Raw genomic sequence first — 114,690 nt, forward strand, 5'->3', positions numbered from 1 at the left:
ACAGAAAGCTCAGTCGAAAGACTGGGCTTTTTGCGTTTTTGTCGTCTGAAAATACCAACAGAAACCTTCAGGCCGATAGATCATGGCTATGTACCTGAAAATTTACCTGCTCCTGGCTAAACCCCTTTTAACCACTGCATAATAAAAGCGGCTATCTGCGGAACATCGTTTAAATCTAACAGTGGAAGCGACGTCTCGACCGGCCTATCGCTGGCGATAGCAATCACATTATCGTCAAACACTAATTCTTCTGTACTATGCCCGCTGTTGTGCCGATAAAGCAGGATTTTGGGCACGGGTTCATGTTTAAAACCCTCAACCAGGACTAAATCCAACGTTGAGGCATCCATTCGGCTGACCAGCCATGCCAGATCCAGTGAAGGCTTATCTGGCGTTTCCGTCATTAATGCCCAACGCTGCGAACTGGCGACAATGGTCTGAGCCGCTCCGGCTTTACGCAGTTCATAACTGTCTTTACCCGGCTTATCCACGTCCATATCGTGATGGGTATGTTTAATTAGCCCTGGCCGTAAACCTTCTGCGCGCAGTGCCGGAATCAGAGCCTTCAATAAGGTTGTTTTACCTGTGCCGCTCCAGGCGGCGATGGCTAAAAGTGGGATCATGATGGCACCTGCATATGTTGCAAATCGTCGAGAGTATTAACGTTTATAAATGCTGATTTTACATCGCTAAAATCGACGCTATGACCGCCAATTTTGTGCAGAAATACCATTACTCGCCGCTCTCCTGCGGCCAGATACGTTTCCAGTTCGCCGATCACCTTGCGATTTACCAGAGCAATGGCCGGATGGTCTCGTTCACCATCGTGTACCCAAACGGCCAGGGCTGATGTTTTGTGCTGCACTAAGCGAGTCGCCAGAAATGATGGGATAAATGGCGTATCGCACGGACAAAACAGAAACCATTCGCCCTCGACCTGATGCATTACGGAAAGCATGCCGGCCAACGGCCCGGGAAAGTCGTTCAGAGAGTCGGTAATAATCGGGTAGCCGCTGCTTCGCCAGCAATCAAGATTGCGGTTAGCGCTAATCACCAGCCTGGCGACCTGAGGCTGCAGCGTATCGGCGACATGACGCCACAGGGCCTTACCATTCAGCAGCTGTAATCCTTTATCTATTCCTCCCATGCGCGTGCCTCTTCCCCCCGCCAGCACGACGCCGGTTATTACCTCACCCTGCATATCAATATCGCCTCTTTCATTGTGGGTTTGTCCCTGCTAACGTACTCCTATCAAGATTAAGGAGCATTGCTATGAAATGTAAACGCCTGAATGAAGTGATTGAACTCCTCCAGCCGGCCTGGCAGAAAGAACCTGAACTGAATTTGATGCAATTCTTGCAAAAACTAGCGAAAGAAGCGGGTTATGCTGGCGAATTGAGCGATCTTTCCGACGATATTCTGATCTACCATTTGAAAATGCGCGACTCGGCAAAAGAGGCCGTTATTCCGGGTATCCAGAAAGATTATGAAGAAGATTTTAAAACCGCCTTGCTACGCGCCCGCGGCGTGATTAAAGAGTAAAAGGTTGTAAGCGCTGCCGCGGAATCGGCAATGAGATGATATCCTGTATCATTCGTACGATTATCGGATGTCAGGATGCACGATAAGGCTTTCACTTTTCAGACGCTTCACCCGGATACCATCATTGATGGTTTATTTGATCTGGGTATGCGGGTAGATTCCGGTCTTACTCCGCTTAATAGCTATGAGAACCGAGTTTACCAGTTTCAGGACGAAGATCGTCGCCGCTATGTGGTGAAGTTCTATCGTCCTGAGCGCTGGTCTGCCGAACAAATCCTCGAAGAACACCACTTTTCGCTTCAGCTCGTTGAGGACGACGTGCCCGTTGCGGCGCCTTTGTCGTTTAACGAGAGCACGCTTCACCAACATCAGGGATTCTTTTTCGCCGTTTTCCCCAGCCTGGGTGGACGTCAGTTTGAGGCGGATAATCTCGATCAGATGGAGTGGGTTGGGCGTTATCTTGGCCGTATGCATCAAACGGGACGCAAACAGCGCTTTGTCGCTCGTCCGGAGATAGGCACCAATGAGTATCTTCTGGAGCCCCGACAGGTCTTTGAGCTCTCCCCGCTGATTCCTGCTGGCCTGAAAGATGCCTTTCTCAGTGCTACCGATAAACTCATTGACGCGGTAATGGCGCAATGGCACGGACGCGCCAATATTTTACGGTTACACGGTGATTGCCATGCGGGAAACATCCTCTGGCGCGATGGCCCCCTGTTTGTTGATTTAGATGATTCACGTAACGGCCCTGCTATCCAGGATCTGTGGATGCTGTTGAACGGTGATAAACCCGAGCAGCGTATGCAGCTTGAGATGATTATTGAAGCGTATGAAGAGTTTAGCCCTTTCAATACGGATGAGATTGCTCTCATCGAGCCTTTACGTGCAATGCGGTTAGTTTATTATCTGGCGTGGTTGTTAAGGCGCTGGGAAGATCCCGCTTTCCCTAAAAATTTCCCATGGTTGACCGGGGAAGATTACTGGCGCGGGCAGACAACAACTTTTCTTGAGCAGGTAAAGGTTCTGCAAGAACCGCCTCTTCAGTTAACGCCAATGTATTAATGTGATATATCCAGGAGAGAGTTAATCATGAAAAAAATTTGGCTGGCGCTGGCTGGTATGATTCTGGCTTTTAGTGCATCCGCTGCCCAGATCACCGACGGTAAGCAGTATATTACCCTCGATAAACCCGTTGCCGGTGAGCCTCAGGTGCTCGAGTTTTTCTCGTTCTATTGCCCGCATTGCTATCAGTTTGAAGAAGTCCTTCACGTATCAGATAACGTGAAGAAAAAGCTGCCGGAAGGCGTCAAAATGACAAAATACCACGTTGAGTTCCTGGGCCCGCTAGGCAAGGATCTGACTCAGGCATGGGCTGTGGCGATGGCGCTGGGCGTGGAAGATAAGATCACCGTCCCAATGTTTGAAGCGGTACAGAAAAACCAGACCGTCCAGACCGTGGCCGATATTCGTAAGGTCTTCGTTGATGCCGGCGTCAAAGGTGAAGATTATGATGCGGCCTGGAACAGCTTTGTGGTGAAATCTCTGGTGGCTCAGCAAGAGAAAGCCGCTGCTGATTTCCAGCTGCAGGGCGTGCCTGCTATGTACGTTAATGGTAAATACCAGCTTAATCCGCAGGGTATGGATACCAGCAACATGGACGCATTTGTTGCCCTGTATGCTGATACCGTTAAGCAGCTGGTTGATAAGAAATAAAAAATAAACGCCGGTCACTGACCGGCGTTTTTCTTTTCTGCGTCCCAATTCACTTCTTTGCCTGCTGCATGATTTCCGTTAGCTGCCGATCTTTCTCTTCCCAGAGCGTATTTAGCCAACGCTGAAAGCGTCGCTTAAAGTTTTTATCATTTACATAGTCGCCATGCAGCTCTTCAGCTACGGGCTCAAGATGGATTCGCACCACAATGTGCGTTAATCGACCGCTCAGCATATCGTAAAACGGTCTTTGGTTATTTTCCGGGTAACACACCGTGACGTTCAACAGCTTATCAAACTGCGAGCCCAGCACGCTTAATGCCATTGCGATACCCGCCGCTTTTGGCGCTAACAGATTGTGGTATGGCGAACGGGTTAGCTGTCGCTTTTCTTCAGTAAAACGTGAACCTTCAACAAAGTTGACGATAGTGGTGGGATGCGCGCGGAATTTCTCGCAGGAGCGGCGAGTAGTTTCAACATCTCTGCCACGGCGCTCGGGATGGCGGAGTAAATAGCCTCGGGAATAACGGCGCATAAAAGGCATATCCAGCGCCCAGCAGGCCAGCCCAATAAACGGAACCCAGGCGAGCTGTTGCTTGAGGAAATATTTATTCATCGGAATATGTTTGCGGAACAGGACGCAAAGTACCACGATATCGGCCCAGCTGTGATGGTTGCTGATAAGCAGATACCAGTTCTTTTTACTCAGACCATCAAGGCCCTGTACATCCCATTTAAGCCAGGGATTAAGGCGCAGCAGCCACGCCAGTCCTTCACACCAGCAGTACATCATGAAATTGCAAAAAACGGATATCGAGCGCCAGACCGCAGGAACGGGCACAAGAAGTTTAATCAGCCCGGCGATGATGATTGGCACGGAGCAGATGACGGTGACTATGATAGTCAGGGCGATACTCAGCGGGAGCGTTATCGCGGCGAGTAATCTCGGCATAGTTAAATTATTCAGAAAGTTAGGCTGATAAAGAACGCCTATAAACAGCGCAAGGGGCTGATTTTATCAGAAAATAGAGTAAATAACGGGTCTTACCAGAACAGAAAAATTTCTGGATCTTATATCCACATGGAACATCGAGTCGCCATGATGATAATAAAGCAGGTTGTGAACCTATAATTGAATGATAAATATGGAATATTTTTCCGTTATATTATTTTATTAATCATTGGTCGATCAACGTTATAAAACTATTCACAAAGTTATCCACAGGTTAGGCCGCAACGCGATCCTGGGGATCGCTGAATCTTTTCGACGAAATGTGGGAAAAATTCAGGATTTAATGTCCGTCTGTGGCATCCTTTACCGATAATCTGATAAACAGGCACGGAAAATATGGTTCAGATCCCAGAAAACCCTCTCATCCTCGTTGACGGCTCTTCTTACCTTTATCGGGCATACCACGCGTTCCCCCCGCTGACGAATAGCGCAGGCGAACCGACAGGCGCCATGTATGGCGTGCTGAATATGCTGCGAAGCCTGATCCTGCAGTATCAACCGACCCATGCTGTCGTTGTGTTTGATGCCAAGGGAAAGACTTTCCGGGATGAACTGTTTGAGCACTATAAATCTCATCGTCCACCGATGCCGGACGATCTCCGTGCGCAGATCGAGCCGCTGCATGCCATGGTGAAAGCGATGGGCCTTCCGCTAATGGCCGTTCCTGGCGTGGAAGCAGACGATGTCATCGGTACCCTGGCCCGTGAAGCTGAAAAAGTAGGGCGTCCGGTGCTGATCAGCACCGGTGATAAAGATATGGCTCAGCTGGTTACGCCGGGTATTACGCTCATTAATACCATGACTAACACCATCCTTGGCCCCGACGAAGTCGTGACAAAATACGGCGTTCCACCGGAACTGATCATCGATTTTCTGGCCCTGATGGGTGACTCCTCGGATAACATTCCGGGCGTGCCTGGGGTGGGGGAGAAAACCGCGCAGGCGCTTCTGCAGGGACTGGGTGGTCTTGATACGTTATATGCTGAGCCTGAAAAAATCGCCGGATTGACTTTCCGCGGCGCGAAAACGATGGCGGCAAAGCTGGAACAGAATAAAGAGGTGGCTTACCTCTCTTATCAGCTGGCGACGATCAAAACGGACGTTGAACTGGATTTGGGCTGTGAAGATCTGCTGGTTGAACAACCTGTTGCGGATGAACTGCTGACGCTGTTTAAAAGGTATGAATTTAAACGCTGGATCACTGATGTAGAGTCCGGTAAGTGGATGCAGGCAAAAGGCGCTAAGTCTGCGGCCAGGCCGCTGGCAGCGGCTGCCGACGTGGCCGAGGCAGAAGAAGAAACCGCGACAGTGCTCTCCGCTGAAAACTACGTCACCATTCTGGATGAACAAACATTGCTCACCTGGATTGAAAACCTGAAGAAAGCGCCGCTTTTTGCCTTTGATACCGAAACCGACAGCCTGGATAACGTATCCGCCAATATGGTGGGCCTCTCCTTCGCCATTGAACCTGGCGTGGCGGCCTATGTGCCGGTCGCCCATGATTATCTGGACGCGCCGGATCAAATCCCTCGCGACCGCGTCCTGGAATTGCTGAAACCGTTACTGGAAGATGACAAGGTTCTGAAGGTTGGGCAAAACCTCAAATATGACCGCGGGGTCCTGGCTAACTACGGCATTGAACTGCGCGGTATTGCCTTCGATACCATGCTGGAGTCCTACATTCTCGACAGCGTGGCGGGCCGTCATGATATGGATAGTCTCTCCGATCGCTGGCTGAAGCACAAAACCATTACCTTCGAAGAAATCGCGGGGAAAGGTAAAAACCAGCTCACATTTAACCAAATTGCGCTGGAAGAAGCAGGCCGCTACGCGGCGGAAGATGCGGATGTCACCCTGCAGCTGCACCTCAAAATGTGGCCTGAACTTCAGCAAAATGAAGGTCCGCTGAACGTCTTTAAAAATATTGAAATGCCGCTGGTGCCGGTGCTATCCCGCGTGGAGCGTAACGGCGTGAAGATTGATCCGGCCGTGCTGCATGCGCATTCTCAGGAGATAGCCAAGCGCCTGATTGAACTGGAGAAGAAGGCGTACGATATTGCGGGTGAAGAGTTTAACCTCTCGTCGCCGAAGCAGCTGCAAACGATCTTGTTTGAAAAACAAGGCATTAAGCCGCTGAAGAAAACCCCTGGCGGTGCGCCTTCTACCTCGGAAGAGGTGCTGGAAGAGCTGGCGCTGGACTATCCGCTGCCGAAAGTTATCCTCGAATATCGTGGACTGGCAAAACTTAAATCCACCTATACCGATAAGCTGCCGCTGATGATCAGCCCGAAAACGGGGCGGGTTCATACTTCCTATCACCAGGCGGTGACCGCTACGGGGCGTTTGTCGTCTACCGACCCGAACCTGCAGAATATTCCGGTACGCAACGAAGAAGGGCGACGTATCCGCCAGGCGTTTATTGCACCGGAAGATTATCTCATTGTCTCGGCCGACTACTCGCAAATTGAACTGCGCATCATGGCGCATCTCTCCCGCGATAAGGGCCTGCTGACCGCATTTGCGGAAGGCAAAGATATCCACCGCGCGACGGCGGCTGAGGTCTTTGGTTTGCCGCTGGAGAGCGTTAGCAGCGAGCAGCGCCGTAGCGCGAAGGCGATCAACTTTGGTCTGATTTACGGCATGAGCGCATTCGGTCTTGCGCGACAGCTCAATATCCCACGCAAAGAAGCGCAAAAGTATATGGATCTCTACTTTGAGCGCTATCCGGGCGTTCTGGAGTATATGGAGCGTACTCGCACCCAGGCCAAAGAGCAGGGGTATGTTGAAACGCTGGACGGTCGTCGTCTCTATCTGCCGGACATCAAATCCAGCAATGGCGCGCGCCGCGCTGGCGCCGAACGTGCGGCGATCAATGCGCCAATGCAGGGTACCGCGGCCGATATCATTAAACGTGCAATGATCGCGGTAGACGGCTGGCTGCTAAGCGAAAAACCTCGCGTGCGGATGATCATGCAGGTGCACGATGAACTGGTCTTTGAAGTGCATAAGGACGATCTTGAAGCGGTCGCGAAAAAGATCCACGAACTGATGGAGAGCAGTACGACGCTGGCGGTTCCGCTGCTGGTAGAAGTCGGTAGTGGAGAAAACTGGGATCAAGCGCACTAAGTATTCGTCGGGTAAGGTCATTTTTTGTAAGTGAGTAACATAACTTATCGTGTTTTGTGATGATCATTTGAATTTGCTATGTAAAGAGTGAAAAAAAACTACAAAAAATGCTTTATCCGTAACCGAAAGAAGAGTAGAGTTAAAGACGTAGGGTACAGAGGTAAGATGTTCTATCTTTCAGACCTTTTACTTCACGTAATCGGATTTGGCTGAATATTTTAGCCGCCCCGGTCATTTATGACCGGGGCGTTTTTTATTGCGCGAAAGAAAATTTTACGCATCGATGCATGCAAAGGCGGGGAGCCCGGATAAGGCTTCACGCGCCGCTATCCGGGTTTTTTGCGAACTTATTCGCCGTCTTCGGGTTCTTCCTGCGGTGGGATATCGTTATACCAGCTATCCAGCTTCTGACGCAGTTTATCCACACCTTGCTTCTTCAGGGAAGAAAACGCTTCTACCTGCACATCTCCGTTAAAGGCAATGACCGCTTCGCGAACCATATTGATCTGCGCTTTCCGCGCACCGCTGGCGAGCTTATCGGCTTTAGTCAGCAGTACCAGCACCGGGATATCGCTTTCGACGGCCCACTGGATCATCTGCTGATCGAGATCTTTAAGCGGATGACGAATATCCATCAGCACCACCAGCCCTTTCAGACAGAGGCGTTTCTCAAGATATTCACCCAGCGCGCGCTGCCACTTGATCTTCATCTCTTCCGGAACCTGGGCGTAACCATAGCCCGGCAGGTCGACAAGGCGTTTGCCCTCAGCGACTTCAAACAGGTTAATCAGCTGCGTACGTCCGGGCGTCTTCGACGTGCGCGCCAGGCTTTTTTGGTTAGTCAGCGTATTCAGAGCGCTGGATTTCCCGGCGTTAGAGCGGCCAGCAAATGCCACTTCAATACCGGTATCGGCAGGAAGATGGCGGATATCTGGCGCGCTAGTGACAAAATGCGTCAGTTGATAATTCCAGTTGGTCAAGACGGTCGTCTCCGTTAAATCAGGCTATGGCGGGGATTATACCTGAACAACAGAAAAAGACTGTTTTTACCGCATCTCATTGATGTAAGTTAAAACCATACTCTTTGTGAGACATTGGCTATTGGTTATATGAGATATGAGTGAGAAAAATCCGAGCATAAATAACACAAAAGCTTATAAATCATGATATTAAGCTGAAAGAAAATTCTGAAATTAGATTTTTTTCTGTACAGTCAGTTGTAGGTTTTCCTCAAACCAGTAAAGTAGTGACCAAGGGCGAGGATGCTAACAGGATGATGACTCAGGATGAGGGGTCAGGAAGCGCCAGGAGGCGAGGACTACGGATTGTCAGGATGACAAACGTCTGGAAGACGTTTTAAAGGGAAATGGAAGTAACAGGGACCGTTGGTAGCTGAAGGAAAGACAGGGTGTGTCGTTAGCTAACAGGGAAAGTAGAAGCCCTTTAAGGGTTGTCAGTACGGAAAAAGGCGACAGAGTAATCTGTCGCCTTTTTTCTTTGCTTGCTTTCTGCTAGATTCCGCCTCAATTCTATACTGAAGAAAATGGCCTGAAGATTACCCAACATGAAAAAACCGACATCCGTACCTCGTGGCAAAAAAAATCGCAAAACGCGTGAAGAATTGAACCAGGAAGCTCGCGAGCGTAAGCATCAGAAGAAGCATCGCGGCCATGCGGCAGGCAGTCGTGCGACCGGTGGCGACACCGCTTCAGCAGCCAAAAAACAAGGTCAGCAGCAAGATCCCCGAATTGGCAGTAAAAAACCCATCCCGCTGGGCGTAACTGAAAGCGCTCCGGCGATTAAGCAGCATAAACCAAAGAGCGAGAAACCTATGCTTTCACCGCAGGCTGAGCTGGATTTGCTGGAGAACGATGAGCGCCTGGATGCGCTGCTGGAACGCCTTGAAGAGGGCGGCACCCTGAATGCTGAAGAGCAAACCTGGGTTGATGCCAAACTGGATCGCATTGATGAGCTGATGCAGCAACTGGGCCTCTCCTATGATGATGACGAAGATGAAGAAGAGGAAGAGCGCAAAGAAGATATGATGCGCCTGCTGAAGGGTGGAAACTAACGTTTGCATCCCATCGGATTCCCGGTCCTGCTTATAACCCTTCTGGTTATATGTTATCTGCTGTGGTTATTCGTTAAACTACGACGGTTGTCGCGGCGTCAGAAATGGCTGCGCAACCGGCTCATTACCCGAGGTGCGGTTGGGCCGGGGCGGCGTACCCGCCGACGGCACCATCGGAAGGAGTGAGCATGTCTGTGCAGTTAATCGACTGGGATCTGGCCCTGATCCAGAAATATAATTATTCCGGGCCGCGTTATACTTCGTATCCCACCGCGCTGGAGTTTTCTCCAGAATTTGGCGCTGCTGAATTTGATGCGGCGGTTGCCCGCTATCCGCAGCGTCCTCTATCGCTATACGTGCATATCCCGTTTTGCCATAAACTCTGCTATTTCTGCGGCTGCAACAAAATCGTCACCCGCCAGCAGCATAAGGCTGACCAGTATCTGGATGTGCTTGAGCAGGAGATTATTCATCGCGCTCCGCTTTTTGCTGGCCGCAAGGTTAATCAGCTGCACTGGGGCGGCGGTACGCCGACGTATCTGAACAAAGCGCAAATTAGCCGCCTGATGGGGTTGCTGCGTACGCATTTCGATTTTAACGCGGATGCAGAGATTTCCATTGAAGTCGATCCGCGTGAAATTGAGCTTGATGTCCTGGATCATTTACGCGCCGAAGGCTTTAACCGCCTGAGCATGGGCGTGCAGGACTTCAACAAAGAAGTGCAGCGTCTGGTGAACCGCGAGCAGGATGAAGCATTTATCTTCGCGCTCCTTAATCACGCGCGTGATATCGGCTTTACCTCAACCAATATCGACCTGATTTACGGTCTGCCGAAGCAAACGCCGCAGAGCTTCGCTTATACGCTACAGAAAGTGGCGGAGCTTAATCCCGATCGTCTGAGCGTATTTAACTATGCGCATCTGCCAACGCTGTTTGCTGCACAGCGCAAAATCAAAGATGCCGATTTGCCCTCAGCTGAACAAAAGCTGGATATTCTTCAGGAGACGATTGCTTCGTTAACCTCTGCGGGATATCAGTTTATCGGCATGGACCACTTTGCCCGCCCTGATGATGAGCTGGCGATAGCCCAACGGGAAGGTATTCTGCATCGCAACTTCCAGGGATATACCACCCAGGGAGACACCGACCTGCTGGGGATGGGCGTGTCGGCGATCAGTATGATTGGCGATTGCTATGCGCAGAACCAGAAAGAGTTGAAACAGTATTATCAACAGGTCGATGAAACCGGGACGGCGCTGTGGCGCGGTATTGCGTTGACGCGCGATGACTGCATTCGTCGTGATGTCATTAAGGCGCTGATTTGTAACTTCCGTCTCGACTTTGCGGCGGTAGAGAAACAGTGGGCGCTCATCTACGATGACTACTTTGCCGAAGATATGAAATTGTTGGCGCCGCTGGCTAAAGACGGGCTGGTGGATGTGGATGAGAAGGGCATTCAGGTTACGCCGAAAGGCCGGCTGCTGATTCGCAATATCTGTATGTGCTTTGATGCTTACCTGCGGCAGAAAGCGCGGATGCAGCAGTTTTCTCGCGTGATATAAGCTATATCCCCTCTCCTTACCGGAGAGGGGATATTATCAGTTAAACAGCCCAACCATCGCCGCGCACAGGACGGCAGCTACCGCCGTCTGCGGCGTATGACCTGCTGCAACTCCGCTCGATATAATATTAATGAGTGATTCAAGCATGATTACCCCCCGTCTTTCCGGGCAAGATCATACTCAATGCATAGCAACAGTAAAGTACAAAATAGCAGCAGTTTGCGCTGGATGACTATTTTTTACGCGCCGCTGCGCTGCTACTCCATTCCCAACTCTTTTAACTTACGCGTCAGAGTGTTACGGCCCCACCCTAGCAGCCGCGCCGCCTCTTGTTTATGCCCCTGAGTATGGCGTAACGCGGTGGTCAGCAGCGTACGCTCCATCTCCGGCTGCGCTTCTGAGAGCAGGTTTTGATGACCGGAGCGCAGCGCGCGATCGGCCCATTGCCCCAGCAGCGTCGCCCAGCTATCCGGCAGCATTTGCGTCGGATTATCCGGTATCGCGGTTTCAAACAGCTCACTGGGGAGATCCTGCGTCAGAACTTCCTGACCCGCGGCCATCACCGTCAGCCAGCGGCAAGTGTTTTCCAGCTGACGAACGTTGCCCGGCCACGCCAGCCGGGTTAACGCCATCTCCGTCTCCGGATGCAGCTGTTTGGCCTCCACGCCCAGTTCACGAGCGGCAATTTGCAGGAAATGCCTCGCCAGGCGAGGAATATCTTCCCGACGCTCGCGCAGCGGCGGCAGATGGACGCGAATCACGTTCAGGCGATGGAACAAATCCTCACGGAATTTCCCCTCCTGGACGCGCAGCTCAAGGTTCTGGTGGGTGGCGGCAATAATACGCACATCCACTTTCACCGGCGCATAGCCGCCCACGCGGTAAAACTGACCATCGGCCAGGACGCGCAGCAGACGGGTCTGGACGTCCAGCGGCATATCGCCAATCTCGTCAAGGAACAGCGTACCGCCGTCTGCCTGCTCAAAACGTCCCTGACGCACGGTATTGGCGCCGGTAAAAGCGCCTTTCTCGTGGCCAAAGAGCTCTGACTCAATCAAGTCTTTAGGGATTGCCGCCATATTCAGCGCAATAAATGGCGCCTTGGCGCGCGGGCTGTGGCGATGCAGAGCATGGGCAACCAACTCTTTGCCGGTACCGGATTCGCCGTTGATCAGCACGCTGATAGAAGAGCGCGACAGGCGGCCGATAATGCGAAAGACGTCCTGCATTGCCGGCGCTTCGCCGATGATATCGGCCGTTGGGCTATTAATCGGCGCATTACGCGGCTGTTGTTGCTCCTGGTAATGGCTAATTGCCCGGTCAACCAGCGCTACCGCTTCATCGATATCAAACGGTTTCGGCAGATAATCAAAGGCGCCTTGCTGATAGGCGCTTACCGCCGCATCAAGATCCGAATGCGCTGTCATTATGATGACCGGTAGCATTGGATGGCGCTGTTTAATTTGCTTTAACAGCGCCAGCCCATCCATTCCCGGCATGCGGATATCAGACAGCAGCACATCCGGGGTTTTGGTCGTGAGGGCATCAAGCACCTCGTTACCGCTCTCAAACGTTGTACAACTCAAGCCTGCCCCGGTGAGCGCGCGTTCAAGCACCCAACGGATGGAGCTATCGTCGTCAACGATCCATGCTATCCCTCGTTGCATAAACACCTCTACTTCCGAATAGGCAGGTACACCGAAAATTCGGTATGCCCTGGCCAACTGGTAAATTCAATTTTCCCGGAGTGCTGATCGATAAGGCTGCGTGCAATAGACAGACCGAGTCCGGTACCGCCTTCGCGCCCGCTCACCATCGGATAAAACAGCGTGTCCTGTAAATGAGACGGTATTCCCGGGCCGTTATCTTCAACGTCAATGCGCGCAGCGAGGCGGTAGCGTACGCCGTGTAAGGTTAACTGGAAGGCCGTGCGGGTGCGCAGAGTGATCTCGCCGCCCTCGGGTCCCAGCGCCTGCAGCGCATTACGGACGATATTCAGCAACACCTGCTCGATTTGGTCAGGGTCGTGCGGGAGTTCCGGCAGGCTGGGGTCGTAATCGCGAACCAGTTTGACGTTATCCGGCAGCTCCATCGACACCAGCTTCACTACCCGCTCAGCGACCTTATGGATGCTTTCCGTCACGTGCATCCCGGGATGCTGCGGCCCCAGCAGACGGTCGACCAGATTTCTTAACCGATCGGCCTGTTCAATAATGACTTTGGTATATTCCATTAGCGCAGGATCGGGCAGCGCTTTGCTCAGCAGCTGTGCCGCTCCGCGCAAACCGCCCAGCGGGTTTTTAATCTCATGGGCCAGACCACGCACTAAGTCGCGTGCGGCAATCTGCTGTGCGTGCTGCAGCTGCTCCTGGCTCAGACGACGCTGATTATCCATCGGCGCCATTTCCAGCAGAATATAGCCTTCAGGCAGGCGCTGCGCCGTCAGGGAAAGGATATGCGAGCGGCTATCAATGACCAGCGTCACTTCATTATCGGTAAAACCCTGCCCCGCAGCGAGGCTCTCCTGCATGAGGCCGATATTCAGCGAGAAATAGCTCAACAGTTCCGGCAGCGGCGTGCCGAATAGCTTACGAGAACTTTGCGCCAGCAGCTGCTGCGCCGCCGGGTTCGCGTAATGAACCGCCAGGTCATCATCGACCAGTAAGATACTGTTGATTAAAGAGTTAAGGATCTGCCCAGCATCGGGCAGTGTGCCTGTTGCCATTCGACAGTCTCCAGAAAAAGAGTGCACCATTTTAGTGCAGTATAGCTTTTTATGAATAAAAAGCTCACGAGATCAGCGTGTTGGTGGAGAAAAAAGCCCATCCTGAGATGGGCTGAAAGTTTCCACGGCAACAAAACATCCCTGGTACCCCGCGCCACAACACGAAGCACCATGGATTTACAGCAAAATCAGACGCTGTAGTACAGCTCGAATTCAACCGGGTGCGGAGTCATACGGATGCGGTCGTTTTCTTCCATACGCAGGGCGATGTAAGCATCGATAGCGTCGTTGGTGAATACGCCGCCGGCGGTCAGGAATTCACGGTCTGCGTCCAGCGCGTTCAGTGCTTCTTCCAGAGAGCCTGCAACCTGTGGGATCTCTTTCGCTTCTTCCGGCGGCAGATCGTACAGGTTTTTATCCATGGCTTCGCCCGGATGGATTTTGTTCTTGATACCGTCAAGGCCAGCCATCAGCAGCGCGGCGAAGCACAGGTACGGGTTAGCCGCCGGGTCCGGGAAGCGCACTTCGATACGGCGCGCTTTCGGAGAGGTGACAACCGGAATACGGATAGACGCGGAACGGTTACGGGCAGAGTAAGCCAGCATTACCGGCGCTTCGTAGCCCGGGACCAGACGCTTGTAGGAGTTGGTGGTCGGGTTAGCCAGGGCGTTAATCGCTTTAGCGTGTTTAATTACGCCGCCGATGTAGTACAGCGCTTGTTCAGACAGGCCCGCGTATTTGTCGCCGGAGAACAGGTTTACGCCGTTCTTGGACAGGGACATGTGGCAGTGCATACCGGAACCGTTATCGCCAAACATCGGTTTTGGCATGAAGGTCGCGGTTTTGCCGAAACGGTGTGCGACGTTGTGCACAACGTATTTGTAAATCTGAATTTCATCCGCTTTTTTGGTCATGGTGTTAAAGCGGGTGGCGATTTCGTTCTGACCGGCAGTCGCCACTTCGTGGTGGTGAGCTTCAACAACCAGGCCCATCTCTTCCATGATCATACACATGGTGGAGCGGATATCCTGAGAGGAGTCTACCGGCGGAACCGGGAAGTAACCGCCTTTCACGCCCGGACGGTGGCCTTTGTTGCCGCCTTCGTATTTGGTGGAGGAGTTCCATGCGCCTTCGATATCATCGATAGCGACGTGGGAACCGGAAATGGACGCACCAAAACGGATATCATCGAACAGGAAGAATTCTGGTTCTGGCCCGAACAGTACGGTGTCAGCCAGGCCGGTAGAGCGCAGATACTCTTCAGCGCGCTTAGCAATGGAACGCGGGTCGCGGTCATAGCCCTGCAGAGTGCCGGGTTCCAGGATGTCGCAGCGGATGATCAGAGTCGGTTCTTCATAGAACGGGTCGATCAGCGCGGTGGTTGCATCCGGCATCAGAACCATGTCGGATTCGTTAATACCTTTCCAACCGCCAATCGAGGAGCCATCAAACATTTTGCCTTCTTCGAAGAATTCGGCATTTACCTGATGAGAAGGAATAGTTACGTGCTGTTCTTTACCTTTGGTATCGGTGAAGCGCAGATCGACAAACTTCACTTCATGCTCGTTCAGCATCGTCAAAACGTGTTCAGCGGACATACTTAAACTCTCCCGGATTGGTCTGTGTCGTCGTGGAAACGAAAACTTTTTTGCTACTAAAAGTGGCGTTGTTGCCTTAAAAAATACAAAGCGAAATCTGTGCCAACTTTTAAATTGCCCCCAAAAGGCGTTATCATGCACGTCATCGTGCAAAAGGGCTGCACCAAAATGAATGCATTGCACCAATATAGTGCATTTGTGTGAACATTGGGCACTTATTTGGTGCAATTGGACTCGAATAACCCTTTTAATGCTCCGTGAAAGCGATCACAAAGAATCTCTGCAATACTTGTTTGCGGAGGATGTTTGTGATCCTGTTTTGTACTGCGATTAATCCGTGTACAATAACGCGCTATTTCTAATGCCTGAGGCAAAGTTGTGATCGAAAATCTGCGTAATATCGCCATCATCGCGCACGTTGACCATGGTAAAACTACCCTGGTTGATAAGCTGCTACAGCAATCTGGTACGTTCGACGCGCGTACTGAAGCACAAGAACGAGTGATGGACTCCAACGATTTGGAGAAAGAGCGTGGGATTACCATCCTCGCTAAAAACACTGCTATCAAATGGAATGATTACCGTATCAACATCGTTGATACCCCTGGGCACGCCGACTTCGGTGGTGAAGTTGAACGTGTCATGTCCATGGTAGATTCTGTGCTGCTGGTGGTTGATGCCTTTGATGGTCCGATGCCGCAGACGCGCTTCGTCACCAAGAAAGCTTTTGCCCACGGTCTGAAGCCGATTGTTGTTATCAACAAAGTTGACCGTCCTGGCGCGCGCCCTGACTGGGTTGTCGATCAGGTATTCGACCTGTTCGTTAACCTTGATGCTACCGACGAACAGCTGGACTTCCCTATCGTTTACGCTTCCGCGCTGAACGGTATCGCGGGTCTGGATCACGAAGATATGGCTGAGGATATGACTCCGCTGTATCAGACTATCGTCGATCGCGTACCGGCACCGAACGTTGACCTTGATGGCCCGCTGCAGATGCAAATCTCCCAGCTGGACTACAACAACTACGTTGGCGTCATCGGTATCGGCCGCATCAAGCGCGGTAAAGTGAAGCCGAACCAGCAGGTCACTATCGTTGATAGCGAAGGCAAAACCCGTAATGGTAAAGTCGGTAAAGTTCTGACCCATCTGGGTCTGGAGCGTATCGAGAGCGACATCGCTGAAGCGGGCGATATCATCGCGATCACCGGTCTGGGCGAGCTGAACATCTCTGACACCATCTGCGATACGCAGAATGTTGAAGCGCTGCCGGCGCTGTCCGTCGATGAGCCGACCGTTTCCATGTTCTTCTGCGTTAACACCTCTCCGTTCTGCGGTAAAGAAGGTAAGTACGTTACCTCTCGTCAGATCCTTGACCGCCTGAACAAAGAGCTGGTGCACAACGTGGCGCTGCGCGTTGAAGAAACTCCGGATGCAGACGCATTCCGCGTTTCTGGCCGTGGTGAACTGCACCTGTCCGTTCTTATCGAAAACATGCGTCGTGAAGGTTTCGAAATGGCGGTTTCCCGTCCGAAAGTTATCTTCCGCGAAATCGACGGCCGTAAGCAAGAGCCGTTCGAGAACGTGACGCTGGACGTCGAAGAGCAGCACCAGGGGTCTGTTATGCAGGCGCTGGGTGAGCGTAAAGGCGACCTGAAAAACATGAATCCAGATGGCAAAGGCCGCGTACGTCTCGACTACGTGATCCCAAGCCGTGGTCTGATCGGCTTCCGTTCAGAATTCATGACCATGACCTCCGGTACCGGTCTGCTGTACTCCACCTTCAGCCACTACGATGACGTTCGTGCGGGTGATGTGGGTCAGCGTCAGAACGGCGTTCTGATCTCCAACGGTCAGGGTAAAGCGGTGGCGTTTGCGCTGTTCAGCCTGCAGGATCGCGGTAAGCTGTTCCTGGGCCACGGCGCAGAAGTTTACGAAGGCCAGATCATCGGTATTCACAGCCGTTCTAACGACCTGACGGTAAACTGCCTGACTGGTAAGAAACTGACCAACATGCGTGCGTCCGGTACTGACGAAGCAACGGTTCTGGTTCCGCCGGTTAAGATGACCCTGGAGCAGGCTCTGGAGTTCATCGATGACGACGAACTGGTTGAAGTTACCCCTACTTCCGTTCGTATCCGTAAACGTCATCTGACCGAGAACGACCGTAAACGCGCAATGCGCGGCGCGAAAGAAGAGTAATTAACGCTTCTTTTCGCTATCTGAACCCTGCCTCAATGGCAGGGTTTCTTTTTTGTACAAAGCCCTGCCACCCATAGTCAAACTCCCCCTTTCCCGCTACAGTTAATTTTCCACGGTGCAAAAGGAGAGGGCCATGCTCTATATCTTTGATTTAGGTAATGTGATTGTCGATATTGACTTCAACCGGGTGCTCGGGACGTGGAGCGATTTAACGCGGATCCCTCTTGCGACGCTGAAGCAGCATTTCACTATGGGTGAAGCGTTCCATCAGCACGAGCGCGGCGAAATTAGCGATGAGGATTTTGCGGCGGCGATGTGCCACGAAATGAACATGCCGCTTAGCTACGAGCAGTTCTCCCACGGCTGGCAGGCGGTTTTCGTCGCCCTGCGACCGGAGGTGACGGCAATTATGCAAAAATTACGCGAGCAGGGGCATCGAGTCGTGGTCCTGTCCAATACTAACCGTTTGCATACCACCTTCTGGCCGGATGAATATCCAGAAATACGCGCTGTGGCTGACCATATCTATCTCTCCCAGGAGATGGGGATGCGTAAACCCGAAGCGCGGATCTACCAGAGCGTGCTCGAATCGGAAGGTTTCTCCGCAGAGGATACGGTTTTCTTCGATGATAACGCGGATAATATTGCCGGCGCTGATCAGTTAGGTATCACGTCAATTCTGGTGACCGGAAAGGAGACGATACCGAACTACTTTGCGAAGCAGCTATGCTAAAAACCGTTCATCAAAAAACAGCGCGCCATCTGCGGCCGCTGGTGGCCTGGCTGAAGCTGCTATGGCGGCGTATTGATGAAGATCATATGACGACCCTGGCGGGAAACCTGGCCTATGTGTCGTTACTCTCCCTGGTGCCGCTTATCGCCGTTATATTTGCGCTGTTTGCGGCCTTTCCGATGTTTTCTGATGTGAGTATCCAGATTCGACACTTTATTTTTGCCAATTTTATTCCGACCACCGGCGATGTGATCCAGGGCTATATCGAGCAGTTTGTCGCCAACTCCAGTCGGATGACCGCCGTGGGCGCTTTCGGCCTGATTGTGACATCGCTGCTGCTGATGTATTCCATTGATAGCGCATTGAATACTATCTGGCGCAGCACCCGAACCCGGCCAAAAACCTACTCCTTTGCCGTCTATTGGATGATCCTCACGCTGGGGCCGCTGCTGGCGGGGGCCAGCCTTGCGATCAGCTCCTATCTCCTGTCGTTACGCTGGGCCAGCGATCTGAATAGCGTGATTGACGATGTGCTGCGTATTTTTCCGCTCATTTTATCGTGGGTGGCATTCTGGCTGCTATACAGCATTGTGCCGACGGCCGAGGTCCGTAACCGCGATGCGATAATCGGTTCCCTGGTTGCGGCGCTGCTCTTTGAGGCGGGGAAGAAAGCTTTTGCTTTATATATCACTGCGTTTCCGTCCTATCAGCTGATTTATGGCGTGCTTGCCGTGGTACCCATTTTGTTCGTCTGGGTGTACTGGACGTGGTGTATCGTCTTGCTTGGCGCTGAAATTACTGTCACTCTCGGTGAATACCGCAAACTGAAAAAAGAAGAAACAGAACAATCATGATTGCATTAATTCAACGCGTATCCCGAGCTAGCGTTACCGTGGAGGATGAAGTGACGGGCGAAATCGGTCCCGGGCTTCTGGTGCTGTTAGGCGTCGAGAGAGACGATGATGAGCAAAAGGCGAATCGCCTGTGCGAACGCGTGCTGGGATACCGTATTTTTAGCGATGCTGAAGGCAAAATGAATCTTAATGTGCAGCAGGCTGGCGGCAGCGTGCTGGTGGTTTCACAGTTTACGCTGGCAGCGGATACCGAGCGCGGGATGCGTCCTGGATTTTCTAAAGGCGCGGCACCGGATAAAGCGGAAGCGCTGTACGAGTATTTCGTTGAGCGCTGCCGCCAGCAGAAAATGAATACGCAGACCGGGAGATTTGCTGCCGATATGCAGGTTTCTCTGGTGAATGATGGTCCTGTGACCTTTTGGTTGCAGGTATGAGCCAGCTTCCGGGCAGGCTGCGGGTAACAAAAGAGAGTACAGCTATGTATCACCTTCGCGTACCGCAAACAGAAGAAGAGTTAGAGAGCTACTACCAGTTCCGCTGGGAGATGCTGCGTAAGCCGCTGCATCAGCCGAAAGGGTCCGAGCGCGATGCATGGGATGCGATGGCGCACCATCAAATGGTGGTCGATGAAGAGGGTAATCTGGTTGCCGTTGGGCGACTGTATGTGAACGCGGAAAACGAAGCCTCGATCCGTTTTATGGCCGTACATCCGTCAGTACAGGATAAGGGGCTGGGAACCCTGATGGCGATGACGCTGGAGTCCGTCGCCCGTCAGGAAGGCGTTAAGCGCGTGACCTGTAGCGCCCGTGAAGACGCGGTAGAATTCTTTGCCAAGCTCGGGTTTGTGAACCAGGGTGAAATCACGACGCCGACCACCACGCCGATTCGTCATTTTTTGATGATTAAGCCAATAGCCTCGCTGGACGATATTTTACATCGCGGCGACTGGTGCGCTCAGCTGCAGCAGGCCTGGTATCAGCACATCCCTCTTAGTGAAAAAATGGGCGTGCGCATTCAGCAGTATACCGGGCAAAAGTTTATCACCACTATGCCGGAAGCCGGTAACCAGAATCCCCACCATACGCTGTTTGCCGGCAGCCTGTTTTCGCAGGCAACGTTAACCGGCTGGGGGCTTATCTGGCTGATGCTGCGCGAGCGGCATCTTGGCGGCACAATTATTCTCGCAGATGCTCATATTCGTTACAGTCAGCCCATTAGCGGACGCCCCAGCGCTGTTGCCGATCTCGGCTCATTAAGCGGCGATCTCGATCGCCTGGCGCGTGGGCGCAAAGCGCGCGTTCAGCTGCAGGTTGAGCTATTCGGTGACGATCGGCTCGGCGCGGTTTTTGAGGGTATCTATATCGTGCTTCCTGCGAAGCCGTTCGGCTCTTATGAAGAGGGTGGCAACGAAGAGGAGTAGCCTCCCTTTACGCTTATCTACTGGCCCGGTGATTTTACCCGCCAGGCGATATCTCTCATCGCGCTGGCTGCCGCTGGGCTGATACCGCCCAGCTGGAAGAAGCCGTGAATCACTCCGAGATAGCGCTGACAGGTGCACTCTACGCCCTGTTCAAGCAGGCGCTGGTAAAGCGCTTCGCCTTCATCACGCAAAGGATCGTATTCTGCCGTCAGAATATGCACCGGCGGTAAGCCGTTAAAGTCTTTACGCCATAGCGGGCTGGCTTCCGGGTGGTGGAGTGTCGTCGACGAAAGGTACATTTCATAGCCGCTGAGCAGAGTGTCTTCGGTGATAATGTAATCTTTACCGTTATCGATATAGCTCTTCATACTGGCGGTGGCATCCAGCATCGGGTAAATCAAAACAAGCTGCGCGGGTTGCCATGCCCGGGTGGTTTTCAGCCGCAGAGCGGTGACCAAGGCCAGATGACCCCCGGCGCTGTCGCCCGCAAGCGTAATACGCGAAACGTCGATGCCTAACTGCGGCGCGTGGCGGTGAATAATCAGTGCGCCTTTTTCCGCATCGTCATGGGCAGCGGGAAAAGCGTGCTCCGGCGCCAGCCGGTATTGCACGGCGATAACCCGGCAGCCGCTGTGGTAAGCCAACTGACGGAGTTGATGGTCATGCGTGGCGAAACTACCGCTGATAAAGCAGCCGCCGTGAAAATAGATGACCGCAGGGAGAGCGCCTGAGGCGTTGAGGGGGGAGACAATGCGAAATGTCATGCCTTCGAGCTCGATATCTTCTACCTGAACGCGCTTTTCTTGCTCCCCAGCCAGTACCGTGCTGGCGATATAGCCGCGTCTCCGGTCATCAATACTCTGATCGCGCGATGAGGGTCGACCCGCCTCGATAAACTCCCGCACCTGTATTGCAATACCCTTTTCAAGCGCCATTTTTATTCCCTTAACCTGTTTGGATATACAGGTTTATAGCCTGATTGTGAGCAAAAGAAAACCGGGGATTTTCGTTGGGAAGTGATTCTGGAAAGCGGCTCGCAAAAGTGAAACCCATTGCTGGACGAAGCAGCAATCGCAGGGAGTAGTATGGGATAAAGCTGCCGGATGCCATCGTACTGGCAACAGCGCAAATAGATCGTTATGAACTGGTCACGCGCAAAGCAAAAGTTTTGCCGGCATACCGGGAGTGATTACGCCTTATCATTTGTAAGTCGGGCAGCAGAAGAGGCTGCCCGACATGCTGCCCGCCGTTACTCCCCCTCTCCCGGGAACAGGAACGGGTTGATGGAGCTGCGGGCAAAGCCCTCTTGTTCCATCCGTGCGTCCAGCACCAGTGAGGCGAGGTCGTCGGCCACGGCTTCTACTTTGGGATCCTTTTCCTGATAAAGAATCTTCAGGTAGGTACCACAGTCGCCGCAGCTTTCGGCTTTAATGGCCGCCTGCTCGTTGTCTAAAGACCAGTAGTGCAGATCGCGCGTCTGTTCGCAGTTGCTGCATTTCACGCGCACCACGTGCCACTCGGTTTCACACAGGTTGCAGTGCAAATAGCGCAGGCCCTGAGTGGTGCCAATTTGCACTATGCTGGAGACCGGCATCGAGCCGCAAACCGGGCAGAATTGACGCTGCTCACCGTATTCGGCGCGAGCTTTACCGGGTATCAGGCTGGCCATCTGCGCCCAATAGAGCGATAGCGCGGCCCAAATAAACGGTGCTTTATCGCTGCTAACGGAGGCAAAATCGGAGACAAATAGCGCGCTTGCCATCAGTTCCAGCTCTTGCTCTGACGCTTTTTCCAGATTCTCGATAACCGCCAGCGCCGGGCCGCTCATCTCTGGCTTCAGTTCGGCAATCAGCGAATGCAGTAGCTTGTGCCAGTGCTTGTCGCGCGGTAAAACGTGAATATCGAGCGGCGGTTTGCCCTGATCGTTCGCTTCTTTAATGCGTGCGGTGAGATCCATCTGCAGGGGATGATCGTACAGCACCACTTCCTGCGCGTGGGCGATAAGCGCAGCAAAGCGCAGATAATCCCCCAGCGGATTATTTTCAGCCAGTTCGCGCAGGCGCTCGGCACGACGGTTATATAAATTTTTGAGTCGAGGAAACAACAACGGTGGAATCATATCCGTCGCGCGTTTCTCGCTCTTTTCCAGCTCATCTTGCGGGATGATACGAATGCTCATTCAGTCACTTCCTGGTTTCAGCAGATTCGGCGATGGTCGCGTCCGCTCTGTGATTTGGCGGGCATCATGCGCCCGCTCTGGTGATGTCATTAATGATAACCGTAATCGGCATACGGGATATACCCATGACATCGCAATGTGTGCGCTACGATACCTGATATCGATACCCCAGACTATGCGCCGTTAGGATTAGCCATCCTGCCCCATGAGTTTACAGTGCCAATCCCGCCTGCGGTGCATGAGGGCTGGAGGCGGCAAAAGCGAACGGTATCCGCAAAAAAATGGCGTCGATATACGACGCCATTTATAAGACCAGCAAAGCGCACGCTTACGACTGGCGCTTATCCTGCTTTTCGCGGACTTCACGATACCAGCGCGGATGATGCTTCTTCGCCCAGGTCTTCGTGACCCAGCCTTCCACCATTGCGGTTATCGTGCCCTTCACCCACAGCGCGGCGTAAATATGCACCATGATCACCACAATCAGCGCCACCGCAGAGAAGGAGTGCAGCATCAGCGCGAAGCGGATAACCGGGATGGAGAACGCCGGCGCAAAGTACGGACGCCAGATAATCACCCCGCTGACCAGCAGCAGCACCAGCAAGATAATCGCCGCCCAGAACACGCATTTCTGGCCGAAGTTATAGCGTCCGGTATCGCCCACTTCCTCGTTGACGACAATCTTGCGAATATTCTTCGCCCAGAAAATATCGTCCCGGTTGATCAGGTTGTGGTGCCAGTAGCGGAAGAACATGATGATGAACGAGGCAAACATGATCACGCCCACAAACGGGTGCAGAATGCGCGCCAGCTGCGGTGTGCCCATGATTTGCATCAGCCAGTTGAAGGACGGGAAGAAAAAGCCCAGCCCGCTCACCGCCGCCAGCACGAAGCAGAAGGCGGTGACCCAATGGTTGATTCGCTCCGGCGCGGTGTAGCGCACGATGGTGTCACGTCTTTTCATTTGCGCACCTCGTCTTTCTCTTCATCCAGATTGTCCTCTTCCTCTTCCGCGCGGTTCGGACCGACGCCGACGTAGTGGAAGATGCTGGCGGCGAAGGTGGCCGCAAATCCGACCGCGGCCAGCGGTTTCCAGATCCCTTTCCAGAACTTCACGGTAGCGCTGATTTCCGGATTTTCCGGCAGGCCGTGATAGAGATTCGGCTTGTCGGCGTGGTGCAGCACGTACATCACGTGCGTGCCGCCAACGCCTGCCGGATCGTACAGACCTGCGTTGTCATAACCGCGGGTTTTCAGCTCGGCGACGCGCTCGCCTGCCAGCGTTTTCATATCCTCTTTGGAGCCAAAGTGGATAGCACCGGTCGGGCAGGTTTTCACGCAGGCCGGTTCCTGGCCAACGTTAACGCGGTCCACGCACAGCGTACATTTATAGACGCGGTTGTCTTCCGGATTCAGACGCGGCACGTTGAACGGGCAGCCAGCAATGCAGTAGCCGCAGCCGATGCACTGCTCAGACTGGAAGTCGACGATGCCGTTGGCATACTGAATGATTGCCCCTTCCGCCGGGCAGGCCTTCAGGCAGCCCGGATCGGCGCAGTGCATACAGCCATCCTTACGGATGAGCCACTCCAGTTTGTCGTTCTGCTCCACTTCCGAGAAGCGCATCACGGTCCAGGATTTGGCGGTCAGATCGGCGGGGTTATCGTACACCCCGACGTTATGACCCACTTCATCACGAATGTCGTTCCACTCGGAGCAGGCCACCTGACAGGCTTTACAGCCGATACAGGTCGTGACGTCGATAAGCTTCGCCACCTCTTCCTGATGGTCCCGCGCGTGCGGCGCGGGGGTGAAGCCGTTAGTCGCGGAACGACGGATAATGTCTTGCGATTGATAAGCCATAATTCGTCTCCGTTACGCCTTTTCCACGTTCACAAGGAAAGCCTTGAACTCCGGCGTCTGCGTGTTCGCATCCCCGACAAACGGCGTCAGGGTATTGGCGATAAACCCTTTCTTCGCCACGCCTTCGTAGCCCCAGTGAATCGGAATACCGATAGTATCGATATCCTTGCCGTCCGCTTTCAGCGTGCGAATACGCTTGGTCACCACCGCCTTGGCTTTAATATAGCCGCGGTTAGAGGAGACCTTCACGGTATCGCCATGGGCGATGCCGAGCTTGTTCGCCAGCTTCTCGCCGATCTCCACAAACTGCTCCGGCTGCGCGATGGCGTTGAGAAGCGCGTGCTTGGTCCAGTAGTGGAAGTGCTCGGTCAGACGGTAAGTGGTACCGACGTAAGGGAATTTTTCCGCTTTGCCCATCTGCTCAAGGTCGCCTTTAAAGACGCGAGCGGCCGGGTTAGAGACGACATTCGGGTGCAGCGGGTTAGTGCCCAGCGGCGTTTCAAACGGCTCGTAGTGTTCCGGGAACGGCCCCTCCGCCATCTTATCGATAGCGAACAGACGTCCCATTCCTTCCGGCTGCATGATAAACGGCCCGACATCGCTGTCCGGCGCCGCGGCGCTGTAGTCTGGAATATCCACGCCGCCCCACTTCGCGCCGTCCCATTTCAGGAGCTGACGCTTCGGATCCCACGGTTTACCCTGCGGGTCAGCGGAGGCGCGGTTATACAGGATACGGCGATTAAGCGGCCACGCCCATGCCCAGCCGAGGGTATTGCCAAGGCCAGATGGATCGGCGTTATCGCGACGGGCCATCTGGTTGCCGTCAGGCGTCCAGCTGCCGGCGAAGATCCAGCAGCCGCTGGAGGTCGTGCCGTCGTCACGCAGCTGCGCAAACGAACTGAGCTGCTGGCCTTTCTTGACGATCACAGCACCGGTTGCCGGGTCGGTGATGTCAGCCAGCGCCTTGCCGTTGCTCTCCATCGCCACTTCTTCCGATGCCGGTTCATGCGGCGTGGCGTAGTTCCACGTCATGTTCAGCACCGGTTCCGGCGCCGGTCCGCCCTGTTCGGCGTACATCTTGCGCAGGCGTAAGAAGATACCGGCGAGGATTTCACCGTCGGTGGCCGCAATCCCCGGGGCGTCAGCGCCTTTCCAGTGCCACTGCAGCCAGCGGCCGGAGTTAACGATGGAACCGTTCTCTTCGGCGAAGCAGGTGGACGGCAGGCGGAACACTTCGGTCTGGATTTTCGCCGGATCGACGTCGTTCGACTCTCCGTGGTTTTGCCAGAAAGTGGAGGTTTCGGTGTTGAGCGGATCGATGGTCACCAGGAACTTCAGTTTCGACAGCGACGCAACAACCTTGTTTTTGTTCGGGAACGAGGCTACCGGGTTAAAGCCCTGGCAGATATAGCCATTCACTTTACCCTGATTCATCATCTCGAAGTATTGCAGGACGTCGTAGCCCTTGTCCCACTTCGGCAGCCAGTCAAAGCCCCAGCTGTTTTCCGCCGTTGCTTTATCGCCAAAGAAGGCCTTCATCATCGAGACGAAGAATTTCGGGTAGTTACCCCAGTAGTTCACCTGATCCTTCAACAGCGGTTTCGGCGTATTGGCGGCGAGGTAGGTTTGCAGGTCAGTCTGTTTCTCGCTCGGCAGCGTCATATAGCCAGGCAGGCTCTGCGACAGCAATCCTAAGTCGGTGAGACCCTGAATGTTGGAGTGGCCGCGCAGGGCGTTTACGCCGCCGCCCGCCATGCCCATATTACCGAGCAGCAGCTGGATCATCGCCATGGTGCGAATGTTCTGCGCGCCGATGGAGTGCTGCGTCCAGCCCAGTGCGTACAGGAAAGACGCGGTTTTATCAGGAGCGCTGGTTTCCGCAATGTACTCGCAGACTTTCAGGAAGTCCGCTTTTGGCGTCCCGCAGATATTTTCGACAACTTCTGGCGTATAGCGGGAAACGTGCTGCTTCAGCAAATTCCAGACGCAGCGCGGATGCTGCAGCGTGGTATCGCGTTTAGCAAAGCCGTTTTCATCCAGCTCATAGTTCCAGGACGTTTTGTCGTACTTGCGGGCTTCGGCGTCATAGCCGCTGAATAAACCGTCTTCAAAGCTGTAATCTTCACGCACGATCAGGCTGGCGTTGGTATAGGCTTCGGTATATTCACGGTTAATCTTTTCATTGTTCAACAGGTACAGGATGACGCCTGACAGGAAGGTAATGTCAGTACCGGAACGAATTGGGGTATAGAAATCAGCCACCGACGCGGTACGCGTAAAGCGCGGATCGATCACAATCAGCTTCGCGCCATTGTGGATCTTGGCTTCCATCGCCCAGCGGAACCCAACCGGGTGAGCTTCAGCGGCGTTGCCGCCCATCACCACGATAAGATTGGCGTTCTTTATGTCGACCCAGTGGTTGGTCATCGCACCGCGACCAAATGTTGGAGCAAGACTTGCTACCGTTGGTCCGTGTCAGACGCGCGCCTGGTTGTCGACCGCGAGCATACCGAGCGCGCGGGTAAATTTCTGGGTTAAATAACCGGTTTCGTTACTGGAGGCGGAGGCGCACAGCATACCGGTGGTCAGCCAGCGGTTGACGGTGGTGCCTTCGCTATTCTGCGCGACAAAATTGGCGTCGCGGTCTTCTTTCATCAGCTTAGCGATACGGTCGAATGCTTCATCCCAGCTGATTTGCTGCCATTTATCAGAGCCTGGCGCGCGATATTCTGGAAATTTCAGGCGACTTTCGGAGTGGATAAAGTCTACCAGACCGGCCCCTTTAGGGCAGAGCGCACCACGGTTGACCGGATGGTCCGGATCACCTTCGATATGGAAGATAGACGCTTTGGCATTTTTTGCGCCGTCGCCGAGGCTGTACATTAACAGCCCACAGCCAACGGAACAGTAAGTGCAGGTGTTACGGGTTTCGCGGGTGCGCAGCAGCTTGTACTGCCGTGTTTCCGCTAGCGCTAAACCGGGCGCAAAGCCCAGCGCCGCTGCCGTGGTTCCTGCCATACCGCCAGCGCAGATCTTAAAGAACTGCCTTCTGCTGACCTGCATGGTTCGCTCCTTGTTTCGACATTGTCACGTATAGTTATTTGCTTTGCGGTAAGGGCCGCAAAGGTTCAGAATTGGGGGTAATTTCCCTCGTTCCCGGAGGGATATAAACAGAATACCACATTGTGTGTATGCCTGTTCCAATACGGTTAAGACAAAGTGAACAAGAAGCCTCTTGAACAAATCGAAAATGTGACCGATATCACAGGTTATCGCCAGGTATCGCTCTGGAAGCGCCCAAATTTGCAACATCCTCAGCCAGACGAGTTAGCTGAAGAGGTACCCGTTGCGCTGGTTTATAACGGCATCTCGCACGTGGTGATGATGGCGACGCCGAAAGACCTGGCGCAGTTCGCCGTCGGCTTTTCCTTATCCGAAGGGATTATAGAGAACCGGCGCGAGATTTATGGCATCGACGTCGTTCAGGCCTGTAACGGCCTGGAAGTGCAAATTGAGCTCTCCAGCCGCCGCTTTATGGGATTGAAAGAGCGCCGTCGCGCGCTAGCCGGCCGCACCGGCTGTGGCGTATGCGGCGTGGAACAGCTCAACGATATCGGTAAGCCCGTGCAGCCTCTGCCTTTTACCCAGACGTTCGATCTGGCGAACCTCGATCGCGCGTTGGCGCATCTGCGGGATTTTCAGCCGATAGGCTGCCTTACCGGCTGCACGCATGCGGCGGCTTGGGTAACGCTTTCCGGCGAGCTCGCGGGCGGCCACGAAGACGTTGGCCGCCACGTGGCGCTGGACAAACTCCTCGGACACCGCGCGGAAGATGATGGCGCCTGGCAAAACGGTGCGGCGCTCGTCTCCAGCCGCGCCAGCTATGAAATGGTGCAGAAGGCGGCGATGTGCGGGGTGGAAATTCTTTTTGCGGTCTCTGCCGCGACCATGCTGGCGGTTGAAGTTGCTGAGCGCTGTAACCTGACGCTGGTGGGCTTCTGCAAGCCGGGTAGGGCAACCGTGTACACGCATCCGCAGCGGTTAATTGCAGGTTAAAAATAAGTCAATTTTTTTGAATGATAACAGCAAATCCTTCCGCTTTTTGTTTGACGATGTGAGGGCTACTATTTATCACATCAAGGCACGGCGCCTTATTAAAACAACTAACGTAAAGGGTTTATCTCATGAAAAGCATCAAAACTTTTGTCGCTGTTATCGCACTTTCCGCTTCTTTTGGTTCCTTTGCTGCGGAAACCGTCACCGCTACCGCAGCAACGATGGACGGTGCGGAAGCGAAGATCGCCGCTCAGGCCCAGGCCGCAGGCGCGTCGTCTTACAAAATTACCGAAGCGTTTACCGGTAACCGCGTGCACATGACCGCTGAACTGAATAAATAAGCTTAAAGCTACTGTCGAAAGAGCGCCCAAGGGGCGCTTTTTTTGTCTTTTTGTGGCCTGCGGATGTGCATCAGCTATGGAGATTGTGCTTATCATTGGCCGGGCGGTGCGTCAGGCGCCGCCCGGCAGAAATGCGGGCACAATAGCTGTTGCCCTTGCATCCTTTAATCGAAGTAATAGCGAATGCCGAGGCGGAATCGTACCTGATCGTCGTGATTCTGATCCTGATCGAGCCAGGCCACTTCTGCATAGGGAAGCCAGTGTTTATCGACGCGGTAGCGCGCCACAATGCTTGGCTCCCAGTGGGTTTTCTGCCCGTTAGAGGCATTGAAGTCGTTAGCGTTGACGAAGAACTCAGGGTTGAGCTGGAGCCACAGTTTTTCGGTCGCCTGGTAATTAAGGAACAGGTCGAGCTGATGGCTGTCGTTATAATCCATATAGCCATTATAATCGCGATCTTTATGGGTCATATGGTTATAGCGATAGCGGCTGCTGAAACTCAATGTTTTACTGATTTTATAGTCGAGACTGATATAAGGAGCCAGTTTTGTTCCTTTATTATCAATATCGGTTAATCCGCCAGGCGTCAGCGTCCATTTTTCATTAAGCGGTAGCGGATACCAGCCTTCAAACTCCTGAAATGAGCTTTTCATTTGATTAAAGTCTTGCCCGAGGTCGTACATTGCGGAAGCCAGAACGCCTGCGCCATTATCAAATATATGACCCAGGCCAATTTTATACTGGTTTTTCTCAGAGGCCGTCGTGTGAGCGTAGCGATTATCAACCCAGGTTGCTGCGGCAATTGCATTTAGCGTAAAGCAGGACAGCGGTATGGCGATACAAAGCGTGCGTGATTTTTTCATTTTTATTCCTGTAGGATTTAATAAGTGCCATAATTTCTGGAGAGAAATAAAAGACACTTATTAAATAGCAATTGCTGTGCCAGAATATAAAGTTCTTAAAATACATGAAGTTGTTTTTATGTGTTGAGCCTTAATTCGACACTGACTGATTTTTTATTTGCGTCGATACTCATCACGAGTAATAAGACGGCTCCCTTTTATTAAAGGGAGCCAGGGGATGCGTTAAATTATGCCAATACCCGCAGCGGCAAAACCGAAGACAATCAGCATAATTAATACTTTATTGGGGCTAACTTTTTTATTCAGAAGCTTCAGGCAGCCCAGAACTAAAAGCAGAGGAATCAATCCGACGCAAATTTTGTCGAGGATCTCTTGCAGTACAAAGGGTTGGCCGGCGATGGTGGTTTTAAAGGTGGTGGTAAACTTCACCATGCTGGCGCTCATCGCTCCCACCATCATCAAACCCATAATTGATGAGGCTTTCGTTATACAGCTCAGCAACCCTGACTGCGTCGCTTCGGCGATATATTTAGAGCCTAAACGGTAGCCCATGACGCCGCCGTAATAGCGCAGCAGATAGCTGGGAATATTGTAAATCAGCAGGAACAGCAGCGGTCCCAACGGATTCCCTTGCGATGCCAGACCGATGGCAATCCCGGTGGCGATAATACGCAGTACGCCATAAAAGAAGGAATCCCCGACGCCAGCGAAGGGTCCCATCAGCGCCACTTTGATGCCGTTAATACTGGAAGTATCAAAGTTCGGATTGGCTGCGTTCTCTTTCTCCATCGACAGCGTCAGGCCCATAATAAAAGGAGCCAGATGCTGGTTGGTATTAAAAAACTGGCTGTTACGTTTTAACGACTCAATATAGCCGTGTGGATTGCCGGTATAGATTTTTTTCAGCAGCGGCGCAAGGATCCAGCCGTAGCTCAGCCCCTCCATGCGGGTAAAGTTCATGGAGCCCAGCAGCTGGAACTGGCGGAAGAACAGCTGACGGAACATATTTTTTTCGCCTTTGCTGTCATTTTGTGCGCTGAGCGCGCTGTGTTGGATATCAGTCATTGAAAAACCCATCCTTATCATCAACTGACGCTGGGGCAGCGGTTGCCGCCTGTTTATTGGCTTTAAGCTGATTAAATTCGTTAAAGCACAGATAGACCGCTACCGAGGCCGCGATAATGGCAATGCCCATAATCGGTAGCTGCAGATAGGCCGCCATCGCAAAACCGATAAAGAAGAAGGCGGCGATATTCTTGTTCCATAATGCTTTGAGCAAAATTGCGAAGCCCAGCGCCGGGAGAATGCCGCCAACGGCAGTCATTCCACGCATCACCGTATCCGGGATACTTTCGACCAGACTGCGAATGACGTCGGTGCCAAACAGAATGCCGAAGAACGCCAGTACCGCAAACGGCACGCCGTAAAACAGGGTCATGCCGAAAGTGATACCCAGCGCCGCACGGTCGCGGCCTTCTTCCAGTAAGGCGTCATATTTTTCAACCAGTCCGGTATAAACCAGCTTTAGTACCTGATAGACGAAAACCGCCAGCAGGCTGATGGGCAGCGCCAGCGCGACGGCCACCGCTGGTTCCGCGTGAGTAAGAATGGTAAAGGCCGTCGCCAGGACTGAACCCACAGCCAGATCTGCGGGAACGGAGCCGCCGATAGTGATAGTGCCCAGAAAAATGAGTTCCAGCGTGGCGCCGATAATAATGCCCTGTTGAAAATCCCCCAGCACCAGTCCTACCATCGCGCCGCAGATCAGCGGCCTTTCGATGAGCGGTTGTCCCAGGGTGTGATCCGCGAACTTGGCGATATACATCACCAGCGCGACAAGGAGTGCAGACGTTAACATAGCGACCTCGCTTAGCTGGCGGCGTTGCCCAGCATCTCAATCAGGTTTTTTACCGGATGAGAAGGCAGGACCTGATATTCAACGGCAATGCCGCGGTTGGCGATGGCGTGGAAATCCGCCACATCTTCCGGCGTCACGTAGACGGTATCGCTGATGCGCTTTTTCGCCGCCAGATTGTCGGTGATGCGCCCAAAGTTAGCGACATTTAACGTTTTTATTCCCGGAACCTGTTCGACGAGTCGACGGGCGTCGGCGGCGTTGTTGACGATCACCATAATTTTCATTGCGTCCGAACGCGGGTCGTTAAGCACATCCCCTGCATCCTTTACCGCCATGATGGCGCATTTTGCGGTATCAGGAGCCGCCATGCGCAGCGACATTTTTTGCACTTCGTTATTCACGATCTGGTCATTGGCGACCAGAATGCGGTTCACGCCCAGATGCTTGGTCCAGACCACGGCAACCTGTCCGTGGATTAGACGATCGTCAATACGTACTAAAGAAATCATGGTGTAGCTCCAGTTAGCAAAAGTAGGGTGTCCAGACGCGGGAAAGGCGAACCAGGGCTTCGAAATAGAAGTAATCGCCCCAGAGGTTTGGTTCGTTAATGCCCATATTGCGGCCAAAGTTATAAACGCCTTCGCGCAGCAGGCCGTCCTGCGTGTGGGCAAGGTAGCGCTCGTGTAAACTGCGCATCATCAGTTCGATAGCATTGCTGTAGGCCGGGCGCAGCGGGTCGGTGAGTGGTAACAGCTTCAGTAGTTCCGCCAGACCGCAGGCGGCTATCGCCGCTGCGGAAGTGTCCCGATACTGGTTATCCCTGGCGGTGAAAATCAGATCCCAGTAGCAGACAAAATCTTCCGGCAGGCGGTTAAGAAAATAGTGCGCCAGGCGGCGAGAGAGCTCGGGCTGCCAGGCATCGCCGGTGTGGGTGTATCCCAGCGCAAAACCATAAATTCCCCACGCCTGGCCGCGCGACCAGCAAGAGCTATCGCTGAATCCCTGGTGGGTATCCCCGCGTAGCGGCTTACCATTATGAATATCCATATAGAACGTATGAAAAGTAGAAGCATCATCACGTACCAGATAGCGTGCGGCCTGTGCCAGATGACGGCAGGCGGCTTCGCGCCATTGTTGATTTCCGGTTTCGTTGGCGGCCCAAAACAGCAGCGGAACATTAAGATTGCAGTCGATGATCATTCGCCCCTGGCGTGCCGGGTCGTTTAAATCTCCCCAGGCCTGAATGACGCCCGCCGTGGCGTTAAAGCGGCGATAGAGCAGCTCGGCCGCGCGCAGGGCGAGTTCGCGAGCGCGCAGGTTGCCGGTGAGCTTCCAGGCGTTAACGCAGGAGAGGAGATAGAGAAAGCCCAGATCGTGGGTATCCACTTTAATCTGCTTATCGAGACGTTCTTCAAAGCTATCGAGCAGGCTTTCCGCCACCGCCCGATATTTATCATCGCCGGTGACCTCCCAGGCGAGCCACAGCATGCCGGTCCAGAATCCCTCGGTCCAGTCGACTTTCTCCACGCTTTCATAACGGCCCCGTGTCGCACTGGCGGAGGGAAAGGTCGCCGTAAAGCGCGGCAGCATAGCGTCGAGGCGGATCAGAACGTCGCCGATGGCGCCGTCAAGCCAGGCGCGGTCCAGCCCTGGCTGCGGTAAGAAGTAGCGAGTATCAAGCGCTTCGAGTGCGATAGTCATAGCTTTCCCTCCCCGGCAAAAAAATCGTCAATATCATCCTGGGAGTGAGGCTGTTTCGTCTGGCGCGCAGTGATGATTTCCGGCAGCTGGTTCATGTACTGCATTGCTCCGCTGGCGGCGGCAAATGCGTCCTGGAGGCGCTGGGCGGTATCAGCGTGCTCCGACATACAAAACTCCATCAGCATAATCAGGTTAGCGCCGCTGATTACGTGAGCGTGGGGATATTTAACCATCATCTGTACAGCGGTATTGTTGACACTGCCGCCCGGCATATCGGTAAACAGCACCAGCTCATTGCCGCGACCGGCAGCCTGTTGGGCTATAACATCAAAACGGGCTGCTAACTCTGCGGTTGAGCCAATTTCGCCGCAGTAGGCGCAAACGGGCGTGACGCCATGGTCGTCGCCAATCAGCAGATTTAATGCCGACACTATCCCTTCTGCGTAGCGGCCGTGAGTTGCGATGTACATCTCTCGCATTGCGTATTCCTTAATCTTTACAGGTGTCTGAGAAAGAATTAGCAATCAGCGTGCCATGTTTTCATTTATATGATTTTAAAGGATAAAAATATTTTTTTGGACGCTCTTTGCAGTGTTGAATAGGCAGCTTATGCAGTGTCGACAGATTTGCCAGCCGAAGCTGGCGGCGGGGGATTAATGGCCGGGATCAAAGGCAATCCACGGTTCCATAATTTCATAAATCATCAGCACTTCGGTAAGCGGCAGGGTGATATTGTATTTGCGGTTCAGAGCCTGAAAAAAGGTGTCATGGACGGCGACAAACGCCTGCTGTTCCAGCGTTAACTCCGCCTCTTCGCGATGGCGGACCCCATTGTTGACCATGACCCGTTCGATCATCAGCGCGATGTGCATGAACAGGTTGATGCGCAGATAGCTTTCAAAATGGATTTTGTAGAAGGATTCATACTGCTTAATGACCGCTTCGACTTCATCAATAATCACTACCGGATTGAGGAAGTTAAGGCGGCTGGCGACGCCTTCGACGGTAAACAGTTTAACCACTTCATCAATCATGGGCTCCAGACCGCCTTCCATCAACAGCCCGTTGAAGTAGTCGCGTTTTAACACCAGCGTCTTTTCTTTAATCAGCTGTTCCACGCTAAGCAGAGGAATATAGCCTGCTTCCAGATCGGTCGTGGTGATGATTAGCCGCGTACCGTTTAGCGCCGGGTCAGCATGGGCGATTTTCCATTTCAGATCGTCATACTCCATCGTAATAATGTCGATCTCCTCCTGGGCCAGGAAGCGCTGGACAATATCTTTTAGCTTGCGGGAGATCCCTTCGCCGGAGATACAGGAGATAATAATTTTATTGCCTGGTAACACGCCCGCGTAGTAGCGCGTTTCCACCTCGTACGCACCTTTAGCGCTTTCAATAATCGCCTCCATCGACAGCTTATCCTGAATTTTACCCGCAATATCCAGCGCCATGGCCGTGCTGACGTTATTGATAACCAGGAGTTCGCCATGCAGATGGAGCTTTATCTCTTCATAGATCTCTTTCAGCGACCCCATGTCCACCAGGATAATCAGCCCGGCTCCTTGCCTGAGGCGCGAAACGTGAGCAATCAGCAGGTCGATGATCTCTCGGGTAGAGGTCGCGTTCGCCATGTCGAAGGCTTTAAAGTAATAGCCGCCGGTCAGCTGGTTGGCGATCCCGGCAATGCTCGACGCGGTGGCGCGGCCGTGGGAAACGATAATGCCCTGAATCGGATCGTCTTCACCGGCGAGGGTGTGAAATGCGCAGCTTAGCAGCGGGAGCAGCAGGGGCAGCGGCTGCCGGGTGACATGTTTGCTAAGTAAAGCCAGGCACTCCTCGGCCAGCAGGCGCGCCTTTCCGGAAACATAATCGGAAATCGTTTGCAGTTCGCCTGGGTCGACCGCCTCTTCCGGAGCATGGAGCGCATAGCTTAGACAGAGCCAGATCGCCTTGCGGATCTCCAGGCTACAGGAGACGCCGGTCAAGTTCTCCAGCTCCTCCAGAGCATGAACGGTGTTCTGCCAGATATAGCCGCTGTACAGCGACTCGGCGGCAACTGCGCCGCCGAACGTCGTCAGCCGCTGTTCCATTTTGCGATTCAGCAACAGCACGTTACCGCTATGGCAAAAGTCGCGAAAAATAACGTCGTCGCGCATTGCTTTTGGCAGTAGATGGCTAATATTCAGCGCATCATCATGTGGGTTAGCGTTAATGCTAATTATCTCACCGCCGGATATGGGGCCGCGTAGCGTGATGGCGTCGGCCTCGCGACTATCGCTCCAGGCGCTGGCGCACATTACTTTGATCTGGTTTTTTAACTCGCCGATATTGCCGCGTACCGGGGAGGTTACCAGCTGATGCATCAGTTGGTAATCGAGATGGATACTGCGCCGCAGGCTGAGCGCTTCCTGATGCAAAAAATGGCTAACCTGAGCGACGCGTTCGGTAAGCGGGCGTGAAATATAGTTGGGTAGCGTGACGCGCACCGGGATACGCCGGCGAAAGGTATTGAGCAGTACGGTGTCGATATTTTCCGTGGTGGCGAAGATGAACCGCAGCGATGCAGGGTGGCGCGTGCGATTATCGCCAAGACGGTAGAAATACCCCTTGTCCATAAACAGAAACAGCTTTTCCTGATTCTCTGCCGAGAGGCGATGCACTTCATCAAGAAACAGAAATCCGCCATCGGCATCATCAAAGGCGCCGCGTTTCTCGCGGTCAGCTCCGGTGAAGGCGCCGCGGGTATAGCCGAAAAGTGTCGCCGAAAGCAGCTCCGGGTTGTTAGCGTAATCCGCGCAGTTAAGCTCGACGAAGAGTTTGTCCGCCGCGATAGCCCCGCGCTCAATAGCATATTGATAGATCAGCGTCGCCAGATGGCTTTTACCGACGCCGCTTTCTCCGGACAAGAGGATAGGTAAGCCGTCCGGATAGTCCACCGCAGAGCGGCACAGCGCGACGGCTTCCGCCAGGCTCCCGTGGGCACCAATCAGCGGCAGAAAGGCGTCATGTTTTTTCGACACTATGCGAGACGCCTGAGTAGTTTCCCCGCCTTTTTGCTGTACATAGAAGCGTACCGGACGGGTGTTTTCTTTGCGCAGATGACCGTCATCGCACAGTCTATTGAGATAATGACTAATGACGCTGCGATTAACCTGCATAAAATCCGCACAGTCCTGAGCCGTGAATCCTGCGGCTTTCTGCGCGTAATGGGTGACTATTTTCTGGAATAATTTTTCTTTTGCCGACAGCGCCATCTCTCAATGCCCCGCGTAGAGTAGAAAATAGCGTCGATTTTATTTAGACACTAGACACTACTGTTTTTATTAGACACTGAGTACTTTCTACGGCATTAGATAAAAATGAAACTGTGTTTTGATTGAAGTGTGATGAAGATCGCCACAGATTTTACAGGGGATAACATCTGGTCTCTCCATCGCGAGCGTGACAGCCTGAACCGCGAGATTAAGAGCTGTGAACCCTCCCGACGCAAAAAAATGCGCTATTTATCACATTTCCGCCTTTTCATTACCGCCGGGTTTATTGGTCGAAACCGTCAAGCTGGCCGCAGAACGGCTCATTCAGGCAACTTAATGATCTTAAAGAAAATAAAAAAATAATTGTAAAGACGATCGCCTTTTATAAAGGAGAGATTGATCACAAAAAACGTGATGATAAACCCGGTGTCAATATTAGGTGTGTCTAAATTTATCGACATATTGTGATCTCTATTGCAAATAACAGCCTTGAAGTCGGGGAAAAATGTTGGCAGGAAAAACGGCGGAGGCAGTCAATGAAAATTGGCATTGTTATTAGCGGTGGCGATGTTTCTGGAATTAATAACTTTATATTTCAGATTGCCAGACTGGCGAGCGCCGATATCACCGTTTTTAACGGGGGCATACCCGGGTTATTGGATAAAAATCATCACGAAGTTGCGTGGCGCGATCTGGTTGATTTCTCCATAACGTCTATTCCGATCATCACATCCGGTCGGACCAGCCGCAAGCTGTTGCGCAGTGAATATGAAACCATAGCTAAAAAAATTAAATCATTGCGTATCGATGTGCTGATTATGGCCGGCGGCGACGGCAGCCTGCAGTTTCTCAATACGCTGAGTGAATTTGATATTAACTGCTTTGGCGTCGGGATGACTATCGATAATGATGTATACGGCAGCGATTATACGATTGGTTTTTCTACGGCCTGCGAGCAGATTATTAAAGAAGTTTCCCGCTTAAGAAATACCGGAAGAGCATTACCGGGTCGGGTATTTATGGTTGAAATATTAGGAGGCTATTGTGGAGAGTTAACGTTGCAATCCGCTATTAAATCTAATGCTGATATTGCCCTGATTCCGGAATCACAGATGCCGTTAGAAGCGCTGGCCGAGCGGGTGAAGCACAAGCTAAAACAGCAAAATAGCGTGGTGATCCTCTGCTCTGAAGGCTACACCAGAGAGTATTCTCCCGGTTTTCAGGGGGCCATTGATACCATGATTAAGCAGCTCGAACCGCAAATTGGCGTACGCATCCGCAAAACCATCGTGGGCTACGGTTTACGCAGCGGCGACCCGACCTGCGAAGAAATCTATCAGGGGACGATTATGGCCTGCGAAGTGGTTCGCTGCATTCAGTCCGGCATGAAAAATAAAGCCATTATAATTAATTCCAGTAACAAACCTATTCCGATTGATTTAGTCAGTATGAAAAAACGTCTGGTCGATACCGAAGGACACCATTATAAACTTGCCAAACAACTCAATATTATTTGAGGAGACCCTACATGCTGAAAATTCTTTGCGTATGTGGCTGCGGCCTCGGTTCTAGCTTTGCCATCGAAATGACGGCGAAGGCGGTTTTAAAGAAACTGGAAATTCCGGCGCAAATTGAACATACCACAATTTCCGAAGCCGGGGCGTTTAAATCAGACATGATTCTGACGCAAAAAACCTTTGCCGATATATTAACCGCAGATGCTAGTGAGGAGGAAATTAAACGTGTGGTGGTACTGCATAAACTGACGGACAAAGATGAGGTTGAAGCCAAAATCGTCGCATTCTTAAAAGAGCGTAACCTGAAGGTGGCAGATTATGAATAGCTTTGTAGAGTTTATCGTCAAAGATTTGCTCGGCCAGGCTTCGATATTAATTGCATTTATTGCGATGCTGGGCCTGATTTTGCAAAAAAAATCAGCGGGCAAAACGGCGGAGGGAACCTTTAAAACGCTGCTCGGTTTCTTAATAATGATGGCCGGAATCAACATTATTGTCGCCACGCTAACGTTCCTTAACGATATCTTCACCCAGGGATTCGGCATGAAAGGCTACATTACTGATGTTGCCGCCATCGCCGGGTTAGCCAATCGTGAATTAGGTTCCGAAGTGGCGCTGACCCTGATGGTCATTTTTGCCGTTAACATTATTATCGCCCGCCTGACGCCGCTCAAATATATCTTCCTGACCGGCCAGGCTCTGCTGTGGATGGCGACCATCGGCGCGGTAATAGGCTATAAAGCCGGGCTGACCGGACTGTCGCTGATTTTAACCGGCGGTATTTTCGGCGGCGTAATGGCGGTATTGATGCCCGCTCTTGCGCAGCCGGTGGTCAGACGTATTACCGGTTCCGATGATGTGGCGCTGGGGCACTTCTGCACCATCGGCTATCTGGTGCAGGCGGCGGTGGCTAAAGTGGTCGGGAAAGGTTCCCGCTCAACCGAAGATCTTGAGCTACCTGATAACTTTAAGTTCCTCCAGGATACCTACCTTGCGATGGCGGTGGTAATGGTGCCGATGTACCTCATTCCCGCGCTTGCCGCAGGCCCGGAATATATCGCTCAGTTCTCCGGTGGTATTAACTACCTGATGTACGCCTTTATGCAGTCTATTCAGTTTGTGGCGGGGGTATTCGTTCTCTATAGCGGCGTGCGCTTATTGCTTAACGAGCTGGTGCCGGCATTCCGCGGCATCGCCATGCGCATTGTCCCGGACGCAAAACCCGCGCTGGATTGCCCGGTACTGTTCCCCTATGCGCCCAATGCGGTGATTGTCGGCTTCCTGGCAACGACCGTCGGTTCCATTATCGGTATGCTGGTATTCCCGATGTTTGGTCTGGCGATGATCCTGCCCGGCCTGTTAACCAACTTCTTTGCCGGCGGTACGGCAGGCGTGTTTGGCAACGCGCTGGGCGGCCGGCGCGGAGCGATGATTGGCGGCGTCATTCACGGCCTGTTTATTACCTTTCTGCCCGCCATTTTAGTGCCGATGCTGGAAAGCTACGGCTTTACCGGCGTCACTTTCAGCGATTCTGACGTCATTAGTTCCGGTCTGGTATTGGGCCACGCCTTCCAGAATAACTGGCTATTTGTTGCTCTGTTCATTGTTTTTGTTGCCGCACTGGCATGGTTCGTAAACGGTAAATCAGCTAAGCCAAAAGGGGAAAATATTCATGAGTCTGTATAACTTCAACGCGATTCTGAAAATTGCGCAGGAAAGAGATTTTAAAGCCATTGGCTCGTTTAATTTGCACTGTATTGAAATGCTGCCGGCGTTTTTTAAAGCGGCGCAAAAAAGCGATAGCCCATTAATGATTCAAATTTCTACCGGGACGGCGGAATATCTTGGCTATCGTTTACTGGTGGATGCCGTGCGCTCGCTCGCGGAAAGTGAAAACGTGCCGACCTGTCTGCATCTGGATCACTGCTCTGATATCAGCGCCATTGAAACGGCAATGGATGCCGGATTTTCATCAGTGATGTATGACGGCTCCCATCTGGGGCTGGAGGAGAATATCGGCAATACGCGTATCGTGGTGGAGATGGCGCGCCCGCGGAATATCACGGTAGAAGGCGAGCTGGGGGCGATAGGCGGCTCGGAAGATGGCAAAGCCGTTGCCGCAGAAGATATTTGTTTCACCACGGTGGAAGACGCCAAACGCTTTGTGAAGGAGACGCAGGTGGATATGCTGGCGGTCTCCGTAGGCACGGTACATGGCCTCTATACCGGCAAAGCGCAGATCCAGCATCAGCGGCTGAAAGAGATTAGCGCCGCCACAGGCGTACCGTTAGTGCTCCACGGCGGTACCGGCGTCAGCGATGATGATATGCGCCTGGCCGTAACGGAAGGCATCAACAAAGTGAACGTCGGTACTGAAATGAACGTTCAGTGGGTCGATCAATGTAAAACCACTTTTGAAAAAGGCAAAGTTAACGACAGCGTGCGCAAATTCTTAATTCCGGCGAATAATGCGGTCACCCAGGTATTAATGGAAAAAATCGCGCTATTTAAATAATACTTTATTTTTAATCGTATTCCGTTGCCCTGCTGTCCGTCAGGGAGGAGCTCGCTATGTTTGAATCTTTGAAAACCCTGTGGAAAAAAGAGAGTAGCCCGCCGCAGGATTATGACGCACAGTCCCGCCAGCTGGCGGGGGAAATCGCCAGGCTGGAAGGCGAATTACAGGGCGACCCGGGAAATGGCGAAGTACAGAAAGCATTAATGCTGGTTTATAACCGGGCGCTGTCGGTATATGCCAAAAGCCATACGCATCGCCAGGAAATAGATGCGCTTTTTGTGCGCATTGATGAGTTACGTAATGTTATTCGCCGTAATATATAGGAAGTGATAATGACGATAAAAGAACTGCTTATTGAGGCCGATGCGATTCAGGTCGGCGTCACGGAGTCCGACTGGCAGAAGGTGATCCAACTGGCGGCCAGCCCGCTGGTGGCAAAGGGATATATCTCGGCAGATTACGGTCAGGCGGTGATCGATAATACCCTGCATCATGGCGCCTATTACGTTTTTGATGAGGGCATCGCCATCCCGCATGCCAGACCGGAGTGCGGCGTAAAGCGCAACTGCTTTAGCCTTGTTGTGCTGGATAAGCCAATTCAGTTTGCTGATAGCGAGAAGGCGGATATCGTCATTATGTTCGGCGCGCAGGACAGCAATGCCCATATAGAAGAGGGGATTCGTGCGATTGTCGCTCTGCTCGATAATAACGAGACCATGGAGAAGCTGCGGGCCGCCAGCAGCAAGGAGGAGGTCGTTGCGTTGCTATGAACAGATATCTCACACCCGGCTGCAAAACGGTAATTTTAATTAACGGCATTCCCGCCTCGGGTAAAAGCACCGTCACCCGGCAGCTATCGGCAGCGTTTAATCTGCCGCAGCTGGCCATCGACGGTATTAAAGAGCCGTTTATGGCGTGCTTTACCGGGATCGATCGGTCCTTCAACCGGCAGCTGGGCTGCGCCGCGTATGAAGTGATATGGTCGATTGTCGGTCAGTCACCGGCAGGCTGCATCTGGCTTATTGACGCCTGGTTTGGCTTTCAACCGCGCGACATGCTGCAGCAGCTGCTACAACAAGCGGGCGTTGAAAAGGTTCTGGAGGTCTGGAATCACATCCCGCCTGAGCTTGCGGTGGCGCGCTATGCCAGCCGGTTACACGATCGTAAGCCGGGGCATCCGGGCGAAGAGTATCTGCCGGAACTGGCTCGGCTGGCGCAGCAGGCGGAACCAATGCGGCTGGGGCCGGTATTGACCGTGGATCAGCAAAAACCGCTGGATATCGAGCGCGTTATTCTTTGGATTGCAGCACAGATTTAGTCAGGCTAAATAACATCATTAGTTTAAAAGCGCCTGCGGGCGCTTTTTTTGTATCGGCATAAAACGATTATGCGATATGATTTATCCTCCTGTCTTTAGATTGGTTTAATTGTTTTTAATAAAGGATAGTTATGAAAAGGAATTTATTGGCGGCAGCAATAAGCTGCGTCTTATTAATGGGGCTTGTTGGATGCGACGATAATAAATTACCCGAAAGCGCTCCTGCTCCTGCAGCAGCTCCGGCTAGTCCATCCGCATCTTCAGGTGCAGATAACAAGGAAGTTAAAAACGCCAGCCCAGACCGCATTATTAGCGAAAAGATGAGCGTATATATTGAGTGTTATAATGATATCGATGAAGATATTTATCGTAGCATTAAATACTATGCTCGCTGGTTAGACGATCTGAAGGTCGGTCCCACCGGAAAAGAAAAGAGTGTTGGCGGTATCACGGATGTTTCCGCAAAGTTTGATCAGTGCCTGGCCAATATGGCGCACGTTTCGAGTTTAAAGCCGTCGCTGGATCCTATCGATAATCTCGCTTTACCTTATATTAATTCATCCATTAAGCTGGCAGAAGTCATCAATAAGATGAATAAATATTACGAACAGCAAGATTATAAAGATGATGCTTTCGCTAAAGGCAAAGCGCTGCATACTCAGTTTATTCAGGCATTAGCCGCGTTCAAACCCGCATCAGATGCTTACTCAGAAGCGATTCATGAAATTAATAACCGCCGTCAGGAACAGCAGTTGAAAAAGATTGAGGCCAAAGAAGGCAAGTCTTTTGATTACTATTCGCTATCCATTATGTTGACCAGCAAAAAGGTTAACCAGGCGCTTGAGGCGGATAAATTTAATACCGATGCTGCGATGAAACTCGTCCAGGATCTGGGTGAACAAATTGAGCAATTGAAATCAAAACAGGGCGAAACCAAAAAAGGTCCCCGGATGCGTGAGATCAGAGCCCCGACGTTTATCGAAGCGGCGGAAAAGTACCTTCTGGATGCCAAAACGCGCGTCCGCCGCGTTCGCGACAACACACCCCTGACGTCTGGGGAAGCCATGTTGATGGATGGCGCCCCGCAAATGGTGGATGGCTCTTTTGAACATCTCATGGCGAGCTATAACCAGCTCGTAAGATGGTTTAATACATTGAGTGATTAACCTGGCTGAAGAACGATAAAAGCGCCTGTGGGCGCTTTTATCGTAAACCCGCCATCCGCAGCAGCGCCGTCACCACGGCAGCGGCGATAATCACCACGATCAGCGGCATCTTACGCCAGGCAAGAAATACCGCAAAGCCCACGCCCAGCACCCGCGCCATCCCGGCAAAATGTTCACCTTCGTAGAAGGTGGTTGCCAGCGCGACGGAAAAGAGCAGCACCGTTGCCGCATCGGAGAGTAGCGCCTGTGAGCGCTCAGAAAAGGCCAGCCGGCTGCCGAGCTTCGCTCCGCCTAAGCGCATCAAGTAAGTGCCCAGCGACAGAATCGCGATACCGGCGATAAACAGCGTCATATTGCCCATTATTTTCTCCTCGTCAGCAGGCCAAACAGCGACAGCAAAACCGGCAGACCAACCGGCGCAAAAGGTACGGCGGCCAGCGACAGAGCTGCTCCGCTGCAGGCGCGGATCAAGGTGGTGCGATTTTTAAATGCCGGAACCACCAGCGCCAGCAGAATGGCCGGAAAGACCGCATCGAGGCCAATGGTTTCCGGAGCCGGGAGCAGTTTGCCGACCCCCGCGCCCAATAGCGCGCCCAATGGCCAGATCAGCGCCACGCCCAGACCGCACAGCCAGTAGGCCGCCCGCCGCTGCTCGGGGGTTTTCTGCGACAGACCAAACACCACGCTTTCATCGTTCATAATATGGCAGCCGAGGAAGCTGGCGGCGCGCTGGCCGACCAGGTCGCGAACCGTCACGCCGAAGGGAATATGACGAGCGTTGACCAGTAAACCGGCCGCCGCCGCCGCCAGGGGATTTCCGCCGCTGGCGACAATGCCGATAAACATAAACTCCGAGGCGCCCGCCAGGACGCTGACCGAAAGCACAAAGGGCACCCAAATCGGGAAACCGTAGGCAATGGCCAGCGAGCCATAGGACATACCAACGATGCCCACTGCGATGCAGACTAAAACAATTGCTCTGAGGGTGTCGCCTTTAAGACTGGCGAAGTGATGTTTCATACTCTTTAGCCATATCGAACGAATTTCCATTATAATGAACGCAACAGAATCGTATTTCAAGACGAACGAAACGTTCGTTATAAAAAACACGGAGGGCTGGATGACTCAGCCAATTAGCCTGATTGCCAAAAGCCTGGTTCGTGAACGCGCGCGCACCGGTCTTTCCCTTGCTGAAGTTGCGCGACGGGCGGGAATTGCCAAATCAACGTTATCGCAGCTGGAGTCCGGTAACGGTAACCCGAGTCTGGAAACGCTGTGGGCGCTGTGCGTGGCCCTCGATATTCCTTTTGCCCGGCTGCTGGAGCCGCAGGTCAACACCACCCAGGTGATCCGCCGCGGCGAGGGGACGAAAGTGATTGCCGAGCAGGCAAACTATCAGGCGATTTTACTCGCCGCCTGCCCGCCGGGCGCGCGGCGCGATATCTATCTCCTGCTGACCCAGCCGGGGGCTGACCGTATCTCTCACCCTCATCCACCGGGTTCCGTGGAACATATTATTATCACCCAGGGGCGGGCGCGGGTCGGCCTCACGGAGGCGCCGGAAGAGTTGGGAGAGGGGGATTACATCTGCTATCCCGCCGATCGGGAGCACGTTTTCCAGGCGCTGGAACCGGATACCCAGGCGCTATTGGTCGCCGAGCAGAACTAGTCACGGCGGCAGGGTGGACGCCATGGCTGTATTGCGGGACACTAGCTGCATTCTCCCGCGAAGACAGGGAAACTTATGTCGCTGAAAGCCATTGCTAAAGAACTTGGGATCTCGGTTACAACCGTCAGCCGCGCGTTGAACGGCTATGACGACGTGTCGCAGGAGACGCGCGCCCGCGTCGAGGCCGAAGCGCAGCGTCGCGGCTATCGGCCAAACACCTTTGCGCGCCGCCTGAAAATGGGCAAAATCGACGCCGTCGGCCTGGTGTTCCCCGTGCGTCCCGCGCCGTTGAATAACAACGTCTTTCTCGAAATGGTAGGCGAAATCAGCCACGAGCTGGCGCGCTATGAGATCGATTTACTGCTGATAGCCGATGACGAACAGGCCGATAAACACGGTTATATGCGTATGGTGCAGAGTCGTCGTGTTGATGCGCTGATTGTTGCCCATACCCTGGACGATGATCCGCGCCTGATTCAGCTGCTCTCTTCCGGCTTTCCTTTTCTCGCCCTGGGGCGCAGCCGTCTGCCACAGCCCTATGCCTGGTTTGATTTCGATAACCAGGCGGGAACGTACCGCGCAACCCGCCATCTGATTAGCCAGGGGCACCAGCGTATAGCGCTGCTGAGCGAAAATAACAATCAGGCGTTTATTACGCAGCGCCGCAATGGTTACCTGCAAGCTCTGCGCGAAGCGGGGCTGGCTGAAACCTGGCTGCGCAGCGTGTCGCCCACCCGCCGCGGAGGGTTTCAGGCGACGATGGAGCTGCTGCGTCTGCCCGAACCGCCTACGGCGATAGTCACCGATTGCAACACCCACGGCGACGGCGCGGCGATGGCACTTGCTCAGCTCGGGCGTCTTACCGGCTCCGATCGCGTCTCACTGGTGGTTTATGATGGCTTGCCGCAGGACAGCATCATCGAAACTCCGGTGGGCGCGGTGATCCAGTCCACCCGGCAGGGCGTGGGCCGCCAGATAGCCAGCATGGTTCGCCGCTTAATCGCTGGCGACGATCTCGCCTCTCTCCAGGTGCTCTGGCAGCCTGAATTTATCCCCGGCGAAACTGCCTGATTCCCCTCCCGTCAGATTAATTTCCTGAACTCGATCACGGATCCGAAACGTTTTGGTTGGCGTCCGAAACGTTTCGGATCAACAGTAAGCTATTCCTTGTTGTGGAGAAGTCTGATGTCTGATTCGATTTTACGCCTGCAAAGCGCAGCGGTTGATGTGGTGATCAAAACCCGCCCGTTCGCCGAAATTATCTACTGGGGGCCGCATTTAAGCCATTTTTCGCCGCAGGATGCCCTGAGCATTGCCCGCCCGGTGGCCAATGGTCGTCTTGATGTGGATTCACCGGTGACCTTAATGGCTGAGCTGGGTCACGGCCTGTTCGGCGCGCCGGGCATCGAAGGCCACCGTCAGGGGCTGGACGCTTCGCCGATGTTCACCACGACCGAGGTGGCGCAGGATGGGCAGAATTTAACCATCATCAGTGAAGATGCTCAGGCAGGTCTGCGGTTATGCAGTGAAATTCAGCTTGATAACAGCGGCGTGCTGAGCGTTCGCCATGGCTTGACCAACCTGCGTCCGCAGCCGTGGCAGGTAGATCGCCTGGCCGTCACTCTACCGGTCGCCGAGCGCGCCCGCGAAGTCATGGCCTTTCATGGCCGCTGGATCCGCGAATTCCAGCCCCATCGTCTGCTCCTTGAACATGACAGCTTCGTGCTGGAAAACCGTCGCGGACGCACTTCCCATGAACATTTTCCGGCGCTGATTACCGGCAGCCAGGCCTTTAGCGAGATGCAGGGGGAAGTATGGGGCGTGCATCTGGGCTGGAGCGGTAACCATCGCCTGCGGGCGGAAGTGAAAACCGATGGCCGTCGCTACCTGCAGGCGGAAGCGCTCTATCTGGCGGGCGAAATGGCGTTGGCGGAGGGGGAAACCCTGTGGACTCCGCACCTCTACGGTAGCTATTCAGCGCAGGGGCTGAACGGCATGAGCCAGCAGTTCCATCGTTATCTGCGCGACCGGATTATTTGCTTTCCGGGCAACAAACCGCGCCCGGTACATCTCAATACCTGGGAAGGGATCTATTTCGACCACGACCCGCAGTACATCATGCGCATGGCGGATGAGGCGGCGGAACTGGGCGTTGAGCGCTTTATCATTGATGACGGCTGGTTTAAAGGGCGCAACGACGACTGGGCGGCGCTCGGCGACTGGTATCTTGATGAGCAAAAATATCCGCACGGTCTGACCCCGGTTATCGACCACGTAAAATCGCTGGGCATGGAGTTCGGCATCTGGGTTGAGCCAGAAATGATTAACCCTGACTCCGATTTATACCGCGCGCATCCTGACTGGGTGCTGGCGCTGCCGGGCTATACGCCGCTTCCCGGGCGCCATCAATTTGTGCTGAATCTGAATATCCCGGAAGCCTTTGATTATCTGCTGGAGCGGATGAGCTGGCTGCTGGGCGAGCACGCGGTGGATTATGTGAAGTGGGATATGAACCGCGAACTGGTACAGCCCGGGCATAACGGTAAAGCTGCCGCCGATGCGCAAACCCGCCAGTTCTATCGCCTGCTCGATACGCTGGTGGCTCGCTTCCCGCATATTGAATTTGAGTCCTGCTCCTCCGGCGGCGGGCGAATCGACTACGAAGTGCTGAAGCGCAGCCATCGCTTCTGGGCTTCAGATAATAACGATGCCCTGGAGCGCAACACTATCCAGCGCGGCATGAGCTACTTCTTCCCGCCGGAAGTCATGGGCGCGCATATCGGCAACCGCCACTGTCACGCCACCTTCCGCCAGCACAGCATTGCGTTTCGCGGCCTGACGGCGCTGTTCGGCCATATGGGGCTTGAGCTGGACCCGGTAAGCGCTGACGAACAAGAGCGTGCCGGCTACCGCAAATACGCGGCGTTGCATAAGCAGTGGCGCGATGTGATTCATCACGGCGTGCAGTGGCGTATCGATATGCCGGACGCCACGACGCTGGCGCACGGCGTGGTAAGCGAAGACCGGAGCCAGGCGATTTTCCTCGTCAGCCAGCTGGCGATGCCGGACTACACCCTGATGGCGCCGCTGCGCGTGCCGGGACTGGAAGCGGGAGCGCGCTACCAGGTCACGCTGCTCGACCATCCGAATATTCAGATTACGGGAGAGGGCGGCCACACCATGCGTAAGCTGCCGGAATGGATGACGACGCCGCAGACCGTAAGCGGCGAGTGGTTGCAACTGGCGGGGCTGGCGCTGCCAATCCTTGACCCGGAAAGCGCCATTTTGATTGGCCTGCAACGCGTGTGATGACGACGGGCCGCGCGGCGGCCCTTTTTGAGGAATACACCATGAACCCGACCGTCTGTACCCATAAAAACAACCCCAATTTCTGGATTTTCGGGCTGTTCTTCTTTCTCTACTTTTTCATTATGGCCACCTGCTTTCCGTTTTTGCCGATCTGGTTATCGGATGTCATCGGCCTGAATAAAACCGAGACCGGGATTGTTTTCTCCAGCCTGTCGCTGTTTGCTATCTGTTTTCAGCCGATACTGGGCGTGATCTCCGATAAGTTGGGGCTGAAAAAGCATCTGATGTGGATTGTCACCGTGCTGCTGGTGCTGATCGCGCCCTTTTTCCTCTACGTTTTTGCGCCGTTGCTGAAAACCAATATCTGGCTCGGCGCGCTGAGCGGCGGAGCCTATATTGGCTTTGTGTTCTCCGCCGGCGCCGGGGCGATGGAGGCCTATATCGAACGCGTGAGCCGCAATAGCGGGTTTGAATACGGCAAGGCGCGGACTTTTGGCTGCCTCGGCTGGGCCCTGTGCGCCACCACGGCGGGGATGCTGTTCAGCGTTAACCCGGAGTGGGTGTTCTGGATGGGCTCCGCCGCCGCGCTGGTACTGGTTGTGCTGGTGGCTATCGCTAAACCGCAGGCCAGTCAGAGCGCACAGGTGATGGATTCTTTAGGGGCCAATCGTCCGGCGGTGGATTTAAAAACTGCCGTGAGCATGTTCCGCCAGCGCAAAATGTGGATGTTTATTCTGTACGTCATCGGCGTCGCCTGCGTTTATGATGTCTTCGATCAGCAGTTTGCCACCTTCTTTAAATCCTTTTTTGCCACCCCTGAATCGGGCACCCGCGCTTTTGGTTTTGCGACCACCGCCGGGGAAATATGCAACGCGATTATTATGTTCAGCTCGCCGTGGATTATTAACCGCATCGGGGCGAAAAATACGTTACTGATTGCCGGAATGGTGATGGCGGCAAGGATGATCGGTTCATCGTTTGCCACGACGGCTGCGGAAGTGGTGGCGCTGAAAATGCTCCACGCGCTGGAAGTGCCGTTCCTGCTGGTAGGGGCCTTTAAATATATCACCGGTGTATTTGACGTCCGCCTGTCGGCGACGATTTATCTGGTTGGCTTCCAGTTTTCCAAACAGGTGGCGGCGATCTTCCTCTCCGCTTTTGCCGGCAACATGTATGACCGCATCGGCTTCCAGGACACCTATATGATCCTCGGCGGAATTGCCCTGGCCGTTACGCTAATATCCGCCTTTACCTTATCGGGTAAGGCAAAGCCGGAAAAGATTAGCGATAGCGCTATGACGGTTTAGCCAACGGAGCAATTAGTCACCGTGACAGGAGCGGTTTGTATGATGGATATGAAAGAAAGAATGAACAGCGGCGAGCTCTATATTGATTCAGGATATGGCTTACCGCAGCAGCGGCTGATGGGGAAGGCGCGAGCCTATGAGTACAACCACTCCCATCCGTTTAACCAGGAATTAAGAAACGACATTATTCAGCGGATGTTTGCCCGCGTGGGTAAAGAATGCTGGATAGAACCACCGATTAATTTTGCCTACGGAACTCACATCTCCATTGGCGATAATTTTTACGCTAACTTTAATCTGACGCTGGTTGATGATGCTGAGATCACCATTGGTAATAACGTGATGTTTGCGCCAAATGTGACGATTTCAACCGCCGGCCACCCGATCCATCCGGATCTGCGCCACACCCAGCAGCAGTTCTCTTTGCCGGTGGTTATTGAAGACGGCGTCTGGCTGGGCACCGGGGTGATTATCAATCCTGGCGTCACTATCGGAAAAAACTCGGTCATTGGCGCCGGGAGCGTGGTGAGCCGTTCCATACCGGCAAATGTTGTCGCCGCAGGCGTCCCTTGTCGGGTATTAAGAGACATTACCGATGAGGATAAAAATAAATATCAGCTGTTCGCAGGCTGAACTTCAATAATAAAATAGAAAATCTTCCTGATATAAAAAATAAAAATATATACGGGTGAGTTTATGACTCACCTGGCCCTCTTTTACCTCCGGAAAATAAAAATGAATAAAACAGCATTATCGATAGCCATAGGTTTGTCTTTGATAACCGGTTCAGCGGTAGCGAAAAATAATCATCTGACGCTGGAACAAAGGATGGAGCTGCTTGAAGCGCGGCTTGCCGCCGCTGAAAGCCGGGCGGCGGTGGCCGAAGGCCAGGTGCGGGATTTACAGGCGAAGCAGAATTCCGCTATACAGGCGGCGCAAACCAGCGTAGCGGTTAAAAGCATGGCCCCGACCGCTGAGAGTAAAAAAAATATTTCAGTTCCTGAGCTGAAATTATCCGGCTATGGCGATCTGAAAATCTACGGCGATGTCGAATTCAATATGGATGCGGAAAGCAAACATGGCTTGCTGGCCATGACCAATGCCGACGTTGGCAGCGATACAACCTATGATAAGTGGGATTTAAACGGCCGCATTCTGCTCGGTTTTGACGGTATCCGTAAAATGGAAAACGGCTATTTTGCCGGGTTCTCTATCCAGCCGCTAGCGGACATGACCGGTTCGATGAACCTTGATGATGCGGTTTTCTTCTTTGGTCAGGAGAACGACTGGAAGGTGAAAGTGGGGCGTTTTGAGGCGTACGATATGTTCCCGCTAAATCAGGATACCTTCGTTGAGCACTCAGGAAATACCGCTAACGACCTGTACAGTGACGGACATGGCTATATCTATATGATGAAAGAGGGACGCGGTCGTTCTGACGCAGGCGGTAACTTCTTGCTGAGTAAACAGTTAGATAACTGGTATTTTGAGCTTAATACACTGTTGGAAGACGGTACTTCGTTGTATAACGACGGCGGTTATCACGGTCGCGACATGGAGCAGAAAAAGAACGTGGCGTACCTGCGTCCGGTGGTGTCCTGGGCAAAGGATGAATTTTCCGTTGCGGCGGCCGTGGAAGCGAACGTGGTACAGAATGCCTACGGCTATAAAGATACGCAGGGTCACTTCGTCGATCAGTCTGACCGCACCGGCTATGGCCTGACCATGACCTGGAACGGCCTGAAGAGCGACCCGGCGGACGGTGTGGTAGTAAACCTGAATACCGCTTATATGGATGCCAATAACGAGAAGGATTTCACCTCCGGGGTGAACGCGCTATGGCGGCGCTTTGAGCTGGGATATATCTACGCGCATAATAAAATCAGCGATTATGCCGGCGTGATTTGCGAGAACGACTGCTGGATTAAGGACCAGGGCACTTACAATATTCATACTTTGCACGCCTCGTATCAAATTCCGAACGTCATGAACATGCAGAACTTTAATATTTATCTCGGCGCTTATTACTCCTTTCTCGACAGCGACGACAAGCTGAGTCAGGGGGATGATGACGATCGCTACGGCGCGCGGGTGCGCTTTAAGTATTTCTTCTGATAATTATCGTTATAGCCAGAGTACATTCTATTAAATTGCACATTACTTTAACGAACGGTAGCCGCTATATATAATTAAGCCAGCACTTCTCATGCCTCATCCTGAGTGAAGATGTCATCTGAAACTCTGTCGTTTACTCGGCAAAAAGGATGAGGTGCCTTCATGCGTTCAATATCTTTCAGCTAAATCCCACACGACCACCAGCAATATTTTTTTGACATAATATATTATTCTTTTACGCTGAGTTATGCTTTTGTATAGTCCGGTCTTTAAGCTATGTAAGGAATAATAAAATTGCGAAGGCTAAACGTCATTCCATGTAACGCGACAACATGTGAACTGGCTTACATTTTCGATTTAGCTCACAATTTATAGTGAGCTCCAGGAGTCAGAAGGCGTATTCAATTACCATGGCATCGATTAAAGACGTAGCAAAAAGAGCTGGGGTCTCGACGGCAACCGTATCACGAGTCCTGAATAATCATCCCAGCGTGGTCGCGGAAACGCGTAAGGCGGTGCGGGAGGCGATGGATTATCTTTGCTATGTTCCCAGCAAAAGTTCGTTTCAGCTTAGCGGTAAATGTTCCGGACTGATTGGTGTGGTTGTGCCTAATCTGGTCAATCCTCACTTCTGTGAACTGTTAGCGACAGTGGAAGAAGAGGCCCGGTACATCGGTAAATCGGTGATCGTCAAAACGCACCAGAATCAACCGCAACAAGATAAGCATATTATTCATACCCTGGTGGGGATGGGCATTGACAGTTTGCTATGGGTGCCGACAGAAGCAGAAGCCGGTCTTTCAGAATGGTTAACTATTACCCGAATCCCGGTTGTCGTCGTTACGCAGGTGTCCCGGTTCTTTAATTCTGTATCGATTAATCAGGATCGCGGGGCTGAAAGTATTGCGGAGCATTTCATACACACCGGACATGTTGCATTTGGTTTTGTTGCACAGGAAGGCGTTGATAACCGCAAGGTATCGTCGTACAGCAAAAAAATAGCGAGTCACGGTTTAAAGCTTGCCAAAGATAATTCGTTCTGGATAACAAAAGGTGAGGGTGAGAAGGTCTCAGGTCATATAAGCATTCTTGATGATATTATTGAGAAACTCAGCGAGCCGAAGCGAACCTGTACATGTCTGTTAGTTTATAACGATATTGCGGCAAACTATCTTATCGATGGGCTAGAAGCAAAAGGCATCGCCGTTCCAGAAGATATTGCGATTGCCAGTTTTGATAATACCTTGCTGGCGCAAACAAAAAGAATTACCAGCGTTGCGCAGCCGGTAAGTGAAATCGCTCATCTCGCTTTCCAGATGGTGAAATATCAACAGCAGCCGGACAGTATTGAAATGCACGAAATTGTCTCTCGGTTAATTATTCGTGAGAGCAGCGTAAAAATTAATATTACTACCCTGTAAAAGATTTATGTTTAGCAATGGCGCGACGACTGGCGCCATGGGTCCCTTTTAATAAAAAAATAGGTATATTTATGTCTGCTACCGCAATGGAAAGGCCGAGCGCTTATGAAAAGCTGGGGCTGAGGGAGAAGATCGGCTACGGCATGGGTGACGCCGGATCAGGAATGATATGGAGCGTGCTGGCACTGTATCTGACCTGGTTTTATACCGACGTGTATGGCTTAAGTGCCGGAGTTGTGGGGACCTTATTCCTGGTTATCCGTATCTTTGACGCTTTTAGCGATCCGCTGATGGGGGCCATCTGCGACCGCACCGTGACCCGTTGGGGTAAGTTCCGCCCATGGTTATTATGGATGGCGTTTCCGTTTGGGCTGGGTGCGGTGCTGATGTTCACTACGCCAGAACTAAGCATGAATGGCAAGATTATCTATGCCTGGGTCACCTATTTAATGATGTCGCTGATTTATACCGCGATCAATATTCCCTATTGCTCGGTCGGCGGCGTGATTACTCTCAATCAGAAAGAGCGTATGGGCTGCCTGTCATGGCGTTTTTTCCTTAACGGGCTGGCAACGTTAATTATCTCCTCATCTATTTTGCCGTTAACGGACTGGCTGGGTAATGGCGACCGCGCCTCCGGTTTCCAGCTGACGATGATGATTATGGGCGGCGCGGCAACCCTGATGTTTCTCTTCTGCTTTTCCAGCATAAAAGAGCGCGTGGTGTCGGTTAAGGAAAACGAGTCATTAAAGAAAGACCTGCGGGATATTATCAAGAACGATCAGTGGCTATTGATGATCTCTATAACCTTTCTAAATGTTTTCCCGGCCTTCATCCGCGGCGGCGTCACCATTTATTATGCTACCTATGTGATGAAGGCCTCTGTCGGATTTATCACATTGTTTATGGCGCTGGGCGTGGCCTGTAATATGCTTGGCAGCGTGCTTGCCAAACCGCTGACCGATCGCTTTGATAAACTCGCGCTGTTCCGCATTATTAATATTATTCTCGGTGTTCTGTCATTTGCGCTGTGGTTTATCGATCCGCAATCCCTGACCCCGCTGATGGCGTTATTCATCATTATTAACGTTCTGCATTTAATTCAGTCAGGCCCGATTCTGTGGGCGATGATGTCCGACGTTGATGACTACGGTGACTGGAAGTTCGGCAAGCGCCTGACCGGTATCTCCTTCGCGGGTAACCTTTTTATGCTGAAAATGGGTTTGGCGGTGGCCGGCGCTATCGTCGCGTGGATTCTGGCGTTTACCGGCTATGTCGCTAATGAGCCGCAGCAAAATGCGCAGACCATTCGGGGCATTGTCATGATGTTCTCACTACTGCCGATGGTGAGCTATTTCATCAGCGCGTATCTGGTGCGCTACTTCAAGCTGAATAACACGTTCCTTGAAAAAATCAAAGCCGATCTTGCAAAACGTGAACTGGAAAAAGGACGCGATTAATCGCCAGCGGATCAGGCTATACGTATTATTTATCATTAAATATCAGTGTTAATCAAAACAGTTTTTTTTAATTGATTTTCTGTTCATAGCAGAGGAGGTTCTTCATGACGCATAATAATTATTATGACGTGACGCAGTGGCATATCGGTAATCCGTATAAGGATATCGGCGAAGTTATCAACAGTATTATCCTCGATATTAAAAATCGGCAAACCGCAACCGACATGAATAATGGTGGAAAACCCGGCGCCGCTATCTATATCCCGCCCGGCGATTATCATCTGACGACTCAGGTTTTGATTGATATCAGTTATTTAAAAATAATGGGCGCCGGACACGGGTTTGTCTCTTCAAGTATTCGCTTTAATACGCCGGCTGACGAGTGGGCGAATTTGCATGATATATGGCCGGGTGGCAGCCGTATCCTGGTCGATCTTTGCCCGCAGCCCGGTGATGAAGAACACGCTGGCGCTGCATTTTACGTGAAACGCAGCGGAGCACCGCGAATAAGTTCAGTGGCGTTTGAAAACTTCTGTATTGATGGCTTGCATTTTATTGATGATGGGCTGGGAAACAACGATCCGGAAAATAGCTATATTAACGGCAAAACCGGGATTTATATCGCCAGCGCTCAGGATGCTTTCCGGATTACCGGCATGGGATTTATCTATCTTGAGCATGGTCTCACGACGTACAATAGTGATGCTATGGCGATCCATAATAACTTTATCGCCGAATGCGGCAACTGCATCGAGCTTCGTGGCGCTGGACAGGCTTCTAAAATAACCGATAACCTGATTGGCGCAGGCTATAAAGGCTATTCGATTTATGCCCAAAACTTTGGTGGGTTATTAATTTCTGGCAATAATATCTTTCCGCGTGGCGCCAGCAGCGTTCATTTATCTGGCGTTGTTCGTTCTACCGTGACCGGTAATCGGTTGCACTCATTTTATCCAGGGATGTTGGTACTGGAGAATAACAGTGCGGAGAATCTCATCGCGGCCAATCATTTTTTCCGCGATCGCGAACCCTGGCCGCCGATGCAGACCTATGACAACGGCCTGGATGATGCCTATGGTCTGCTGCATATCAATGGTAGTCATAATTCGTTGATTGCCAATCATATTTCCGAAACGATTGATATCCAGTATCTCAAGCCGCTGGGAATAAAACCGGTCATCATCCGGCTGGTTTCCGGGAAAGGGAATTATATTGCGAATAACCATATCGTGGCGACCACGGAGACGTCAGCGGCGCAGGCGCAGCCCTCCGAAGAGGATGCCTGCTTTGCGGCGCAGGTCAGCGCTTTGCTGACGACGGCCAGGTTAAAGGAGCTTGATGCGGTTGCCGTGCAGGTAGAAAAAGAATCCGCGCAAAACACGATACTGGATAGCGGAAGCGACGATCGGGTGCTGATGGACAGGGCGGTAAACGCCTTCAGGGCCACGCCCGTTCCCGGAACGATGTAACGCTCTTCGATCTGAAGCGGTGGCCCCGCTAAATGCAGCGGGGCCGTCATGGATTTAATCGAGATAAAACACCTCTTTGAGCTCCGCGCTTACCGGACTGTTGTCCGGATTGGCCGGCATAACATCGCGCATATGCTGCCACCAGCGCTGACACACCTCTGTCCCAGCGACGGCGTTCCAGCGCGCTTCGGATTCAATCTCCACCGTGGCGAACAGCAGATGGCGCTCTTTATCGAGATAAATCGCGTAATGGTGCGCGCCGTGGGCTTTCAGCACCGCTGCCAGCTCCGGCCAGATGGGATTATGGCGGCGCTGATACTCTTCATGCGCGTCCGGGTTTACCTGCATCACGAAAGCTTTGCGGATCATAATGCCTCCAGATACAGTTCGCGGACTTCGTCGCGGCTGGCGGTGCGCGGGTTGCACGGCGCGCACGGGTCGGCCAGCGCTTTGTCCAGCCAGCCTTCGATATCGGCTTTGCTAACGCCAAGCTGACTAAAGCCTTGCGGGATGCCGACGCGTTTACTCAGCGCGCGGATGGCGTTGATGGCCTCCATGCTGGCTGCCTCATCGCTCATGCTGCGGGTATCGACGCCCATCGCCTGCGCGACGCGAGCGAAACGGGCAACCGCGTTCGGGCGATTAAAGTTTTCGATGATCGGCAGCAGTATGGCGTTGCACACGCCGTGCGGCAGGTTGTGGGTAGCGCCTGGCTGATGAGCCAGCGCATGCACCAGGCCAAGACCGGCGCTGTTAAACGCCATGCCCGCCAGATACTGGCCAAACGCCATTTGCTCGCGGGCTTCAAGATTGTGCCCGTCGTCCACGGCTTGCGGCAGCCATTGGTTGATCAGGCGAATCGCTTCCAGGGCATTGGCATCGGTCAGCGGGTGCGCGCCAACGGAAACAAAAGCTTCAATGGCGTGGGTCAGCGCGTCCATGCCGGTGGCGGCGGTAATGGACGGCGGGATATCCAGCATCACGCTGGCGTCATCGACGGCAATATCGGGAATGATATTGGGGTCGATGATCACCTCTTTCACCTGACGTTCGGCGTCGATAATGACCGCATTGCTGGTCATCTCCGCGGCTGTTCCTGCTGTGGTGTTGATTGCTACCAGCGGCACCCCGGCGTTTTTCACTTTGCCGACGCCGGAGTAGGCGGTCGATGGCCCCGGGTTGGCGGTGAGGATTTTCACCGCTTTAGCGGTATCGATCGGGCTGCCGCCGCCGAAGGCGATAAGGTAATCACACCCGGCCTCGCGATACGCCGCGTAGCCTTTTTGCACCAGCGCTTCCGTTGGGTTAGGGAACACCTCATCAAACAGATGATAAGACATTTGCTGTTCATCCAGGGCGGTAAACAGGCTGTCGAGCAGACCCATCTTGACCAGATGACCGTCGGTGACGATCAGCGCTTTACCCCACCCTTTACCTGCCACCAGCTTAACCATATCACCGATTGCGCCCGCGCCGTGGAGGCTGATTTTGGGTAGTGCCAACATAAAACTCATGATAATTCTCCTTAATGTTGATTTGGGTAATCCGTTTCCCTTCACCCGCTCCCGGGTCGCGGCTGGCGCCTTACCCGGGCTACAGGTTCACTGGCGTCTGCAGGCCGGTAGCCAGGACAGGTGCGTAGCACCGCCTCCGGGATTTAGGGTGAAGGGGAAATTAAATCCGTCTTCGTTGCAAAATCCGCCGGGTAATAATCGGCAGCGAAATAACCACAATCAGCATCGCGCCGATGATGATCGACATCACGATGCCCGGCACGTTGAGCAGGCTCAGGCCAAACGTCACCAGCCCCATCAGGAAAGCGGCGATAATCACCCCCACCATGCTGCCGGAACCGCCGAGAATATTGACGCCGCCGAGTACCGCCATCGTGACGACCGCCAGCTCCCAGCCCATCGCCAGCGTCGGGCGGGTACTGCCGAGCCTTGAGGTCAGCAGAACCGCCGCCAGGCCGGCCATCAGTCCAACCAGCGCAAACAGCATCAGGTTGTGGCGCTTGACGTTAATCCCGGAGTACCAGGCTCCGGTCGGGTTATTGCCGATGGCGTAGGTCCGGCGGCCAAAGTTGGTTTTATGCAGCAGGAAGGTAAAGGCGGCAGCAAGAAGGATAAACAGCGCAAACTCAAAAGAGAGAGCGCCCCACACGTAGCCCTGGCCAAACCAGGAGAAGCTGTCCGGGTAGTGATTGAGCGCCTTGTCGCCCAGCAGAATGTAGGTTATCCCGCGATACAGGCTCATGGTGCCGATGGTGATCACAATCGACGACAGGTTAAAGCGCGTCACCAGGATACCGTTGAACAGGCCGCACAGCAGCCCCACGCCCAGCCCGACGGCCACCAGCAGCGGCGTATCCATACCCGCTGCCGCGCAGAAGCCCATCGCCGTTGAGCTCAGCGCCATCGTCGAGGCTACCGAAAGGTCGATCTCTCTGGCGATAATCAGCATCGCCATCGGCAGCACGATGATCGCTTTTTCGGTGAAGTTAAACGTGGCGTCCGACAGATTCCAGATATTAAGGAACCAGGGGGATGCCAGGGCGTTAACCATAAATACCGCCAGGGTTACCGCCAGCAGAAAACCTTCCCAGCACAGCAAGCGGCGCAGCGGCGACGGCGCGGCCGGGACGCTTTTCATCTCTTCAGACATCATCATTTTGCTCATGATTTCACCGCCTGTTTCTGTCGGGCTAATGCCGCGTCGCGCAGGATTAACCGTCCGTGGCCTTTATTGCCTCGTTCGTTAAGCAGCACCGCAATGACGATCACCGCGCCGGAAATGGCCATTTGCCAGAACGGCGAAATACCGATCACCGGTAGCGCATTATTAATCACTCCAAGGAACAGCGCCCCGCACAGGCAGCCGAGCACGCGACCGGTTCCGCCCATGGTGCTGATGCCGCCGATGACGCAGGCGGCGACCACCTGCAGTTCAAAACCGTTGGCGACATCGACATAGGCGACAGCGAAACGTGAGATCCACAAATAGCCGCAGAACCCGGCCAGCGCGCCGGAGAGGCAGAAGCTGACAAACTGCATCTTCCCGGCGTTAATCCCGGTGTAGTACGCCGCCGTCGCGTTGCCGCCCGCGGTGTACAAGGCCCGGCCGGTGCGGCTGTAGCGCAGGAAATAGCCTACCAGCAGCAGCGCGGCGATGGCGCACCAGCTCAGCAGCGGCATTCCCAGCAGCGAGGCGCGCGGCAGGCCGAGAAAATCGGCGCTCATCTGGTGCGAGTTAACCCAGCTACCCTCGGAAAGCAGAAAGATAATCCCGCGATAAATACTCATGGTGCCCAGCGTGACCACGATGGCCGGAATACCGAGCCGCCAGACCAGCAGGCCGTTAATCATCCCCATCAGCAGGCCAAGCAGGGTCGCCAGCGCCAGCAGCGCCGCCACCGGGATACCCGGATAGTGGGCGTTGAGCAGAGCGACGATCATTCCGGTCAGCGCCAGATTGGCGGCCATCGACAGATCGATGCCTTTGGTGAGCAGCACCATCATCTGCCCGAGGGCGAGGATGATCAGAATGGCGGTGTCGTTAAACATCTCCACCAGATTGCCCGGCGAGACGAACGACGGCGCCCGGCTGCCGATAGCGCCGATCATCAAAATGATCACCGCCGCCAGCAGCGCTTCGCGGTGTTTAAGCAGTTGTTTACCCATTACGCTGCCTCCCGACCGGCGCCGCTGGCGGCGCTGACGATGGTTTCCGCCGTCGCTTCACCGGCGCGATACTCGGCGACCATCAGCCCTTCGTGCATCACGATAATCCGGTCGGCCATGCCCATCACTTCCGGTAGCTCCGAAGAGACCATAATGACCGCCAGCCCCTGGCTGACCAGTTCGGACATAAACTGGTGCACCGCCGCTTTGGAACCGATATCGATGCCTTTGGTCGGTTCGTCGAGGATAATCACCTCGGGATGGGTCGCCAGCCATTTGCCGATCACCACTTTTTGCTGATTGCCGCCGGAAAGGGTTTCCACCGCCTGCCGCCAGCTAAAAGCTTTGACCTGTAAGCGCGAAGCGTACTCATCCGCCAGCCGCCATTCGCGGGCGTCGTTCAGTACGCCGTTGGGGTTGAGTTTGCTGAGCTGCGGCAGGCTGATGTTCTGGGCGATCGGCAGGGCGATAATCGCCCCTTGTTTCTGCCGCTCTTCCGGCACGCAGACGATACCGGCGTTGATGGCGTCGACCGGCTGGCGAAAGCGCATCGCTTTGCCCTTCAGTACGATGTTGCCGGAGGAGGGGGTCGAGACCCCGGAGAGCGCCTGCATCAGCTCGGTGCGCCCGGCGCCCACCAGGCCGTAAAAGCCAAGAATCTCCCCTTTGCGCAGGCTGAAATTGATATGGGCAAACTCGGTGGGGTGACAGAGGTCTTGCACCTCCAGCACCGTTTCCCCTGGGGTACAGTCAACTTTCGGGTAGGTTTGGGTAATCGCGCGGCCCACCATCATCGCCACCATCCGCTCTTCGGTGATGTCGTTTATCGCTCCGGAGCTGACGTAAACGCCGTCGCGCAGAATGGTGTAGTAGTCCGCCAGCTCGAAAATCTCATCAAACTTATGCGAGATAAAAAGAATCGCTTTGCCGTCCTGCTTCAGGCGCTCAACGATTTGATAAAACTCCAGAATTTCATGCTGTGAGAGCGCGGCAGTCGGCTCATCGAGGATCACCACCAGGGCTTCAAAGGAGAGCGCCCGGGCGATGGCCACCATATGGCGCTGGGCGATGCTGAGGGTTTTCAACGTCGCGCGCGGGTCAATCTGCACCTCCAGGCGGGTGAGAATCTCGCTGGCTTTGCGGTACATGGCGGGCCAGTCGAGCCTCTTCAGCAGACCGCGATGCAAATACTGGCCGACGAAAATATTTTCAGTGACCGACAGCTCGTCGAACAGCACGGTTTCCTGATGAATGGCGGTGATCCCGACCTTGTGCGCTGACTCCGGGGTCGGCAGCTGGATAGGGATCGCTTTATAGAGAATCTCGCCCTCTTCGGGCTGATAAATACCGGTCATCACTTTGACCAGCGTGGATTTGCCCGCGCCGTTTTCGCCGATTAAGGCGGTGACTTTGCCGGGCCAGAGATCGAGCTGTACGTTCTCAAGTGCGCGCACGCCGGGGAAAACCTTGGTGATGCCCTTAAGCGACAGCAGTGGGGTGGATGCTGACATGATAGTTCTCCGTAAAATCACCCTAACCCTCTCCCCAAAGTGGCGAGGGAACCGTTCAGTGCTCTCTGCCAGCATTGCGCAGAGGGCCTGGCTTTCTCACTCTCCCTTCGGGAGCGGGCCGGGGTGAGGAAGCAGGGTTAGAAAATCTTCGAGAACTTATCGATATTGCTCGCATCGTAGACGAACGGTTCGGCCATCGCGCCGCTACCGTCGGCGTCGAGCTTCACTTTGCCCAGCTTGCCCATATTGGCTTCGGTTTTGGTCGCCGTGCCTTTGACTAAATCGTCGGCCAGATACGTGGCGGCATAGCCAAGGTCGATCGGATTCCAGATAGCAAAGCTTTTGCTGGCGCCGGACTTAATCGCCCCCGCCATTTCCGATGGCAGCCCCAGGCCAGTCACGTAGACCTTGCCGATTTTGCCCTGATCTTTCACCGCCTGCGCGGCGGCAACGATCCCCACCGACGAAGGCGAAACAATCACTTTCAGGTCAGGATATGACTTCAGCAGGCCCACCGCTTCGCGGTAGCTTTTATCCGACAGATCGTCACCGTAGGCGACGGTCACCAGATTGACGGACGGATACTGCGGCAGCACCTTTTTCATCTCCTCAATCCAGATGTTCTGGTTGGTGGAGGTTGGGGTGGCGCTTAAAATCGCCACATCGCCTTTTTCCACGTTCAGCGCCTTCAGCGCATCGGCGGCGAGCTTAACGTTGGTTTCGCCAATCAAGGCGTTATTGGACGGATTAAGATGGATCTGGCGTCCCGCCGGCGCGACGCCGGAGTCCCAGGAGACCACCTTAATGCCGCGCTGCATCGCTTTCTTCAGCACCGGCACCACGGCATCGGGATCGTTAGCGGAAATGGCGATCGCATCCACCCCTTGGGCGATCAAACCATTCAGCACTTCAATCTGTGCTTCGGCGGTGGTGGTGGTCGGGCCGGTATAGATCACTTTGACATCGCCTAACTCTTTGGCCGCTTCCTGCGCGCCGACGTTCGCTGCTTCGAAGAATCCATTTCCCAATGATTTCGCCACGAGGGCGATTTTGACTTCGGCTAAAGCGGAACCGGACAACGCCAGGATGGCAACGGTGAGGATCAAGCTTGTCTTTGTTTTCATTGCTTTTACTCCACAAGAGTCAGTTTGGTAGGGTTTGCAGGTGATGTTTCGCCCCGTCTCGGTGAGCGGGGCGCGATGTTGTTATTGATAAAGGTCTAACGCGGACTGCATCGGTTGAACGTTGAAGCGTTTGCCAAGAGCGACCAGCTCTTCGCGGGTGATGGTTTGTTTCATCCCGCCCATTGAATAGACTTTCACCAGCACCTCAGCGGATTTCTCGGCGGTATCGATCAGGCCGAAGGTTTCATCCAGATTGGGGCCGCTGCCGAAAACGCCGTGGAACGGCCACAGCACCAGCGAGTGTTTCTGCATCGCCTCAGCGGTGGCCTGGCCGATTTCGTCGGTGCCCGGCACCATCCACGGCAGGATGCCGACGCCGTCCGGGAAGACCACCAGGCATTCGGTGCTGCCTTCCCAGAGCTTACGGGTGAACAGATCGCTGTTGTTCTCCAGCACGTAGGTCAGGGCAATCAGGTTAGTGGCGTGGCAGTGCATGATCACCCGGTCTTTGCCGTTGGTCAGGCGGATACGCTCGCTGTGCGACAGGAAGTGCGCCGGTAGCTCGGATGTTGGTACCGCATCGTTGGTCAGACCCCAAAGAATATGGTATCCCGCGCCGTCGCTGTCGACTTTCACCACGCCGAGGTTCGCCGCCGGGTCGAGCTGGACGTTACGGAAGAATTTACCGGAACCGGTGACGATAAACGGCTGGTTGGCCAGCGTTGGCATCGGCTGGCTCAGGGCGATATAGCGCGGTTTAGCGTGGAAATCCGCCGCGTAGGGTTCAATATCCGCTTCGTCGAGGCGCAGCGTCAGGTTGCCGCCGTTGCGCTCGTCCCAGCCTTTCAGCCAGGCGTCGGAAGTGGCTTTAATCATGCCCTGGACGAACCAGGCGTCGATAATGGTCTGCATAGTCTTGTCTTTCCTGTTGATTCGGCGCGGGGTTGGCCCCTCGCCCTGAATATGTGTGAGCCCCCGGATTGCGCCGTAAATGGCTTATCCGGGCTACCGGTTCGTAGCCCGGCTGCGTCCAGGGAAGTCCAGGCATTACCCGCGCTGGCTCAGAACCGTATTTTCATAAGCGCGTACGTTATCCAGCCACTGGCTGCCTGCCGGCGTATCGTGACGCTGACAGTACATTTCCCAGATGGCCTGCCACGGCAGGCACTTCTGCTCTTCCAGCAGCGCCAGACGGGCGGTGTAATCGCCGTCGAGCTCCAGCTGACGCAGCTGCTCGGTTGGTTCCAGCAGAGCGCGCAGCAGCGCTTTCTTCATATTGCGGGTACCAATCACCCACGCCGCGATGCGGTTGATCGAGGCGTCGAAGAAATCGAGACCGATATGCACGCGGTCGAACAGATCGTGGCGGATGATTTCGCTGGCGATGGCCTGGGTTTCATCATCCAGCAGCACCACGTGGTCGCTGTCCCAGCGTACCGGACGGCTTACGTGCAGCAGCAGACGCGGGATATAGAGCATGGCGGCGGAAATCTTATCGGAGATGACCTCCGTCGGATGGAAGTGGCCGGCATCCAGGCACAGGGCAGTCTGGCGGCTGGTGGCGTAGCCCATATAGAACTCATTGGAACCGACGGTGTAGCTTTCCGCGCCGATACCGAACAGTTTGCTCTCTACGGCGTCAATATGGTGCGCCGGGTCCAGCTTCTCGCTGATCACTTCATCAAGCGCGTTCAGCAGGCGCTGGCGCGGCGCGAAGCGGTCAACGGTAATATCCTTCATGCCGTCCGGGATCCAGATATTCATCACCGACGGCGTGCCCAGCTGCTCGCCGAAGTAAGCGGAAATGCGGCGGCTGGCCTTGCAGTGATCGATCCAGAACTGGCGGATTTCATCGTTGGCGTGCGACAGCGTAAAGCCATCAGCGCTCAGCGGATGCGAGAAGCAGGAGGGGTTAAAATCCAGCCCCAGCTTGTTGGCTTTCGCCCACTCAACCCAGTTTTTAAAGTGCTCTGGCTTAATTTCATTACGCGCTACCGGCGCGTCGGATTCCAGATAGAGGGCGTGCAGGTTCAGGCGTTTTGGCCCGGGGATCAGGCTCAACGCCTGCTCAAGGTCGGCGCGCAGCTCGCTGGCGTTACGCGCTTTCCCCGGGTAGTTGCCGGTGGCCTGAATACCGCCGGTCAGGCTTCCTTCCGGGTTTTCGAAACCGACGACGTCATCGCCTTGCCAGCAGTGCATGGAAACGGGCAGGCGGTCCAGCTGGCGCAAGGCCTCCTCGACATCCACGCCGACGCTGGCGTAGCGCTGTTTGGCAATTTCCCAGGCTTGTTCAAGTTGAGTGGTCATGCGCAAAGCTCCTTGGTCTGTTGTGGCTGAAACTGCGCGCTAAAGCGGGCAATTTCACTTTCATGATTGGGGGTAAAGGTGGTGAGGGCGTAGTTTTGCCGCACGACCTGACGGAATTCATCGACGTTGTGCAGCTCGTCCAGGGTCATCAGCTGAATGCCGATATTGCCCAGGGTGGAGGCCTCAACCGGGCCAGCGACCACGGTGATGCCGCAGGCGTCGGCGCAAAGCTGATTGAGCAGTTCGTTCTGGCAGCCGCCGCCGACAATATGCAGCTGGCTGAACGGCTGACCGCGCAGCGCCGCCAGTTCGTTAAGCACCCGAGCGTAGAGCAGCGCCAGGCTGTCGAAAATGCAGCGGGCCAGCTCGGCGTCGCCGGCAGGAACCGGCTGCCCGGATTCGCGGCAGGCGGCCTGGATTTCCGCGCTCATGTTGTCCGGGTTGATAAAGCGGTCATCGTTACAGTCGATAACGCAGCGGCAGGCCGGAAGCGCAGCGGTGCGTGCGATCAGCGCCGGCAGGTCGCTGACGTTTTGCTCCTTGAGCACCCGCTGCAGCAGCCAAAGACCCATAATATTTTTCAGTACCCGATAGCGGCCTTCGGCCCCGCCTTCGTTGGTGATATTGGCCTTTAGCGCCGCATCGCTGGTGCAGGGGGTTTTGCTTTCAAAGCCCATCAGCGACCAGGTGCCGGAAGAGAGATACGCGGCGTTTTTGCTGGCCAGCGGCGAGGCGATAACCGCGCTGGCGGTATCGTGACTGGCGACGGCGACCACCGGGATGTTATTGCCCTGCGGACATATCCAGTGGCCGATAACGTTGCCGGGGTGCGTCGGCGTACCGAACCATTCGCGCGGCGCGCCGCTCCAGTTCAGCAGCTCTTCATCCCAGTTATCGCTGTTAATGTTGACCAGTTGCGTGGTGGTGGCGTTGGTGTACTCCCAGTTCATGTTGCCAGTCAGGCGGAAGCTAAAGTAGTCCGGGATCAGCAGCGCATGCGCGGCCTGGCTGACCAGTTCCGGCTGTTGTTCAACCAGCGCGCGGAGCTGGTAAAGGGTGTTAAACGGCAGAAACTGAATGCCGCTGCGGCGGTAGATCTCCGCCCGGCCCAGCTGCTCTTCGGCATGGCGCATCAGCCCCTGGGTACGAGAATCGCGATAGGAAACCGGCAGGCCGACGCGCTGGCCCGCTTTATCCAGCAGGACATAATCCACGCCCCAGGTATCGATGCCGATGCTGTCGATCAGGATGCCCTGTTCGCAGACCTTCTCCAGACCGCGGCGAATTTCCCCTTCCAGGCTATCGAGATCCCAGCAGTCGAAACCATCCACCTTCTGCAGGCTATTGGTAAAACGGTGAATTTCACGCAGCGCCAGCGTTTGCTGCCCGGGTTGATAACCGGCGAGCATCACCCGCCCGCTGGAGGCGCCTAAATCAACGGCGACACAATGACGAAAACTCATGGGAAGATCCTTGTGAAAATCATTGCATGCAGTCTAAAAAAGTCGCCTCAGGCTCACCTTCTTGTTACTGACAGGGAAAATTGGCCGCTGGCAAGAAAGCAAAGGTGACCGTGAGAGAGGTCACAGTTTCGTTTTAGCTGCGCTGGATGGAGGGATGTGATGTTGTCCGCAGTTCCCGATCTTTCCCGCCATTTCTTGAAAAAGCGGCAGGCTTTACGAATTTTGCGGTCAAAAATTGAAGGCCGGATCGCCGCCCCTTAATTACTATTTGCTCCACTGATTGATAACTTTTCTCATTTCGAGGAGCGGCTATGACTATGTTGCACAGTGTGGATTTCTTTAAGTCCGGCGTTTCAGCTGTCGCCATTGAGCCGCGGCTCCCGCAATCCGCTTTTCCTGAGCATCATCATGATTTTCATGAGATTGTTATTGTGGAGCACGGCACCGGGATTCACGTTTTCAACGGCCAGCCCTATACCATCAGTGGCGGATCGGTGTGCTTTATCCGCGATCACGATCGTCATCTCTACGAGCACACGGATAATTTATGCCTGACTAATGTGCTCTATCGCGCGCCGGACGCATTTCGCTTTTTGTCCGGCCTGAACGAACTGTTGCCGCAGGAGCAGGAGGGGAACTATCTCTCACACTGGCGGGTGAATCAGAATGCATTGCAGCAGGTGCGGCAGATTGTGGAGCAGATGGAGAACGTTGGCGCGGATGCGGATATGCACGCCATCGCCAGCCGCGAGATTTTATTTATGCAACTGCTGGTGCACCTGCGTAAAAGCAGCCTCGCCGAAGGCGCAGCCAACAATGACGCGCGGCTTAACCATTTAATGGCCTGGCTGGAAGATCATTTTGCCGAAGATATCTGCTGGGAAGAGGTGGCGGCGCGGTTTTCGCTCTCTTTGCGAACTCTGCATCGTCAGTTAAAACAGCAAACCGGACTGACGCCGCAGCGCTACCTGAATCGGGTGCGGTTGATGAAAGCGCGCCATCTGCTGCGCCACAGCGATGACAGCGTGACCGATATCGCCTATCGCTGCGGATTCGGCGACAGTAACCACTTTTCGACGCTTTTTCGCCGTGAATTTGACTGGTCTCCGCGCGATATTCGCCAGGGGCGCGACGCCATTCTTCAGTAACGGGAGAGCAGTCAACGTTTTAGCAGACATAAACGCGAATAATGAAACGTTATTTATGTTCGGAGTTGATGTCGTGGCAGGTCAGCTGATTCTTCGCAAAGATGAATTTTTTACCTCCCCCGCTCAGGCGGTGGCGGTAGCGGATCGCTATCCGCAAAACGTCTTCGCCGAGCACACCCATGAGTTCTGCGAACTGGTGCTGGTGTGGCGGGGAAACGGCCTGCACGTTCTTAACGATCGCCCGTGGCGTATTACCCGCGGCGATCTGTTCTATATCCGCGCGGAAGATAAGCACTCCTACGCCTCGGTAAACGATCTTGTCCTGCAAAACGTCATTTATTGCCCGGATCGGCTGCGGCTTAACTTTGACTGGGCGGCGCACATTCCGGGTCTGTTCGGCACCCCGTGGGTTCCGCACTGGCGAATTGGCAGCAGCGGCATGGCGCAGGTCAGACAGGTGATTACCCAGCTGGAGCATGAGAGCAGCCGCAGTGATGCCCAGGCCAATAATATGGCCGAACTGCTGTTTGCGCAGCTGGTGCTTATTCTTCAGCGCTATCGCTACGCCACCGATAATCTGGCGGCAACTCAAAGCGAAGCGCTGCTCGATAAGCTGCTCACCGAGCTGGCGGGCAGCCTCAATCGTCCCTTCTTTCTTGACCGTTTTTGCGAGCGGGAAGGGTGCAGCGAGCGCGCGCTGCGCCAGCAGTTTCGTCAGCAGACGGGGATGACTATCAACCACTACCTGCGCCAGCTGCGTATTTGCCACGCGCAGTATCTGCTGCAGCATACCGAACGGCTGATTGGCGAAGTGGCGATGCAGTGCGGGTTTGAAGACAGTAATTACTTTTCGGTGGTGTTTAACCGCGAGATAGGCATGACGCCGGGGCAGTGGCGGCAGCGCAGTCGCGCCGCCGCCTGACGACGCTAGTTCGCCATTCCCAGACCGACGATATTGGCGGCGATGATAATCACCACGCAGCCGAGGCTGAGGACACCCACAGGACGACGACCGGCGTTGTTCCACTCTTTGAGGATCAGGCCTACAAGCCCGCCGCACAGCACATAGAAGCTCATATGCAGCATCCAGCTCATGTAGTCGTACTGCGCCGGGATGCTGGCGTGGCCCCAGGCGTAGAAGAAGAACTGGAGATACCACATCAGGCCGCCTAACGCGGAAAGCAGGATATTGCTGATAATGAGCGGTTTTGCCAGCGAGAAGTCGGCTTTTATCGACAAATTTTTCACTTTTGCCAGCCGGATAAAGCAGAAGCCGAGGTTAACCAGCGCGCCGCCGCCCATGATCACCACATAGCTTGGCAGCGCGGTGTAAAGCGGGTCGACGCCGAGCGCGGCGGCGGCTTCGTGCATCGGCTTGGCGGCGTTCATGGCGAACGACATACCTGCGGAGAAGATGCCGCACATCACCGCCAGCAGCAGGCCCTTTTTCAGATTGAAGTCTTCGGCCTTGATGCCCATTTTGCGTTCTTTCAACTGGCCTGCCCGGGTGACGATGCCCACGCCAATCACCGCAACCAGCACGCCGAGCAGCGTCATCTGGCCGCCTTTAGTGTTAATGAGAACATCAAACTGACCATTGAGAATCGGGGTCATGAGCGTACCGACAATCAACGTAATACCAATGGCGATGCCGATCCCCATCGACATGCCGAGATAGCGCATCGTCAGGCCGTAGTTAATATTACCGATGCCCCACATGGCACCGAACAGGAAAACGGGCAGAAGCGTGGAGGCGTTAAAAGAACCGTAATAGGCCCAGAAGTCGGGCAGCAGCATGGCGCTGATGGCCCAGGGGAGGATCAGCCAGGAGACGATCCCGCCGATTGACCACATTGTTTCCCAGGACCAATGTTTAACTTTCTTGAACGGGGCATAGAAACAGGCTGCACTGGCTGCACCTATCAAATGCCAAAAAATACCCATCGTAATCGCGTGATTCATTGATTTTATCCTCATCTATTTTTTATCGGATAAATCTTCTTCCGACCCGATGAGTGTAAAAATCGGTCAGTTTTTCCGCCTTTAAGCTGTTGCCACCAGAAGGCGGAACCTGGCAACCAAAAACTTAATTAGTTGTTCTGTATCACAAAACTACATCTATTCCCCCTTGTTATAACCTTATTAAAAATACGGCATTGATAAGCGTTTTCAATATCATTTAATTAACTATAATGAACCAACTGCTTACGCGGCATTAACACTTTCCGCCGCTCGACAATAATGGAGATGATTATGAGTTATACACTGCCTGCCCTGCCGTACGCTTATGACGCCCTGGAACCGCATTTTGACAAGCAGACGATGGAAATCCATCACACTAAACACCACCAGACCTACGTTAATAATGCCAACGCAGCGCTGGAAAGCCTGCCTGAATTCGCGAACCTGTCCGCAGAAGAGCTGATTACCAAACTGGATCAGCTGCCGGCAGACAAAAAAACCGTGCTGCGTAACAACGCCGGCGGCCACGCTAACCACAGCCTGTTCTGGAAAGGCCTGAAAACAGGTACCACCCTGCAGGGCGACCTGAAAGCGGCTATCGAGCGTGATTTCGGTTCCGTTGATAACTTTAAAGCGGAATTTGAAAAAGCGGCTGCTACCCGTTTCGGCTCCGGCTGGGCGTGGCTGGTGCTGAAAGGCGACAAGCTGGCGGTGGTTTCTACCGCTAACCAGGACTCCCCGCTGATGGGCGAAGCAATCTCCGGCGCTTCCGGCTTCCCGATTCTGGGCCTGGACGTATGGGAACACGCTTACTACCTGAAATTCCAGAACCGTCGTCCGGACTACATTAAAGCGTTCTGGGACGTGGTGAACTGGGACGAAGCCGCAGCGCGTTTTGCCGCCAAAAAATAAGGTTGCATTGTGCTGAGCGAGAAGCGAGTCTGATGACTCGCTTTTTTTATATCCGCAGCAAAGGAGCAGCGATGCACTATCCGGTGAATGTCTTTGTGGGCAAGGTAAGGGATTACGACGGCAGCCGTCCAAGCGCCATCGGTAAAATTCAGATCGACGGTGAACTGACCCTCGGCGATTTGGGGCTGGAGGGCGATGAGCAGGCGGAGAAGAAAATTCACGGCGGGCCGGACCGCGCGCTGTGCCACTATCCCCGTGAACACTATGCCCACTGGGCCCGTGAACTTCCGCAGCAGGCGGATCTTTTCTGCGCCCCGGCGTTTGGCGAAAATCTCTCGACCGAAGGGCTGACGGAAAAAAATGTCTATATTGGCGATATCTTCCGCTGGGGAGAGGCGCTGATTCAGGTGACGCAGCCGCGATCGCCGTGCTTCAAGCTTAACTACCATTTTGCCGTCAGCGACATGGCGCAGCTTATGCAGAATAGCGGCAAAACCGGCTGGCTGTATCGGGTAGTGGCGGGCGGACGAGTGTCCGGCGATGCGCCGCTGGCGCTGGTTTCCCGCCTCAGCGACGTTAGCGTTCACGAGGCGGGAGCTATTGCCTGGCAAATGCCGTTCGATGACGAGCAGTATCACCGCCTGCTATCGGCGGCGGGGCTGTCGGTAAGCTGGAGCCGTACCATGCAGAAACGGCGCCTGAGCGGGAAGATCGAAAATAATTCGCGGAGATTGTGGGGGAAATAGCGCTTCCGTGCGCGTTCCCGGATGGCGGCGCGTTGCGCCTTATCCGGGCTACCCGTTTCGAACCCGGCCTGGCGAAGCGCAGGCCGGGAGAATCAGGTACGCTTGTACAGCGGCAGCCACAGGGTTAAGCGCAAGCCGCCCAGCGGGCTGTCGTCGGCTTTCACCCAACCGCGATGCTGCTGGATTGCCGCTTCGACAATCGCCAGCCCCAGCCCGGTACCGCCAGACTCGCGATCGCGCGCCTCATCGGTACGGTAGAACGGACGGAAAATCTGCTCGCGATCCTCCGGACTTACGCCCGGGCCGTCATCATCGACGTTAACCGTGATGCCATCTTTATCCACCGAGAAGCTTACCGAAATTTTGGTATGCGAGTAGCGCAGCGCGTTACGCACGATATTCTCCAGCGCGCTTTCCAGCGCATTGGGGTTACCGTACAGCGGCCAGGGCCCCGGCGGATACTCGACGGTGAACGATTTCCCCATCTGTTCGGCTTCAAAGGCGGCGTTATCCAGCACCTCGCCCCACAGCTGGTTGGCTTTCACCGTCTCGCTGACCAGCGCGGTTTTCGCCTGATTGCGCGACATCACCAGCAGGTCGTTGATCATGCTATCCAGCCGGTGCGCTTCCATCTCAATCCGCTCCAGCTCTTTGCTTTCCCCGCTGCGGCGGCGCAGCAATGCGGTGCCTAACTGCAGGCGGGTCAGCGGCGTGCGCAGTTCGTGCGAGATATCGGACAGCAGACGATGCTGGCTGGACATCATGCGCTCCAGCGCGGTCACCATCTGGTTAAAACTGGTCCCGGCGGCTAAAAACTCCTGCGGACCGGCTTCCAGCTCCGGATGCTGACGCAGGTTGCCCTGGGCGACTTCATCGGCGGCATTTTTGAGCTTACGCGCGGGTTTCGCCAGGCTCCACGCCAGCCATAGCAGCAGCGGGGCGCTGACTAACATCGTGACGATGAGCAGCAACAAAGGCCGGTCGAACAGCAGATTGATGAAGTCTGATTGTGAGGTATTAGCAGGGCGAATCAGATAGAGCTGGTAGTTATCTTCTCCATCCCTGACGGAAAAAGGCCCGACCATTTCCAGACGACCATAGCGTTTTTTCTGCGGATGGTCGGCGTTATCCGCCTGGCCGATAAAGTTGCGGATAATCTGCATTTCGTTGCGTTCCGCGCCGATGACGCGACCCTCGCTGGTGACCAGCAGCAAACGCTGGCCCGGCGGAGCCCACTTATCGATAGCGCGAAACAGACGACGCCACCACATCAGGTCGTTCGGCGGATCGTTCGCCAGTTCGGCCTCGACGTGCTGTTCAATCATGATGCCCTGACGTTGCTCGCTCTCCAGCAGCTCGGTCATCTGGCGCGAGTCCAGCTTGGGCAGCATCAGAACCAGCATCAACACCAGCGCCAGCGTGAGCCAGAAAATAGCGAAGATGCGTGCGGTTAAACTTCCAATCATGAAGCCGATACCATCAGATAGCCGCGTCCGCGCAGCGTTTTAAACCACGGATGGCCGTCCTTGCGCTCCGGCAGCTTACGCCGCAGGTTGGAGATGTGCATATCGATTGCGCGGTCGAATGGCGTCAGGCGTTTACCTAATACTTCCTGGCTAAGATGTTCACGCGATACCACCTGGCCAAGATGCTGCGCCAGAAGATAGAGCAGGGTGAACTCGGTGCCGGTCAGTTCCAGGGTCACGCCATCGAAGCTGGCTTCCTGGCGACCGGGGTTAAGGCTTAGCGCATCCACTTCCAGCGTCGGTGAACCGGCTTCGGTTGTCTGCTGCTGCTCGCTCCAGTGCGATCGGCGCAGAATAGCGCGTATACGCGCTACCAGCTCACGATCGTTGAACGGCTTAGGCAGATAATCGTCCGCGCCCAGCTCGAGGCCGAGAACGCGATCCAGCTCGCTCCCGCGGGCCGTTAGCATGATAACCGGGGTCTGGTGCGTCTGACGCAACTCTTTGAGTGTATCGATACCGTTTTTCTTCGGCATCATCACATCAAGCAAAAGTAAATCGATGCTGTCGTCCAGAAGGGCCAGCGCCTGTTCCCCGTCATGGGCTACGAGCACATTAAAACCTTCCATATCGAGCAGCTCTTTTAACAGGGAGGTGAGCTCCCGGTCATCATCTACTAACAGGATTTTATTCATTGTTTAAATACCTCCGAGGCAGAAATTACGTCATCAAGGCTCGCTAATCCATGACTTTACGTTGTTTTACACCCCCTGACGCATGTTTGCAGCCTGCATCGTAAACTCTCTATCGTTGAATCGCGACACAAACGTTTTGGGAGTATGTGATGCGCAATGTTATCGCTGCCGTCATGGCCTCAACGCTGGCGCTAAGTGCATATAGCCAAGCCGCTGAAGTCGTCACCAGCGTTAACTGGCTCCCCGGAGACGAAGGGGTCCAGCGCAGCAGCCAGAGCCATATGTTTGACGGCATAAGTTTAACTGAACACCAACGGCAACAGTTACGAGATCTTATGCAGCGGGCACGCCACGAAAGGCCACCCGTTAATGTTAGCGAAATGGAGACAATGCATCGCCTTGTCACCGCAGAAAATTTTGATGAAAACGCTGTACGCGCTCAGGCAGATAAGATGGCGCAGGAACAGGTTGCCCGCCAGGTTGAAATGGCAAAAGTTCGCAACCAGATGTACCACCTGTTAACGCCAGAGCAGCAAGCGGTTTTAAACGCTAAGCACCAGCAACGAATGAACCAGTTGCGTGAGGTTGCAAGGATGCAAAAAGGCTCAGCGATGATGCTTTCGAGTAGTAGCAATACCCTGCAACCCCAGTAACAACCCTGTTTTCCTTGCCATAGACACCATCCCTGTCTTCCCCCACATGATGTGGGGGTTTTTTTTGCCTGTTATTCAGCCTCTTCCCGGCTCCCCGTCGCGGTAAATTATCGGGTTATACTAAGCGCATCGCGAAGTAAGGAGCGTTTATGAATCAATCCTATGGGCAGCTGGTGAGTCGCGCGGCGATTGCGGCGACGGTGATGGCCTCTGCGTTACTTTTAATTAAGATTTTTGCGTGGTGGTATACCGGCTCAGTGAGTATTCTGGCGGCGCTGGTTGATTCGCTGGTGGATATCGCCGCCTCGTTAACCAACCTGCTGGTGGTGCGTTATTCGCTACAACCCGCCGATGAAGAACATACCTTTGGTCACGGCAAGGCGGAATCGCTGGCCGCGCTGGCGCAAAGCATGTTTATTTCCGGATCGGCACTGTTTCTGTTCTTGACTGGTATCCAGCATCTCGTGCGGCCTGAGCCGATGAACGCGGCGGGTGTCGGGATGGTAGTGACGCTGGTTGCGCTGATAAGCACGCTGGTGCTGGTGACCTTTCAGCGCTGGGTAGTGAGAAAAACGCAAAGTCAGGCGGTGCGGGCGGATATGCTTCATTATCAGTCTGATGTTATGATGAACGGCGCAATTCTGGTGGCGCTGGCTCTCTCATGGTACGGCTGGCATCGTGCTGATGCGCTGTTTGCATTAGGTATAGGCGTCTATATTTTATATAGCGCGCTGCGCATGGGTTATGACGCCGTTCAGTCGTTATTAGACCGCGCGTTACCTGATGAGGAACGCCAGGAAATTATCAATATCGTGACCGCATGGCCAGGCGTCAGCGGGGCGCACGATCTACGTACGCGGCAGTCAGGGCCGACTCGCTTTATTCAGATTCATTTGGAAATGGAAGATAATCTCCCGCTGGTTCAGGCACATGTGATTGCCGATCAGGTGGAGCAGGCGCTGTTGCTCCGATTCCCGGGTTCCGATGTGATTATCCACCAGGACCCCTGTTCGGTGGTGCCGTTAGCGCAGCAGGGTGTTTTATGATCTTTAAGTTGTTATCTGTAAACTCGATGTAAAAATGTGGGGCGGATCGGCATTATTTGTATAAATTACCGCCATTTGGTCTGACCTGAATCAATTCAGCCAGAAGCGTTTGATATACTATTGCAATTATCGTTGTGCACTCCTGGTGAGGGGCGCTTCAGGCAACAGGATTATTTTTTGCTTCCTAAGTTCAGAGGTAGTCATGATTAAGAAAATCGGTGTGTTGACAAGTGGCGGTGATGCCCCGGGCATGAACGCAGCAATTCGCGGCGTTGTGCGCGCGGCATTAACGGAAGGTCTGGAAGTTTTTGGAATCTATGACGGTTACCTCGGCCTGTATGAAGATCGCATGGTTCAGCTCGACCGCTACAGCGTTTCCGATATGATCAACCGCGGCGGCACCTTCCTGGGTTCGGCGCGTTTTCCAGAATTCCGCGAAGAACATATTCGCGCCGTCGCGATTGAAAATATGAGAAAGCGCGGCCTCGATGCGCTGGTAGTCATCGGCGGTGACGGTTCTTATATGGGCGCCGTACGCCTGACTGAGATGGGCTTCCCTTGCATCGGTCTGCCGGGCACCATCGACAACGATATTAAAGGCACCGACTACACCATCGGTTTCTTTACCGCTCTGAGCACCGTGGTTGAGGCTATTGACCGCCTGCGTGATACTTCTTCCTCTCACCAGCGTATTTCCGTTGTTGAAGTGATGGGCCGTTACTGCGGCGACCTGACCCTGGCGGCAGCCATCTCCGGCGGCTGCGAATTCATCATGGTTCCTGAGGTTGAGTACACTCGCGACGATCTGGTTGCTGAAATCAAGGCGGGTATCGCGAAAGGCAAAAAACACGCGATTGTGGCGATCACCGAGCATATGTGCGACGTCGACGAACTGGCTCACTATATTGAGAAAGAGACCGGCCGTGAAACTCGCGCAACCGTACTGGGCCACATTCAGCGCGGCGGCTCCCCGGTTCCTTATGACCGTATTCTGGCATCCCGCATGGGCGCGTACGCGATTGACCTGCTGCTGCAGGGATTCGGCGGCCGTTGCGTCGGTATTCAGAACGAGAAGCTGGTTCACCACGACATCATCGACGCTATCGAAAACATGAAGCGTCCGTTTAAAAGCGACTGGCTGGATTGCGCTAAGAAGCTGTACTAAGCTCAGACGCAAACAAAAAGGCCTTCTCAGAGAGAAGGCCTTTTTTATGGGCGGGACACGCTACTCGATATCCAGAGCATCCTCCGAAAGGATGATCCCGGTGTTATCGGCGTAGAGATGGTCGCCGGAAAAGAAGGTGACGCCGCCGAAGTTGACGCGAACGTCGCTTTCGCCGATGCCTTCCCCTGCGGCGCCAACGGGAATGGCGGCCAGCGCCTGGATACCGATATCCAGATCTTCCAGGTCGTCAACCTGACGCACTGCGCCATAGACGACCAGCCCCTCCCACTCGTTTTGTACGGCCAGACGCGCCAGGTCAGCGTCAATCAATGCGCGCCGAACGGAACCACCACCGTCAACTAACAGGACATGGCCACGACCGTTCTGTTCGAGCATATCGTAGAGCAACCCGTTATCCTCGAAACATTTTACCGTGATGATTTGTCCACCAAACGACGAGCGCCCCCCAAAGTTGGAGAACAGAGGTTCCACGACGTTGACATCTTCCTGGTAGATGTCACAAAGCTCGGAAGTATCGTATTTCATAGGCTTAACGTTCAGTTGCTGCGAGAATTTTCAGTATATCTCGTGAATCGTGCTGTTGGCAAAATCATCAATTGTTAATTGATATTTGTCAGTTAAGCCGCGAGTCGGCTGCAAATAATCCCGATAACAAACAGCAGGTTGGTTAACAGGGCGCCTTTTACGGTTCTTTCCAGCATTGGGCGCATGGCGACCGGCTCGCGCTCGCGCATGACATAACGCGCCTGCTTAACCAGCAGCGGGGTGGCCAGCAGGAACAGCCAGCCCCACGGATTATGCAGTGAGATCAGATTAAACAGCGCCAGGCATAGCAGCGCGCCAAGCAGCAGGCAGGCATGATAGCGACGAGCGTTAACCGGCCCGAGGCGTACCGCAAGGGTGTTTTTACCGTTTTCACGATCGCTGTCGATATCACGCAGATTGTTAATATTCAGCACCGCCGTCGCCAGCAAACCGCAGGCCGTGGCGGGTAAGAAAATGACCGCTTCCACGCTGTGCGCCTGAAGATACCAGCTTCCCACGACGCTCAGCCAGCCGAAGAAAATCAGCACTGAAATGTCGCCAAGGCCGATGTAGCCGTAAGGACGGGTGCCGACGGTATAGGTAATTGCAGCAACGATTGAGAGTCCGCCAAGCACCATAAAACCGATAAAATCGGCCATGGTTTGCCAGGCCAGGAATAGCAGCGCCAGGCCAGAAAGGCAAATCAGCGCTACGGTGAGTATCAACGCGCGTTTCATCTGCGCTTGGGTAATTGCCCCTTTCTGCATGCCGCGAAGGGGGCCGATACGGTCGGGCTTATCGCTGCCTTTTACCGCGTCGCCATAATCATTGGCCAGATTGGAGAGGATTTGCAGTAAACCGGCGGTAATGATTGCCAGCAGGGCAACCCAGGGATCGAAACTTCCCTGATGCCAGGCCAGAGCGGAGCCGACAATAATGGCGGCAAAGGCCAGAGGCAACGTTTTGGGGCGCAGGCTTTCCAGCCAGGCCTGAGTGCGAGTGATAGCGTGTTCGGTCATAAGTCCCGGCCAATAAAAAATGGGGCTCTACCCTTGATACGTCAAGCTGCAGGTGCGTTGGCTACGCTCATTCAACCCAGCCATGTACTCAGGTACACTGCCGGGAAAAATGAGGACACTCAGCCAAAGGCCGCCTTGCGACAACTCGAATTATTTAGGGTATCTATAGCCCCATCTATAGTGATGAAAATATATTGAACCGGATTATAAGATAAAACGACTCAGATCTTCATCTGCCACCAGAACATCCAGATGCTTACCGACATATTCCGCATCAATGGTGACGGTTTGGCCATTCATTTCGCTGGCATCGTAGGAGATATCTTCGATCAGACGCTCCAGGACGGTATGCAGGCGACGCGCGCCGATGTTCTCGGTGGTTTCGTTGACCTGCCAGGCAGCCTGCGCGATACGCTTGATGCCGTCATCCGTGAATTCGATATTGACGCCTTCGGTGGCCATCAGCGCTTTATACTGTACGGTGATGGACGCGTTCGGCTCGGTCAGAATACGTTCGAAGTCGTGGGTGGTCAGCGCTTTCAGCTCAACGCGAATCGGCAGACGACCCTGTAGTTCAGGAATCAGGTCGGATGGGCTGGCTACCTGGAACGCGCCGGAGGCGATAAACAGGATGTGATCGGTTTTCACCATGCCGTGCTTGGTGGAAACGGTGCAGCCTTCAACCAGCGGCAGCAGATCGCGCTGTACGCCTTCACGAGAGACATCAGGACCGGACGAGTTGCCGCCGCGCTTACAAATTTTGTCGATCTCATCGATAAACACGATACCGTGCTGTTCAACGGCGTCGATGGCATCCTGCTTCAGCTCTTCCGGATTGACCAGCTTAGCCGCTTCTTCTTCGATCAGCAGCTTCATCGCGTCTTTGATTTTCAGCTTACGCGGCTTTTGCTTCTGTCCGCCCAGGTTCTGGAACATCGACTGCAGCTGGCTGGTCATCTCTTCCATGCCCGGAGGGGACATGATTTCTACGCCCATCGGCGCGGCGGCGAGGTCGATCTCAATCTCTTTGTCGTCGAGCTGCCCTTCGCGCAGTTTTTTACGGAAAGACTGGCGCGCGGCGGAGGGTTCCTGAGGCTGTTCAGCCTGGCCCCAGTTGTTTTTCGCCGGTGGGATCAGCACGTCGAGGATGCGCTCTTCCGCCAGCTCTTCGGCACGGTAGCGGTTTTTATCGATGGACTGCATGCGTACCATTTTGATCGCCGCATCGGTCAGATCGCGGATAATCGAGTCCACTTCCTTACCAACATAGCCCACTTCGGTGAATTTAGTTGCTTCCACCTTGATGAACGGCGCGTTGGCGAGCTTTGCCAGACGACGGGCGATTTCTGTTTTACCGACGCCGGTCGGACCGATCATCAGAATGTTTTTTGGCGTGACTTCGTGACGCAGCTCTTCGTTGAGCTGCATACGACGCCAGCGGTTACGCAGAGCGATGGCGACGGAGCGCTTGGCTGCGTCCTGGCCGATAATGTGTTTGTCCAGTTCGCTGACAATTTCGCGTGGGGTCATTTCAGACATGGGAGATCCTTACGCTTTAGACGGTAATTCTTCGATGGTATGGAAGTGGTTGGTATAAATGCAGATATCACCTGCAATATTCAACGCTTTCTCTGCGATATCGCGTGCGCCCATATCGGTATTTTCCAGCAGGGCGCGAGCCGCGGCCTGGGCGTAAGGACCGCCGGAGCCGATAGCAATCAAATCATTTTCTGGCTGCACCACGTCACCGTTACCGGTGATGATGAGGGATGCGTTTTCGTCAGCCACGGCCAGCAAGGCTTCCAGCTTGCGCAGCATGCGGTCGGTACGCCAGTCTTTCGCCAGCTCAACGGCGGCTTTCACCAGATGGCCCTGATGCATTTCCAGCTTACGTTCAAACAGTTCGAACAGCGTGAAGGCGTCAGCGGTGCCGCCCGCAAAGCCGGCGATCACTTTGTCGTTGTACAGGCGGCGCACTTTTTTCACGTTGCCTTTCATTACGGTGTTGCCCAGCGTAGCCTGGCCATCACCGGCAATAACGACATGGCCATTACGGCGAACACTTACAATTGTAGTCACGAGCAGACCCCTTGGTTGCAAAAGCGGAATAGGGGCCCCGCGGTTTACGCGGGGCAGAATGCAATTATAGATGGGGGGGTTTTTAAGGGTTTCAACCCCTGGCGGCGAGACGAATGCAGTTTGCGTGTCCGGCCATCTTCAGCCGTTCAATCATATTGCTGGCGTTTTCTTTGCCCTTCAGCGGCCCAATCACTACGCGGTTCCAGCCGTTATTGGTGGTGATATGCGAGGCGAAGCCTTCAAACGCCAGCTGCGCGCGAACGGTCTCCGCCTGCTCTGCGCCTTTAAAGGACCCGCACTGGATCATCCAGCTGCGATCGTCTTTTTTCTCCGCGGTAGCGGTTTTAGGCGCTTCTTCAACGCGGGTTACCGGCGCGGCGGCCTGCGTTTTTGGCTGGGCGGTGCTGGTATGCGCCGGCGTTTGCAGCAGATCCTGATACGGCTGCTGATTCGATGCCGTTTGCTTCGGCTGCTGCTGTACCGGTTTGGCCTGCTCGACGGCCCGAGGCTGCGTACGCGGTTGCTGTACCTGCGTCTGGGCCTGCGCTAACTGCTGTTGCTGCACCTGCTGTTGCGCTAAACGCTGACGCTGTAGGGTTTGCTGGCGCTGCGCCGGGGTTTGTTCATTCCACGGCACCTCGGTCAGCTGCGTAGGCTGCTGACGCATATCAGCCTGCATTTGCGCTAACAGCTGGCGCTGCTCGTCCGTCAGCTGCTCCGGTTTCATGACTTCACCGCCTGCCGTGGGTTCCGTAGGCGCGCGGACGCCGGGCTGGCGACTCTCCAGCTCTTTAATATAGCGCCAGCGTTCTTCGGGCTTCGGCGGCAAGCCATTGCCCGCCGCCTGGCGATTCTGCAGCGCTTCAGCTTCTTCTTTCTTGTGGTGCGTGATGAAGTACAGTCCACCGATAAAGGCCACCAGCACCGCCGCGGCGATCGCCACCATAGCAGGTGAAACCGCCGAAAGGCCGCCTTGCTTGTTCCTTGAGCTTCGGGAGTTGCTCTTTTTGCGCCGCGAAGAAGCCGGTTGGCTGCGGCGTACATAATCTCGTTGTGCCACTATCGTTTCGCTGTCTTATTCGTTTTTCAGCCCGCCATGTTACTTAAGCGGCGGGCCTTTGACCAGAAGAGCAGGCCCGAAAGCCTGAAGATTATGTTCGGATTTTGCGCGTACTGCCGCGAACGATAAGCTCGCAGTCGAGCAATCGTGACCCGCTGCTGACGCTGTGGCCGTGCAGTTGATCCAGTAAAAGTAGCATCGCTTCGCGGCCAATATCAAAACGTGGTTGCGAGACCGTCGTCAATGGCGGATCGCAAAATTCAGACAAAGAGATGTTATCAAAACCAATAATAGACAGATCTTCAGGAACTTTCAGGCCGCGACGCTTCGCCAGCGATAATGCGCCCAGCGCCATGATATCGCTATGGCAGAAAATCGCCGTCGGTGGTTCCGGGAGCGTCAGCAACTGCTCCAGGGCGTTGGCGCCGGCTTCATAGGTAAAATTACCGCGGGCGATATAGTGCGGATCGACGGTTATTCCGCTCCGGCGTAGCGCCTGGACATAGCCCTGCAGGCGGTAATGGCATAACGGCATCTCTTCCGGACCGGCGATACAGCCAATGCGGCGATGCCCCAGTTCGTGCAGATAGTTAACGGCGTTGAACGCGGCGGTGAGGTTGTCGATATGCACCGTCGGCAGTTCCAGCTCGGGAGCGAATTCATTGGCCATGACCATCGGCGGCAGGTTGCGCTGTTCTTCTACGCCCGCATCGAAGGGCAGACGAGAGCCCAGCAGCAGCATGCCGTCGATCTGCTTGGTAATAATCAGGTCAATAAAGGTCTTTTCCTGACGATTCTGATGGGCGCAATCGCCAATCAGTACCAGATACTCTTGCTCCGCCGCGGTGACTTCAATGCCGCGAATAATCTCGCTAAAGAAGGGATCGCAGATATCCGGCACTATCACCAGAATGGTGCGCGACTCGTTGCGTTTCATGTTGCGCCCGAGCGATTGCGGTAAATAGCCGACTTCAAGCGCGGCCTGTTCAACCCGGTTGCGCGTGCTCTGCGAAACCTTATCCGGGTTCATTAACGCTCGGGATACGGTTGCCGTGGAGACGTTTGCCTTCTGGGCGACGTCTTTCATGGTGGCGGCAACGATCTGTTTTTTGGGCTTCACCTGTTTTCTCCTCGCTGGCTTGCGCAGACACATCCCTGGCGTTCTGACATCAGCCACATTTTTAACAGATAGTACATCCAGAGAGTTACAGAATTTTCATGAAAAACGTGATGGTGGTTGAATTTTTCGATCCGCCTCGCAACAGAAGCCTTAACCTTCAATAGGATCGACATCCAGAACCCATTTCACTTTTCGCGCTTCCGGCAGCGTGTTGATCAACGCCAGCGTCCCGCTGACGATATGCTGTAGCTGACTACGCGACGGATGCTGCAGGAGTATTTGCCAGCGCCAGCGGCCTCCGCGCTTTGGCGCCAGCGCCGGAACCGGACCGAGCACCCAGAGCTTGTTATCCGCCAACGGGCTGGCCTGCAATAAATTCCGCAACTGCTGTAAAAAGAGCGGCGCCTGCTGATTGTTATGGTCTTCGGCGCGAATCAGCACGTGGCTGGTCCACGGCGGCAGCTGCATGCTTTGCCGCTCCGCCAGCGCCTGCTCAGCAAACGCGTCGTATCCTTTATAGAGGAGCGTTTGCAGCAGCGGATGCTCAGGATGATGGGTCTGCAGGATCACCTCGCCCTGTTTGCCGGCACGGCCTGCGCGGCCCGATACCTGGGTATAAAGCTGAGCGAAGCGCTCCGCCGAGCGGAAATCGGCGGAGAACAGCGCACCGTCAACGTCCAGCAGGGAAACCAGGGTGACATCCGGGAAGTGGTGACCCTTAGCCAGCATCTGTGTGCCGATAAGAATGCGCGCGCCACCGCGATTAACATCGGCAAGATATTGCTCAAGCGCGCCTTTGCGGCTGGTGGTATCTCTGTCGATACGGGAAATCGGGATATCGGGGAACAGCGGTCCCAGCGCCTGTTCAAGCTGCTCAGTGCCCAAACCTACCGGCACCAGATGCGTAGAGCCGCAGGAGGGGCACTGGCGCGGGATCGGACGCTGGCTGTCGCAGTGGTGGCAGCGCAGATGATGCTGAGCCTGATGCAGCGTGTAGTAGCTGTCGCAGCGCGGGCACTCTGCTATCCAGCCGCAGTCGTGGCACAACAGCGCCGGCGCGAATCCGCGGCGGTTCAAAAACAGAATGACCTGGTTATCGGCCTGCAGATGCTGGCGCATGCGGCTAATCAGCGCCGGGGACAGCCCGGCCTGCAGCTGCTGGCCTTTTAAATCCAGGACATGCTGTTGAGCCGGCCGCGCATTTCCCGCGCGCCTGGTCAGCTTGAGCTGGCGATACTTGCCCTGGCGGACGTTATGAAGCGTTTCCAGCGCCGGGGTTGCCGTGCCCAGGATGATCGGGATTTGCTCGCTGTGGGCGCGCCAGACCGCCAGATCGCGCGCATGGTAGCGCCAGCCCTCCTGCTGTTTGTAAGAGCTGTCGTGCTCTTCATCGATCACGATTACCCCGAGGTCTTTAAAAGGGGTAAATAGCGACGAGCGGGTTCCGATCACAATCGCCGCTTCGCCGTTTTTGGCTTTTAGCCACGCGGAGAGGCGCTCGCTGTCGTTCAGCCCGGAGTGCAGGACCTCTACCGGGGCGTTAAAACGGTGGCGGAAACGGGCGATTGTCTGCGGCGTCAGGCCGATTTCCGGCACCATCACCAGCGCCTGGCGCCCCTGCGACAGCACGTTTTCAAGGACGCTCAGATAAACTTCCGTTTTGCCGGAGCCGGTGATCCCGGCCAGCAGCCAGGCGGAAAAACGGTCCGAGGCGCTATGAATCGCGCCAACGGCGGTGGCCTGTTCGGTATTAAGCCGCAGGCGCTCTCCGGGCACCGAGAAGCCTGTTCGCCAGTCGGTGATAGCGGGCGCTTCGCTGGCGAGTTCGGCAAGGCCTTTACCCCGCAGCGCCTGCAGCGCGGCATCGTTAAATTCCAGTTCGGCAACCTGATGGCGCCAGATTTTTCCCTGACGCAGCGCCGCCAGCGCCTGCTGCTGTTTGCGCGAGCGCTTAAGGCTGTTGATATCAACCGCTTGCCCCTGTTCGGTGGCAAACCAGTACCACATTGGCGCCGCGCTGGCGGGCTTCCCCTGGCGCAGCATGATCGGTAGCGCGTGAAACAGTACATCGCCGATGGGGTGGTGGTAATAGTCCGCCGCCCACAGCAGCAGCCGCCAGACCGAAGAGGAGAAGACCGGCTCGGCATCAAGAACTTCGGCCACCGGCTTGAGTTCGTCAAGCGGCAGCTCGCTGCGTTCGCTGACAGCCGTCACGATACCTATCCGCTCCTGCTTGCCGAACGGAACGCGCACGCGACAGCCCGCTTTGACCGGCATACCTTCAGGCAGCAAATAGTCAAAAGTGCGGGGCAGCGGAACGGGCAGGGCAACATGAGCGACGGGCATTTAATCTTCCTGACTTGAAATCTGGCGGGTTAGTATACACATTGTGATAAGGGCTCGCGGATCAGTTTGCATATGCTGGTCAAATTCTGTATGATTCGCCGCCTTTGATGTGCTTCGTGCAGCATCAAAATCTATTACCCGGTAGTGTAATCGCTCCGGGAATTATTAACATCGCGTGGTGTCTGGCGTTAGGGCTGGAAGAGCGACGCGGCCTTAACTGAGGTTCTCCCATGAAAAAAGATATTCATCCGAAATACGAAGAAGTTACTGCTTCCTGCTCTTGCGGTAACGTCATGAAAATCCGTTCTACCGTAGGTCACGACCTGAACCTCGACGTGTGCGGTAAATGCCACCCGTTCTACACTGGCAAACAGCGTGATGTTGCTACCGGTGGTCGTGTTGACCGCTTCAACAAGCGTTTCAGCGTACCGGGTACCAGCAAGTAATTTGCTGAAGAAGCCGCCTCAGGGCGGCTTTTTTGTCTCTGCTTTACAGAGGATAGCAGTATCGATTCAGACAGCTTTTATTCTCTTCTACCGCCTTCATCACGCTTCCCGCCGTCAGTTTTAACGAAGTGTTCATGGCCATTCCCGCGCTTTCCAGTCCCTTTGCCGTCCATTTATTACAGGTATTAAATATCCCGTAGCGGCCGTTTGCTGCGTAAAACTGGCTGTCGCCGTAGATCCCTTTTTTCAACGGTATCAGCTCCCCTCGTTCATTACGGGCAAAGCTGCGACCGATGTAGCGCAGCAGGCTATTATTCTGGCCCGGGGTAAGGCTTAATGCCGTCATTGCGCTTGCGGAAAAATAGCTTTCGGGCGCTCCTGAAAAGGCGACTACGTGCATTACCGCGCCGGATGACCAGAACATAGCCTGCAGCGTAAGTCGGGTGGTTATCTCCTGCGATTGATAAAAACCTTTATCGCCCCAGCCGATTTCATACCACTGTTCCCGCTGAGGAAAGCGTACGTTAAGCTGCGGCAGAATTTTGTTCACGTCATTGGCGGCCAGGATAATCCCGGTGTGCCAGCCGTGATTGACGATATAGATTTCTGGCCCGGACGACGGTTTTTCTGGCGTCGGTTTGATGGCCTGAGGATAGGTGGCGCAGCCGTAAAGCAGGAGGACTGTCCAGGCAACAAGCAGATTTTTCACGATCAATTACCTCGGGAACAGAGGCTAGTTTTTTCAACGGTTCCCAGCTGCGGCGCGTCAAATAGCGCCTGCGGCGAGATGACGGTTTCGTCCATCGGGATCGCCTGACCGTAACGCTCTCTGAGTCTGGCACGAACGAGCGGCGATCCGAGGTCGAACTCGCTCAGCTTTTGCAGCGGCGTGTAAACCACGGGCCCGATGGCTTCAAAGACGTAAGGTTTTTTATGACGGATCACCACCATACCGGTGTGGCTGTAAGCGGAATGGGTCGCCAGCTGAATGGCTTTGCTTTGCGATGAGCGGGAGATTTGAAAAACGATATCGCCGGTTTGCGGCACCCAGGCGTGCGCCGGAAAGGCCGACGCCAGGCTCAGCGCCAGTACGCAGTATTTCATGGCATAACATCCTTGTTATCCAACTAAAAAGAGCGGCTGGTTTACCCCGCCGCCCTGAGTGATTTTAGTATTCCCACGTATCCGGGTCGATGCCCAGTTCGCGCATAATCTCTTTTGCCGCTTCCGGGATTTCATCGCTGCGCTCTTTACGCAGGTCTTCATCGTTAGGCAACGGTTGACCGGTAAAGGCATGCAGGAACGCTTCGCACAGCAGTTCGCTGTTAGTCGCGTGACGCAGGTTGTTCACCTGACGACGCGTGCGTTCATCGGTGAGGATTTTTAACACCTTCAGAGGAATGGAAACCGTAATTTTTTTTACTTGTTCACTCTTCTTACCGTGCTCAGCGTATGGGCTGATATATTCGCCGCTCCATTCAGCCATGAGTTACCTTTAATCCTCTATTCATTAGTTAAGGGCCTGAACGTGGGTCCCGGCCATAATTGCGCGTAGTTTACCGTAGAGGGGCGCGTCTGACACCAAACAAGCCGCCACGGATGTGCGCTAATGCATATAATTTTAACGGCTATTTCCGGTTTGCTCAATCTATACGCAAAGAAGTTTAGATGTCCAGATGTATTGACGTCTATTATAACAATGATTACTCTGACACCTGACTTTTCACCGACTCAGCCAGGAACTCCCCAACATGACGCGTAAACAGGCCACCATCGCAGTGCGTAGCGGTTTAAATGACGACGAGCAGTACGGTTGCGTTGTCCCGCCCATTCATCTTTCCAGCACCTATAACTTCACCGGATTTAACGAACCGCGCGCCCACGACTACTCTCGTCGCGGTAATCCGACACGTGATGTTGTGCAGCGCGCGCTGGCGGAGTTGGAGGGCGGCGCAGGAGCGGTCCTGACGAATACCGGGATGTCGGCAATTCTGCTGGTGACTACCGTCTTCCTGAAACCGGGCGATCTGCTGGTGGCGCCTCACGACTGCTACGGCGGCAGCTACCGTCTGTTTGATAGCCTGGCGAAGCGTGGCTGCTATCGCGTGCTGTTTGTCGATCAGAATGACGAACAGGCGCTGCGCGCCGCACTGGCGGAAAAACCGAAGCTGGTTCTGGTCGAAAGCCCAAGTAATCCATTGCTGAGAGTTGTGGATATTGCGAAAATCTGCGGTCTGGCGCGTGAGGCTGGAGCGGTCAGCGTGGTTGATAACACCTTCCTGAGCCCGGCTTTGCAGAATCCGCTGGCGCTGGGCGCCGATCTGGTGTTGCATTCATGCACCAAATATTTGAACGGTCATTCTGATGTGGTGGCCGGGGTGGTTATCGCCAAAGATCCGGCGACCGTCACCGAACTGGCATGGTGGGCGAATAATATCGGCGTCACCGGCGGGGCGTTTGATAGCTATTTGCTGCTGCGCGGTTTACGTACGCTTTCTCCGCGTATGGAAGTGGCGCAGCGCAACGCGCTGGCGATTGTCGACTACCTGAAAACCCAGCCGCTGGTGAAAAAACTGTACCATCCGTCCCTGCCGGAAAACCAGGGGCATGAGATTGCGGCGCGTCAGCAAAAAGGCTTTGGGGCGATGTTAAGCTTCGAGCTGGATGGCGATGAGCAGACGCTGCGTCGTTTCCTGAGCGGGTTATCGCTATTTACGCTGGCGGAATCGCTGGGCGGTGTGGAAAGCCTGATTTCTCACGCCGCGACGATGACCCATGCGGGCATGGCGCCTGAAGCGCGTGCGGCCGCTGGGATCTCAGAAACGCTTCTGCGTATTTCGACCGGTATTGAAGATGGTGAAGATTTAATTGCCGACCTGGAAAATGGCTTCCGGGCAGCAAACGAGGAATAAACATGAGTGTGATTGCGCAGGCAGGGGCGAAGGGTCGTCAGCTGCACAAATTTGGTGGGAGTAGTTTAGCGGATGCGAAATGTTACCTGCGCGTCGCGGGTATCATGACGGAGTATTCGCAGGCGGGCGATATGATGGTCGTCTCCGCCGCCGGCAGTACCACCAACCAGTTGATCAGCTGGCTGAAGCTCAGCCAGACCGATCGCCTCTCTGCGCATCAGGTGCAACAATCGCTTCGTCGTTATCAGATGGAGCTGATTTCCGGATTGCTTGCTCCGGACGCTGCCGACGCGCTAATCGCCACGTTTATTCTGGATCTTGAACGCCTTGCCGGGCTGCTTGATGGCGGCGTAACGGACGCGGTCTATGCCGAAGTCGTCGGCCACGGCGAAATCTGGTCGGCCCGCCTGATGGCGGCGGTGTTGAATCACCTGGGCGTAGAAGCCGCCTGGCTGGATGCGCGTAGCTTTTTACGCGCCGAGCGCTCCCCACAGCCGCAGGTGGATGAAGGTTTATCCTACCCGCTTTTGCAGCAGCTGATAGCGCAGCATCCGAATAAACGCCTGGTTGTAACCGGCTTTATCTCGCGTAACAACGCCGGGGAAACCGTACTGCTCGGGCGTAACGGTTCCGACTATTCCGCCACCCAGATCGGCGCGCTGGCCGGGGCGTCCCGCGTCACTATCTGGAGCGACGTGGCCGGGGTCTACAGCGCGGATCCGCGCAAAGTGAAAGATGCCTGCCTGTTACCGCTGCTGCGTCTTGATGAAGCCAGCGAACTGGCCCGTCTGGCGGCTCCGGTACTGCACGCCCGTACGCTGCAGCCGGTTTCCGGCAGCGATATCGATTTACAATTACGCTGTAGCTACACCCCGGATCAGGGCTCTACGCGCATCGAACGCGTACTGGCTTCCGGTACCGGCGCGCGAATCGTTACCAGCCATGATGATGTCTGCCTGATTGAGTTCCAGGTGCCCGGCGGCCAGGATTTCAAACTGGCGCATAAAGAGCTGGACGCGATTTTAAAACGCGCTCAGCTGCGTCCACTGGCGGTTGGCGTACATGCCGACCGTAAGCTGCTGCAGTTCTGCTACACCTCTGAAGTCGCCGACAGCGCCCTGAAGCTGCTCGACGAAGCGGGGTTGCCGGGCGAGCTGCGCCTGCGTCAGAAGCTGGCGCTGGTGGCGATGGTCGGCGCTGGCGTGACCCGTAACCCGCTGCACTGCCACCGCTTCTGGCAGCAGCTAAAAGGCCAGCCGGTAGAGTTCACCTGGCAATCAGAAGAGGGGATTAGCCTGGTCGCGGTGCTGCGCGCCGGGCCGACAGAAAGCCTTATCCAGGGCCTGCATCAGTCGCTGTTCCGCGCGGAAAAACGCATTGGTCTGATACTGTTTGGTAAAGGCAACATTGGTTCCCGCTGGCTGGAGCTGTTTGCTCGCGAGCAGACCACGCTTTCCGCCCGCACCGGGTTTGAATTCATCCTTGCCGGCGTCGTGGATAGCCGCCGCAGTCTGCTCAATTATGAAGGGCTAGACGCCAGTCGCGCGCTGGCTTTCTTTAATGATGAGGCCGTTGAGCAGGATGAAGAGTCGCTGTTCCTGTGGATGCGCGCGCATCCGTATGATGATTTAGTGGTGCTGGATGTAACCGCCAGCGAGCAGCTGGCCGATCAGTACCTCGATTTTGCCAGCCATGGCTTCCACGTTATCAGCGCGAATAAGCTGGCTGGCGCCAGTAGCAGCAGTAAATATCGCCAGATCCACGATGCGTTCGAGAAAACCGGGCGCCACTGGCTGTACAACGCCACCGTCGGCGCCGGTCTGCCGGTCAACCATACGGTGCGCGATTTGATTGATAGCGGCGATACCATTTTGGCGCTGAGCGGTATTTTCTCCGGCACTCTCTCGTGGCTGTTCCTGCAGTTTGACGGCACCGTACCGTTTACTGATCTGGTCGATCAGGCCTGGCAGCAGGGGCTGACGGAACCGGACCCGCGCGTCGATCTTTCCGGGAAAGACGTCATGCGTAAGCTGGTGATCCTGGCACGAGAAGCGGGCTACGACATCGAGCCGGATCAGGTGCGCGTAGAATCGCTGGTGCCCGCCCACTGTGAAGAAGGTTCGGTGGATCACTTCTTCGAGAACGGTGAAGCGCTGAACGACCAGATGCTGCAGCGTCTGGAAGCGGCGCGCGAGATGGGGCTGGTGCTGCGCTACGTGGCGCGTTTTGACGCCAACGGTAAAGCTCGCGTCGGCGTGGAAGCGGTGCGCGAAGAGCACCCGCTGGCGGCGCTGCTGCCGTGTGATAACGTCTTTGCCATTGAGAGCCGCTGGTATCGCGATAACCCGCTGGTGATCCGCGGCCCGGGCGCTGGTCGCGATGTGACCGCCGGGGCGATACAGTCGGATATCAATCGTCTGGCGCAGCTGCTGTAAGCGTCGCGTTATACTCTTGAGCCAATGAGACCAGTATTTGCGTCACCCGCCCTGCTGAAAACAGGGCGCTTTGCGTGAACTCGGGTCTCTTTTCCAGCCAGGTTGTGAAGCGTCGGCTGGCCGCGAGGTCAGGGGGCGAGGCGTTCTCGTCCGGCGTTCCGGCAAGCTGGCAGACCATTTTTCGGTTCTCTCCCTGCGTCCAGAGCTGCCACGGATTTTGCCACCAGCCATGATGCGTTTTGCCCTGCAGCCGCCACGGTGCCGAACTGGCGGGGTTGTTTATCTCTTCCTCCACATACCACAGCTCTCCTTTCTGCTGGCGAAACAGAGGCGCCCAGGCAACGATCGCCGCGCCGCGTAAAAAACATTCATGAGCAATGATGTGCGTTTTTATCGCTGGAAAACGATGGCTGAGCAGCTTGAAATGACCGTGTGCGGCGATGACCGGGCGCAGAATGGCGCCGCGGGAATGACGCTTTGGCGCGGCGCTGCCGTACTGTATCCCATCGAATTGACTGCGCTGTAAAAAGCCCGCTTCGGTCTGAGAGATTCGCTGAACGATATCGCCCGCAATGCCCTGAGGCGCTTCTCTTCCCCGCCAGCGATAGCGTAGTGATGCGCCAACCGGAAAAGGCGTGAAGTTCGACGAAAGATGGAGAACATTGCCGCGTACGGCGTCGAAGCTGAGTAAGAGATAGAGTTTCTGCCCGGCCTCATGACCCTGAAACGGCACAATCAACGGTACGCTGCAGATATGCTGTGGGTACTCCATTACCGGGCTATGGTGATGTTTTGGCGTCCAGACTTTTTCACAGCGGCGGCACTGAAGCCGCTGGGTTCCCTTCGGGTTGTAGCCATAGCGAATTATATCTCGCCGATAACAGGCCGGGCAAAAATAGCCAGAGCGCCGGGCGTTATCCGTCAGATAGGCGGCCAGCCAGGGTCGGAACTCATCATCATTAAACAGCGGTGGATAGCTGCCGCAGGCTGCGCAGTACAGCGCGGGATAACCCAGCCGATAGTCCGGAAAACGGTAGTCGGCCGCAGAGGATAAACCCAGGTTACGGCAACCGTAGGTTTTACAGGCGTTAATGGTAAAAAGAGTCTCCACGAGCGGGCCAGCACCAACGATTTTTGCAGGTCGTTAATTTTGCCCTGCTCAGGTTGCATACAAATGTGAATACTCTCACATAAAAAAGTCTTTCAGAACGTAACTTAGCGCTTCTTGACCTCTCTGAAAGGAACTCCGATGAAATTAAAAACAATGAGCGCCGCCCTCCTGCTGACTTTGCCTTTCTGGGCCTGCGCCAAAGATGTCACCCTCATTTACACCAACGATCTCCATGCCCACGTCGAACCCTATAAAGTGCCGTGGATTGCCGACGGTAAACGGGACATCGGCGGCTGGGCGAATATCACCACGATGGTTAAGCAGGAAAAGGCGAAAAATAGCGCGACCTGGTTTTTTGATGCCGGCGACTATTTTACCGGACCCTATATCAGCAGCCTGACAAAGGGCAAGGCAATTATCGATATCATGAACACCATGCCCTACGATGCGGCGACGATAGGTAACCATGAGTTCGATCACGGCTGGGACAATACGCTGCTCCAGCTTAGCCAGGCGAAATTCCCGATTGTGCAGGGCAACATTTTTTATCAGAACAGCGATAAAGCGTTCTGGGATAAGCCCTATACCATTATCGAAAAAGAGGGCGTGAAAATCGGCGTGATCGGCCTGCACGGCGTTTTTGCCTTTGACGATACGGTATCCGCCGCAACGCGGGTGGGTATCGAAGCGCGCGACGAGGTGAAATGGTTACAGCACTATATCGATGAACTGAAAGGTAAAGTGGATCTGACCGTAGCTCTGATTCACGAAGGCGTCCCGGCACGCCAGTCGAGTCAGGGGGGGACCGATGTACGGCGTGCGCTGGATAAAGATATTCAGACCGCAAGCCAGGTCAACGGGCTGGACATTTTGATTACCGGCCATGCCCATGTCGGCACGCCGGAACCGATTAAAGTCGGTAATACGTTAATTCTTTCTACCGATAGCGGCGGCATCGACGTAGGGAAACTGGTGCTGGATTATCAGGAAAAACCGCATCAGTTCACCGTGAAGAACTTCGAGCTGAAGACTATCTATGCCGATGAGTGGAAACCTGACCCGCAGACGCAGCAGGTCATCGACGGCTGGAATAAAAAGCTGGATCGCGTGGTGCAGCAGGTTATTGCTCAAGCGCCGGTCGAGCTTACTCGCGCTTATGGCGTCTCTTCACCGCTGGGCAACCTTGCCGCGGATGCCTTGATGCAGGCGGCAGGTAAGGAGACGCAGCTGGCGTTAACTAACTCAGGCGGTATTCGTAATGAAATTCCCGCCGGGGCAGTGAGCATGGGAGCCGTTATCAGTACCTTCCCGTTCCCTAACGAGCTGGTCACCATGGATTTAACCGGGAAGCAGCTACGTAGCCTGATGGAGCATGGCGCGGGATTAAGCAACGGCGTGCTGCAGGTCTCCAGAGGCCTGGAAATGAACTACGACAGCAGTAAACCGGTGGGCCAGCGCGTCGTATCGTTTTTGCTCAATGGTCAGCCGATTGAAGATGCCACGGTTTATCATATTGCCACCAACAGCTTCCTTGCCGATGGCGGCGATGGTTTTGCCGCGTTTACCCAAGGGCAAGCGCGTAATACTTCCGGCGGCTACTACGTTTCAAATGCGGTAGTGGACTACTTCAAAGCCGGAAATAAGGTGACGGACGAGCAGCTTAACGACATGCGTGTCGTCGATGTGAAGAAATAGTCGTTTCAGGCCGGGCGGTTAGTCCGGCCTGCCGATCGCTGCGCTGCGAAAACTTCTTTAGCGGCAAACAGGCCATTCAGGGCCGCCGGGAATCCGGCATAGACCGCCATTTGCATGATAACTTCCGTCATCTCTTCTTGCGTCAGACCGACATTTAATCCGGCGGCGATATGCACTTTTAGCTGCGGCGCGGCGTTGCCGAGAGCCGTAAGCGCCGCGATGGTCGCGATTTCCCGGCTGCGTAAATCGAGCCCTGGCCTGGCGTAAATATCGCCGAAGGGAAACTCAATCAGATAGCGGGCGAAATCGGGGGCAATATCCTTCAGGCTATTGACGACGGCATCGCCCCCCTTGCCATCCACGCGCTGTAGCATTTCTTGTCCGATAGTAAAACGTTCGCTGGTCATCGCTTTTTCCTCAGTGTGATTGTGCATAGCGATGAAGGTTAGGGAAGTTTACCGGGCTTGAGTAATACCCTTTTCGTGATACCTTTTCAGTATGACAAATTCACGTTTACAGAATCTGGATATTCGCCTGCTGCGCTACTTCGCCGTGGTTGCGGAGGAAAACAACATCAGCCGGGCGGCGCAGCGGCTATTTATTTCGCAGCCGCCGCTGAGCCGTCATATCCGCCATCTCGAGGCGCAGCTGGGGCTGACGTTATTTTTGCGCCATACCAAAGGCCTGATTCTTACCGAAGAGGGAAGGCGAGTGCTGGACATGATCCGGCCGCTGCTGGCGCTTCAGGAACGCACTCTGGCAGCGCTGAGCCAGCTCTCGGCACACTCGCAGCAGCCTCTTCGTCTGGGCCTGACGACCGCTTTTGAACAAGGAGTTTTCGCCGCCGCAGAAGCTGCTTTGGGCGAACATAACCGCGCTTTGCATATTACCCGTCAGCCCTCGCCGGCGCTGGCTCAGCGGGTGCGCAAGGGTACACTCGATGCGGCGCTGATCGCCCTGCCGCTGAATACCGATGGCCTTCACCTGCGCGCTTTATCGTATTATGAACCGCTCATCGCGGCCCTACCGGCAGCCTGGCCAGAGGTCGGTCAGGCGGATCTGGCGTTAAGCGCGCTCAATCACCGGCCGCTGTTTTGGTTTAAACGCGAGCGTAATCCCGATTTTTTTGACTATACGCGACGCATTTTTGACCGGGCTGGCTATACGCCCGCCTACGTGGAGGAGCCCGCCGAGCACGATGTTCTGCTGGCGCGGATTGCGCGTGGGGAAGGGATGATTTTACTGCCGGCATCCTTTTCTGCTATTCAGCGTCAGGGTGTGGTTTTCTGTCCTCTTCAGGATGCCAGTCAGCAGCTTCCGCTCAGGCTGGGCGTGGTCACGATGCCGGCAAATAAGATGTTGTTGGAAGAGTTGACCGCAGTACTTGAAAAATCATTGCCTTAGTAAAGAGGAGATGAATTAATTTCATCCAGGCTGAATATTCCTCACTGTTTACGCTGATTTTTCTATTGACGCCAGTGTCCTTTTCCGTCATTTTTACATCTGGACGTCTAAACGTATAGAAGTTCGCGATACAACAAACAATAAAATGCGATTGATGAGGTAAGGTATGAGCTTTTTTCACGCCAATCAGCGGGAAGCCCTGAATCAGAGCCTGGCGGAAGTACAGGGCCAGATTAACGTCTCCTTTGAATTCTTTCCGCCGCGCACCAGTGAAATGGAGCAAACCCTCTGGAAATCCATCGATCGCCTCAGCATCCTGAAGCCGAAGTTTGTCTCCGTAACCTACGGCGCCAACTCCGGTGAACGTGACCGTACCCATAGCATTATCAAAGGTATTAAGGAGCGTACCGGACTTGAGGCCGCGCCGCATCTGACCTGTATCGACGCCAGCCGTGATGAGCTGCGTACCATTGCCAAAGATTACTGGGATAGCGGGATCCGCCATATTGTTGCGCTGCGCGGCGACTTGCCGCCGGGCAGCGGAAAGCCGGATATGTATGCCGCTGACCTGGTGACTCTGCTGAAAGAGGTCGGGGATTTTGATATTTCCGTCGCGGCTTATCCGGAGGTTCATCCCGAAGCTAAAAGCGCGCAGGCAGACTTGCTCAACCTGAAGCGTAAAGTCGAAGCCGGAGCAAACCGCGCGATTACCCAGTTCTTCTTCGATGTGGAAAGCTACCTGCGTTTCCGCGACCGCTGCGTCTCCGCGGGTATCGATGTCGAAATCATTCCGGGTATTCTGCCGGTCTCTAACTTTAAGCAGGCGAAAAAATTTGCCGACATGACCAACGTGCGTATCCCGACGTGGATGGCGAAAATGTTTGAAGGTCTGGACAATGACCCCGAAACCCGCCAGCTGGTAGGGGCGAATATCGCAATGGATATGGTGAAGATTTTAAGTCGTGAAGGGGTGAAAGATTTCCACTTCTATACCCTGAACCGCGCGGAAATGAGCTACGCGATTTGCCACACGCTGGGCGTGCGTCCGGCGTAAACAAGATTCAGTTTCCTCCCCTTATCTTCCTTCTTTTCTCTGCGGTGCCGAAAACGCATTCGACGCCGCTGCTTTTGGTTTATCGTCCCGCCAGCAAAGCGAGTATAGTGCCCGCAAAATATTCATGATGGTTGGATGATGATTATGGCAGGGAAAAATAGCCCGTTGGCCTTCGGCGGCCTGATTGTGCTGACGCTTATCTGGAGCTACAGCTGGATTGCGATGAAGCAGGTGACGCTCTATATCGGCGCGTTCGATTTTACCGCGCTGCGCTGTATTTTGGGGGCGGCTTTGCTGTTTATCGTTTTGCTGCTGCGCGGTCGCGGAATGCGGCCCACGCCATTTGGCTACACGCTGGCGATTGCCCTGCTGCAGACCTGCGGGATGGTTGGGCTTGCCCAGTGGGCGCTGGTCAGCGGCGGGGCCGGGAAGGTTGCAGTTCTAAGCTACACCATGCCGTTTTGGGTGGTCATGATGGCGGCGCTATTTTTAGGCGAACGCATGCGGCGGCTGCAGTATGCCGCGATAGGCGTGGCGGCGCTGGGTTTATTGCTGGTGCTGCAGCCGTGGCAGCTCGATTTTTCGTCGATGAAAAGCGCCCTGCTGGCAATCCTCTCTGGCATAAGCTGGGGGGCCAGCGCGATTGTGGTTAAGCGGATGTATGCCCGCTATCCGCGCGTGGATTTACTGGCCTTGACCAGCTGGCAAATGCTGTATGGCGCGCTGGTGATGAGCGCCGTCGCCTGGCTGGTACCGCAGCGCAGCATTGACTGGCAGCCTGGGGTTTTTTGGGCGTTGGGATATAGCGCGATTCTGGCCACGGCGCTGGCCTGGTGCCTCTGGTTATTTGTGTTACGTAATTTGCCCGCCAGCGTCGCGGGGCTGAGCACCCTGGCGGTCCCGGTCTGCGGAGTCCTGTTTTCATGGTGGCTCTTAGGGGAAAACCCGGGTCCGGTTGAAGGCGCCGGTATTGTGCTGATTGTCCTCGCGCTGACCCTAATCAGCCTCAAGAAGCGTGACGCTCGGGGGCAGGACGCATAAGTATTATCAACGCAAAACGCTCAATTACCCCTATGCGGACGCCGGGCCATCAGAAGCGATTTCAGCCAGCAGTAGCTGTACGTTTTGCCTGTCCATCAGAGAGAGAATATCGGCGGAAAGACCGGACTGGCAAACGGCGAAGTCAAGGTCTGCCAGACGGCCGTAACCCGCAAGAAACGTTTGGCCAAATTTCGTTTTGTCCGCCAGCAGGATTTTCTGTCTTCCGGCCCGCATCAGCGTTTGCTTGACGTGCGCGCCGGCCATGGTTGCTACCGTCAGCTCGCCCTCGTCGTTGATTCCCTGAGTGCCAAGGAAGACCTTGTCGGCATGGATGTTATGAAAGAAGTCGGCGGTACTGAAAGAAATCATTCCCTGAGCCTCCTCGTCATATTCGCCAGGCGCTACGATCAATTTAATATTTTTACGCCCTTTCAGCAGATTAACGACCGGGAAGGAATTGGTTATCACCATGATTCTTTTATCTAAAATAAACTGAGCGAGCGCCAGCGGCGTGGCGCCGCAGTCGATAATAAGGGTATCGCCATCTTCAATCAGTTCGGCGGCTTTCTGGCCTATGAGATGCTTATCATCATCCATTTGAATCGAGTTCAGCAGAAAGCTGTGACCGGCGCTGGCGCCGCTGGTCAAATAGGCTCCGCCGTAGGTCGTTTTAACAATACCTTGTTTTTCAAAGAAGGAGAGGTCGCGACGGATGGTCATTTTAGTGACAGCGAACTTTGCGGCGAGCTCATTGACGACGACTTTTTTGTCCTGCTGCAGAATAGCGTAAATGCTCATTCTTCGATCTGATGACTGCATATCTACGACTCACCCAAAGGAAAATCGCACTATAAAATACATCGTTTTGGCGGGCAATGGCGGGTGAAAAGAAGATACCCGCCTGCTGGCGGGTATGTCGGGAGGGGTTATTCCCACTCTTGCAGGAAGCGTTGACCGTACTGGTCGGCAACCAGAAGCGCGGCATAAACCTGATCCGGCGTTGCGCCGCCGGGCATATTATGGATGGTTTCGCCTTCTGCGCAGGCGGCTTCCGCTACGGTACGCATTTTGCCTGGGATATCGGCTTTAATATCCAGCTGCGCCAGGGTGATAGGCAGCCCGACGCTATGGCACAGCGCCGCTACGGTTTCGATCTCTTCTACCGGCGCGTTTTCCAGTACCAGCTGCGTGAGCGTACCGAAAGCTACTTTTTCACCATGATAGTAGTGGTGAGCATCCGGGATCGCGGTCAGGCCGTTGTGGATAGCGTGCGCAGCCGCCAGGCCGCCGCTTTCAAAGCCGACGCCGCTCAGGTAGGTGTTGGCTTCAATCACCCGCTCCAGCGCTGGCGTCACAACGTGCTGCTCTGCCGCCAGCATCGCTTTTTCACCTTCTTCAATCAGCGTGTTGTAGCACAGTTCAGCCAGCGCCAGCGCTGCCTGAGTACATTTGCCGCCCGCCATGGTGGTGGCGCCGCTGCGAGAGCAGGCACGCGCTTCAAACCAGGTCGCCAGCGCGTCGCCGATACCGGCCGCCAGCAGGCGCGCCGGGGCTCCGGCAACGATTTGCGTATCGACAATGACCATGTTCGGGTTGCGCGGCAGCATCAGGTAGCTATCAAACTCGCCGTCATCGGTATAGATGACAGAGAGCGCGCTGCAGGGGGCATCGGTGGAGGCAATCGTCGGGGCAATCACCACCGGCAGATTCATAAAGTGTGCTAATGCTTTTGCGGTATCCAGCGTCTTGCCGCCGCCGATACCCAGCACGGCTGTGCAGCGGGCGGAACCGGCAATATCACGCAAGCGGTTGATTTCATTGTGTGAGCATTCGCCGCCAAACGGCGCGATTTCGCCAACCAGATCGGCATCCGCCAGGCTTTTACGCAGTTTTTCTTCGGCAAAACCGAGTACAAATTTATCGCCAACGATGAGCCAGCGCTCAGCCAGCGGTTTGAGGTATCCGCCAAGGCGAGAAATTGCGTCCGCGCCCTGAATGTACTTACCGGGTGATTGAATAATGCGATCCATTTCTATTCCTCCTGGATGACCGGGATGCCGCCTCCTGGGGCGGTCCGCCGATCGGGTTACAGGTTCAGAGTTCCAAAAGCGTTATTCCAGTCCTGCTCAAACTTCTCAATGGCTGACTCTACCGCAGGGGTGCCGAGCATTTGTTGCGCTACATCTAACGGCAGGGTAATAGCTTCGCAACCGGCTAACAGGCAATCCAGAGCCTGGCGTGGCGTCTTAAAGCTGGCGGCCAGCACTTTGCTTTCCGGCGCATGCAGCTCCAGCAGAGATTGCAGCTCCTGGACCATGCGGATGCCGTCGCCGCCCTGGGCGTCGACGCGGTTTACGTAAGGTGCAACGTATTTTGCTCCGGCCAGCGCAGCCAGCAGGCCCTGAGATGCGCTATAGACCGCCGTACCAAGCGTGGGGATACCTTCTTTTTTCAACAGTTTGATCGCAGCGAGGCCTTCGGCAGTCACCGGAATTTTTACCACGATACCGGGAACGGCGTTGCTCAGGCGCTTGGCTTCTTCCACCATGCCCTGCGCGTCGCGGCTCATGGTCTGGGCGAACAAAATACCTTCCGGGCCGACGGCTTTTTGCAGGCGCGGCAGAACATCCCAAACCGGCGTTTTGCCTGCGGCGATAATGCTCGGGTTAGTGGTCACGCCTGCCAGCGGGTAAATACGGGCCAGGCGTTCAACTTCTGCTACGTTTGCGGTGTCCAGATAGAGTTCCATATTGCTTTCCTCAGTGCTTAATTCGTGGTGTCGTTGAGGTAAGAATACGGCTTTCACTCGAAGGGTCGCCAGATGACAAATTTGCCAAAAACTGGATAAATGTACGCATTACGACTAAGGGTGATTTAGATCACATTTATCTCGAGAGCAGGATCAACAGTGGGATAAAACTACGTACAAAAGTCAGGTTTAACACACAAAAATCTAGTTTTCCGGCGAAGCGGTTTTTTCCGTCAACTGGCTATGATACTGACGGCGATACTCTGACGGCGAGCGTTCGGTGTTTTTGCGGAACAGGCGGCAGAAGTAGTTGCTGTCGGCAAAACCGCAGGCATGAGCGATATCTTTCACTTTCATATCGTGGCCTTTTAACAGCATTCTGGCCTGTTCCAGGCGAATATGATTCAGGTATTCGTTAAACCCCATTGGCCCGCATTTCTGGAACAGATGGGAAAGATAGTTAGGCGAGAGATAAAACGCTTGCGCCACCGACTCCCGGGTTAACGGGTCGGCAAAGTGGGCATCAATATGCTTACGAATCGCTTCAAACAGCGCCTGGCTGCGCGATGACGTTTGCACCTGACTGCCCAGCAGATCGGCGCAGTGGCTGAGCAGGCTGGTGACGATACAGCGGGCCGTGTGCTGTTCCTGCGGCTGCATCTGCATTTCATTTAGCGCCTGCAGAAGAAAAGAGCCGACCCGGGGGCCGCGGCGCGGAACCTGCTGTTTATCCAGCACGCTAAGCGCGCCGCCGTCCCAGCGGCGCAGGGCGAATTCCAGCTGTTGTTTACCGAACAAGATGGTTAACAGCGTGGAGGGCACCAGCCATTGAGGAGCGTTCCATCCACCAGCCGGAATATAGAGCACATCGTGCGGCATGAGCCGGGCGCAATCGGCTTTAATCGCCGGATCCTGAAGCTGACCCTCAAGCATGATTTCGAGGCGCGGAAAATCGACGCATAGCGCTTTTTCAGAAGCCGGTCTGGACTCTGTGGAAAAATGGACTTTGCCGATTACCGCCTGACCTTTAATAAAAGAATCAATAACCTGATTGATGCCGTTATCCATTATCGCTCCGCAAAACATGCTTTATCTGCATCATACCGAACATCGTGGAAAAGGCAGAATACCAGAGGGTGGCATAAGATACTCCATCGAAGCAGGATTATTCTTCGGCTCTGTCTGTTTTTATATTTTTGCAATCATGTGCTTACAAGTTATTTCTGCGTACGGCGGATTGCTTCTGGCGGCATCACATATCAGGATTTTTCATTACTTAACATGGGAGTGAGCGAGGGGAATATCTTGTCGACAATCAGCTTACGGAAAGAGAGCTGGCTTAACCAGGAGGTTAGTCCAGTCTCTTTTCTTTATTGCCTGGTCAGTGACTGATTGAGGCCAGATTGTACTTCCATAAGCTCATTTTTGGCTTCTTGTAGCTTCTTCTCTTTTTTTCTGATTTTTTCTGGATCGCCTGAAGCCTGGGCGTGGCGTAGTTCTTCCATGCGCTCGCGGACCTTACTCTCCTTGTCTGCAACCTTCTCTTGCCACTCAGAAGTAAGTTTACCGTCTGTGCAGTAGCGTTGTACTTTTGTCAGCGCGCTTTCCAGCCCCCTGATTCTATGTATATTTCCGTAAGCTTTGGCATACTCCAGCTGTTTTTGAATTTGATATTCTTTTTGCGCACAACCAGACCATTTATCGGATGCAGTGGCTGCGGCAGAAACAAAAGGGCTAAGTAATATAAAACAGGTAAGTGATTTAATTATAAACTTCATGATAAGTCCTTTATCAATTTAAACAGTAAGGGCGAGAGTTTTGTAGTTATTTAATATTGAATGTTATTTGAGAAAAGAGACCCGGTCAATAACCATTGACCAGGATTTCTCTTATAATTATATGATGTAAGGTTAATTGTTAAATTTATGATTTATAATCAAAAATATAAAATACAACAATCCCGTTGAGTTGCGTGTGAGTACCTCGCTGGTAAAATATAAAGTAAAAGGTGCGCGGACATTCAGATGATGGTTTTAATAAATCACTCACTTTATTTTTTTAGAAATATTGATATCTATGAGGTTTATTTGTTTGTCGATGTTTTGCCCTTTTGCAAGAAAACGCACAACCACTATTGATGGATAAATTAGGCCATAGGTTTTTTCATGATATCTGCTGTTTTTTTATCTGGCCACTGAAAACCCATCTGCTAAAACAGATCTCAGGGATTATTTTCTGACCAAAGCGGCTGCTTTTCGGCGCAATGGGTATCCCGAAAAGGGGAAGTCAGGGTATGAAAGTGTGTTGCATAATATTAATGTTATGTTATACCGTAACATATTATTGCTAACCTAAACTCAGGAGAGAGTGATGACCCGAAAGATTTCCGCGCTTATGCTTGGTATGAGCCTGGTCCTGGCGAGCAGCCAGGCTGTTGCCCACGGCCACCATAGTCATGGCCCGGCGCTGACCGAAGCAGAGCAAAAGGCGAGTGAAGGCATTTTTGCCGACCAGGATGTAAAGGACAGGGCGCTGAGCGACTGGGACGGTATCTGGCAGTCGGTAAATCCCTATCTGCTGAACGGCGATTTAGATGCCGTGCTGGAGCAGAAGGCCAAAAAAGCCGGTAAAAGCGTGGCGGAATATCGGGAATACTATAAGAAGGGCTATGCCACCGATGTGGACCAGATTGGTATCGAAGATAACGTCATGGAGTTTCACATCGGAAAAACCGTGAATACCTGTAAGTACGCCTATTCCGGTTACAAAATCCTGACCTACGCATCCGGTAAAAAAGGCGTGCGCTACCTCTTTGAATGCCAGCAGGCGGAATCAAAAGCGCCAAAGTTCGTCCAGTTTAGCGATCACACCATTGCGCCGCGCAAATCCCAACATTTCCATATCTTTATGGGCAATGAGTCGCAGGAAGCGCTGCTGAAAGAGATGGATAACTGGCCGACCTACTACCCTTACGCGCTGCATAAAGAGCAGATTGTCGACGAAATGCTGCATCACTAATAAAAATCCCCGGTAAACGCGATGCTTACCGGGGCCGAGGTTTTTAACCCGGCTCGCGCTACGCACGCTTAGCCGGGCTACAGGTTTCTCAAGGCGAATTAGCCGGTGTTACGCATACCAGCCGCAACGCCTGCGATGGTGACCATCAGCGCTTGTTCAACGCGCGGATCCGGTTTTTCACCTTTCTCTTCCGCCAGGCGTGAACGATGCAGCAGTTCGGCCTGGAGTACGTTAAGCGGGTCGGTATAGATATTACGCAGCTGGATGGACTCCGCGATCCACGGCAGGTCGGCCATCAGGTGGGAATCGTTGGCGATGGCCAGCACCACGTTGATGTCAGCAGACAGCAGTTCGCGCAGCTCTTCTCCCAGCTTCCACAGTTCGGGCTTCACCAGACGCTGATCGTAATATTCCGCCAGCCACAGATCGGCTTTTGAATAGACCATCTCCAGCATGCCGAGACGAGTAGAGAAGAACGGCCAGTCGCGGCACATGCTCTCCAGCTCGCTCTGCTTGCCGCCTTCGACGACTTTTTGCAGCGCAGCGCCGGCACCCAGCCAGGCTGGCAGCATCAGGCGGTTTTGCGTCCATGCGAAGATCCACGGAATGGCGCGCAGCGACTCGACGCCGCCGGTCGGGCGACGTTTGGCCGGGCGCGAGCCCAGCGGCAGTTTACCCAGCTCCTGCTCCGGCGTAGCGGAACGGAAGTAAGGAACGAAATCTTTATTTTCACGCACGTAGCCGCGGTACATCTCGCAGGAGACGTCGGACAGCTCGGCCATAATGTCGCGCCATTGCGCTTTTGGCTCTGGCGGCGGCAGCAGGTTGGCTTCCAGAATCGCGCTGGTGTAGAGCGACAGGCTGCTGATGGTGACTTCCGGCAGACCGTATTTAAAGCGGATCATCTCGCCCTGTTCGGTGACGCGCAGGCCGCCTTTCAGGCTTCCCGGAGGCTGAGAGAGCAGGGCCGCGTGCGCCGGCGCGCCGCCGCGACCGATAGAACCACCGCGGCCGTGGAACAGCGTCAGCTCAATGCCGGCCTTTTCACAGGTTTTAATTAACGCGTCCTGCGCCTGGTACTGCGCCCAGGAGGCGGCCATTACGCCCGCATCTTTCGCCGAGTCGGAATAGCCGATCATGACCATCTGCTTGCCCTGGATAAAGCCGCGATACCAGTCGATATTCAGCAGTTGGGTCATAACGTCGTCGGCGTTATTCAGGTCGTCCAGGGTTTCGAACAGCGGAGCGACCGGCAGCGCAAAGCCGATACCGGCTTCTTTCAGCAGCAGATGTACTGCCAGGACGTCTGACGGCGTTTTGGCCATCGAAATCACATAGGCTGCAATAGAGCCTCGCGGCGCTTCGGAGATGACTTTGCAGGTCTCAAGCACTTCGCGGGTTTCTTCGCTCGGCTCCCACTGACGCGGCAGCAGAGGACGTTTGGAATTCAGTTCGCGGATCAGGAAGGCCTGTTTGTCAGCTTCTGACCAGCTTTCATAGTCGCCGATGCCGAGGTAGCGGGTCATCTCGCCCAGCGCTTCGGTGTGACGGGTGCTTTCCTGACGGATATCGATACGCACCAGCGGTACGCCAAAGGCTTTTACGCGGCGCAGGGTATCGAGCAGCTCGCCGTTGGCGATAATTCCCATACCGCAGGCCTGGAGCGACTGGTAACAGGCGTAGAGCGGTTCCCATAGCTGCTCGTTTTGCGTGATAAGGCCCGCCGGTTTCGGCAGCTTCTGCCCCTTCAGGCGCGCTTCCAGCCAGGCCTGCGTCTCCATCAGCTGCGTGCGCAGTTTTTTCATCAGGTAACGATAGGGTTCCTGCGCGCCTTCCGCGCCTGCCAGTTCACGAAGCTCGTCGGTACACTCGACCATTGACAGCTCGGAAATCAGCAGCTGCACGTCTTTCAGGAACAGATCGGTGGCTTTCCAGCGGCTGAGCAGCAGGACGTGGCGGGTAATGTCGGCGGTTACGTTCGGGTTGCCGTCGCGGTCACCGCCCATCCACGAGGTAAAGCGGACCGGGACAAAATCTACCGGCAGCCGATAGTTGAGGTTATCTTCCAGCTGCTCATTCAGCTCACGCAGGTAGTTTGGTACACCTTCCCACAGGCTATTTTCGACAACCGCGAAGCCCCATTTGGCTTCATCCACCGGGGTAGGGCGATGCTTACGGATTTCATCGGTATGCCAGGACTGGGCAATCAGTTGGCGAAGACGGCGCATGACCTGGTGGCGCTCATAGTCAGCAATATCGTTATTATCGAGCAGCTTCAGGCAGTTGTTGATCTCGCCCATCTTGTGGATCAGCGTACGACGCGTGATTTCTGTCGGGTGCGCGGTCAGCACCAGTTCCAGCGACAGGGATTCAACGGCTTGTTTAATAATCGTTTCGTTGAGATTCGGTTGCTCTTTGAGCTTTCTCAGGGTGCGGGCAATCACTTCAGGATTACTGGCCGCTTCGCCTTTTGGCGAAATGCTGTGGTATTGCTCAGCGGTATTAGCCAGGTTCAGAAACTGGCTAAAGGCGCGCGCCACCGGCAGCAGCTCGTCGTTGGACAAGTTTTGCAGCGTGGTGAGCAGCTCCTGGCGGTTGGCTTCATTGCCAGCGCGAGAAGATTTGGACAACTTACGGATAGTTTCGACACGATCAAGAATGTTTTCTCCTAGCGCATCCTTGATGGTGTCGCCCAGCACCTTACCGAGCATACTGACATTACTACGCAAAGCGGAATATTGTTCGTTCATGTTACCCCAGACACCCCATCTCATTTTATTTTGTTATATCCGGCGCTCGAAAATTTGAGCAGTGGATAAGCAACCGTCTTTTATAAAGCCACGTAAAACCCCCCGCGTCAATTGTTGCGAAATCGCTTCAGCAAACGAATAAATAGCGGCAATTTGCGAAATTTAACTCAGAGGTCGCTTGATAAGTGTTGCTTATGAAAACGTGATAATTGTCACCCTCTCGTGCGGAAAAAAATCACCAGAGGGCGCGCGTTTTAATGCCAGCAGAAATGGTGGACCACCTGGGTAATGAGCTCGCGGGTTGGCTTAATAAAGCGCGTTTCCAGATACTCATCCGGCTGGTGGGCCTGGTTAATCGAGCCCGGGCCTAATACCAGCGTCGGACAGAGGGTCTGAATAAACGGCGCTTCGGTGCAGTAGTTGACCACGTCGGTCTGCGCGCCGAGCAGTTTTTCGACTACCTCAACCAGCTTATGGTCCGGTGGGCATTCGTAGCCAGGGATCGGCGGATGCAGTTCAGCAACGGTCAGGCGACCTGGCCAACGCTCACTCACCGGTGCCAGCGCCTCGTTCAGCAGCCCGTTAAGATCGTTGAGGGTCATTCCGGGCAGCGGGCGAATATCCATATGCAGTTCGCAACAGGCGCAAATGCGGTTGGAGGCATCGCCGCCGTGAATGGCCCCAAGGTTAAGTGTGGGATACGGGACGGTAAATGCGGCGTAGTGATAACGCTCTTTCAGGTCATCGCGCAGCTGCATGATGCGGCCGATGGCATCGTGCATTAGCTCAATGGCGTTGACGCCGCGTGCCGGGTCGCTGGAGTGGCCAGACTGCCCCTGAACGCGAACGGCAGTAGAGATATGGCCTTTGTGCGCGCGTACCGGCTGCAGCGAAGTCGGTTCGCCGATAATGGCGCAGTCCGGCCGCAGTTGGGTCGTTTCGGCGAAATAGCGCGCGCCGGCCATGCTGGTCTCTTCATCGGCCGTCGCCAGAATATAGAGCGGCTTTTTCAGTTTAGCCACATCGACGTCGCGCAGGGCATCGAGAATAAAGGCGAAGAAGCCTTTCATATCCGCAGTGCCCAGGCCGTATAGCTTATTGTCGTGCTCGGTCAGGGTAAAAGGATCGCGAGTCCAGCGGCCATCATCAAACGGGACGGTATCGGTGTGCCCGGCAAGCAGCAGGCCGCCTGCGCCGTGGCCGGTACTCGCCAGCAGGTTGAATTTATTACGCGTATCCGGCACCGGCTGAACTTCAACATTAAAGCCGATATCACGGAACCAGCCCGCCAGTAAATTGATTAAAGACTCATTGCTTTGATCCAGCGCCTCTTCGGTTGCGCTGATGGAAGGTGTGGCGATCAGCGCGCGGTAAATCTCGATAAAGGGCGGTAAATTGTTTTTCATTGTTGACACACCTCGGGTCGTGATAGTATCAATATTCATGCATTATTTGTGAATAAAAATACATTATCGTTGAGCGTAAGGAAACCCATCGAACGTAAGGATGATGCGCTTACGGCTCAACAGGGTGGGGAAGGCAACGGTCTTCCAGGGCAAATATACGTAAGCAAGAAGGTGAAGAGCCCCAATGTTGAACACGCTGATTGTGGGCGCCAGCGGTTATGCCGGCGCAGAGCTAGTGGCCTATGTAAATCGCCATCCTCATATGACCATAACCGCTTTGACGGTCTCCGCGCAAAGCAATGATGCGGGAAAATTAGTTTCCGATTTGCATCCGCAACTGAAAGGCATTGTCGATCTGCCGCTGCAGCCGATGTCTGATATCAGCGAGTTTAGCGCCGGAGTCGATGTCGTTTTTCTGGCTACCGCCCATGAAGTGAGCCACGATCTGGCGCCGCAGTTTCTCGCGGCGGGCTGCGTGGTGTTCGATCTCTCCGGGGCGTTCCGCGTGAATGACGGCGCCTTCTATGAAAAATATTATGGTTTCACTCATCAGCACCCTGAACTGCTTGAACAGGCGGTTTACGGCCTGGCCGAGTGGAGTGTCGAAAAGCTAAAAGAGGCAAATCTGATTGCCGTACCCGGCTGCTACCCGACGGCGGCTCAGCTATCGTTAAAACCGCTGATCGATGCGGGACTGCTGGATCTTAACCAGTGGCCGGTGATCAACGCGACCAGCGGGGTCAGCGGCGCCGGGCGTAAAGCCTCTCTCGGTAACAGCTTCTGCGAAGTCAGCCTGCAACCCTACGGCGTTTTCAATCACCGCCATCACCCGGAAATCTCCACCCACCTGGGCGCGGACGTTATTTTTACCCCGCATCTGGGCAATTTTAAGCGTGGGATTCTGGAAACCATTACCTGCCGTCTGAAGCCCGGCGTCAGTAAAGAACAGGTCGCGGCGGTGTTCCAGCAGGCCTATGCGGATAAACCGCTGGTACGTTTATACGATCGCGGGGTCCCTGCATTGAAAAATGTCGTGGGTCTGCCATTCTGTGATATCGGTTTTGCAGTCCAGGATGAACATATCATCGTGGTGGCGGCGGAAGATAATCTGCTGAAAGGTGCGGCCGCGCAGGCCGTACAGTGCGCTAACATTCGTTTCGGCTTCGCTGAGACGCAGTCTCTTATTTAAGGTGTGATGATGAATCCTTTAATTATCAAACTCGGCGGCGTCCTGCTGGACAGCGAAGAAGCGCTGGAGCGCCTGTTTACTGCCCTGGTGAACTACCGTGAATCACATCAGCGCCCGCTAATTATTGTGCACGGCGGCGGCTGCGTGGTGGATGAACTGATGAAGCAGCTTAATCTGCCGGTGAACAAGAAAAATGGTCTGCGGGTCACCCCGGCGGATCAGATCGACATTATTACCGGCGCGCTGGCGGGAACCGCCAATAAAACGCTGCTGGCGTGGGCGAAGAAACACGGCCTGGCTTCCGTTGGGCTATTCCTCGGCGATGGCGATAGCGTCAAAGTGACGCAGCTTGATGAAGAGCTCGGCCATGTCGGATTTGCTCAGCCGGGGTCTCCGGCGCTGATTAACACGCTGCTGGCGGGCGGTTATCTGCCGGTTGTCAGCTCCATCGGCGTTACCGATGACGGTAAGTTAATGAACGTCAACGCCGACCAGGCGGCGACCGCGCTGGCGGCAACGCTTGGCGCAGACCTGATTCTGCTGTCAGACGTGAGCGGCATTCTCGATGGCAAAGGTCAGCGTATTGCTGAAATGACCGCCGGGAAAGCTGAACAACTGATCGAGCAGGGCATTATCACCGACGGAATGATCGTCAAAGTGAATGCGGCTCTGGACGCGGCGCGGACATTAGGCCGCCCGGTCGATATCGCCTCCTGGCGGCACGCAGAGCAGCTCCCTGCACTGTTTAACGGTACGCCGATCGGCACGCGTATTCTGGCATAATCAATTTATCATTTTGTCGGCCCGGTAAGCGCAGCGCCGCCGGGCAATAAAATTCAAAGATATTAAGGAAGCATGTTATGGCACTTTGGGGTGGGCGTTTTACTCAGGCAGCGGATCAGCGGTTCAAACAGTTCAACGACTCTTTGCGCTTTGACTATCGCCTGGCGGAGCAGGATATCGTTGGCTCTGTTGCCTGGTCCAAAGCGCTGGTGACGGTGGGCGTACTGACCGCTGATGAACAGCAGAAGCTGGAAGAGGCGCTGAACATTCTGCTGGAAGAAGTACGGGCTAATCCGCAGCAGATCCTCGAAAGCGATGCGGAAGATATTCATAGCTGGGTAGAAGGTAAACTGATCGACAAGGTTGGCCAACTGGGCAAAAAGCTGCACACCGGGCGCAGCCGTAATGACCAGGTCGCAACGGACCTGAAGCTGTGGTGCAAAGATACCGTGGTGGAGCTGCTGTCGGCGAATCGTCAGCTGCAAAGCGCGCTGGTTGAGACGGCGGAGGCTAATCAGGACGCGGTCATGCCGGGCTATACTCACCTGCAGCGCGCGCAGCCGGTGACGTTCGCTCACTGGTGTCTGGCCTATGTCGAAATGCTGGCGCGTGATGAAAGCCGCCTGCAGGATGCGCTGAAGCGTCTGGACGTCAGCCCGCTGGGCTGCGGCGCGCTGGCGGGGACCGCCTATGAAATCGATCGCGAACAGCTTGCCGGCTGGCTGGGTTTCGCAACGGCGACCCGCAATAGCCTGGACAGCGTGTCCGATCGCGATCACGTCCTGGAACTGCTGTCCGATGCCTCAATCGGCATGGTCCACCTGTCGCGTTTTGCCGAAGATCTGATCTTCTTTAATACCGGCGAAGCGGGCTTTGTGGAGCTTTCTGACCGCGTGACGTCGGGTTCATCCCTGATGCCGCAGAAGAAAAACCCGGATGCGCTGGAGCTGATCCGCGGTAAATGCGGCCGCGTGCAGGGTGCCCTGACCGGCATGATGATGACCCTTAAAGGGCTGCCGCTGGCCTACAACAAAGATATGCAGGAAGATAAAGAAGGCCTGTTTGACGCGCTTGATACCTGGCTCGACTGCCTGCATATGGCGGCGCTGGTGCTTGACGGTATTCAGGTGAAACGCCCGCGCTGTGAAGAAGCCGCGCAGCAGGGATACGCGAATGCCACCGAGCTGGCGGACTATCTGGTAGCTAAAGGCGTACCGTTCCGTGAGGCGCACCATATTGTGGGTGAAGCGGTAGTAGAAGCCATTGCCCAGGGCAAACCGCTGGAAGATCTCCCTCTGGCCGATTTACAAAAATTTAGCGGCGTTATTGCTGATGACGTCTATCCGATTCTTTCGCTGCAGTCGTGTCTGGATAAGCGAGCGGCTAAAGGCGGCGTTTCTCCGCAGCAGGTTGCTCAGGCGATTGCCGACGCTAAATCGCGCCTGGTTTGAGCTATCTGTTCGCTGCCTGAAAGGCATTAAATAGAGGAAGCTCGGGTAACTCCGGGCTTTTTTATGCAAAAAAAAGCGGACACAAGGTCCGCAAAAGTTCACGTTGGCTTTAGTTATCCGGGTAGAGAACTGATGAGGAAGCTCAATGATTTTCTGAAGTTTTCCTCATTTATGGGTTTATTATTGAACAGAAACCTTGATAGGGATAATCGTTCGTTGCTATTCTATCTATCGCCATGGACTATCGTGGCGATGGAGGATGAATAATGAATATTCGCGATCTTGAATATCTGGTAGCGCTAGCTGAACACCGCCACTTCCGCCGTGCGGCGGATTCTTGCCACGTCAGTCAACCTACGCTTAGCGGGCAGATCCGTAAGCTGGAGGATGAACTCGGCGTGATGTTGCTGGAGCGCACCAGCCGTAAGGTTCTGTTCACCCAGGCAGGGCTGCTGCTGGTGGATCAAGCGCGTACCGTGCTACGCGAAGTCAAAGTGCTTAAGGAAATGGCGAGCCAGCAGGGAGAGACCATGTCCGGGCCATTGCATATCGGACTGATCCCGACCATTGGCCCTTATCTGCTGCCGCTGATTATCCCCATGCTGCACCAGACCTTTCCGAAGCTGGAAATGTATCTGCATGAAGCGCAAACCCATCAGCTGTTGGCCCAGCTTGATAGCGGTAAGCTCGACTGCGCAATTCTGGCGCTGGTCAAAGAGAGCGAAGCTTTTATTGAGGTGCCGCTGTTTGATGAGCCAATGATGCTGGCTATCTATGAAGATCATCCGTGGGCAAACCGCGAGTGCGTGCCGATGTCGGATCTGGCCGGTGAAAAACTGCTGATGCTGGAAGATGGCCACTGCCTGCGCGATCAGGCGATGGGCTTTTGCTTTGAAGCCGGCGCCGATGAAGACACCCACTTCCGCGCGACCAGTCTCGAAACGCTGCGTAACATGGTGGCTGCCGGTAGCGGCATCACCCTGTTGCCCGCCTTAGCCGTGCCGCAGGAGAGAAAGCGCGATGGCGTGGTCTATGTGCCTTGCATTAAGCCGGAACCGAGACGTACCGTTGGGCTGGTTTATCGCCCGGGTTCTCCGCTGCGTAGCCGTTATGAACATCTGGCGGAGGCCATCCGCAGTAAAATGGATGGCCATTTCGACGCGGCGTTAAAACAGGCGGTTTAAGCCATTCAACGCAGCTACCCGATAGGCTTCCGCCATTGTCGGATAGTTAAAGGTGGTGTTAACGAAGTACTCAATGGTGTTACCGCCGCCTTTCTGCTCCATTATCGCCTGGCCGATGTGAATAATTTCGGCCGCGCGCTCGCCGAAACAATGAATGCCGAGGATCTCTTTCGTTTCGCGATGAAACAGGATCTTCAACGTACCGACGCTCATACCGACAATCTGCGCTCGCGCCAGGTGCTTGAACTGCGCGCGCCCGACCTCATAAGGCACCTTCATTGCCGTCAGCTGCTGCTCGGTTTTGCCGACCGAGCTGATTTCCGGAATGGTGTAAATCCCGGTAGGGATATCCTCAATCAGATGCGCAGATGCTTCGCCTTTCACCAGCGCCTGGGCCGCAATGCGCCCCTGATCGTACGCGGCGGAGGCCAGGCTCGGATAGCCAATCACATCGCCGACGGCATAGATGTGCGGCAGGGCGGTCTGGTACATGCTGTTGACCTTTAGCTGACCGCGGCTATCGGTCTGCAGACCGATATTTTCCAGCGCCAGAGAGTCGGTATTCCCGGTACGGCCGTTGGCGTAGAGCAGGCAGTCCGCCTTGAGCTTTTTGCCGGATTTCAGATGCATGATGACGCCGTCATCAACGCCTTCAATCTTTTCGTACTCTTCGTTGTGACGAATCACCACGCCGCTGTTCCAGAAGTGATAGGAGAGCGAATCAGACATCTCCTGATCGAGAAACGCCAGCAGACGATCGCGGGTGTTGATCAGATCCACTTTGACCTCCATCCCGCGGAAGATCGACGCATATTCGCAGCCGATCACCCCGGCGCCATAAATGATCACATGGCGCGGTTCGTGATGCAGGCTGAGGATCGAGTCGCTGTCATAAATGCGCGGATGATGAAAGTCGACGTCTGCCGGGTGATAGGGGCGTGAACCGCAGGCAATGACGAACTTTTCCGCCGTCACCGTCTCCACGGTACCGTCGTGGCATTCCAGCGCGATAGTGTGTTCATCGACAAAATGGGCGTTGCCCTGCAGGATTTCACAGTGGTTGCGCTCATAGAAACCCTGACGCATATGGGTTTGCTGGTTAATGACGCTGTCGGCATGGTTCAGGATGTCGGCGAAGGAAGAACGAAGAAGACGGGAATGGTCGCTGTAGAGGGGGTTTTGGTTAAACTCGATAATACGGCTGACGGCATGGCGGAGGGCTTTTGACGGGATGGTACCCCAGTGGGTACAACCGCCGCCGACGTTATGGTAGCGCTCGATGACGGCAACGCGTGCTCCCTGTTTCACCAGCCCCATGGCGGCACCTTCTCCGCCCGGACCGGAACCAATCACAATTGCATCATAATCCCAAGAGTGTGACATGGCATTACTCACCTGTTTTATACATAAAATAAACACGATGATAACATTCGGCGCGCTTTAACCCAATTATCGTTGTGCTTTTTTGCGGCATAAAAGCAGAAACAGCTCGTAAACAATCATTCACAATCCAGTGTAAACCGATTGGTTCTAATCTCTGGTATAGTGCCGGAAGGGCTTATGGAAGGATTCAGACAACGTGATGGGCGTAAGAGCGCAACAAAAAGAAAAAACCCGGCGTTCGCTGGTGGAAGCAGCATTTAGCCAGCTAAGTGCTGAACGAAGTTTTGCCAGCTTGAGCCTGCGCGAAGTGGCGCGGGAAGCCGGGATCGCCCCAACGTCCTTCTATCGCCATTTCCGCGATGTCGATGAGCTGGGTTTGACCATGGTGGATGAAAGCGGGCTGATGCTGCGTCAGCTGATGCGTCAGGCGCGGCAGCGTATCGCCAAAGGGGGCAGCGTCATTCGTACCTCTGTTTCCACCTTTATGGAATTCATCGGTAACAACCCGAATGCCTTCCGTCTGCTACTGCGTGAACGCTCCGGTACATCCGCGGCGTTTCGTGCCGCCGTGGCGCGTGAAATTCAGCATTTCATCGCGGAACTTGCCGACTATTTAGAAATCGAAAACCATATGCCGCGCGCCTTTACCGAAGCGCAGGCTGAAGCTATGGTCACCATCGTATTTAGCGCCGGCGCCGAGGCCCTGGATGTAGGTCCGGAGCAGCGTCGGCAGCTGGAAGAGCGCCTGGTGCTGCAGCTCAGAATGATCTCGAAAGGCGCGTATTATTGGTATCGCCGTGAACAAGAAAAAATTTCAAATCATTCCGAATAACGTGAAGGACGAGCAATGAAACACTCAGTACAAGATAGAGGTACGCTGCTGCTGGCGCTGATCGCAGGTTTATCCATTAATGGAACCTTCGCTGCGCTATTCAGTTCAATTGTCCCTTTTTCCATTTTCCCTGTTTTGTCGCTGGTGCTGACGGTTTACTGTCTGCATCAGCGCTATCAAAATCGTAGTATGCCCGTGGGTCTGCCGGGGCTTGCCGCCGCCTGTTTTATTCTCGGCGTGCTGGTTTATAGCACCGTTGTGCGCGCGGAATATCCGGACATCGGCTCTAACTTCTTCCCGGCGGTTCTGTCGGTGATTATGGTGTTCTGGATTGGCTACAAAGTGCGCAACCGCAAGAGCGCGATCGCTGAATAAACTATCGCCCGGCAACAGCGCTGTTGCCGGGTTTCCTGCCGCAGCTTTACTTCTTCGTTAACAGTACGCCGCATTCCATATGGTGGGTATACGGGAACTGGTCGAACAGCGCCAGGCGCGTGATCTCGTGGGTATCACTGAGCGTTTCCAGGTTCTGGCATAGGGTCTCCGGATTGCAGGAGATATACAGAATACGCGGATACGCCTGCACCATTTTCTCCGTTTCGCTATCCAGCCCGCTGCGCGGCGGATCGACGAAAATCGTCTGGCACTGATAGCTCTTCAGATCGATGCCCTGCAGGCGATTAAACTCCCGCACGCCGTTCATCGCTTGAGTAAACTCTTCCGCCGACATGCGGATAATCTGCACATTATCAATGTGGTTCGCGGCAATGTTGTATTGCGCTGCTGCGACGGATGGTTTAGCAATCTCTGTTGCCAGCACGCGATCGAAATTACGCGCCAGCGCCAGCGAAAAGTTGCCGTTGCCGCAATACAGCTCAAGCAGGTCGCCGGTTGCGCCTTTCGTGGTATCAATAGCCCACTCCAGCATCTGGATGTTCATCGCTGCGTTCGGCTGGGTGAAGCTATTCTCTACCTGGCGATAGACCATTTCACGCCCGCCAACCGGTAAGCGTTCATCAATATAATCCTGATCCAGCTCGATTTTCGTCTTCGTTGCGCGGCCAATCAGATGCACATTCAGGTTTTGCGCCCGCAGCGCATCGCGCAAACGCTCCGCCTGCTGGCGCCACTCGTCGTCGAGCTTTTTATGATACAGCAGCGATATCACCGCCTGGTTGCTTAGGGTGGTCAGATAATCCACCTGAAACAGTTTATGGCGCAGTACCGGGTTATCGCGTACGCCGGCAATCACGGCAGTCATCAATTGATTAATGAGTTCACTGGCGGCCGGGAAGGTATCGACGCGAATACGGGATTTGGTCTGCTGATCAAACATAATGTGGTACAGGTCATCGCCATCGTGCCACAGGCGGAACTCTGCGCGCATGCGATAGTGGCTGACCGGCGAACGAAACACTTCCGGAACCGGGGCGCTGAAAGGCGCCATCATTTTCTGCAAACGGACGACTTTCTCTGCCAGCTGCGCTTCATATTGTTCGGTAGGAAGGTGTTCGGGGGTCATGATGTATCCTGAATAAAATAAGTACGCGGGGATTGTAGGGAAAGCGCTGGGGATGTCCAGCCCTGATGATATCAGGAAATATCACCGTAGAAGTCTGGACATCTATATGTTTCTAATTATAGCATCGTGTTACCGGTCCTATGAGTTAATAGGGAATCCAGTGCAAATCTGGAGCTGACGCGCAGCGGTAAGGAAAAGTGGGATGAGCGCATAGTGCAGACACTGCGGTTATTTAGCGGGAAGTCCTCATCCATTAAACACCCCAAGCCCGAAGACCTGCCGGAATACGTCGCATTTGGTTTCTATCATCGCGTGCTATTGATAGAGCCGGCGGCATC

107 protein-coding genes, 1 pseudogene and 1 riboswitch are annotated in these 114,690 nt (G+C 54.4%); of the genes and pseudogenes, 53 read left to right on the top strand and 55 right to left on the bottom strand.

Annotation, left to right across the window (positions count from 1 at the left end):
* Positions 1-116 precede the first annotated feature (116 nt).
* Complete coding sequence (mobB, locus tag HMPREF3178_RS00375) at positions 117-623, bottom strand: molybdopterin-guanine dinucleotide biosynthesis protein MobB (RefSeq protein ID WP_004107330.1); 507 nt, start codon at positions 621-623, stop codon at positions 117-119.
* On the bottom strand, positions 620-1,201 hold the full coding sequence (gene mobA, locus HMPREF3178_RS00380; protein WP_004107332.1) for a molybdenum cofactor guanylyltransferase MobA: 582 nt from the start codon (positions 1,199-1,201) through the stop codon (positions 620-622). Before mobA ends, mobB begins: the two co-directional genes overlap by 4 nt.
* 71 nt (positions 1,202-1,272) lie before the next feature.
* On the opposite strand from mobA, the gene HMPREF3178_RS00385 reads away from it, so the two are divergent.
* The 3 genes from HMPREF3178_RS00385 to dsbA all read left to right on the top strand — a co-directional run bounded on the left by HMPREF3178_RS00385 (position 1,273) and on the right by dsbA (position 3,255).
* Complete coding sequence (locus HMPREF3178_RS00385) at positions 1,273-1,542, top strand: YihD family protein (RefSeq protein ID WP_004107333.1); 270 nt, start codon at positions 1,273-1,275, stop codon at positions 1,540-1,542.
* Between the two features lie 75 nt (positions 1,543-1,617).
* Positions 1,618-2,604, top strand: coding sequence for a serine/threonine protein kinase (locus HMPREF3178_RS00390; protein WP_004116771.1), 987 nt, complete (start codon positions 1,618-1,620; stop codon positions 2,602-2,604).
* A gap of 27 nt (positions 2,605-2,631) precedes the next feature.
* Positions 2,632-3,255 (top strand): thiol:disulfide interchange protein DsbA, encoded by a 624-nt coding sequence (dsbA, locus tag HMPREF3178_RS00395; protein WP_017145172.1) that lies wholly within the window; start codon positions 2,632-2,634, stop codon positions 3,253-3,255.
* 49 nt (positions 3,256-3,304) lie between these two features.
* On the opposite strand, the gene HMPREF3178_RS00400 is transcribed toward dsbA, so the two are convergent.
* A complete protein-coding gene (locus HMPREF3178_RS00400; RefSeq protein WP_004116774.1) occupies positions 3,305-4,204 on the bottom strand; it encodes an acyltransferase in 900 nt (299 codons plus the stop codon).
* A 396-nt stretch (positions 4,205-4,600) separates the two neighbouring features.
* On the opposite strand from HMPREF3178_RS00400, the gene polA reads away from it, so the two are divergent.
* Positions 4,601-7,390: a DNA polymerase I gene (gene polA, locus HMPREF3178_RS00405; RefSeq protein WP_017145171.1), complete on the top strand. Its 2,790-nt coding sequence runs from the start codon at positions 4,601-4,603 to the stop codon at positions 7,388-7,390.
* Positions 7,391-7,737: 347 nt separating this feature from the next.
* On the opposite strand, the gene yihA is transcribed toward polA, so the two are convergent.
* Positions 7,738-8,370, bottom strand: a complete 633-nt coding sequence (gene yihA / locus HMPREF3178_RS00410) for a ribosome biogenesis GTP-binding protein YihA/YsxC (RefSeq protein ID WP_004107344.1) — start codon at positions 8,368-8,370, stop codon at positions 7,738-7,740.
* A gap of 584 nt (positions 8,371-8,954) precedes the next feature.
* On the opposite strand from yihA, the gene yihI reads away from it, so the two are divergent.
* Both yihI and hemN read left to right on the top strand, forming a co-directional pair.
* Positions 8,955-9,461 carry a Der GTPase-activating protein YihI gene (gene yihI, locus HMPREF3178_RS00415; RefSeq protein ID WP_004116778.1) on the top strand — a complete coding sequence of 169 codons (507 nt, stop codon included), beginning with the start codon at positions 8,955-8,957 and terminating at the stop codon, positions 9,459-9,461.
* Between the two features lie 188 nt (positions 9,462-9,649).
* A complete protein-coding gene (gene hemN, locus HMPREF3178_RS00420; RefSeq protein ID WP_004107348.1) occupies positions 9,650-11,023 on the top strand; it encodes an oxygen-independent coproporphyrinogen III oxidase in 1,374 nt (457 codons plus the stop codon).
* Between the two features lie 36 nt (positions 11,024-11,059).
* On the opposite strand, the gene HMPREF3178_RS30655 is transcribed toward hemN, so the two are convergent.
* The 4 genes from HMPREF3178_RS30655 to glnA form a co-directional block, all read right to left on the bottom strand.
* Positions 11,060-11,170: a YshB family small membrane protein gene (locus tag HMPREF3178_RS30655; protein ID WP_016809591.1), complete on the bottom strand. Its 111-nt coding sequence runs from the start codon at positions 11,168-11,170 to the stop codon at positions 11,060-11,062.
* A 110-nt stretch (positions 11,171-11,280) separates the two neighbouring features.
* Positions 11,281-12,690, bottom strand: a complete 1,410-nt coding sequence (glnG, locus tag HMPREF3178_RS00425) for a nitrogen regulation protein NR(I) (protein ID WP_004107350.1) — start codon at positions 12,688-12,690, stop codon at positions 11,281-11,283.
* Between the two features lie 8 nt (positions 12,691-12,698).
* Positions 12,699-13,748, bottom strand: coding sequence for a nitrogen regulation protein NR(II) (gene glnL / locus HMPREF3178_RS00430; RefSeq protein ID WP_004107353.1), 1,050 nt, complete (start codon positions 13,746-13,748; stop codon positions 12,699-12,701).
* A 188-nt stretch (positions 13,749-13,936) separates the two neighbouring features.
* Positions 13,937-15,346, bottom strand: a complete 1,410-nt coding sequence (gene glnA, locus HMPREF3178_RS00435; protein WP_004107355.1) for a glutamate--ammonia ligase — start codon at positions 15,344-15,346, stop codon at positions 13,937-13,939.
* 378 nt (positions 15,347-15,724) lie between these two features.
* Between glnA and typA the strand changes: the two genes are divergently transcribed.
* From typA to fabY, 5 genes are all read left to right on the top strand, one after another.
* Positions 15,725-17,548 carry a ribosome-dependent GTPase TypA gene (gene typA, locus HMPREF3178_RS00440; RefSeq protein WP_004107356.1) on the top strand — a complete coding sequence of 608 codons (1,824 nt, stop codon included), beginning with the start codon at positions 15,725-15,727 and terminating at the stop codon, positions 17,546-17,548.
* 133 nt (positions 17,549-17,681) lie between these two features.
* The gene (gene yihX, locus HMPREF3178_RS00445) at positions 17,682-18,281 is read left to right on the top strand and encodes a glucose-1-phosphatase (RefSeq protein ID WP_004107358.1); all 600 of its coding nucleotides are present in this window, start codon (positions 17,682-17,684) and stop codon (positions 18,279-18,281) included.
* Complete coding sequence (locus HMPREF3178_RS00450) at positions 18,275-19,135, top strand: virulence factor BrkB family protein (protein ID WP_004107366.1); 861 nt, start codon at positions 18,275-18,277, stop codon at positions 19,133-19,135. Before yihX ends, HMPREF3178_RS00450 begins: the two co-directional genes overlap by 7 nt.
* A complete protein-coding gene (gene dtd / locus HMPREF3178_RS00455; RefSeq protein WP_004107369.1) occupies positions 19,132-19,569 on the top strand; it encodes a D-aminoacyl-tRNA deacylase in 438 nt (145 codons plus the stop codon). The genes HMPREF3178_RS00450 and dtd overlap by 4 nt, the downstream gene beginning before the upstream one ends.
* 44 nt (positions 19,570-19,613) lie before the next feature.
* A complete protein-coding gene (fabY, locus tag HMPREF3178_RS00460) occupies positions 19,614-20,555 on the top strand; it encodes a fatty acid biosynthesis protein FabY (protein ID WP_004107372.1) in 942 nt (313 codons plus the stop codon).
* A 17-nt stretch (positions 20,556-20,572) separates the two neighbouring features.
* Here fabY and HMPREF3178_RS00465 read toward each other — a convergent pair whose 3' ends face one another.
* Positions 20,573-21,490 (bottom strand): alpha/beta hydrolase, encoded by a 918-nt coding sequence (locus HMPREF3178_RS00465; protein ID WP_004116784.1) that lies wholly within the window; start codon positions 21,488-21,490, stop codon positions 20,573-20,575.
* Positions 21,491-21,639: 149 nt separating this feature from the next.
* On the opposite strand from HMPREF3178_RS00465, the pseudogene HMPREF3178_RS31460 reads away from it, so the two are divergent.
* A pseudogene (locus HMPREF3178_RS31460) lies at positions 21,640-21,764 on the top strand (VapC toxin family PIN domain ribonuclease); the annotation flags it as partial.
* 40 nt (positions 21,765-21,804) lie between these two features.
* Here HMPREF3178_RS31460 and fdhE read toward each other — a convergent pair.
* The 4 genes from fdhE to fdnG form a co-directional block, all read right to left on the bottom strand.
* Positions 21,805-22,734, bottom strand: coding sequence for a formate dehydrogenase accessory protein FdhE (gene fdhE / locus HMPREF3178_RS00470; protein ID WP_004116785.1), 930 nt, complete (start codon positions 22,732-22,734; stop codon positions 21,805-21,807).
* Between the two features lie 328 nt (positions 22,735-23,062).
* Complete coding sequence (gene fdoI / locus HMPREF3178_RS00475; RefSeq protein ID WP_004116787.1) at positions 23,063-23,698, bottom strand: formate dehydrogenase cytochrome b556 subunit; 636 nt, start codon at positions 23,696-23,698, stop codon at positions 23,063-23,065.
* Positions 23,695-24,597, bottom strand: a complete 903-nt coding sequence (gene fdxH / locus HMPREF3178_RS00480; protein WP_004107383.1) for a formate dehydrogenase subunit beta — start codon at positions 24,595-24,597, stop codon at positions 23,695-23,697. The genes fdoI and fdxH overlap by 4 nt, the downstream gene beginning before the upstream one ends.
* 12 nt (positions 24,598-24,609) lie before the next feature.
* Positions 24,610-27,660 (bottom strand): formate dehydrogenase-N subunit alpha, encoded by a 3,051-nt coding sequence (gene fdnG / locus HMPREF3178_RS00485; RefSeq protein WP_094298909.1) that lies wholly within the window; start codon positions 27,658-27,660, stop codon positions 24,610-24,612.
* A gap of 156 nt (positions 27,661-27,816) precedes the next feature.
* Between fdnG and fdhD the strand changes: the two genes are divergently transcribed.
* Together fdhD and HMPREF3178_RS00500 are read left to right on the top strand one after the other, a co-directional pair.
* The gene (fdhD, locus tag HMPREF3178_RS00495) at positions 27,817-28,653 is read left to right on the top strand and encodes a formate dehydrogenase accessory sulfurtransferase FdhD (RefSeq protein WP_004116791.1); all 837 of its coding nucleotides are present in this window, start codon (positions 27,817-27,819) and stop codon (positions 28,651-28,653) included.
* 128 nt (positions 28,654-28,781) lie between these two features.
* Positions 28,782-28,994 (top strand): YdgH/BhsA/McbA-like domain containing protein, encoded by a 213-nt coding sequence (locus HMPREF3178_RS00500; protein ID WP_004107394.1) that lies wholly within the window; start codon positions 28,782-28,784, stop codon positions 28,992-28,994.
* Positions 28,995-29,158: 164 nt separating this feature from the next.
* Here HMPREF3178_RS00500 and HMPREF3178_RS00505 read toward each other — a convergent pair whose 3' ends face one another.
* From HMPREF3178_RS00505 to HMPREF3178_RS00535, 7 genes are all read right to left on the bottom strand, one after another.
* Positions 29,159-29,857: an oligogalacturonate-specific porin KdgM family protein gene (locus HMPREF3178_RS00505; protein ID WP_004107397.1), complete on the bottom strand. Its 699-nt coding sequence runs from the start codon at positions 29,855-29,857 to the stop codon at positions 29,159-29,161.
* Between the two features lie 222 nt (positions 29,858-30,079).
* Positions 30,080-30,922: a PTS system mannose/fructose/sorbose family transporter subunit IID gene (locus HMPREF3178_RS00510; RefSeq protein ID WP_004116794.1), complete on the bottom strand. Its 843-nt coding sequence runs from the start codon at positions 30,920-30,922 to the stop codon at positions 30,080-30,082.
* Positions 30,915-31,715: a PTS mannose/fructose/sorbose/N-acetylgalactosamine transporter subunit IIC gene (locus HMPREF3178_RS00515; RefSeq protein WP_004116796.1), complete on the bottom strand. Its 801-nt coding sequence runs from the start codon at positions 31,713-31,715 to the stop codon at positions 30,915-30,917. The genes HMPREF3178_RS00510 and HMPREF3178_RS00515 overlap by 8 nt, the downstream gene beginning before the upstream one ends.
* An 11-nt stretch (positions 31,716-31,726) precedes the next feature.
* Positions 31,727-32,224, bottom strand: a complete 498-nt coding sequence (locus tag HMPREF3178_RS00520; protein WP_004116798.1) for a PTS sugar transporter subunit IIB — start codon at positions 32,222-32,224, stop codon at positions 31,727-31,729.
* 13 nt (positions 32,225-32,237) lie between these two features.
* Positions 32,238-33,416: a glycoside hydrolase family 88 protein gene (locus HMPREF3178_RS00525; protein WP_017145170.1), complete on the bottom strand. Its 1,179-nt coding sequence runs from the start codon at positions 33,414-33,416 to the stop codon at positions 32,238-32,240.
* Positions 33,413-33,895 (bottom strand): PTS sugar transporter subunit IIA, encoded by a 483-nt coding sequence (locus HMPREF3178_RS00530; protein WP_004107410.1) that lies wholly within the window; start codon positions 33,893-33,895, stop codon positions 33,413-33,415. The genes HMPREF3178_RS00525 and HMPREF3178_RS00530 overlap by 4 nt, the downstream gene beginning before the upstream one ends.
* A gap of 174 nt (positions 33,896-34,069) precedes the next feature.
* Entirely contained in the window at positions 34,070-36,670 is a 2,601-nt protein-coding gene (locus HMPREF3178_RS00535; protein ID WP_017145169.1) for a sigma 54-interacting transcriptional regulator, read from the bottom strand.
* A gap of 132 nt (positions 36,671-36,802) precedes the next feature.
* Between HMPREF3178_RS00535 and HMPREF3178_RS31230 the strand changes: the two genes are divergently transcribed.
* From HMPREF3178_RS31230 to HMPREF3178_RS00575, 9 genes are all read left to right on the top strand, one after another.
* Positions 36,803-37,033 carry a hypothetical protein gene (locus HMPREF3178_RS31230; protein WP_157776753.1) on the top strand — a complete coding sequence of 77 codons (231 nt, stop codon included), beginning with the start codon at positions 36,803-36,805 and terminating at the stop codon, positions 37,031-37,033.
* Between the two features lie 173 nt (positions 37,034-37,206).
* On the top strand, positions 37,207-38,187 hold the full coding sequence (locus tag HMPREF3178_RS00540) for a 6-phosphofructokinase (RefSeq protein WP_004116804.1): 981 nt from the start codon (positions 37,207-37,209) through the stop codon (positions 38,185-38,187).
* Between the two features lie 11 nt (positions 38,188-38,198).
* Positions 38,199-38,513 (top strand): PTS sugar transporter subunit IIB, encoded by a 315-nt coding sequence (locus HMPREF3178_RS00545; protein ID WP_004107427.1) that lies wholly within the window; start codon positions 38,199-38,201, stop codon positions 38,511-38,513.
* The gene (locus tag HMPREF3178_RS00550; protein ID WP_004107430.1) at positions 38,506-39,873 is read left to right on the top strand and encodes a PTS sugar transporter subunit IIC; all 1,368 of its coding nucleotides are present in this window, start codon (positions 38,506-38,508) and stop codon (positions 39,871-39,873) included. Before HMPREF3178_RS00545 ends, HMPREF3178_RS00550 begins: the two co-directional genes overlap by 8 nt.
* Positions 39,860-40,702 carry a class II fructose-bisphosphate aldolase gene (locus tag HMPREF3178_RS00555; protein WP_016809583.1) on the top strand — a complete coding sequence of 281 codons (843 nt, stop codon included), beginning with the start codon at positions 39,860-39,862 and terminating at the stop codon, positions 40,700-40,702. Before HMPREF3178_RS00550 ends, HMPREF3178_RS00555 begins: the two co-directional genes overlap by 14 nt.
* A gap of 56 nt (positions 40,703-40,758) precedes the next feature.
* Positions 40,759-41,028, top strand: coding sequence for a hypothetical protein (locus tag HMPREF3178_RS00560; protein ID WP_016809582.1), 270 nt, complete (start codon positions 40,759-40,761; stop codon positions 41,026-41,028).
* A gap of 9 nt (positions 41,029-41,037) precedes the next feature.
* Positions 41,038-41,475: a PTS sugar transporter subunit IIA gene (locus HMPREF3178_RS00565; protein ID WP_004107437.1), complete on the top strand. Its 438-nt coding sequence runs from the start codon at positions 41,038-41,040 to the stop codon at positions 41,473-41,475.
* Complete coding sequence (locus HMPREF3178_RS00570) at positions 41,472-42,023, top strand: P-loop nucleotide/nucleoside kinase family protein (protein ID WP_016809581.1); 552 nt, start codon at positions 41,472-41,474, stop codon at positions 42,021-42,023. The genes HMPREF3178_RS00565 and HMPREF3178_RS00570 overlap by 4 nt, the downstream gene beginning before the upstream one ends.
* Positions 42,024-42,154: 131 nt before the next feature.
* Positions 42,155-43,189 carry a YiiG family protein gene (locus tag HMPREF3178_RS00575; protein ID WP_029496760.1) on the top strand — a complete coding sequence of 345 codons (1,035 nt, stop codon included), beginning with the start codon at positions 42,155-42,157 and terminating at the stop codon, positions 43,187-43,189.
* Between the two features lie 37 nt (positions 43,190-43,226).
* Here the strand turns inward: HMPREF3178_RS00575 and HMPREF3178_RS00580 are convergent, their stop codons facing one another.
* On the bottom strand, positions 43,227-43,550 hold the full coding sequence (locus HMPREF3178_RS00580) for an AzlD domain-containing protein (protein WP_004107443.1): 324 nt from the start codon (positions 43,548-43,550) through the stop codon (positions 43,227-43,229).
* Positions 43,550-44,209, bottom strand: coding sequence for an AzlC family ABC transporter permease (locus HMPREF3178_RS00585; RefSeq protein ID WP_017145166.1), 660 nt, complete (start codon positions 44,207-44,209; stop codon positions 43,550-43,552). Before HMPREF3178_RS00585 ends, HMPREF3178_RS00580 begins: the two co-directional genes overlap by 1 nt.
* 100 nt (positions 44,210-44,309) lie before the next feature.
* Between HMPREF3178_RS00585 and HMPREF3178_RS00590 the strand changes: the two genes are divergently transcribed.
* The 9 genes from HMPREF3178_RS00590 (at position 44,310) to HMPREF3178_RS00630 (ending at position 55,939) form a co-directional block, all read left to right on the top strand.
* Positions 44,310-44,858, top strand: coding sequence for a helix-turn-helix domain-containing protein (locus HMPREF3178_RS00590; protein ID WP_004107447.1), 549 nt, complete (start codon positions 44,310-44,312; stop codon positions 44,856-44,858).
* A gap of 75 nt (positions 44,859-44,933) precedes the next feature.
* Positions 44,934-45,929 carry a substrate-binding domain-containing protein gene (locus HMPREF3178_RS00595; protein WP_004107449.1) on the top strand — a complete coding sequence of 332 codons (996 nt, stop codon included), beginning with the start codon at positions 44,934-44,936 and terminating at the stop codon, positions 45,927-45,929.
* 114 nt (positions 45,930-46,043) lie between these two features.
* Positions 46,044-48,167 (top strand): alpha-galactosidase, encoded by a 2,124-nt coding sequence (locus tag HMPREF3178_RS00600; RefSeq protein ID WP_017145165.1) that lies wholly within the window; start codon positions 46,044-46,046, stop codon positions 48,165-48,167.
* A 41-nt stretch (positions 48,168-48,208) separates the two neighbouring features.
* Positions 48,209-49,474 (top strand): MFS transporter, encoded by a 1,266-nt coding sequence (locus tag HMPREF3178_RS00605; protein ID WP_024274858.1) that lies wholly within the window; start codon positions 48,209-48,211, stop codon positions 49,472-49,474.
* 39 nt (positions 49,475-49,513) lie between these two features.
* Complete coding sequence (locus tag HMPREF3178_RS00610) at positions 49,514-50,107, top strand: DapH/DapD/GlmU-related protein (RefSeq protein ID WP_017145164.1); 594 nt, start codon at positions 49,514-49,516, stop codon at positions 50,105-50,107.
* Positions 50,108-50,209: 102 nt separating this feature from the next.
* Positions 50,210-51,589: a carbohydrate porin gene (locus HMPREF3178_RS00615; RefSeq protein ID WP_004107458.1), complete on the top strand. Its 1,380-nt coding sequence runs from the start codon at positions 50,210-50,212 to the stop codon at positions 51,587-51,589.
* 410 nt (positions 51,590-51,999) lie between these two features.
* Positions 52,000-53,010 (top strand): LacI family DNA-binding transcriptional regulator, encoded by a 1,011-nt coding sequence (locus HMPREF3178_RS00620; RefSeq protein WP_004107460.1) that lies wholly within the window; start codon positions 52,000-52,002, stop codon positions 53,008-53,010.
* A 71-nt stretch (positions 53,011-53,081) separates the two neighbouring features.
* Positions 53,082-54,470 carry a glycoside-pentoside-hexuronide (GPH):cation symporter gene (locus HMPREF3178_RS00625; RefSeq protein WP_017145163.1) on the top strand — a complete coding sequence of 463 codons (1,389 nt, stop codon included), beginning with the start codon at positions 53,082-53,084 and terminating at the stop codon, positions 54,468-54,470.
* Positions 54,471-54,574: 104 nt separating this feature from the next.
* Positions 54,575-55,939: a NosD domain-containing protein gene (locus HMPREF3178_RS00630; RefSeq protein ID WP_004116819.1), complete on the top strand. Its 1,365-nt coding sequence runs from the start codon at positions 54,575-54,577 to the stop codon at positions 55,937-55,939.
* Between the two features lie 54 nt (positions 55,940-55,993).
* On the opposite strand, the gene rhaM is transcribed toward HMPREF3178_RS00630, so the two are convergent.
* From rhaM to rhaB, 9 genes are all read right to left on the bottom strand, one after another.
* Complete coding sequence (gene rhaM, locus HMPREF3178_RS00635; RefSeq protein ID WP_017145162.1) at positions 55,994-56,308, bottom strand: L-rhamnose mutarotase; 315 nt, start codon at positions 56,306-56,308, stop codon at positions 55,994-55,996.
* On the bottom strand, positions 56,305-57,453 hold the full coding sequence (gene fucO / locus HMPREF3178_RS00640) for a lactaldehyde reductase (protein ID WP_017145161.1): 1,149 nt from the start codon (positions 57,451-57,453) through the stop codon (positions 56,305-56,307). Before fucO ends, rhaM begins: the two co-directional genes overlap by 4 nt.
* A 160-nt stretch (positions 57,454-57,613) precedes the next feature.
* On the bottom strand, positions 57,614-58,618 hold the full coding sequence (locus HMPREF3178_RS00645; protein WP_017145160.1) for an ABC transporter permease: 1,005 nt from the start codon (positions 58,616-58,618) through the stop codon (positions 57,614-57,616).
* The gene (locus HMPREF3178_RS00650) at positions 58,615-59,619 is read right to left on the bottom strand and encodes an ABC transporter permease (RefSeq protein ID WP_004107471.1); all 1,005 of its coding nucleotides are present in this window, start codon (positions 59,617-59,619) and stop codon (positions 58,615-58,617) included. The genes HMPREF3178_RS00645 and HMPREF3178_RS00650 overlap by 4 nt, the downstream gene beginning before the upstream one ends.
* On the bottom strand, positions 59,619-61,130 hold the full coding sequence (locus HMPREF3178_RS00655) for a sugar ABC transporter ATP-binding protein (protein WP_017145159.1): 1,512 nt from the start codon (positions 61,128-61,130) through the stop codon (positions 59,619-59,621). The genes HMPREF3178_RS00650 and HMPREF3178_RS00655 overlap by 1 nt, the downstream gene beginning before the upstream one ends.
* Before the next feature lie 137 nt (positions 61,131-61,267).
* Positions 61,268-62,254, bottom strand: a complete 987-nt coding sequence (gene rhaS, locus HMPREF3178_RS00660; RefSeq protein ID WP_004107475.1) for a rhamnose ABC transporter substrate-binding protein — start codon at positions 62,252-62,254, stop codon at positions 61,268-61,270.
* An 81-nt stretch (positions 62,255-62,335) separates the two neighbouring features.
* Positions 62,336-63,166 carry a rhamnulose-1-phosphate aldolase gene (gene rhaD, locus HMPREF3178_RS00665; RefSeq protein ID WP_004107477.1) on the bottom strand — a complete coding sequence of 277 codons (831 nt, stop codon included), beginning with the start codon at positions 63,164-63,166 and terminating at the stop codon, positions 62,336-62,338.
* Positions 63,167-63,301: 135 nt separating this feature from the next.
* Positions 63,302-64,561: an L-rhamnose isomerase gene (gene rhaA / locus HMPREF3178_RS00670; RefSeq protein ID WP_017145158.1), complete on the bottom strand. Its 1,260-nt coding sequence runs from the start codon at positions 64,559-64,561 to the stop codon at positions 63,302-63,304.
* Complete coding sequence (gene rhaB / locus HMPREF3178_RS00675; protein ID WP_016809652.1) at positions 64,558-66,024, bottom strand: rhamnulokinase; 1,467 nt, start codon at positions 66,022-66,024, stop codon at positions 64,558-64,560. The genes rhaA and rhaB overlap by 4 nt, the downstream gene beginning before the upstream one ends.
* A 311-nt stretch (positions 66,025-66,335) precedes the next feature.
* On the opposite strand from rhaB, the gene rhaS (HMPREF3178_RS00680) reads away from it, so the two are divergent.
* Positions 66,336-67,172 (top strand): HTH-type transcriptional activator RhaS, encoded by an 837-nt coding sequence (gene rhaS / locus HMPREF3178_RS00680; RefSeq protein ID WP_004107487.1) that lies wholly within the window; start codon positions 66,336-66,338, stop codon positions 67,170-67,172.
* A gap of 73 nt (positions 67,173-67,245) precedes the next feature.
* The gene (gene rhaR / locus HMPREF3178_RS00685; RefSeq protein ID WP_004116850.1) at positions 67,246-68,094 is read left to right on the top strand and encodes an HTH-type transcriptional activator RhaR; all 849 of its coding nucleotides are present in this window, start codon (positions 67,246-67,248) and stop codon (positions 68,092-68,094) included.
* A 5-nt stretch (positions 68,095-68,099) separates the two neighbouring features.
* Here the strand turns inward: rhaR and rhaT are convergent, their stop codons facing one another.
* Positions 68,100-69,134 (bottom strand): L-rhamnose/proton symporter RhaT, encoded by a 1,035-nt coding sequence (gene rhaT, locus HMPREF3178_RS00690; protein ID WP_004107493.1) that lies wholly within the window; start codon positions 69,132-69,134, stop codon positions 68,100-68,102.
* Between the two features lie 291 nt (positions 69,135-69,425).
* Here rhaT and sodA point away from each other — a divergent pair, with 291 nt between their 5' ends.
* A complete protein-coding gene (gene sodA, locus HMPREF3178_RS00695; RefSeq protein WP_004107495.1) occupies positions 69,426-70,046 on the top strand; it encodes a superoxide dismutase [Mn] in 621 nt (206 codons plus the stop codon).
* Positions 70,047-70,117: 71 nt separating this feature from the next.
* Positions 70,118-70,792 (top strand): 6-hydroxyaminopurine reductase, encoded by a 675-nt coding sequence (gene yiiM, locus HMPREF3178_RS00700; protein ID WP_004107502.1) that lies wholly within the window; start codon positions 70,118-70,120, stop codon positions 70,790-70,792.
* Between the two features lie 92 nt (positions 70,793-70,884).
* On the opposite strand, the gene cpxA is transcribed toward yiiM, so the two are convergent.
* The gene (cpxA, locus tag HMPREF3178_RS00705; RefSeq protein WP_004107505.1) at positions 70,885-72,258 is read right to left on the bottom strand and encodes an envelope stress sensor histidine kinase CpxA; all 1,374 of its coding nucleotides are present in this window, start codon (positions 72,256-72,258) and stop codon (positions 70,885-70,887) included.
* Positions 72,255-72,953 carry an envelope stress response regulator transcription factor CpxR gene (gene cpxR, locus HMPREF3178_RS00710; RefSeq protein WP_004107514.1) on the bottom strand — a complete coding sequence of 233 codons (699 nt, stop codon included), beginning with the start codon at positions 72,951-72,953 and terminating at the stop codon, positions 72,255-72,257. Before cpxR ends, cpxA begins: the two co-directional genes overlap by 4 nt.
* Before the next feature lie 149 nt (positions 72,954-73,102).
* Between cpxR and cpxP the strand changes: the two genes are divergently transcribed.
* From cpxP to pfkA, 3 genes are all read left to right on the top strand, one after another.
* Entirely contained in the window at positions 73,103-73,606 is a 504-nt protein-coding gene (gene cpxP, locus HMPREF3178_RS00715) for a cell-envelope stress modulator CpxP (protein ID WP_004107516.1), read from the top strand.
* 149 nt (positions 73,607-73,755) lie between these two features.
* Positions 73,756-74,652 carry a CDF family cation-efflux transporter FieF gene (gene fieF, locus HMPREF3178_RS00720; RefSeq protein ID WP_004107519.1) on the top strand — a complete coding sequence of 299 codons (897 nt, stop codon included), beginning with the start codon at positions 73,756-73,758 and terminating at the stop codon, positions 74,650-74,652.
* Positions 74,653-74,854: 202 nt separating this feature from the next.
* Complete coding sequence (gene pfkA, locus HMPREF3178_RS00725; RefSeq protein ID WP_004107521.1) at positions 74,855-75,817, top strand: 6-phosphofructokinase; 963 nt, start codon at positions 74,855-74,857, stop codon at positions 75,815-75,817.
* Between the two features lie 60 nt (positions 75,818-75,877).
* Here the strand turns inward: pfkA and rraA are convergent, their stop codons facing one another.
* The 7 genes from rraA to priA form a co-directional block, all read right to left on the bottom strand.
* Positions 75,878-76,363 (bottom strand): ribonuclease E activity regulator RraA, encoded by a 486-nt coding sequence (rraA, locus tag HMPREF3178_RS00730; RefSeq protein WP_004107523.1) that lies wholly within the window; start codon positions 76,361-76,363, stop codon positions 75,878-75,880.
* Between the two features lie 92 nt (positions 76,364-76,455).
* On the bottom strand, positions 76,456-77,382 hold the full coding sequence (menA, locus tag HMPREF3178_RS00735; RefSeq protein ID WP_017145156.1) for a 1,4-dihydroxy-2-naphthoate polyprenyltransferase: 927 nt from the start codon (positions 77,380-77,382) through the stop codon (positions 76,456-76,458).
* 204 nt (positions 77,383-77,586) lie between these two features.
* Entirely contained in the window at positions 77,587-78,921 is a 1,335-nt protein-coding gene (hslU, locus tag HMPREF3178_RS00740; RefSeq protein WP_004107529.1) for an HslU--HslV peptidase ATPase subunit, read from the bottom strand.
* Positions 78,922-78,930: 9 nt separating this feature from the next.
* Positions 78,931-79,461 (bottom strand): ATP-dependent protease subunit HslV, encoded by a 531-nt coding sequence (hslV, locus tag HMPREF3178_RS00745; protein ID WP_004107530.1) that lies wholly within the window; start codon positions 79,459-79,461, stop codon positions 78,931-78,933.
* A gap of 91 nt (positions 79,462-79,552) precedes the next feature.
* A complete protein-coding gene (ftsN, locus tag HMPREF3178_RS00750; protein WP_071530263.1) occupies positions 79,553-80,521 on the bottom strand; it encodes a cell division protein FtsN in 969 nt (322 codons plus the stop codon).
* Positions 80,522-80,612: 91 nt separating this feature from the next.
* Positions 80,613-81,641 carry a DNA-binding transcriptional regulator CytR gene (gene cytR / locus HMPREF3178_RS00755; RefSeq protein ID WP_004107539.1) on the bottom strand — a complete coding sequence of 343 codons (1,029 nt, stop codon included), beginning with the start codon at positions 81,639-81,641 and terminating at the stop codon, positions 80,613-80,615.
* A 150-nt stretch (positions 81,642-81,791) separates the two neighbouring features.
* On the bottom strand, positions 81,792-83,987 hold the full coding sequence (gene priA, locus HMPREF3178_RS00760) for a primosomal protein N' (RefSeq protein ID WP_004107541.1): 2,196 nt from the start codon (positions 83,985-83,987) through the stop codon (positions 81,792-81,794).
* A 230-nt stretch (positions 83,988-84,217) separates the two neighbouring features.
* Between priA and rpmE the strand changes: the two genes are divergently transcribed.
* On the top strand, positions 84,218-84,433 hold the full coding sequence (gene rpmE / locus HMPREF3178_RS00765) for a 50S ribosomal protein L31 (RefSeq protein ID WP_004107543.1): 216 nt from the start codon (positions 84,218-84,220) through the stop codon (positions 84,431-84,433).
* Between the two features lie 43 nt (positions 84,434-84,476).
* On the opposite strand, the gene HMPREF3178_RS00770 is transcribed toward rpmE, so the two are convergent.
* The 3 genes from HMPREF3178_RS00770 to metJ all read right to left on the bottom strand — a co-directional run bounded on the left by HMPREF3178_RS00770 (position 84,477) and on the right by metJ (position 85,919).
* Entirely contained in the window at positions 84,477-85,142 is a 666-nt protein-coding gene (locus HMPREF3178_RS00770) for a TIGR02117 family protein (protein WP_017145155.1), read from the bottom strand.
* Positions 85,143-85,144: 2 nt separating this feature from the next.
* Positions 85,145-85,537, bottom strand: coding sequence for a YiiX/YebB-like N1pC/P60 family cysteine hydrolase (locus HMPREF3178_RS00775; RefSeq protein WP_017145154.1), 393 nt, complete (start codon positions 85,535-85,537; stop codon positions 85,145-85,147).
* A 64-nt stretch (positions 85,538-85,601) separates the two neighbouring features.
* Positions 85,602-85,919: a met regulon transcriptional regulator MetJ gene (metJ, locus tag HMPREF3178_RS00780; RefSeq protein ID WP_004107547.1), complete on the bottom strand. Its 318-nt coding sequence runs from the start codon at positions 85,917-85,919 to the stop codon at positions 85,602-85,604.
* A gap of 265 nt (positions 85,920-86,184) precedes the next feature.
* Here metJ and metB point away from each other — a divergent pair, with 265 nt between their 5' ends.
* Together metB and HMPREF3178_RS00790 are read left to right on the top strand one after the other, a co-directional pair.
* Entirely contained in the window at positions 86,185-87,345 is a 1,161-nt protein-coding gene (gene metB, locus HMPREF3178_RS00785) for a cystathionine gamma-synthase (RefSeq protein WP_004107548.1), read from the top strand.
* A 2-nt stretch (positions 87,346-87,347) separates the two neighbouring features.
* Positions 87,348-89,780 (top strand): bifunctional aspartate kinase/homoserine dehydrogenase II, encoded by a 2,433-nt coding sequence (locus tag HMPREF3178_RS00790; protein WP_004107549.1) that lies wholly within the window; start codon positions 87,348-87,350, stop codon positions 89,778-89,780.
* Here HMPREF3178_RS00790 and HMPREF3178_RS00795 read toward each other — a convergent pair.
* Positions 89,755-90,891 (bottom strand): hypothetical protein, encoded by a 1,137-nt coding sequence (locus HMPREF3178_RS00795; protein WP_017145153.1) that lies wholly within the window; start codon positions 90,889-90,891, stop codon positions 89,755-89,757. The two genes, HMPREF3178_RS00790 and HMPREF3178_RS00795, sit on opposite strands and share 26 nt — an antisense overlap.
* A gap of 138 nt (positions 90,892-91,029) precedes the next feature.
* Between HMPREF3178_RS00795 and HMPREF3178_RS00800 the strand changes: the two genes are divergently transcribed.
* Positions 91,030-92,586, top strand: coding sequence for a bifunctional metallophosphatase/5'-nucleotidase (locus tag HMPREF3178_RS00800; protein ID WP_024274866.1), 1,557 nt, complete (start codon positions 91,030-91,032; stop codon positions 92,584-92,586).
* A gap of 5 nt (positions 92,587-92,591) precedes the next feature.
* On the opposite strand, the gene HMPREF3178_RS00805 is transcribed toward HMPREF3178_RS00800, so the two are convergent.
* Positions 92,592-92,993 carry a carboxymuconolactone decarboxylase family protein gene (locus HMPREF3178_RS00805; RefSeq protein ID WP_004107552.1) on the bottom strand — a complete coding sequence of 134 codons (402 nt, stop codon included), beginning with the start codon at positions 92,991-92,993 and terminating at the stop codon, positions 92,592-92,594.
* Between the two features lie 91 nt (positions 92,994-93,084).
* Here HMPREF3178_RS00805 and HMPREF3178_RS00810 point away from each other — a divergent pair, with 91 nt between their 5' ends.
* The 3 genes from HMPREF3178_RS00810 to HMPREF3178_RS00820 all read left to right on the top strand — a co-directional run bounded on the left by HMPREF3178_RS00810 (position 93,085) and on the right by HMPREF3178_RS00820 (position 96,085).
* Complete coding sequence (locus HMPREF3178_RS00810) at positions 93,085-93,990, top strand: LysR family transcriptional regulator (RefSeq protein ID WP_017145151.1); 906 nt, start codon at positions 93,085-93,087, stop codon at positions 93,988-93,990.
* A gap of 166 nt (positions 93,991-94,156) precedes the next feature.
* Entirely contained in the window at positions 94,157-95,044 is an 888-nt protein-coding gene (gene metF, locus HMPREF3178_RS00815; RefSeq protein ID WP_017145150.1) for a methylenetetrahydrofolate reductase, read from the top strand.
* A 144-nt stretch (positions 95,045-95,188) separates the two neighbouring features.
* Positions 95,189-96,085: a DMT family transporter gene (locus HMPREF3178_RS00820; RefSeq protein WP_004107555.1), complete on the top strand. Its 897-nt coding sequence runs from the start codon at positions 95,189-95,191 to the stop codon at positions 96,083-96,085.
* Positions 96,086-96,115: 30 nt separating this feature from the next.
* Here the strand turns inward: HMPREF3178_RS00820 and HMPREF3178_RS00825 are convergent, their stop codons facing one another.
* The 5 genes from HMPREF3178_RS00825 to HMPREF3178_RS00845 form a co-directional block, all read right to left on the bottom strand.
* A complete protein-coding gene (locus HMPREF3178_RS00825) occupies positions 96,116-96,883 on the bottom strand; it encodes a DeoR/GlpR family DNA-binding transcription regulator (protein WP_016809662.1) in 768 nt (255 codons plus the stop codon).
* A 128-nt stretch (positions 96,884-97,011) separates the two neighbouring features.
* Positions 97,012-98,115 (bottom strand): bifunctional L-1,2-propanediol dehydrogenase/glycerol dehydrogenase, encoded by a 1,104-nt coding sequence (gene gldA / locus HMPREF3178_RS00830; RefSeq protein ID WP_004107557.1) that lies wholly within the window; start codon positions 98,113-98,115, stop codon positions 97,012-97,014.
* Positions 98,116-98,171: 56 nt separating this feature from the next.
* Positions 98,172-98,834 carry a fructose-6-phosphate aldolase gene (gene fsa, locus HMPREF3178_RS00835; protein WP_004107558.1) on the bottom strand — a complete coding sequence of 221 codons (663 nt, stop codon included), beginning with the start codon at positions 98,832-98,834 and terminating at the stop codon, positions 98,172-98,174.
* A gap of 204 nt (positions 98,835-99,038) precedes the next feature.
* Complete coding sequence (locus HMPREF3178_RS00840) at positions 99,039-99,902, bottom strand: helix-turn-helix transcriptional regulator (RefSeq protein ID WP_004107559.1); 864 nt, start codon at positions 99,900-99,902, stop codon at positions 99,039-99,041.
* A 302-nt stretch (positions 99,903-100,204) separates the two neighbouring features.
* Positions 100,205-100,612, bottom strand: coding sequence for a DUF1090 domain-containing protein (locus tag HMPREF3178_RS00845; RefSeq protein WP_004107560.1), 408 nt, complete (start codon positions 100,610-100,612; stop codon positions 100,205-100,207).
* Positions 100,613-101,204: 592 nt separating this feature from the next.
* Between HMPREF3178_RS00845 and zinT the strand changes: the two genes are divergently transcribed.
* A complete protein-coding gene (gene zinT, locus HMPREF3178_RS00850; protein WP_017145149.1) occupies positions 101,205-101,852 on the top strand; it encodes a metal-binding protein ZinT in 648 nt (215 codons plus the stop codon).
* Between the two features lie 98 nt (positions 101,853-101,950).
* Here zinT and ppc read toward each other — a convergent pair whose 3' ends face one another.
* Positions 101,951-104,602 (bottom strand): phosphoenolpyruvate carboxylase, encoded by a 2,652-nt coding sequence (ppc, locus tag HMPREF3178_RS00855; protein ID WP_004107564.1) that lies wholly within the window; start codon positions 104,600-104,602, stop codon positions 101,951-101,953.
* A 254-nt stretch (positions 104,603-104,856) separates the two neighbouring features.
* A complete protein-coding gene (gene argE, locus HMPREF3178_RS00860) occupies positions 104,857-106,008 on the bottom strand; it encodes an acetylornithine deacetylase (RefSeq protein WP_004116916.1) in 1,152 nt (383 codons plus the stop codon).
* Positions 106,009-106,192: 184 nt separating this feature from the next.
* On the opposite strand from argE, the gene argC reads away from it, so the two are divergent.
* The 4 genes from argC (at position 106,193) to oxyR (ending at position 110,615) form a co-directional block, all read left to right on the top strand.
* Positions 106,193-107,197, top strand: a complete 1,005-nt coding sequence (gene argC, locus HMPREF3178_RS00865) for an N-acetyl-gamma-glutamyl-phosphate reductase (RefSeq protein ID WP_004116918.1) — start codon at positions 106,193-106,195, stop codon at positions 107,195-107,197.
* A gap of 6 nt (positions 107,198-107,203) precedes the next feature.
* Positions 107,204-107,980: an acetylglutamate kinase gene (gene argB / locus HMPREF3178_RS00870; protein ID WP_094298910.1), complete on the top strand. Its 777-nt coding sequence runs from the start codon at positions 107,204-107,206 to the stop codon at positions 107,978-107,980.
* A 77-nt stretch (positions 107,981-108,057) separates the two neighbouring features.
* Positions 108,058-109,431, top strand: coding sequence for an argininosuccinate lyase (gene argH / locus HMPREF3178_RS00875; RefSeq protein WP_004116920.1), 1,374 nt, complete (start codon positions 108,058-108,060; stop codon positions 109,429-109,431).
* A 266-nt stretch (positions 109,432-109,697) separates the two neighbouring features.
* Positions 109,698-110,615 (top strand): DNA-binding transcriptional regulator OxyR, encoded by a 918-nt coding sequence (gene oxyR, locus HMPREF3178_RS00885; protein WP_004107578.1) that lies wholly within the window; start codon positions 109,698-109,700, stop codon positions 110,613-110,615.
* On the opposite strand, the gene sthA is transcribed toward oxyR, so the two are convergent.
* Positions 110,598-111,998 (bottom strand): Si-specific NAD(P)(+) transhydrogenase, encoded by a 1,401-nt coding sequence (sthA, locus tag HMPREF3178_RS00890; RefSeq protein ID WP_004116922.1) that lies wholly within the window; start codon positions 111,996-111,998, stop codon positions 110,598-110,600. The genes oxyR and sthA overlap by 18 nt on opposite strands.
* A gap of 196 nt (positions 111,999-112,194) precedes the next feature.
* On the opposite strand from sthA, the gene fabR reads away from it, so the two are divergent.
* Positions 112,195-112,830, top strand: a complete 636-nt coding sequence (gene fabR / locus HMPREF3178_RS00895) for an HTH-type transcriptional repressor FabR (protein WP_004107582.1) — start codon at positions 112,195-112,197, stop codon at positions 112,828-112,830.
* A gap of 15 nt (positions 112,831-112,845) precedes the next feature.
* Complete coding sequence (locus HMPREF3178_RS00900; RefSeq protein WP_004107583.1) at positions 112,846-113,205, top strand: YijD family membrane protein; 360 nt, start codon at positions 112,846-112,848, stop codon at positions 113,203-113,205.
* A 46-nt stretch (positions 113,206-113,251) separates the two neighbouring features.
* Here HMPREF3178_RS00900 and trmA read toward each other — a convergent pair whose 3' ends face one another.
* Positions 113,252-114,352: a tRNA (uridine(54)-C5)-methyltransferase TrmA gene (gene trmA, locus HMPREF3178_RS00905; protein ID WP_017145147.1), complete on the bottom strand. Its 1,101-nt coding sequence runs from the start codon at positions 114,350-114,352 to the stop codon at positions 113,252-113,254.
* A gap of 116 nt (positions 114,353-114,468) precedes the next feature.
* A riboswitch (cobalamin riboswitch) is annotated at positions 114,469-114,651 on the top strand.
* Positions 114,652-114,690 lie beyond the last annotated feature (39 nt).

The sequence above is a fragment of the Klebsiella sp. HMSC09D12 genome (assembly GCF_001808475.1).
Classification (GTDB): domain Bacteria; phylum Pseudomonadota; class Gammaproteobacteria; order Enterobacterales; family Enterobacteriaceae; genus Klebsiella; species Klebsiella oxytoca.

Bases quoted from the DNA above. Each gene is read 5' to 3' on its own strand.
- mobB (WP_004107330.1), bottom strand. From the start codon at position 623: ATGATCCCACTTTTAGCCATCGCCGCCTGGAGCGGCACAGGTAAAACA.
- mobA (WP_004107332.1), bottom strand. From the start codon at position 1,201: ATGCAGGGTGAGGTAATAACCGGCGTCGTGCTGGCGGGGGGAAGAGGC.
- HMPREF3178_RS00385 (WP_004107333.1), top strand. From the start codon at position 1,273: ATGAAATGTAAACGCCTGAATGAAGTGATTGAACTCCTCCAGCCGGCC.
- HMPREF3178_RS00390 (WP_004116771.1), top strand. From the start codon at position 1,618: ATGCACGATAAGGCTTTCACTTTTCAGACGCTTCACCCGGATACCATC.
- dsbA (WP_017145172.1), top strand. From the start codon at position 2,632: ATGAAAAAAATTTGGCTGGCGCTGGCTGGTATGATTCTGGCTTTTAGT.
- HMPREF3178_RS00400 (WP_004116774.1), bottom strand. From the start codon at position 4,204: ATGCCGAGATTACTCGCCGCGATAACGCTCCCGCTGAGTATCGCCCTG.
- polA (WP_017145171.1), top strand. From the start codon at position 4,601: ATGGTTCAGATCCCAGAAAACCCTCTCATCCTCGTTGACGGCTCTTCT.
- yihI (WP_004116778.1), top strand. From the start codon at position 8,955: ATGAAAAAACCGACATCCGTACCTCGTGGCAAAAAAAATCGCAAAACG.
- hemN (WP_004107348.1), top strand. From the start codon at position 9,650: ATGTCTGTGCAGTTAATCGACTGGGATCTGGCCCTGATCCAGAAATAT.
- HMPREF3178_RS30655 (WP_016809591.1), bottom strand. From the start codon at position 11,170: ATGCTTGAATCACTCATTAATATTATATCGAGCGGAGTTGCAGCAGGT.
- glnG (WP_004107350.1), bottom strand. From the start codon at position 12,690: ATGCAACGAGGGATAGCATGGATCGTTGACGACGATAGCTCCATCCGT.
- glnL (WP_004107353.1), bottom strand. From the start codon at position 13,748: ATGGCAACAGGCACACTGCCCGATGCTGGGCAGATCCTTAACTCTTTA.
- glnA (WP_004107355.1), bottom strand. From the start codon at position 15,346: ATGTCCGCTGAACACGTTTTGACGATGCTGAACGAGCATGAAGTGAAG.
- yihX (WP_004107358.1), top strand. From the start codon at position 17,682: ATGCTCTATATCTTTGATTTAGGTAATGTGATTGTCGATATTGACTTC.
- HMPREF3178_RS00450 (WP_004107366.1), top strand. From the start codon at position 18,275: ATGCTAAAAACCGTTCATCAAAAAACAGCGCGCCATCTGCGGCCGCTG.
- dtd (WP_004107369.1), top strand. From the start codon at position 19,132: ATGATTGCATTAATTCAACGCGTATCCCGAGCTAGCGTTACCGTGGAG.
- fabY (WP_004107372.1), top strand. From the start codon at position 19,614: ATGTATCACCTTCGCGTACCGCAAACAGAAGAAGAGTTAGAGAGCTAC.
- HMPREF3178_RS00465 (WP_004116784.1), bottom strand. From the start codon at position 21,490: ATGGCGCTTGAAAAGGGTATTGCAATACAGGTGCGGGAGTTTATCGAG.
- fdhE (WP_004116785.1), bottom strand. From the start codon at position 22,734: ATGAGCATTCGTATCATCCCGCAAGATGAGCTGGAAAAGAGCGAGAAA.
- fdoI (WP_004116787.1), bottom strand. From the start codon at position 23,698: ATGAAAAGACGTGACACCATCGTGCGCTACACCGCGCCGGAGCGAATC.
- fdxH (WP_004107383.1), bottom strand. From the start codon at position 24,597: ATGGCTTATCAATCGCAAGACATTATCCGTCGTTCCGCGACTAACGGC.
- HMPREF3178_RS00500 (WP_004107394.1), top strand. From the start codon at position 28,782: ATGAAAAGCATCAAAACTTTTGTCGCTGTTATCGCACTTTCCGCTTCT.
- HMPREF3178_RS00505 (WP_004107397.1), bottom strand. From the start codon at position 29,857: ATGAAAAAATCACGCACGCTTTGTATCGCCATACCGCTGTCCTGCTTT.
- HMPREF3178_RS00510 (WP_004116794.1), bottom strand. From the start codon at position 30,922: ATGACTGATATCCAACACAGCGCGCTCAGCGCACAAAATGACAGCAAA.
- HMPREF3178_RS00515 (WP_004116796.1), bottom strand. From the start codon at position 31,715: ATGTTAACGTCTGCACTCCTTGTCGCGCTGGTGATGTATATCGCCAAG.
- HMPREF3178_RS00520 (WP_004116798.1), bottom strand. From the start codon at position 32,224: ATGATTTCTTTAGTACGTATTGACGATCGTCTAATCCACGGACAGGTT.
- HMPREF3178_RS00525 (WP_017145170.1), bottom strand. From the start codon at position 33,416: ATGACTATCGCACTCGAAGCGCTTGATACTCGCTACTTCTTACCGCAG.
- HMPREF3178_RS00530 (WP_004107410.1), bottom strand. From the start codon at position 33,895: ATGCGAGAGATGTACATCGCAACTCACGGCCGCTACGCAGAAGGGATA.
- HMPREF3178_RS00535 (WP_017145169.1), bottom strand. From the start codon at position 36,670: ATGGCGCTGTCGGCAAAAGAAAAATTATTCCAGAAAATAGTCACCCAT.
- HMPREF3178_RS31230 (WP_157776753.1), top strand. From the start codon at position 36,803: ATGAAGATCGCCACAGATTTTACAGGGGATAACATCTGGTCTCTCCAT.
- HMPREF3178_RS00540 (WP_004116804.1), top strand. From the start codon at position 37,207: ATGAAAATTGGCATTGTTATTAGCGGTGGCGATGTTTCTGGAATTAAT.
- HMPREF3178_RS00545 (WP_004107427.1), top strand. From the start codon at position 38,199: ATGCTGAAAATTCTTTGCGTATGTGGCTGCGGCCTCGGTTCTAGCTTT.
- HMPREF3178_RS00550 (WP_004107430.1), top strand. From the start codon at position 38,506: ATGAATAGCTTTGTAGAGTTTATCGTCAAAGATTTGCTCGGCCAGGCT.
- HMPREF3178_RS00555 (WP_016809583.1), top strand. From the start codon at position 39,860: ATGAGTCTGTATAACTTCAACGCGATTCTGAAAATTGCGCAGGAAAGA.
- HMPREF3178_RS00560 (WP_016809582.1), top strand. From the start codon at position 40,759: ATGTTTGAATCTTTGAAAACCCTGTGGAAAAAAGAGAGTAGCCCGCCG.
- HMPREF3178_RS00565 (WP_004107437.1), top strand. From the start codon at position 41,038: ATGACGATAAAAGAACTGCTTATTGAGGCCGATGCGATTCAGGTCGGC.
- HMPREF3178_RS00570 (WP_016809581.1), top strand. From the start codon at position 41,472: ATGAACAGATATCTCACACCCGGCTGCAAAACGGTAATTTTAATTAAC.
- HMPREF3178_RS00575 (WP_029496760.1), top strand. From the start codon at position 42,155: ATGAAAAGGAATTTATTGGCGGCAGCAATAAGCTGCGTCTTATTAATG.
- HMPREF3178_RS00580 (WP_004107443.1), bottom strand. From the start codon at position 43,550: ATGGGCAATATGACGCTGTTTATCGCCGGTATCGCGATTCTGTCGCTG.
- HMPREF3178_RS00585 (WP_017145166.1), bottom strand. From the start codon at position 44,209: ATGAAACATCACTTCGCCAGTCTTAAAGGCGACACCCTCAGAGCAATT.
- HMPREF3178_RS00590 (WP_004107447.1), top strand. From the start codon at position 44,310: ATGACTCAGCCAATTAGCCTGATTGCCAAAAGCCTGGTTCGTGAACGC.
- HMPREF3178_RS00595 (WP_004107449.1), top strand. From the start codon at position 44,934: ATGTCGCTGAAAGCCATTGCTAAAGAACTTGGGATCTCGGTTACAACC.
- HMPREF3178_RS00600 (WP_017145165.1), top strand. From the start codon at position 46,044: ATGTCTGATTCGATTTTACGCCTGCAAAGCGCAGCGGTTGATGTGGTG.
- HMPREF3178_RS00605 (WP_024274858.1), top strand. From the start codon at position 48,209: ATGAACCCGACCGTCTGTACCCATAAAAACAACCCCAATTTCTGGATT.
- HMPREF3178_RS00610 (WP_017145164.1), top strand. From the start codon at position 49,514: ATGATGGATATGAAAGAAAGAATGAACAGCGGCGAGCTCTATATTGAT.
- HMPREF3178_RS00615 (WP_004107458.1), top strand. From the start codon at position 50,210: ATGAATAAAACAGCATTATCGATAGCCATAGGTTTGTCTTTGATAACC.
- HMPREF3178_RS00620 (WP_004107460.1), top strand. From the start codon at position 52,000: ATGGCATCGATTAAAGACGTAGCAAAAAGAGCTGGGGTCTCGACGGCA.
- HMPREF3178_RS00625 (WP_017145163.1), top strand. From the start codon at position 53,082: ATGTCTGCTACCGCAATGGAAAGGCCGAGCGCTTATGAAAAGCTGGGG.
- HMPREF3178_RS00630 (WP_004116819.1), top strand. From the start codon at position 54,575: ATGACGCATAATAATTATTATGACGTGACGCAGTGGCATATCGGTAAT.
- rhaM (WP_017145162.1), bottom strand. From the start codon at position 56,308: ATGATCCGCAAAGCTTTCGTGATGCAGGTAAACCCGGACGCGCATGAA.
- fucO (WP_017145161.1), bottom strand. From the start codon at position 57,453: ATGAGTTTTATGTTGGCACTACCCAAAATCAGCCTCCACGGCGCGGGC.
- HMPREF3178_RS00645 (WP_017145160.1), bottom strand. From the start codon at position 58,618: ATGAGCAAAATGATGATGTCTGAAGAGATGAAAAGCGTCCCGGCCGCG.
- HMPREF3178_RS00650 (WP_004107471.1), bottom strand. From the start codon at position 59,619: ATGGGTAAACAACTGCTTAAACACCGCGAAGCGCTGCTGGCGGCGGTG.
- HMPREF3178_RS00655 (WP_017145159.1), bottom strand. From the start codon at position 61,130: ATGTCAGCATCCACCCCACTGCTGTCGCTTAAGGGCATCACCAAGGTT.
- rhaS (WP_004107475.1), bottom strand. From the start codon at position 62,254: ATGAAAACAAAGACAAGCTTGATCCTCACCGTTGCCATCCTGGCGTTG.
- rhaD (WP_004107477.1), bottom strand. From the start codon at position 63,166: ATGCAGACCATTATCGACGCCTGGTTCGTCCAGGGCATGATTAAAGCC.
- rhaA (WP_017145158.1), bottom strand. From the start codon at position 64,561: ATGACCACTCAACTTGAACAAGCCTGGGAAATTGCCAAACAGCGCTAC.
- rhaB (WP_016809652.1), bottom strand. From the start codon at position 66,024: ATGAGTTTTCGTCATTGTGTCGCCGTTGATTTAGGCGCCTCCAGCGGG.
- rhaS (WP_004107487.1), top strand. From the start codon at position 66,336: ATGACTATGTTGCACAGTGTGGATTTCTTTAAGTCCGGCGTTTCAGCT.
- rhaT (WP_004107493.1), bottom strand. From the start codon at position 69,134: ATGAATCACGCGATTACGATGGGTATTTTTTGGCATTTGATAGGTGCA.
- sodA (WP_004107495.1), top strand. From the start codon at position 69,426: ATGAGTTATACACTGCCTGCCCTGCCGTACGCTTATGACGCCCTGGAA.
- yiiM (WP_004107502.1), top strand. From the start codon at position 70,118: ATGCACTATCCGGTGAATGTCTTTGTGGGCAAGGTAAGGGATTACGAC.
- cpxA (WP_004107505.1), bottom strand. From the start codon at position 72,258: ATGATTGGAAGTTTAACCGCACGCATCTTCGCTATTTTCTGGCTCACG.
- cpxR (WP_004107514.1), bottom strand. From the start codon at position 72,953: ATGAATAAAATCCTGTTAGTAGATGATGACCGGGAGCTCACCTCCCTG.
- cpxP (WP_004107516.1), top strand. From the start codon at position 73,103: ATGCGCAATGTTATCGCTGCCGTCATGGCCTCAACGCTGGCGCTAAGT.
- fieF (WP_004107519.1), top strand. From the start codon at position 73,756: ATGAATCAATCCTATGGGCAGCTGGTGAGTCGCGCGGCGATTGCGGCG.
- pfkA (WP_004107521.1), top strand. From the start codon at position 74,855: ATGATTAAGAAAATCGGTGTGTTGACAAGTGGCGGTGATGCCCCGGGC.
- rraA (WP_004107523.1), bottom strand. From the start codon at position 76,363: ATGAAATACGATACTTCCGAGCTTTGTGACATCTACCAGGAAGATGTC.
- menA (WP_017145156.1), bottom strand. From the start codon at position 77,382: ATGACCGAACACGCTATCACTCGCACTCAGGCCTGGCTGGAAAGCCTG.
- hslU (WP_004107529.1), bottom strand. From the start codon at position 78,921: ATGTCTGAAATGACCCCACGCGAAATTGTCAGCGAACTGGACAAACAC.
- priA (WP_004107541.1), bottom strand. From the start codon at position 83,987: ATGCCCGTCGCTCATGTTGCCCTGCCCGTTCCGCTGCCCCGCACTTTT.
- rpmE (WP_004107543.1), top strand. From the start codon at position 84,218: ATGAAAAAAGATATTCATCCGAAATACGAAGAAGTTACTGCTTCCTGC.
- HMPREF3178_RS00775 (WP_017145154.1), bottom strand. From the start codon at position 85,537: ATGAAATACTGCGTACTGGCGCTGAGCCTGGCGTCGGCCTTTCCGGCG.
- metJ (WP_004107547.1), bottom strand. From the start codon at position 85,919: ATGGCTGAATGGAGCGGCGAATATATCAGCCCATACGCTGAGCACGGT.
- metB (WP_004107548.1), top strand. From the start codon at position 86,185: ATGACGCGTAAACAGGCCACCATCGCAGTGCGTAGCGGTTTAAATGAC.
- HMPREF3178_RS00790 (WP_004107549.1), top strand. From the start codon at position 87,348: ATGAGTGTGATTGCGCAGGCAGGGGCGAAGGGTCGTCAGCTGCACAAA.
- HMPREF3178_RS00800 (WP_024274866.1), top strand. From the start codon at position 91,030: ATGAAATTAAAAACAATGAGCGCCGCCCTCCTGCTGACTTTGCCTTTC.
- HMPREF3178_RS00805 (WP_004107552.1), bottom strand. From the start codon at position 92,993: ATGACCAGCGAACGTTTTACTATCGGACAAGAAATGCTACAGCGCGTG.
- HMPREF3178_RS00810 (WP_017145151.1), top strand. From the start codon at position 93,085: ATGACAAATTCACGTTTACAGAATCTGGATATTCGCCTGCTGCGCTAC.
- metF (WP_017145150.1), top strand. From the start codon at position 94,157: ATGAGCTTTTTTCACGCCAATCAGCGGGAAGCCCTGAATCAGAGCCTG.
- HMPREF3178_RS00820 (WP_004107555.1), top strand. From the start codon at position 95,189: ATGGCAGGGAAAAATAGCCCGTTGGCCTTCGGCGGCCTGATTGTGCTG.
- HMPREF3178_RS00825 (WP_016809662.1), bottom strand. From the start codon at position 96,883: ATGAGCATTTACGCTATTCTGCAGCAGGACAAAAAAGTCGTCGTCAAT.
- gldA (WP_004107557.1), bottom strand. From the start codon at position 98,115: ATGGATCGCATTATTCAATCACCCGGTAAGTACATTCAGGGCGCGGAC.
- fsa (WP_004107558.1), bottom strand. From the start codon at position 98,834: ATGGAACTCTATCTGGACACCGCAAACGTAGCAGAAGTTGAACGCCTG.
- HMPREF3178_RS00840 (WP_004107559.1), bottom strand. From the start codon at position 99,902: ATGGATAACGGCATCAATCAGGTTATTGATTCTTTTATTAAAGGTCAG.
- HMPREF3178_RS00845 (WP_004107560.1), bottom strand. From the start codon at position 100,612: ATGAAGTTTATAATTAAATCACTTACCTGTTTTATATTACTTAGCCCT.
- zinT (WP_017145149.1), top strand. From the start codon at position 101,205: ATGACCCGAAAGATTTCCGCGCTTATGCTTGGTATGAGCCTGGTCCTG.
- ppc (WP_004107564.1), bottom strand. From the start codon at position 104,602: ATGAACGAACAATATTCCGCTTTGCGTAGTAATGTCAGTATGCTCGGT.
- argE (WP_004116916.1), bottom strand. From the start codon at position 106,008: ATGAAAAACAATTTACCGCCCTTTATCGAGATTTACCGCGCGCTGATC.
- argC (WP_004116918.1), top strand. From the start codon at position 106,193: ATGTTGAACACGCTGATTGTGGGCGCCAGCGGTTATGCCGGCGCAGAG.
- argB (WP_094298910.1), top strand. From the start codon at position 107,204: ATGATGAATCCTTTAATTATCAAACTCGGCGGCGTCCTGCTGGACAGC.
- argH (WP_004116920.1), top strand. From the start codon at position 108,058: ATGGCACTTTGGGGTGGGCGTTTTACTCAGGCAGCGGATCAGCGGTTC.
- oxyR (WP_004107578.1), top strand. From the start codon at position 109,698: ATGAATATTCGCGATCTTGAATATCTGGTAGCGCTAGCTGAACACCGC.
- sthA (WP_004116922.1), bottom strand. From the start codon at position 111,998: ATGTCACACTCTTGGGATTATGATGCAATTGTGATTGGTTCCGGTCCG.
- HMPREF3178_RS00900 (WP_004107583.1), top strand. From the start codon at position 112,846: ATGAAACACTCAGTACAAGATAGAGGTACGCTGCTGCTGGCGCTGATC.
- trmA (WP_017145147.1), bottom strand. From the start codon at position 114,352: ATGACCCCCGAACACCTTCCTACCGAACAATATGAAGCGCAGCTGGCA.